The 112,022-nt window shown below is 63.4% G+C and carries 100 protein-coding genes, 1 tRNA gene, 1 other RNA gene and 1 pseudogene (2 of these 103 only partly in view); 52 read left to right on the top strand and 51 right to left on the bottom strand.

All coding sequences use genetic code 11. The features are described from left to right. A protein-coding gene (locus tag CAG11_RS17065; RefSeq protein WP_022643210.1) for an amidotransferase crosses the window boundary here: on the top strand, positions 1–131 show its end. Its footprint begins 592 nt before the window's first position; only the last 131 of its 723 coding nucleotides appear in the window; its start codon lies beyond the left edge, outside the window; it ends in the stop codon at positions 129–131. 39 nt (positions 132–170) lie between these two features. On the opposite strand, the gene CAG11_RS17060 is transcribed toward CAG11_RS17065, so the two are convergent. The 3 genes from CAG11_RS17060 to CAG11_RS17050 all read right to left on the bottom strand — a co-directional run bounded on the left by CAG11_RS17060 (position 171) and on the right by CAG11_RS17050 (position 2,894). Next, positions 171–1,142 carry a magnesium and cobalt transport protein CorA gene (locus CAG11_RS17060; protein WP_022643211.1) on the bottom strand — a complete coding sequence of 324 codons (972 nt, stop codon included), beginning with the start codon at positions 1,140–1,142 and terminating at the stop codon, positions 171–173. A gap of 141 nt (positions 1,143–1,283) precedes the next feature. Next, positions 1,284–2,006, bottom strand: coding sequence for a 1-acyl-sn-glycerol-3-phosphate acyltransferase (locus tag CAG11_RS17055; RefSeq protein ID WP_031321274.1), 723 nt, complete (start codon positions 2,004–2,006; stop codon positions 1,284–1,286). A 198-nt stretch (positions 2,007–2,204) separates the two neighbouring features. Beyond that, entirely contained in the window at positions 2,205–2,894 is a 690-nt protein-coding gene (locus CAG11_RS17050; protein WP_022643213.1) for a crotonase/enoyl-CoA hydratase family protein, read from the bottom strand. A gap of 320 nt (positions 2,895–3,214) precedes the next feature. Between CAG11_RS17050 and CAG11_RS17045 the strand changes: the two genes are divergently transcribed. Next, positions 3,215–3,304: transfer RNA gene (locus CAG11_RS17045), tRNA-Ser, on the top strand. Positions 3,305–3,412: 108 nt separating this feature from the next. On the opposite strand, the gene CAG11_RS17040 is transcribed toward CAG11_RS17045, so the two are convergent. Further along, complete coding sequence (locus tag CAG11_RS17040) at positions 3,413–3,826, bottom strand: hypothetical protein (protein ID WP_085597166.1); 414 nt, start codon at positions 3,824–3,826, stop codon at positions 3,413–3,415. Next, positions 3,823–4,131, bottom strand: a complete 309-nt coding sequence (locus CAG11_RS17035; RefSeq protein ID WP_085597165.1) for a hypothetical protein — start codon at positions 4,129–4,131, stop codon at positions 3,823–3,825. Before CAG11_RS17035 ends, CAG11_RS17040 begins: the two co-directional genes overlap by 4 nt. A 143-nt stretch (positions 4,132–4,274) precedes the next feature. Here CAG11_RS17035 and CAG11_RS17030 point away from each other — a divergent pair, with 143 nt between their 5' ends. Both CAG11_RS17030 and CAG11_RS17025 read left to right on the top strand, forming a co-directional pair. After that, a complete protein-coding gene (locus tag CAG11_RS17030) occupies positions 4,275–5,090 on the top strand; it encodes a hypothetical protein (protein WP_085597164.1) in 816 nt (271 codons plus the stop codon). An 88-nt stretch (positions 5,091–5,178) separates the two neighbouring features. Further along, positions 5,179–5,616 carry a hypothetical protein gene (locus tag CAG11_RS17025; protein ID WP_085597163.1) on the top strand — a complete coding sequence of 146 codons (438 nt, stop codon included), beginning with the start codon at positions 5,179–5,181 and terminating at the stop codon, positions 5,614–5,616. 4 nt (positions 5,617–5,620) lie between these two features. On the opposite strand, the gene CAG11_RS17020 is transcribed toward CAG11_RS17025, so the two are convergent. After that, positions 5,621–6,631: an alpha/beta hydrolase gene (locus tag CAG11_RS17020; protein WP_085597162.1), complete on the bottom strand. Its 1,011-nt coding sequence runs from the start codon at positions 6,629–6,631 to the stop codon at positions 5,621–5,623. A 91-nt stretch (positions 6,632–6,722) separates the two neighbouring features. Here CAG11_RS17020 and CAG11_RS17015 point away from each other — a divergent pair, with 91 nt between their 5' ends. After that, positions 6,723–7,361: a TetR/AcrR family transcriptional regulator gene (locus CAG11_RS17015; protein ID WP_158091420.1), complete on the top strand. Its 639-nt coding sequence runs from the start codon at positions 6,723–6,725 to the stop codon at positions 7,359–7,361. A 66-nt stretch (positions 7,362–7,427) separates the two neighbouring features. Then, positions 7,428–7,760 carry a DUF2388 domain-containing protein gene (locus CAG11_RS17010; protein ID WP_143494616.1) on the top strand — a complete coding sequence of 111 codons (333 nt, stop codon included), beginning with the start codon at positions 7,428–7,430 and terminating at the stop codon, positions 7,758–7,760. Between the two features lie 198 nt (positions 7,761–7,958). On the opposite strand, the gene CAG11_RS33615 is transcribed toward CAG11_RS17010, so the two are convergent. Continuing rightward, positions 7,959–8,219: a hypothetical protein gene (locus CAG11_RS33615; protein ID WP_158091419.1), complete on the bottom strand. Its 261-nt coding sequence runs from the start codon at positions 8,217–8,219 to the stop codon at positions 7,959–7,961. A 300-nt stretch (positions 8,220–8,519) separates the two neighbouring features. On the opposite strand from CAG11_RS33615, the gene CAG11_RS17000 reads away from it, so the two are divergent. The 3 genes from CAG11_RS17000 to CAG11_RS16990 all read left to right on the top strand — a co-directional run bounded on the left by CAG11_RS17000 (position 8,520) and on the right by CAG11_RS16990 (position 10,001). Next, positions 8,520–8,885: a glycine zipper domain-containing protein gene (locus CAG11_RS17000; RefSeq protein WP_031321282.1), complete on the top strand. Its 366-nt coding sequence runs from the start codon at positions 8,520–8,522 to the stop codon at positions 8,883–8,885. Between the two features lie 108 nt (positions 8,886–8,993). Next, positions 8,994–9,155 (top strand): hypothetical protein, encoded by a 162-nt coding sequence (locus CAG11_RS33805; protein ID WP_167334595.1) that lies wholly within the window; start codon positions 8,994–8,996, stop codon positions 9,153–9,155. A 150-nt stretch (positions 9,156–9,305) separates the two neighbouring features. After that, complete coding sequence (locus tag CAG11_RS16990; RefSeq protein WP_085597159.1) at positions 9,306–10,001, top strand: HAD-IA family hydrolase; 696 nt, start codon at positions 9,306–9,308, stop codon at positions 9,999–10,001. 79 nt (positions 10,002–10,080) lie between these two features. Here the strand turns inward: CAG11_RS16990 and CAG11_RS16985 are convergent, their stop codons facing one another. Beyond that, a complete protein-coding gene (locus CAG11_RS16985) occupies positions 10,081–10,827 on the bottom strand; it encodes a 3-oxoacyl-ACP reductase family protein (protein WP_085597158.1) in 747 nt (248 codons plus the stop codon). Positions 10,828–10,949: 122 nt separating this feature from the next. Between CAG11_RS16985 and CAG11_RS16980 the strand changes: the two genes are divergently transcribed. Next, complete coding sequence (locus CAG11_RS16980) at positions 10,950–11,873, top strand: LysR family transcriptional regulator (protein ID WP_085597157.1); 924 nt, start codon at positions 10,950–10,952, stop codon at positions 11,871–11,873. A gap of 12 nt (positions 11,874–11,885) precedes the next feature. Here CAG11_RS16980 and CAG11_RS16975 read toward each other — a convergent pair whose 3' ends face one another. From CAG11_RS16975 to CAG11_RS16965, 3 genes are all read right to left on the bottom strand, one after another. Next, on the bottom strand, positions 11,886–12,614 hold the full coding sequence (locus tag CAG11_RS16975; RefSeq protein WP_085597156.1) for an aspartate/glutamate racemase family protein: 729 nt from the start codon (positions 12,612–12,614) through the stop codon (positions 11,886–11,888). A 59-nt stretch (positions 12,615–12,673) separates the two neighbouring features. Continuing rightward, entirely contained in the window at positions 12,674–14,221 is a 1,548-nt protein-coding gene (locus CAG11_RS16970; RefSeq protein ID WP_085597155.1) for an NCS1 family nucleobase:cation symporter-1, read from the bottom strand. 448 nt (positions 14,222–14,669) lie between these two features. Continuing rightward, positions 14,670–15,404 carry a phosphoadenylyl-sulfate reductase gene (locus tag CAG11_RS16965; protein WP_022643229.1) on the bottom strand — a complete coding sequence of 245 codons (735 nt, stop codon included), beginning with the start codon at positions 15,402–15,404 and terminating at the stop codon, positions 14,670–14,672. Between the two features lie 441 nt (positions 15,405–15,845). Here CAG11_RS16965 and thrH point away from each other — a divergent pair, with 441 nt between their 5' ends. Further along, on the top strand, positions 15,846–16,463 hold the full coding sequence (gene thrH, locus CAG11_RS16960; RefSeq protein ID WP_022643230.1) for a bifunctional phosphoserine phosphatase/homoserine phosphotransferase ThrH: 618 nt from the start codon (positions 15,846–15,848) through the stop codon (positions 16,461–16,463). 194 nt (positions 16,464–16,657) lie between these two features. Here the strand turns inward: thrH and pabB are convergent, their stop codons facing one another. The 4 genes from pabB to CAG11_RS16940 all read right to left on the bottom strand — a co-directional run bounded on the left by pabB (position 16,658) and on the right by CAG11_RS16940 (position 21,217). Further along, positions 16,658–18,001 (bottom strand): aminodeoxychorismate synthase component I, encoded by a 1,344-nt coding sequence (pabB, locus tag CAG11_RS16955; protein WP_085597154.1) that lies wholly within the window; start codon positions 17,999–18,001, stop codon positions 16,658–16,660. Between the two features lie 155 nt (positions 18,002–18,156). After that, positions 18,157–19,143, bottom strand: a complete 987-nt coding sequence (locus tag CAG11_RS16950) for an alpha-L-glutamate ligase-like protein (protein ID WP_022643231.1) — start codon at positions 19,141–19,143, stop codon at positions 18,157–18,159. Beyond that, positions 19,143–20,675 (bottom strand): inactive transglutaminase family protein, encoded by a 1,533-nt coding sequence (locus CAG11_RS16945; RefSeq protein ID WP_031321286.1) that lies wholly within the window; start codon positions 20,673–20,675, stop codon positions 19,143–19,145. The genes CAG11_RS16950 and CAG11_RS16945 overlap by 1 nt, the downstream gene beginning before the upstream one ends. A gap of 5 nt (positions 20,676–20,680) precedes the next feature. After that, positions 20,681–21,217: an ATP-dependent zinc protease gene (locus tag CAG11_RS16940; protein WP_022643233.1), complete on the bottom strand. Its 537-nt coding sequence runs from the start codon at positions 21,215–21,217 to the stop codon at positions 20,681–20,683. 268 nt (positions 21,218–21,485) lie between these two features. Between CAG11_RS16940 and CAG11_RS16935 the strand changes: the two genes are divergently transcribed. The 6 genes from CAG11_RS16935 to prpD all read left to right on the top strand — a co-directional run bounded on the left by CAG11_RS16935 (position 21,486) and on the right by prpD (position 29,992). After that, on the top strand, positions 21,486–22,208 hold the full coding sequence (locus CAG11_RS16935) for a GntR family transcriptional regulator (protein ID WP_022643234.1): 723 nt from the start codon (positions 21,486–21,488) through the stop codon (positions 22,206–22,208). After that, positions 22,205–23,089, top strand: coding sequence for a methylisocitrate lyase (prpB, locus tag CAG11_RS16930; RefSeq protein ID WP_085597153.1), 885 nt, complete (start codon positions 22,205–22,207; stop codon positions 23,087–23,089). The genes CAG11_RS16935 and prpB overlap by 4 nt, the downstream gene beginning before the upstream one ends. Positions 23,090–23,171: 82 nt before the next feature. Further along, on the top strand, positions 23,172–24,329 hold the full coding sequence (prpC, locus tag CAG11_RS16925; RefSeq protein ID WP_085597152.1) for a 2-methylcitrate synthase: 1,158 nt from the start codon (positions 23,172–23,174) through the stop codon (positions 24,327–24,329). 2 nt (positions 24,330–24,331) lie between these two features. Beyond that, on the top strand, positions 24,332–26,944 hold the full coding sequence (acnD, locus tag CAG11_RS16920) for a Fe/S-dependent 2-methylisocitrate dehydratase AcnD (RefSeq protein WP_085597151.1): 2,613 nt from the start codon (positions 24,332–24,334) through the stop codon (positions 26,942–26,944). Between the two features lie 61 nt (positions 26,945–27,005). After that, positions 27,006–28,196, top strand: a complete 1,191-nt coding sequence (gene prpF / locus CAG11_RS16915; RefSeq protein ID WP_085597150.1) for a 2-methylaconitate cis-trans isomerase PrpF — start codon at positions 27,006–27,008, stop codon at positions 28,194–28,196. Positions 28,197–28,507: 311 nt separating this feature from the next. Then, positions 28,508–29,992, top strand: coding sequence for a 2-methylcitrate dehydratase (gene prpD / locus CAG11_RS16910; RefSeq protein ID WP_085597149.1), 1,485 nt, complete (start codon positions 28,508–28,510; stop codon positions 29,990–29,992). A gap of 81 nt (positions 29,993–30,073) precedes the next feature. On the opposite strand, the gene CAG11_RS16905 is transcribed toward prpD, so the two are convergent. Beyond that, entirely contained in the window at positions 30,074–30,892 is an 819-nt protein-coding gene (locus CAG11_RS16905) for a pyruvate, water dikinase regulatory protein (RefSeq protein ID WP_022643241.1), read from the bottom strand. Positions 30,893–31,067: 175 nt separating this feature from the next. On the opposite strand from CAG11_RS16905, the gene ppsA reads away from it, so the two are divergent. From ppsA to CAG11_RS16865, 8 genes are all read left to right on the top strand, one after another. Then, positions 31,068–33,443 carry a phosphoenolpyruvate synthase gene (ppsA, locus tag CAG11_RS16900; RefSeq protein WP_085597148.1) on the top strand — a complete coding sequence of 792 codons (2,376 nt, stop codon included), beginning with the start codon at positions 31,068–31,070 and terminating at the stop codon, positions 33,441–33,443. Positions 33,444–33,540: 97 nt separating this feature from the next. Then, positions 33,541–34,530 carry an alpha/beta fold hydrolase gene (locus CAG11_RS16895; protein WP_085597147.1) on the top strand — a complete coding sequence of 330 codons (990 nt, stop codon included), beginning with the start codon at positions 33,541–33,543 and terminating at the stop codon, positions 34,528–34,530. A gap of 255 nt (positions 34,531–34,785) precedes the next feature. Further along, positions 34,786–35,277 carry a ribonuclease E activity regulator RraA gene (rraA, locus tag CAG11_RS16890; RefSeq protein ID WP_009042919.1) on the top strand — a complete coding sequence of 164 codons (492 nt, stop codon included), beginning with the start codon at positions 34,786–34,788 and terminating at the stop codon, positions 35,275–35,277. A 25-nt stretch (positions 35,278–35,302) separates the two neighbouring features. Beyond that, positions 35,303–36,298, top strand: a complete 996-nt coding sequence (locus CAG11_RS16885) for a zinc transporter ZntB (RefSeq protein ID WP_085597146.1) — start codon at positions 35,303–35,305, stop codon at positions 36,296–36,298. 63 nt (positions 36,299–36,361) lie between these two features. Further along, complete coding sequence (locus CAG11_RS16880) at positions 36,362–36,607, top strand: hypothetical protein (protein WP_022643245.1); 246 nt, start codon at positions 36,362–36,364, stop codon at positions 36,605–36,607. Positions 36,608–36,609: 2 nt separating this feature from the next. Next, positions 36,610–37,434 carry a mechanosensitive ion channel domain-containing protein gene (locus CAG11_RS16875; RefSeq protein WP_022643246.1) on the top strand — a complete coding sequence of 275 codons (825 nt, stop codon included), beginning with the start codon at positions 36,610–36,612 and terminating at the stop codon, positions 37,432–37,434. 86 nt (positions 37,435–37,520) lie between these two features. Next, the gene (sigX, locus tag CAG11_RS16870) at positions 37,521–38,111 is read left to right on the top strand and encodes an RNA polymerase sigma factor SigX (protein WP_031321291.1); all 591 of its coding nucleotides are present in this window, start codon (positions 37,521–37,523) and stop codon (positions 38,109–38,111) included. 107 nt (positions 38,112–38,218) lie between these two features. Next, entirely contained in the window at positions 38,219–39,199 is a 981-nt protein-coding gene (locus CAG11_RS16865) for an OmpA family protein (protein WP_085597145.1), read from the top strand. Positions 39,200–39,267: 68 nt separating this feature from the next. On the opposite strand, the gene CAG11_RS34070 is transcribed toward CAG11_RS16865, so the two are convergent. After that, complete coding sequence (locus tag CAG11_RS34070) at positions 39,268–39,954, bottom strand: SAM-dependent methyltransferase (protein WP_256578520.1); 687 nt, start codon at positions 39,952–39,954, stop codon at positions 39,268–39,270. A 168-nt stretch (positions 39,955–40,122) separates the two neighbouring features. Between CAG11_RS34070 and CAG11_RS16855 the strand changes: the two genes are divergently transcribed. Then, entirely contained in the window at positions 40,123–41,142 is a 1,020-nt protein-coding gene (locus CAG11_RS16855) for a quinone-dependent dihydroorotate dehydrogenase (RefSeq protein ID WP_085597144.1), read from the top strand. Positions 41,143–41,277: 135 nt separating this feature from the next. On the opposite strand, the gene rmf is transcribed toward CAG11_RS16855, so the two are convergent. Next, positions 41,278–41,493, bottom strand: coding sequence for a ribosome modulation factor (gene rmf / locus CAG11_RS16850; RefSeq protein WP_016965693.1), 216 nt, complete (start codon positions 41,491–41,493; stop codon positions 41,278–41,280). Between the two features lie 543 nt (positions 41,494–42,036). Here rmf and rlmKL point away from each other — a divergent pair. Both rlmKL and CAG11_RS16840 read left to right on the top strand, forming a co-directional pair. After that, positions 42,037–44,298: a bifunctional 23S rRNA (guanine(2069)-N(7))-methyltransferase RlmK/23S rRNA (guanine(2445)-N(2))-methyltransferase RlmL gene (gene rlmKL / locus CAG11_RS16845; RefSeq protein WP_085597143.1), complete on the top strand. Its 2,262-nt coding sequence runs from the start codon at positions 42,037–42,039 to the stop codon at positions 44,296–44,298. Positions 44,299–44,433: 135 nt separating this feature from the next. Continuing rightward, complete coding sequence (locus CAG11_RS16840) at positions 44,434–46,833, top strand: diguanylate cyclase (RefSeq protein WP_085597142.1); 2,400 nt, start codon at positions 44,434–44,436, stop codon at positions 46,831–46,833. A 36-nt stretch (positions 46,834–46,869) separates the two neighbouring features. Here the strand turns inward: CAG11_RS16840 and dacB are convergent, their stop codons facing one another. After that, the gene (gene dacB, locus CAG11_RS16835) at positions 46,870–48,330 is read right to left on the bottom strand and encodes a D-alanyl-D-alanine carboxypeptidase/D-alanyl-D-alanine-endopeptidase (RefSeq protein WP_085597141.1); all 1,461 of its coding nucleotides are present in this window, start codon (positions 48,328–48,330) and stop codon (positions 46,870–46,872) included. Positions 48,331–48,564: 234 nt separating this feature from the next. Here dacB and CAG11_RS16830 point away from each other — a divergent pair, with 234 nt between their 5' ends. Then, positions 48,565–48,909 carry a YggL family protein gene (locus CAG11_RS16830; RefSeq protein ID WP_022643287.1) on the top strand — a complete coding sequence of 115 codons (345 nt, stop codon included), beginning with the start codon at positions 48,565–48,567 and terminating at the stop codon, positions 48,907–48,909. Between the two features lie 148 nt (positions 48,910–49,057). On the opposite strand, the gene CAG11_RS16825 is transcribed toward CAG11_RS16830, so the two are convergent. After that, positions 49,058–50,248 carry a benzoate/H(+) symporter BenE family transporter gene (locus CAG11_RS16825; RefSeq protein WP_085597140.1) on the bottom strand — a complete coding sequence of 397 codons (1,191 nt, stop codon included), beginning with the start codon at positions 50,246–50,248 and terminating at the stop codon, positions 49,058–49,060. 315 nt (positions 50,249–50,563) lie between these two features. On the opposite strand from CAG11_RS16825, the gene CAG11_RS16820 reads away from it, so the two are divergent. From CAG11_RS16820 to CAG11_RS16810, 3 genes are all read left to right on the top strand, one after another. After that, the gene (locus tag CAG11_RS16820; protein WP_022643289.1) at positions 50,564–51,328 is read left to right on the top strand and encodes a GntR family transcriptional regulator; all 765 of its coding nucleotides are present in this window, start codon (positions 50,564–50,566) and stop codon (positions 51,326–51,328) included. 186 nt (positions 51,329–51,514) lie between these two features. Continuing rightward, a complete protein-coding gene (locus CAG11_RS16815; RefSeq protein ID WP_085597139.1) occupies positions 51,515–52,489 on the top strand; it encodes a LysR family transcriptional regulator in 975 nt (324 codons plus the stop codon). Between the two features lie 266 nt (positions 52,490–52,755). Next, complete coding sequence (locus CAG11_RS16810) at positions 52,756–53,589, top strand: nucleoside-binding protein (protein WP_085597138.1); 834 nt, start codon at positions 52,756–52,758, stop codon at positions 53,587–53,589. A gap of 74 nt (positions 53,590–53,663) precedes the next feature. Here the strand turns inward: CAG11_RS16810 and CAG11_RS16805 are convergent, their stop codons facing one another. The 5 genes from CAG11_RS16805 to xdhA form a co-directional block, all read right to left on the bottom strand. Continuing rightward, positions 53,664–54,131: an SMI1/KNR4 family protein gene (locus CAG11_RS16805; RefSeq protein ID WP_085597137.1), complete on the bottom strand. Its 468-nt coding sequence runs from the start codon at positions 54,129–54,131 to the stop codon at positions 53,664–53,666. A gap of 231 nt (positions 54,132–54,362) precedes the next feature. Further along, a complete protein-coding gene (gene guaD, locus CAG11_RS16800) occupies positions 54,363–55,667 on the bottom strand; it encodes a guanine deaminase (protein WP_085597136.1) in 1,305 nt (434 codons plus the stop codon). 25 nt (positions 55,668–55,692) lie between these two features. Then, the gene (gene xdhC / locus CAG11_RS16795) at positions 55,693–56,535 is read right to left on the bottom strand and encodes a xanthine dehydrogenase accessory protein XdhC (RefSeq protein ID WP_085597135.1); all 843 of its coding nucleotides are present in this window, start codon (positions 56,533–56,535) and stop codon (positions 55,693–55,695) included. 114 nt (positions 56,536–56,649) lie between these two features. Then, positions 56,650–59,049, bottom strand: a complete 2,400-nt coding sequence (gene xdhB / locus CAG11_RS16790; protein ID WP_085597134.1) for a xanthine dehydrogenase molybdopterin binding subunit — start codon at positions 59,047–59,049, stop codon at positions 56,650–56,652. Next, positions 59,042–60,496, bottom strand: coding sequence for a xanthine dehydrogenase small subunit (xdhA, locus tag CAG11_RS16785; protein ID WP_085597133.1), 1,455 nt, complete (start codon positions 60,494–60,496; stop codon positions 59,042–59,044). The genes xdhB and xdhA overlap by 8 nt, the downstream gene beginning before the upstream one ends. 312 nt (positions 60,497–60,808) lie before the next feature. Here xdhA and CAG11_RS16780 point away from each other — a divergent pair, with 312 nt between their 5' ends. From CAG11_RS16780 to ffs, 5 genes are all read left to right on the top strand, one after another. Beyond that, complete coding sequence (locus CAG11_RS16780) at positions 60,809–61,468, top strand: GntR family transcriptional regulator (protein ID WP_085597132.1); 660 nt, start codon at positions 60,809–60,811, stop codon at positions 61,466–61,468. A gap of 2 nt (positions 61,469–61,470) precedes the next feature. Then, the gene (gene smc, locus CAG11_RS16775) at positions 61,471–64,959 is read left to right on the top strand and encodes a chromosome segregation protein SMC (RefSeq protein ID WP_085597131.1); all 3,489 of its coding nucleotides are present in this window, start codon (positions 61,471–61,473) and stop codon (positions 64,957–64,959) included. A gap of 257 nt (positions 64,960–65,216) precedes the next feature. Beyond that, positions 65,217–66,071 (top strand): cell division protein ZipA, encoded by an 855-nt coding sequence (gene zipA, locus CAG11_RS16770; protein WP_085597130.1) that lies wholly within the window; start codon positions 65,217–65,219, stop codon positions 66,069–66,071. A gap of 130 nt (positions 66,072–66,201) precedes the next feature. Then, the gene (gene ligA / locus CAG11_RS16765; RefSeq protein WP_085597129.1) at positions 66,202–68,574 is read left to right on the top strand and encodes an NAD-dependent DNA ligase LigA; all 2,373 of its coding nucleotides are present in this window, start codon (positions 66,202–66,204) and stop codon (positions 68,572–68,574) included. 166 nt (positions 68,575–68,740) lie between these two features. Continuing rightward, positions 68,741–68,837, top strand: an RNA gene (gene ffs / locus CAG11_RS16760) — signal recognition particle sRNA small type. A 232-nt stretch (positions 68,838–69,069) separates the two neighbouring features. Here the strand turns inward: ffs and CAG11_RS16755 are convergent. Further along, positions 69,070–70,125: a hypothetical protein gene (locus CAG11_RS16755; protein ID WP_085597128.1), complete on the bottom strand. Its 1,056-nt coding sequence runs from the start codon at positions 70,123–70,125 to the stop codon at positions 69,070–69,072. Positions 70,126–70,298: 173 nt separating this feature from the next. On the opposite strand from CAG11_RS16755, the gene CAG11_RS16750 reads away from it, so the two are divergent. Then, positions 70,299–70,802: a GrpB family protein gene (locus CAG11_RS16750; RefSeq protein ID WP_085597127.1), complete on the top strand. Its 504-nt coding sequence runs from the start codon at positions 70,299–70,301 to the stop codon at positions 70,800–70,802. 15 nt (positions 70,803–70,817) lie between these two features. Here the strand turns inward: CAG11_RS16750 and CAG11_RS16745 are convergent, their stop codons facing one another. Beyond that, positions 70,818–71,684 carry a LysR family transcriptional regulator gene (locus CAG11_RS16745; RefSeq protein ID WP_085597126.1) on the bottom strand — a complete coding sequence of 289 codons (867 nt, stop codon included), beginning with the start codon at positions 71,682–71,684 and terminating at the stop codon, positions 70,818–70,820. Positions 71,685–71,784: 100 nt separating this feature from the next. Here CAG11_RS16745 and CAG11_RS16740 point away from each other — a divergent pair, with 100 nt between their 5' ends. Next, positions 71,785–72,708 carry a DMT family transporter gene (locus tag CAG11_RS16740; RefSeq protein ID WP_256578521.1) on the top strand — a complete coding sequence of 308 codons (924 nt, stop codon included), beginning with the start codon at positions 71,785–71,787 and terminating at the stop codon, positions 72,706–72,708. Positions 72,709–72,727: 19 nt separating this feature from the next. Here CAG11_RS16740 and CAG11_RS16735 read toward each other — a convergent pair whose 3' ends face one another. The 3 genes from CAG11_RS16735 to CAG11_RS16725 all read right to left on the bottom strand — a co-directional run bounded on the left by CAG11_RS16735 (position 72,728) and on the right by CAG11_RS16725 (position 74,595). Continuing rightward, the gene (locus CAG11_RS16735) at positions 72,728–73,621 is read right to left on the bottom strand and encodes a DUF2167 domain-containing protein (RefSeq protein WP_022643305.1); all 894 of its coding nucleotides are present in this window, start codon (positions 73,619–73,621) and stop codon (positions 72,728–72,730) included. 148 nt (positions 73,622–73,769) lie between these two features. After that, complete coding sequence (locus tag CAG11_RS16730; protein ID WP_085597124.1) at positions 73,770–74,141, bottom strand: VOC family protein; 372 nt, start codon at positions 74,139–74,141, stop codon at positions 73,770–73,772. Between the two features lie 139 nt (positions 74,142–74,280). Beyond that, the gene (locus CAG11_RS16725) at positions 74,281–74,595 is read right to left on the bottom strand and encodes a helix-turn-helix domain-containing protein (RefSeq protein ID WP_011060220.1); all 315 of its coding nucleotides are present in this window, start codon (positions 74,593–74,595) and stop codon (positions 74,281–74,283) included. A 441-nt stretch (positions 74,596–75,036) separates the two neighbouring features. Here CAG11_RS16725 and CAG11_RS34500 point away from each other — a divergent pair. From CAG11_RS34500 to CAG11_RS16715, 3 genes and pseudogenes are all read left to right on the top strand, one after another. Further along, positions 75,037–75,318: pseudogene (locus tag CAG11_RS34500) on the top strand (PAS domain-containing protein); the annotation flags it as partial. 186 nt (positions 75,319–75,504) lie between these two features. Continuing rightward, positions 75,505–76,602, top strand: coding sequence for a methyl-accepting chemotaxis protein (locus CAG11_RS16720; protein ID WP_371857878.1), 1,098 nt, complete (start codon positions 75,505–75,507; stop codon positions 76,600–76,602). An 18-nt stretch (positions 76,603–76,620) separates the two neighbouring features. Next, positions 76,621–78,354: a bifunctional diguanylate cyclase/phosphodiesterase gene (locus tag CAG11_RS16715; RefSeq protein WP_085597122.1), complete on the top strand. Its 1,734-nt coding sequence runs from the start codon at positions 76,621–76,623 to the stop codon at positions 78,352–78,354. Here the strand turns inward: CAG11_RS16715 and CAG11_RS16710 are convergent. Next, complete coding sequence (locus tag CAG11_RS16710; RefSeq protein ID WP_085597121.1) at positions 78,309–79,073, bottom strand: ABC transporter substrate-binding protein; 765 nt, start codon at positions 79,071–79,073, stop codon at positions 78,309–78,311. The two genes, CAG11_RS16715 and CAG11_RS16710, sit on opposite strands and share 46 nt — an antisense overlap. Positions 79,074–79,210: 137 nt before the next feature. On the opposite strand from CAG11_RS16710, the gene dnaX reads away from it, so the two are divergent. The 5 genes from dnaX to CAG11_RS16685 all read left to right on the top strand — a co-directional run bounded on the left by dnaX (position 79,211) and on the right by CAG11_RS16685 (position 84,892). Beyond that, positions 79,211–81,331 carry a DNA polymerase III subunit gamma/tau gene (dnaX, locus tag CAG11_RS16705; protein WP_085597120.1) on the top strand — a complete coding sequence of 707 codons (2,121 nt, stop codon included), beginning with the start codon at positions 79,211–79,213 and terminating at the stop codon, positions 81,329–81,331. Between the two features lie 70 nt (positions 81,332–81,401). Continuing rightward, positions 81,402–81,740, top strand: coding sequence for a YbaB/EbfC family nucleoid-associated protein (locus CAG11_RS16700; RefSeq protein ID WP_031321305.1), 339 nt, complete (start codon positions 81,402–81,404; stop codon positions 81,738–81,740). A 197-nt stretch (positions 81,741–81,937) separates the two neighbouring features. Then, the gene (locus CAG11_RS16695) at positions 81,938–82,981 is read left to right on the top strand and encodes an NADP-dependent oxidoreductase (RefSeq protein WP_085597119.1); all 1,044 of its coding nucleotides are present in this window, start codon (positions 81,938–81,940) and stop codon (positions 82,979–82,981) included. A 57-nt stretch (positions 82,982–83,038) separates the two neighbouring features. Next, a complete protein-coding gene (recR, locus tag CAG11_RS16690) occupies positions 83,039–83,641 on the top strand; it encodes a recombination mediator RecR (protein ID WP_022643314.1) in 603 nt (200 codons plus the stop codon). Positions 83,642–83,743: 102 nt separating this feature from the next. Then, positions 83,744–84,892 (top strand): acyl-CoA dehydrogenase family protein, encoded by a 1,149-nt coding sequence (locus CAG11_RS16685; protein ID WP_085597118.1) that lies wholly within the window; start codon positions 83,744–83,746, stop codon positions 84,890–84,892. Between the two features lie 210 nt (positions 84,893–85,102). On the opposite strand, the gene CAG11_RS16680 is transcribed toward CAG11_RS16685, so the two are convergent. Both CAG11_RS16680 and fnr read right to left on the bottom strand, forming a co-directional pair. Continuing rightward, a complete protein-coding gene (locus CAG11_RS16680; RefSeq protein ID WP_022643316.1) occupies positions 85,103–85,651 on the bottom strand; it encodes an adenine phosphoribosyltransferase in 549 nt (182 codons plus the stop codon). 82 nt (positions 85,652–85,733) lie between these two features. After that, entirely contained in the window at positions 85,734–86,468 is a 735-nt protein-coding gene (fnr, locus tag CAG11_RS16675; RefSeq protein ID WP_022643317.1) for a fumarate/nitrate reduction transcriptional regulator Fnr, read from the bottom strand. Positions 86,469–86,621: 153 nt separating this feature from the next. On the opposite strand from fnr, the gene CAG11_RS16670 reads away from it, so the two are divergent. After that, positions 86,622–87,101, top strand: coding sequence for a hypothetical protein (locus tag CAG11_RS16670; RefSeq protein ID WP_085597117.1), 480 nt, complete (start codon positions 86,622–86,624; stop codon positions 87,099–87,101). Between the two features lie 71 nt (positions 87,102–87,172). On the opposite strand, the gene hemN is transcribed toward CAG11_RS16670, so the two are convergent. From hemN to ccoN (CAG11_RS16600), 14 genes are all read right to left on the bottom strand, one after another. Next, on the bottom strand, positions 87,173–88,555 hold the full coding sequence (hemN, locus tag CAG11_RS16665; RefSeq protein ID WP_085597116.1) for an oxygen-independent coproporphyrinogen III oxidase: 1,383 nt from the start codon (positions 88,553–88,555) through the stop codon (positions 87,173–87,175). A 118-nt stretch (positions 88,556–88,673) separates the two neighbouring features. Beyond that, positions 88,674–89,357 carry a sulfite exporter TauE/SafE family protein gene (locus CAG11_RS16660; RefSeq protein ID WP_085597115.1) on the bottom strand — a complete coding sequence of 228 codons (684 nt, stop codon included), beginning with the start codon at positions 89,355–89,357 and terminating at the stop codon, positions 88,674–88,676. Beyond that, positions 89,350–89,580, bottom strand: coding sequence for a cbb3-type cytochrome oxidase assembly protein CcoS (ccoS, locus tag CAG11_RS16655; RefSeq protein ID WP_031321309.1), 231 nt, complete (start codon positions 89,578–89,580; stop codon positions 89,350–89,352). Before ccoS ends, CAG11_RS16660 begins: the two co-directional genes overlap by 8 nt. Positions 89,581–89,601: 21 nt before the next feature. Next, positions 89,602–92,052, bottom strand: a complete 2,451-nt coding sequence (locus tag CAG11_RS16650) for a heavy metal translocating P-type ATPase (RefSeq protein WP_085597114.1) — start codon at positions 92,050–92,052, stop codon at positions 89,602–89,604. Between the two features lie 98 nt (positions 92,053–92,150). After that, complete coding sequence (locus tag CAG11_RS16645) at positions 92,151–92,687, bottom strand: FixH family protein (RefSeq protein ID WP_031321311.1); 537 nt, start codon at positions 92,685–92,687, stop codon at positions 92,151–92,153. A gap of 11 nt (positions 92,688–92,698) precedes the next feature. Then, positions 92,699–94,114: a cytochrome c oxidase accessory protein CcoG gene (gene ccoG, locus CAG11_RS16640; protein WP_022643324.1), complete on the bottom strand. Its 1,416-nt coding sequence runs from the start codon at positions 94,112–94,114 to the stop codon at positions 92,699–92,701. 370 nt (positions 94,115–94,484) lie between these two features. Further along, complete coding sequence (ccoP, locus tag CAG11_RS16635; protein WP_022643325.1) at positions 94,485–95,462, bottom strand: cytochrome-c oxidase, cbb3-type subunit III; 978 nt, start codon at positions 95,460–95,462, stop codon at positions 94,485–94,487. Continuing rightward, complete coding sequence (locus CAG11_RS16630; protein WP_031321312.1) at positions 95,459–95,644, bottom strand: cbb3-type cytochrome c oxidase subunit 3; 186 nt, start codon at positions 95,642–95,644, stop codon at positions 95,459–95,461. Before CAG11_RS16630 ends, ccoP (CAG11_RS16635) begins: the two co-directional genes overlap by 4 nt. A 5-nt stretch (positions 95,645–95,649) precedes the next feature. Then, positions 95,650–96,258, bottom strand: a complete 609-nt coding sequence (gene ccoO / locus CAG11_RS16625) for a cytochrome-c oxidase, cbb3-type subunit II (protein ID WP_022643327.1) — start codon at positions 96,256–96,258, stop codon at positions 95,650–95,652. Continuing rightward, the gene (gene ccoN / locus CAG11_RS16620) at positions 96,258–97,700 is read right to left on the bottom strand and encodes a cytochrome-c oxidase, cbb3-type subunit I (protein ID WP_022643328.1); all 1,443 of its coding nucleotides are present in this window, start codon (positions 97,698–97,700) and stop codon (positions 96,258–96,260) included. Before ccoN (CAG11_RS16620) ends, ccoO (CAG11_RS16625) begins: the two co-directional genes overlap by 1 nt. Positions 97,701–98,197: 497 nt before the next feature. After that, on the bottom strand, positions 98,198–99,145 hold the full coding sequence (ccoP, locus tag CAG11_RS16615) for a cytochrome-c oxidase, cbb3-type subunit III (RefSeq protein ID WP_053135997.1): 948 nt from the start codon (positions 99,143–99,145) through the stop codon (positions 98,198–98,200). Beyond that, a complete protein-coding gene (locus CAG11_RS16610) occupies positions 99,142–99,357 on the bottom strand; it encodes a cbb3-type cytochrome c oxidase subunit 3 (protein WP_022643330.1) in 216 nt (71 codons plus the stop codon). Before CAG11_RS16610 ends, ccoP (CAG11_RS16615) begins: the two co-directional genes overlap by 4 nt. A 3-nt stretch (positions 99,358–99,360) precedes the next feature. Then, on the bottom strand, positions 99,361–99,969 hold the full coding sequence (gene ccoO, locus CAG11_RS16605) for a cytochrome-c oxidase, cbb3-type subunit II (RefSeq protein WP_022643331.1): 609 nt from the start codon (positions 99,967–99,969) through the stop codon (positions 99,361–99,363). 10 nt (positions 99,970–99,979) lie between these two features. After that, on the bottom strand, positions 99,980–101,404 hold the full coding sequence (gene ccoN, locus CAG11_RS16600; RefSeq protein ID WP_022643332.1) for a cytochrome-c oxidase, cbb3-type subunit I: 1,425 nt from the start codon (positions 101,402–101,404) through the stop codon (positions 99,980–99,982). 99 nt (positions 101,405–101,503) lie between these two features. Between ccoN (CAG11_RS16600) and CAG11_RS16595 the strand changes: the two genes are divergently transcribed. Beyond that, positions 101,504–102,199 carry an alpha/beta family hydrolase gene (locus CAG11_RS16595; RefSeq protein ID WP_085597113.1) on the top strand — a complete coding sequence of 232 codons (696 nt, stop codon included), beginning with the start codon at positions 101,504–101,506 and terminating at the stop codon, positions 102,197–102,199. Positions 102,200–102,269: 70 nt separating this feature from the next. Here the strand turns inward: CAG11_RS16595 and CAG11_RS16590 are convergent, their stop codons facing one another. The 3 genes from CAG11_RS16590 to acnA form a co-directional block, all read right to left on the bottom strand. Then, on the bottom strand, positions 102,270–103,835 hold the full coding sequence (locus CAG11_RS16590; protein WP_022643334.1) for a PAS domain-containing methyl-accepting chemotaxis protein: 1,566 nt from the start codon (positions 103,833–103,835) through the stop codon (positions 102,270–102,272). A 233-nt stretch (positions 103,836–104,068) separates the two neighbouring features. Further along, on the bottom strand, positions 104,069–104,860 hold the full coding sequence (locus CAG11_RS16585; protein WP_085597112.1) for a CPBP family intramembrane glutamic endopeptidase: 792 nt from the start codon (positions 104,858–104,860) through the stop codon (positions 104,069–104,071). 177 nt (positions 104,861–105,037) lie between these two features. Beyond that, complete coding sequence (acnA, locus tag CAG11_RS16580) at positions 105,038–107,779, bottom strand: aconitate hydratase AcnA (protein ID WP_085597111.1); 2,742 nt, start codon at positions 107,777–107,779, stop codon at positions 105,038–105,040. A gap of 236 nt (positions 107,780–108,015) precedes the next feature. Between acnA and rlmM the strand changes: the two genes are divergently transcribed. Next, the gene (rlmM, locus tag CAG11_RS16575; RefSeq protein ID WP_085597110.1) at positions 108,016–109,089 is read left to right on the top strand and encodes a 23S rRNA (cytidine(2498)-2'-O)-methyltransferase RlmM; all 1,074 of its coding nucleotides are present in this window, start codon (positions 108,016–108,018) and stop codon (positions 109,087–109,089) included. A gap of 58 nt (positions 109,090–109,147) precedes the next feature. Further along, the gene (tusA, locus tag CAG11_RS16570) at positions 109,148–109,399 is read left to right on the top strand and encodes a sulfurtransferase TusA (protein WP_085597109.1); all 252 of its coding nucleotides are present in this window, start codon (positions 109,148–109,150) and stop codon (positions 109,397–109,399) included. On the opposite strand, the gene CAG11_RS16565 is transcribed toward tusA, so the two are convergent. After that, positions 109,396–110,805: an MATE family efflux transporter gene (locus tag CAG11_RS16565; RefSeq protein ID WP_085597108.1), complete on the bottom strand. Its 1,410-nt coding sequence runs from the start codon at positions 110,803–110,805 to the stop codon at positions 109,396–109,398. The two genes, tusA and CAG11_RS16565, sit on opposite strands and share 4 nt — an antisense overlap. A 182-nt stretch (positions 110,806–110,987) precedes the next feature. On the opposite strand from CAG11_RS16565, the gene pdxB reads away from it, so the two are divergent. Next, positions 110,988–112,022: the 5' portion of a 4-phosphoerythronate dehydrogenase PdxB gene (gene pdxB / locus CAG11_RS16560; protein ID WP_085597107.1), read on the top strand. It continues 108 nt past the right edge of the window; the window shows 1,035 of its 1,143 coding nt (coding positions 1–1,035); the start codon lies at positions 110,988–110,990; its stop codon lies off the right edge, out of view.

The raw sequence follows: 112,022 nt of genomic DNA, 5'->3' as shown, positions 1-112,022 counted from the left end.
ACCTGCGCCATGAGTTCCTCGGCGAGCAGGTCTACCAGAAGGGCGTGGCCAGTCTCGAGCACGATCATCACGGCACTACCGTGGCCGAATGGATGATGCGCTTCGTCGCCCACAAGCCCGCAGCGGCCTGAGGCAAGCCGTGGCCCCGCCTGGCGCGGGGCCACGTCGTTTCACAGCCAGCCTGAACGCTTGAAGCTGGCCCAGAGGGCCACGCAGCCCACGCTGATGAAGCCCAGGACGCCAAAGTAGCCGTAGTGCCAGCCCAGCTCCGGCATGTTCTGGAAGTTCATCCCGTAGATTCCCGCCACCGCCGTGGGAAACGCCAGGATCGCCGCCCAGGCGGCGAACTTGCGCTGTACGATGCTTTGCCGCGAGGCCTCCAGCAGCACGCCGATCTCGATGGTCTGGCTGGCGATGTCGCGCAGGGTCGAAAGGTCTTCCATCTGCCGTGTGACGTGGATCTGCACATCGCGAAAATACGGCCGCATGTTCTTGTCGATGAAGGGGAAGCTGAGCTTCTGCAGGTCCTCGCTGATCTCCACCATCGGCGCCACGTGGCGGCGCAGGCGCAGTACATCGCGACGCAGGCTGTGCAGGCTGAGGATGTCGCGCTCGTTCATCGACTGGCACAGCACGTTGCTCTCCAGCTCCTCGATCTCGGCGTGGATGGCTTCGCTGACTGGCTGGTAGTTCTCGGTGACGAAGTCCAGCAGGGCATAGAGCACGAAGTCCTCGCCATGTTCGAGCAGCAACGGGCGGGCCTCGCAGCGCTGGCGCACATGGCCGTAGGAGGCCGAGTGGCCATTGCGGGCGGTGATGATGTAGCCGTTGCCGGCGAAGATATGGGTTTCTATGAACTCCAGCTTGCCGTCGGTGCGCACTGGCGAGTAGGTGACGATGAACAGGGCATCCCCGAAGGTTTCCAGTTTGGGCCGGCTGTGTTTCTCCAGGGCATCCTCGATGGCCAGTTCATGCAGGTTGAACTGGCGTTGCAGGTTGGCCAGTTCGTGGGCGTTGGGTTCTTCCAGGCCGATCCAGACGAAATGCCCGGGCTTGGCCGCCCAGGCGGCCCCCTCGTCGAGGCTGATGTTCGTGACTTTCTTTCCGCCGCTGTAGACGGCGGCGGCAACAACTCTACCCATGGCTCAGGTTCACTTCTTCTTATCAAGGGAGCGGTGGCAAATCAGCAGCTTAGCCTGCATTGCAGCATCAGAGTCCCCTGGGAGATGCGAGTTCGCAGATAAATGAAAGCCCGCGCGAGGCGGGCTTTGGCTCAACAGGGCTCAGTTCGATTGCAACTGGCGATCCATGCTGGCGATGCACTCGAGCATTTGCTCGCGACATTGCGCCATCAGCCGTGGCAAGTCGTCCATGCTCAAGCCGGCAGTGGGGATCGCCGGTAGCGAACGAATCAGGATTTCACCGCTGTTCCAGCGGTTCAGGCGCATGTGCTTGATGTAGTTGCTGGTACAGACCGGAACGATGGGGACCCCGGCGGCGATCGCCATCTGGAAGGCGCCGCGCTTGAATGGCAGCAGCTCTTCGCCGCCGTTGCGCGTGCCTTCCGGGAATACCCAGATCGAGGTGTCCTTGTGTTGCAGGGTGTGGGTGGTGGTGACGATCGAGCGCCGGGCCTTGTGTGGGTTGCCGCGGTCGATCAAGACGTTGCCCGACAGCCAGAACAACTGGCCGAACAGCGGAACCCATTTCAGGCTCTTCTTGCCAATGCATACGGTGCGTGGCGGCACCACGTTGCCGAACACGAACAGGTCATAGTTGGACTGATGGTTGGCGATGATCACGCAGCTTTGTGGCTTGTCCATCAATGGCCCGGCCTCGGCCCTGACCTTCAGGCCCAGGATGCGCATGGCCGGCCAGGCATACAGGCGGGCACACAGGCGGCTGTTGTCAGGATTGAAGGGACGACACAGTCCAAGCAGCAAGCCCAGGCTGCCAGCAGCTATAAAGTGCAAGCCCATCAAAGACATACGAAACAGATACAACATCTAAACGGCCACCGCGCAGGGGACAAAAGGTGGCGCAGTGTACGAATGTGCACTGTTTTCGGCAATTGCTCCGCCAGGCAGGATGAGCAGTGATGATTGAGCGGATGTGTCCGATGGCGGGGCGTGCAGGGGGGAAGGCTTCGCGAGGCAATAAAAAGCCCGGCACAAGGGCCGGGCGATGCTCGTTCATGCCGGGGTTTAGCCCAGATGTCCCTGGTCTTCGATGATGGCGTTGTCCAGTCGTTCCAGCAGGGCCTTGCGTACCTTCAGCTTGGTGTTCTTGTGGGCCAGCATGTTGATCTTCTTCAACTGGCGCGCTGCGGCCAGGGCGGCGCCCTGGAGTTCTTCGGCGCTGACCACCTTGTCGAGGAAGCCGGCATCCACCGCGCTGTGCGGGTCGAACATCTCGCCGTTGATCACCGAGCGGTGCAAGGCCGAACGCCGCAGGCGGTCACGGGCCAACTCGATGCCGGCGTGGTGCATGGTCATGCCGATCTGCACTTCGTTGAGGCCGATGCTGAAGGGGCCCTCGACACCGATACGGTAATCGGCCGACAGCAGCAGGAAGGCGCCCTTGGCCACTGCATGCCCCGGGCATGCGACGATCACCGGGAACGGGTGGGACAGCAGGCGCCGAGCCAGGGTCGAGCCCAGGGTCACCAGGGCCACGGCCTCCTTGGGACCTGCGGTCATGACCTTGAGGTCGTAGCCGCCAGAGAGGATCCCTGGCTGGCCAGTGATGATCACCACCGCGCGATCGGCGGTGGCCTGGTCCAGCGCGGCATTAAAGGCGGCAATCACGTCCGGTGAGATGGCATTGACCTTGCCATTGCTCAAGGTCAGGGTCGCGATACCGTCTTCGAGATGGTAGGAAATCAACTCACTCATGACGCAATTCCTTGTATTAGAAGTGCAGCAGAAGTTACCCAGCATGACCGGCCTGGTAAAGCGCCATGACTGACTGATGAGTCAGGCTTTGTCCCGGGTGGCAGGTCGCACGACCCGCTGGGCTGCATCCCTGTAGCTGCACGGCAGCCTGGAGCGAGCCGAAGATTGGCCGGTTTGCCGTATGCCGCGGGGGGCGTGCAGGCCCTGAAAACCAGAAAAGTGCTTAAGCGCATGAAAATTCTGAAAAAAACCTTTGCCATCTGAAAAGCTTTCGACTACATTAGCGCGCCTCGACAGACTGAATCGGTTTGAAGAGAAACGGTGAGGTGTCCGAGTGGCTTAAGGAGCACGCCTGGAAAGTGTGTATACAGGAAACTGTATCGAGGGTTCGAATCCCTCCTTCACCGCCATATTCGATACAAGAAACCCCTGAAGGCCCATGGCTTCCAGGGGTTTTTTGTTGCCTGCGAAAATAGCCTCCCGCCCAGGGCTCGGTCGTTCTCGGCGCGTGGGTGCGCTCACCGGGGGGTGCTGTTGTTCCGGCCCTCGGGCAACTGCACGTTTGCCCTTTCCAGCATCGCCTCCACCTGCGCCAGGAAGTACCGGGGCAGGGTCGAGCCCTGGCCGTACATATCCGCCAGGCCGACTTCCACGACATTGCAGGCCAGCGCCTGCAATTGTTCGACCTGTTGCGTATCGAGCATTGCACAGAGCGAGGCCGGCATGTCGTCGCCCCGGCCGTTCAGGGCCAGGTCGGCGCCGGCCTGTTCCCACAAGGCCAGGTTCGAGTAGCTGGCCATGGATCGCAGATGCTCCAACAGTTCGTCGATGCACGGGTGGGCGATGCCTTGCGCCTGACAGTAGGCATCCAGGCAATGGGCGGCGTACTGCTGTAAGGCCGATAGGGATGCACGCGAGGGACTGGCGTTCATCGGTGGTGCCCGTGAGGAGTATCGGCGCTGTCGCCGGTCGTGGTCTGCGGCTCGTGTGCGGCGGCCTGCTGGCTATTCACTAGCACCAGGTCCACGTGCAGCCCGGGATCGAAGCCGGCCCAGGCATCCTGCAGGTGCAGATGTTCCATGCCGTCTTCCTGCATGCGTTGTGCGGCCTGCAGCAGGAAATCCCCCAGCGCCCTGAGGGTCGCGGGCGAGGCGAGCAGGGTTATTTCGTCCAGCGGCATTTGCGTAGGCGAACCGGTGCGGGTGCCGTATGCCTTGAAGGCGTCGATCGTTATCATTGCGCGATTTTTCCGGAGTAGGGCGCTTGGCGTGCTACTGGCCCTGTGCAGGCCGCCATTGAAACAAACAACGACCACAGCGGCTACGCCTGGGGTAGCGCCTTCAGATGGCACCGGACTAAGCATCGAATGGAGATGAGCTTGTGAAACATCAGCAGTTGCTGGAGAAACTGGCCGCCAGGCACCTGGTCCAGGCTTTGGACGAGGACCTTGCGCGGCTGACCTGGAAGGCGATGGTTGCACAGCAGCATGGTCACCAGGGCCCGCGGATCGATGTGGTGTTGCCAGGCCTGCTGGCTCGCTGGAATTGCGTGCTGCTGGCGGATGAGTCCCAGGTCGCGCCGCTCTATCGGCACAAGGCCTGGCTCGCGCTGGCCACGCTGTTACATAAATATGGCCTGGCCGAGCCGGGCATTACCGCCCGGGCCGTGGAGGCGATCGAGGAACTGAATCGAGCGGTGGCCCTGGGGGACAAGTTTCACCAGCGCTCGCAGGAGTTCAGCGCTGGCCTGCAAGCGCCTCCCGTGGCCCTGGCGCGCAAGCCGGCGCTCCCGGACTCCGTGACGTTCTACCGTGCTGGCGACGTATTGGCCATTCAGCTGGAAGGCCGGTTCTACGCCGCTTATGTGCACCGCCTGGGCAGCATCAACGAGAGCCCGATCATCGAGTTCTACGCCCAGGTATTCGACCAGGTGCCGACGCTGGAACAGTTGCAGCAAGCACCGGCCCAGGGCGAGCTATACAACGATGGCATCCGGCGCAAGAGCCTGTATTGCGTGAGCGGCATCAAGTTCCAGCCCGATCCTGCCAACCAGCTGACACTGATTGCCGCCTGTGTCGCCAATCCCCCGGATAGCCGCCACCTGGCCCCTTCAGTGGGGCTGTATGCGCTCTCGGACATCCTGCGCATCCAGGGCACCATTCGCGGTCTGTTCGAGGTGTCCGCCCCGGTGGCCTGAATACCACCAGGCCAGCTGGCGCCCGGATGTTCGCCGCCGGGCCCCGGCCGTTCATCCCCGGCGGATAACCACTGGCAGTTGGAACACCATGACGATTTCAAGGAAAGGCCCCTACCGGTACGGCAGCGAAGATGCGGATATCCAGCCACAGATCCGCCGCTACAGCCAACCGAGCTACGAGGCAGTGAGGTTCAACGCTGCCCGGTGCGTCTGCGGGAACGACAGGTTCACCCTGGAAACCGACGAGGAAGTCGGCGCCGGCAGATGCACTTGCACCCGGTGCGCAACCGTCAAGCTGCTGGGTGACAGTGCCGACTATGCGGCACAGGCGGCTTTCGAGAACCATGTCTGCGTCTGTGACCACGAACACTTTGCGATCACCTCGGCAGTCGCGCTCTATGCCGATAGCAACGATGTGCGCTGGTACTACATCGGCTGCCGGTGCGATGCCTGCAACCTGGTCGGGGTGTTCGCCGACTGGAAATGCGAAGGAGGCGACGCCGACAGCTTCCTGGCCCGGACTTGAGGGCTCAGCTGCGCCGGTCCAGGGGCTCGGGCCGCTGCTGCCGGGCGGTGGTCGCGGTCGTCGGATCGCCGGTGCTGGCCAGGATCGTCTCGATGAACTGCAAGATGGCCTGGTTCATCTGGGTCAACCCCGGTTCTTCCAGTGGATAGTGCCCGGCATTCTCCAGCATGCGGATCTGTACCTCGACCCGGGCCAAGCGCTCGAGGAACGGCTGGCTCAGTTCCAGTGGCGTCCAGCGGTCCGCAGCCGGCTGGGTCAACAGTACCGGGCAGGCCTGGAAGTCTTGCGGGGCCACCACCGGCACGTAGTGCAAATAGGAGCTCAGGAAACGCAGGCTGGCCCAGTTGCCCGCCGAGGTGCGGTCCCTGAGGCAGGTTTTCAGCGCGGCGCGGTCGTTGACCAGGGTGTGCATCTTGCTTGCCAGCCACATCGGCATCTTCATTCCTGCCAATGGAGTACCGGCCAGGGCGTGCATCAGCGGCCCGCCCAGGCGGCCCAGCAAGGGGGTAAGGGCGGTCTGCTCCCTGACCAGGGCCAGTCGCTGGTCGAGGAAGGTCATGCCGATGATGCCCGCCACTTTCTGGTTCATGGCCGCCGCATGGTAGGTGAGCATGCCGCCGGCGCTGAGACCGTAGAGAAAGATCGGCCGAGGGTCGCGGCGCCGTTCATGCTCGATGAACTCATGGGCCAGTTCCACCCAGGTGTCATAGCGCACCTGGGCGCCTGGGGCGACCCGGGTCTCGCCGTATCCAGGCATGTCGATCGCTACCGTTTCCAGCCCTTGCCGCGACAGGGGCAGGCCGACGATGGTCGACATCTGCCGACCGTTGGTCCCGACCCCATGGAACAGGATGACCTTGGCCGGTGCTGTCGGATTGACGAACCGGTCCAGGTGCACCCGATGCCCACGCCATGGCCAATACTCCTCTTGCGGGGCATTTTCAGCGTCGATGCGATAGGCCGCGGGGAGGAAGGCCTGGATGTCTTGCCATTGGGTCTGGTCTTGGTAGCTCATTGCAGGTCTCGCTCTGGACGGGGAAGATGGAGCGCTTGGTGAACATGACATTTGTCATGTTTAAACATAACTTATGTTGGATTTATGCGATATGCAAGACAGCTCGTCGGTTCCCAAAGGCAAGAAGGTCGCAAGGCTGCCCCAGCAGGAGCGCTCGCAATCGCGCATGGAAAAGGTGCTGGCGGCTGCAGAGCAACTGCTCCAGGAAGTCGGCCCGGACGCCACATCGATCCCCGAGATCGCCAAGTTGTCGGGGGTCCCGAGGGCGAGCATCTATCAGTTCTTTCCGGACAAATACGCGTTGCTCGCCCATCTGGCGAGCCAGCAGATGGAGCGTATCGCCGCGCTGATCGATAGCTCCCGACCCGGCCCCGAGGGCGACTGGAAACAGGCCATCGGTCGGGTCATTCGCGGCGTTGCCGGTTACTACAACGCTCACCCGGCCGCCAGCCTGCTGCTCCTGCGCGGCAATTTCACCCCGCTGGACAGCCAGGCCCACGAGCGCAAGGACGCCATGATCGGCAGCTTGCTGCGCGACTACCTGCTGGCCCGGGGCGGCTTCGACAGCCTGCCTCGGCAGCCGGACGTGACCACCCTGGCGGTGGAAATCGCATTCGCCTGCATGAAGTACGGCTACCTGGCCGAAGGCCACATCAGTGAAACCATTTGCGTCGAGGCGGAGCAGGCGGCGATCGCCTACCTGTCCCGTTGGCAATCACCAGCGGCTTGAGGCTGCGTTCGGACACGCCGGATGCTAAGTTGCGCGCCTGCCTTGGCCCAGGATGGCGATCCACTGATGAAGAGTTGTAACCAGGCGTTATTGATCTGTGCGTTGTGTGTCGCCCCGCTCTTGGTGGTGGCGGGAGAGGAGAGGAACCCCGTAGACCGGGCCTCGATGATGGTCACCGGCGTGACCGGCCTGACCACGTTCGGCACCTTGGGCACCACATCCAATCCTGGCGAGATCTTTCATTCGGCCAAGGGCGATGCCCTGGCCTTCGTCGGTTCCGGGGGCCAGATTCGCGGCGCCCAGCTGGAGCAGGCGCTGCGTTGCTACCGCACACTGCATCCTGCCAGTGACGCCGACGACATGCGCCTGGCCCGGGCCCTGGCGGCGTACGACAGCTGAACGGCGAGGGAAAATTTGCCCTGGATCAGTTTTTCTTCCACTGGCTGGCCGCTCGTCGGCGTCTGCGGTGCTTTGGCCGGCAGGTCGGCGAATGACTGTCTAGTCTCAAGCGCCGTGACGATCAGTACTTTCCAGGCAATCAGGAGCTTGCCGGTGCTGGTCGGTTGTTGGAGGGAGCTGGGAGATGAGGAGTCTTGCTTATATCGAAGACAACGGGGATGAGTTCCCAATCAACAACTTGGTGCGTTGCGGGCAGGCGGCATTCGAGGCGAAGGCTGAGCCTTCTGCGAATGTCGTCAGGAAAAAATCCGCGGTGACATCGGTCGCCAGCAATACGATGTTTTTCCCTCGGGCCCTGCCCAAGAACAAGCGATCTTGAGTAACGACTGCCCCGCACTTGCGGGGCTTTTTGTAGGTGGGCGAAGAGGCGCGGGTGACGGGCGGCAGAAAATTTTTCATTCACGCCGCCACGCCCGCAGGCCGGGGGCGACAGAGGCCGCGTTGGAGGGACGTCGGGCCTGGCGGTGAAATTTTTCACGCTTTCTTCACATCTGCCTGCGTAGGCTCAAACCATCCGTTAAACGCAACACCCTAGCCCGTTCCCCAGCGGGCTTTTTTTTGCGTGGTGATAAAGCTCTTCTGGAATTGGTTGTCCAATCCGGCGCCAAATCCCGGGTGGTTTCGCGGTGACCTGCGTCGAGTCATGCGGCGCCGGGTTCTTACATGTCAGTTCGACAGTCTTTTTTCGAGGTTCAAGTCATGCGTTTAACTCTCCCTGCCCTGGTTGTGGGACTTTTGCTGGCCCAAGGCGCGATGGCCGGTGACGGTACGGCAGCCATTGGCGGTGGCCTCGGCGGCGCGCTGGGCAATGTGGTGGGGCAGAAGCTTGGCGGCAGCACCGGAGCGGCCATCGGCGCGGGTGTCGCCGGGGCAGCCGGCAGTGCGGCTGGTGCGCGCAAGGGCAGCCGGGCCAAGGCGGCGATCGGTGGCGGCCTGGGTTCGGCTGGTGGCTCGTTGATCGGCAATCGCCTGGGCGGCAGCACCGGCGCCACTGTCGGTGCTGGCATCGGTGGTGCGGCGGGCGGTGCCCTGGGCAGCAGCATGGGGCACAAGAAGCGTCACTGATCCAGGCGCAAGCAACCCGAGAACCCGGCCATGCGCCGGGTTTTTTGTGCGCCTGGCCCAGGCTTCGCCATACTTGCCAGGATGGTCCTGGCGATCGAGGAGGCGATCATGGCCCGTGAAGCTCCAGGCAATGCCCAACCCATCTCCGGGGAGCCCGAGGTGATCAACGACCCGGGCAACGAGGACCCAGGTTCCTTGCTGGACGATGCCCGCGTCCCCCTGCAAGAAGCCCCCGATCCGGACGCCAGCGGGCCCGACCCGCGCGATTGAAGCCTGCGTGTCCCGCCGCACCTGTGCCGGGTTGCCCCTGGCACAGGCCCGCCGCTATGCTGCTGAACCCTTTCATCGAAAGGCTGGCTAACGAACGGGCCGTACCTGAGCCGCTCCCTGGAATGTACTTTTGCTAACGGATCAGATGCGATGAATGCACAGTTGAATGATTTTGGGCCGATCAAGGCGGTCATTTTCGACATGGACGGTCTGCTGCTGGATACCGAGGGCATCTACACCGAGATCACCCAGTTGATCGCCGAGCGTTATGGCCGTACCTACGACTGGACCATCAAGCAGAACATCATCGGCCGTGGCGCCGCCGACCTCGCGCGTTATGTGGTGCAGGCCCTGGACCTGCCGATCACTGCCGAGGAGTTCCTGGTGATGCGCGAGCCGCTGATGCGCGAGCGCTTTCCCCGGGCCGAGGCGATGCCCGGGGCGCAGCAGCTGGTGCGCCATCTCAAGGAGAACCGGATTCCGATCGCCGTGGGTACCAGCTCTTCGCAGATGTCCTTCGTCGAGAAAACCACCCGCCATGGCGACTGGTTCGCCCTGTTCGACACCATCGTCACCGCCGATGACCCGGAAGTGACCGCCGCCAAGCCGGCGCCGGACATCTTCCTGACCGCGGCCCGACGCCTGGGAGTCGATCCGGCCGAATGCCTGGTGTTCGAGGACTCGCCGTTCGGCGTGACTGCCGCCAAGGCCGCCGGCATGACCGCGATCGCGGTGCCCGACCCGGCCATGGCCGATCATAAGTTCGCCCATGCCGATGGGATCCTGCGGTCGCTGCAAGGCTTCCAGCCCGCGGCCTGTGGTTTGCCGCACCTGGCGTGGAGCTGACGCCGTACAGCCAGGCCATCGTATCAACCAAGACGCCGGGCCCCCGCCAGGGTAGCCCGGCGTTTTTTTGCCCGGGGCTTCAGGCGCCGAAACCACCGTCGATGCTCAAGCTGGCACCGGTGATATAGGCCGCTTCGGGGCTGGCCAGGTAGGCCACGAAGCCAGCCACTTCTTCGGCGCGCCCATAGCGGCCCACCGCCATGAGATCCATCAGGCTGGCGGCAAAATCGCTGTCGGCCGGGTTCATGTCGGTGTCCACAGGGCCGGGTTGCACGTTGTTGATGGTGATCCCGCGCGGGCCCAGGTCCCGGGCCAGGCCCTTGGTCAGGCCCACCAGCGCGGCCTTGCTCATGGCATAGGGGCCGCCACCGGCGAAAGGCATGCGGTCGGCGTTGGTACTGCCGATGTTGATGATGCGGCCGCCTTCGCCCATGTGCCGGGCGGCTTCCTGGGTGGCGATGAAGACGCTGCGGACGTTGATCGCCAGGGTCCGGTCGAAGTCTTCCAGCTGGAACTCATCCAGCGGTGCCACCGCCAGCACCCCGGCATTGTTGACCAGGATATCCAGGCGACCGAACGCCTCCACCGTGCTGCCCACGGCCTGGCGAATGGCTGCGGCGTCGGCGCTGTCGGCCTGGATGGCCAAGGCCTGGCCGCCCTGGGCGATGATGTGTTCTTGCAGGGCCCGGGCTTTATCCGCCGAGCTGACATAGGTGAAGGCCACGGCAGCGCCTTCGGCCGCCAGGCGCTCGACGATGGCGGCGCCAATGCCGCGGGAACCGCCCTGGATCAAGGCCACTTTGCCGCTGAGGTCGAATTTGCTCATGTAGGTCTCCTGGATTGAAAGGCGAACGCCTTGGGTGGAGCCCAGTATCGAGCGCTGATTGAGTCCTGGGTAGCGGGTAATCCCTATACTCTGTGTAAACCAAAAGTTTGGAATCCTGGTGTATGGAAGGCTTCAGCAGCATTGAGTGTTTCGTGCGCAGCGCCGAAGTCGGCAGTTTTGCCGAAGCGGCACGGCGCCTGGGGTTGACCCCGGCGGCGGTGGGCAAGAGCGTGGCCAAGCTGGAGGCGCGGGTGGGGGTCAGGCTGTTCCAGCGCAGTACCCGGCGCCTGACCCTGACCGAGGCCGGCCGCCTGTTCCTGGCGGAAGTCAGCGACAGCCTGCACACCATCCAGCATGCCGTGAGCAGCCTGGCCAACGCCCAGGGGCGGCCTGCCGGTACCCTCAAGGTCAGCGTGGGCACAGTGTTCGGTTGCCTGTACATCGTGCCCCTGCTGGGGGCGTTCCTGGCCCGTTATCCGGATATCCAGCCGGACTGGCATTTCGATAACCGCCAGGTAGACCTGATCGGCCAGGGCTTCGATGCCGCCATCGGCGGTGGCTTCGAGCTGCCGCCCGGCGTGGTGGCCCGGCGCCTGACCCCGGCCCATCGGGTGTTGGTGGCCAGCGCAGCCTACCTGCATGGGCGAGGGCCGATCAGCGAGCCTGCGGACCTGCGCGATTGCCGCGGCATCCTGATCCGCTCCCCGCAGACCGGGCGTATCCGCACCTGGCAACTGACTGGGCGAGCAGGGGGGCAGCAACCCCTGGAGCTCAAGGCGGCCATGACCATGAGCGATTCCGAGGCGGCCTGTATCGCCGCCGCCCAGGGGCTGGGCGTGGCCCTGGTGAGCATGCCGTTCGCGGTCAATCACTTGCGCTCCGGCGCCCTGCAGCGAGTGCTGCCGGACTGGTACGTGGATGATGGCTTCACCTCGATCTACTATGCCGAGCACAAGATGTTGCCGGGCAAGACCCGGGTCTTCGTCGACTTCGTGATCCAGCAGTTCGCCGAACAGGGCCTGGCCCAGGCCTTCAGCGCGGTCTAGCGACCGGTCGGCTCAGCGGCCCTGGCGCATCGGCCAGCCGACGACCCGCTTTGGGCGTGGCGTGGCATAGGTGCGCACCTTGGAAGTCGACAGGCCCTGGCGCACCAGGGCCTCGGCGATGGTCACCGCTGCCGTCACCCCGTCCACCACCGGCACGCCGGTACGCTGGCGGATCTGCTCATCCAACCCGGCCATGCCGCCGCAGCCCAGGCAAATGACCTCGGCCTTGTCCTGGGTCACCGCAAGTTCCGCCTGGCGCACAATGGCCTTTACCGCCCGTGCCGGATCTTCCTCCAGCTCCAGCACCGCCAGGCCACTGGCACGCACCGAGGCGCAGCGTTGGTCCAGGCCCGACAGCCTGAGGCGGTCCTCGATCAACGGCACGGTACGGTCCAGGGTGGTCACCACCGAATAGGCGTGGCCGAGGAACATCGCGGTGCTGGCGGCGGCGTCGGTGATGTCCACCACCGGCACATTCAACAGTTCCTGCAGGCCCTCGCGGCCGTGCTCGCCGTAGCCGGCCTGGATCACCGCGTCATAGGGCTGGTCGTAGGCCAGTACCCGATCCATCACGGCGATGGCCGCCAGGTAGCTTTCGAAGTTGCCTTCCACCGATTCGGCGCCGAAGTAGGGCGTCAGGCCGATGATCTCGGTGCCTGGGGCGGCAACGCTCCGGGCCTGTTGGGCGATGGCCTGGGTGATGCTGTCGGTGGTGTTGACGTTGACCACGAGAATTCGCATGGGGGTTCCTTGCAGGTTGGATAGGTTCAGGCCCGGCGGAGCGGGCCGTGCATGGGGGCTCAATGACCGGCATCGTCCACGGCGATCGACTCGCCGCTGACGTCCGCATAGTGCGACTGGCGCTTGGCGATGATCAGGTACAGCAGGCTGGCGATAGCGGCGCCCACCAGCCAGGAGAACGGCGAGATGCTGGCGAACCCCGGGACCAGGGCCAGGACGATGGCGATCAGCGCCGCGGGAACGAATGCCGCCACTGCTCGCAGGTTGACGCCGTGGCTGTAGAAGTACGGGCCTTGAGGGTCTTCGCTGTACAGCTGCGGCACGTCGACCCGGCCTTTGCGCAGCATCCAGTAGTCCACCATGATCACCCCGTAGAGCGGGCCCAGCAGCGCGCCGAGGCCGGCCAGGAAGTACTGGATCACCAGCGGGCTGTTGTAGAGATTCCACGGCAGGATCAGCACCGCGATGGTGGCGCTGATCAGCCCGGCCCGGCGGAAGGTCAGGTGCCGGGGCGCCAGGTTGCTGAGGACGAAGGCCGGGGCGACGAAGTTGGCCATGATGTTCACCGCCACGGTGACGATCAGGAATGCCAGGCAGCCCAGGGCCAGGAGCGGGGTGCTGGGGATCGAGGCGATGATGTCGGTGGGGCTTTCGATGATCTTGCCGTTGATCTGCAGTTGTGCGCCGCACAGCAGCACCGTGATGCTGGCGAACACCAGGATGTTCACCGGCAGGCCCCAGAAGTTGCCCACGGTGATGGTCTTGCGGCATGGCGCGGAGCGGGCGAAGTCGCAGAAGTTGAGCACCATCGTGCCGTAGATCGCCAGCCACAGCGTGCCGCCGGCGAAGATCTGCCGCCACATTTCACCACCGCTCAGGGGCTCGCGGATCGACCAGGCAATGTGCCCGTCGGCCTGGGTGTACATCCATCCGGCGAGGCAGGCCACAGTCAGCAGGATGATCGGGCCGGCGAAGGCTTCATAGCGCCGGATGGTCTCCATGCCGTAGGCCAGGATCGCCAGCTGCACCAGCCAGATCGTCACGAAACAGGCCCAGCCCAGGCTCGACAGGCCGAGGATCGCATCATGGTCGTAGGCCGCGAAGCCTGGATGGATGGCGGTGAGCAACACGCGAAACACCACCGAGGCCAGGTAGGTCTGGATGCCGAACCAGGCGATGGCGATCACGGCGCGGATCAATGCCGGGATCTGCGCGCCATGGATGCCGAAGGCGATGCGGCTGATCACCGGGAACGGCACGCCGGTCTTCTGTCCCATGTAGCCGGAGAGGTTCATGAAGCCATAGACCAGCAGTGCGCCGATACCCAGGCTCAACAAGATCTGCCAGCCACCCAGGCCCAGGGCATACAGGCCGATGGCGAAGGAGTAGTTGGCGATGTTGTGCACATCGTTGGTCCACAGGGCGAAGATGCTGTAGCCGCCCCAGCGCCGGCCCGCGATCCTGGTGGGTGCCAGGTCATGGTTGTGCAGGCGTGGGCTGAGGGCGACGGACCCTTGATCGCTGTCGGTCATGGGCTGTGACGAGGTGTACGGGTGCAGCGGGGAGGCGGTGTCCAGTGCGATGTCGTGGGAAGGGCGGGTCTGCATTCCGGCGTACTCCGATTCCGCCCCTGGATGACTGTGCCTGAGCCTGGGCTCGACAATCTTCCGCGTAGGGTGGAATCACCTGGCTTCGGGGCATCTGCAGCCTGGGGCGTGCGGATGATGAGTGTATGTATGTTTTGATTGTTTTTGTATACAAAACATATTTCAACTCAAGCCACTTTTATGCCAGGTTTGCTTCTATGGGTTTTCCTGCTGATTTCGTCTGGTTATTGGTTTGCGCTAACCTACTGAAATAGCGCAGTTAAAAATTGACCGTTCGAACAGGTATTTATTTTCAGGTAACGGGAGGCAGCAACTGGCGGGGAGGGGAGATGTAACTTTCTGGGGCGAGCGAAGAATCTAGTGCACACAAAAATGGCACCTTGAGTGACATTTTTGTGTACAGGTTTTGTGCCCGTGGAGTGGGCACCCCAACGGATGCCCGGGAGGATCAGGCCTTGCCGATGAGGTTGCCGGCGTGCAGGCCGCATTCCTTCTGGGTGGCTTCTTCCCACCACCAGCGTCCTTCGCGTTCGTGCTGGTTGGGCAGGACCGGACGGGTGCAGGGCTCGCAGCCGATGCTGATGAAGCCGCGCTCATGCAGGCTGTTGTATGGCAGTTCGAGCATGCGGATGTAGCCCCAGATTTCCTCGCTGCTCATCTGCGCCAGCGGGTTGAACTTGTACAGCGTGCGCTCCGGGGTGGAGAAAGCGCTGTCGATCTCCATTACCGCCACTTGGCTGCGGGTGCCCGGGCTCTGGTCGCGGCGCTGGCCGGTGGCCCAGGCGCTGACGGTGGACAGCTTGCGTCGCAGGGGCTCGATCTTGCGGATGCCGCAGCATTCGCCATGGCCATCCTTGTAGAAACTGAACAGGCCCTTTTCCTTGACGAAGGGTTCGAGCTTGCTGTGGTCCGGTGAGATCAGCTCGATATCGATCTTGTAGTGCTCGCGCACCTGGTCGATGAAGCGGTAGGTCTCCGGGTGCAGGCGCCCGGTGTCGAGGCTGAAGACCTTGACGTTCTTGTTCAGCTTCCAGGCCATGTCCACCAGCACCACATCCTCGGCGCCGCTGAAGGAGATCCACAGGTCATCGCCGAACTGGGAAAAGGCCAGCTTGAGGATGTCCTGGGCGGATTTGTTGGCATAGGTCGCGGCGAGTTCAGCGACATCGAACGATGGGGTCATCAGGGCGGTTTCCTACAGGTCGGTGGCGCTATGCGCTCTATAGGGGGGCGATCTTAGCAAAATCCCCCAGGGCCTGGCGCGCTCCTCGGCGTTGCGCCCTCGGGGACGAGTCGCTAGGGTCTGTTGCCATTTCGCCGCGACCGCGCCGGAGCCAGTTTTAGCGCGGAGCTAGGCACGAGACGCGAGGTTTGGCATTCCAAATGAGCCGTCGAGTAACGACGCGCCGCGCTAAAACCGGCCCGTCCCTTCGGGTTGCGCGGCAAATGGCGCCATGCGTGGTTGCAGGACTTGGCAAGGGCGCGACCATTGCCTGCGTCCTACGCCTAGCCTGACGCCATTTGACGCGGCAACGCGGTTTGCGCCGAAACGGCAACAGACCCTATAGTTCGGCCGTCCTTTTGCTCGCTCAACTTCAATAATCAGAACCAATGGGAGTGTCTCGTGGAAATCGCCTGTCTCGATCTGGAAGGTGTGCTGGTCCCGGAAATCTGGATCGCCTTCGCCGAAAAAACCGGGATTGAATCCCTCAAGGCCACCACCCGGGATATTCCCGACTACGACGTGCTGATGAAGCAGCGCCTGCGCATTCTCGACGAGCATGGCCTGAAGCTTTCGGACATCCAGGAAGTGATCGCTACCCTGAAGCCGCTGGACGGCGCGGTGGAGTTCGTCAACTGGCTGCGCGAGCGCTTCCAGGTGGTGATCCTCTCCGACACCTTCTATGAGTTCTCCCAGCCGCTGATGCGCCAGCTGGGTTTCCCGACCCTGTTGTGCCACCGCCTGGTCACCGATGACAGCGGCCGCGTCACCGGCTACCAGCTACGCCAGAAAGACCCCAAGCGCCAGTCGGTGCTGGCCTTCAAGAGCCTGTACTACCGGGTGATCGCCGCCGGCGACTCCTACAACGACACCACCATGCTCGGCGAGGCGGATGCCGGTATCCTGTTCCACGCGCCGGACAACGTGATCCGCGAGTTCCCGCAGTTCCCGGCGGTGCACAGCTTCGCCGAGCTCAAGCAGGAGTTCCTCAAGGCTTCCAACCGTAGCCTGAGCCTGTAACGAAGGCGGCAATCGCGCTGGCTGGAGCGGCTACGGGATCAGGCTTCGTGTAGCCGCTGTCGCAGGCTGCGCACGGGCGCGCAGCGGCCGCAAGATCGGGCAGCCTCCGCCATCGTTGGAAGGCCCCGCGGGCCTTGGCGCAGCTTCGCCGGCCCAGCAGCGGCTACAGATGCAACGTGTAGCCGCGACTTTCGTCAGAGCTGCTGCAGGGTGTCCAGCAGCACTCGTACCTTGGTGATCGACTCCTGGTATTCGGCCTGCCAGTCCGAGTCGGCCACGATTCCGCCGCCGCCCCAGCAACTGATCTGCCCGTCCTTGGCCAGCAGGCTGCGGATGGCGATGGAGCTGTCCATCTCCCCGCGCACGTCCAGGTACAGCAGCGAGCCGCAATACAGCGCCCGGCGCGTGGGTTCGAGTTCGTCGATGATCTGCATCGAGCGGATCTTCGGTGCGCCGGTGATCGAGCCGCCAGGGAAGCTGCCGGCGATCAGGTCCAGGGCGTCCTTGTCTGCCGCCAGCTCGCCGGTGACGCTGCTCACCAGGTGGTGGACGTTGGGGTAGCTCTCCAGGCTGAACAGCTCCGGTACCCGCACCGAGCCGATGCGGCAACTGCGCCCCAGGTCATTGCGCAGCAGGTCGACGATCATCAGGTTTTCCGCCCGGTCCTTGGCGCTGGCCAGCAGGTCGGCGGCGCTGGCTGCGTCCTCGGCCGCATCCCGGCCGCGGGGGCGGGTGCCCTTGATCGGCCGGGTTTCCACCCGGCCCTGGCTGATGTGGATGAAGCGCTCGGGCGACAGGCTGAGCACCGCGCCACCGTCGGCCAGGCGCTGGAAACCGGAGAATGGCGTAGGGCAGGCCGCACGCAACGCACGGTAGGCCGCCCATGGATCGCCCTGGTACTGGCCGCGAAAGCGCTGGGCGAAATTCACCTGGTAGCAATCGCCGGACCGGATGTATTGCTGGATGCGCTGGAATGCCTGGCGATAGTCGTCGGCGCCGAGGTCGGCCTGCATCGGTCCATCCAGCTTGAACCAGCCGCTTGGCGCCGGTAGTGGCTGTTCGAACAGCTGCACCAGGCGTTGGCGCTCGCTCGGTGCCAGGCTGGGATGGAACACCAGCTGGCTGGTGCCGGCCTGGTGATCGTTGATCAGCGCCCAGGCATACAGGCCCAGGCGTGCATCGGGCAGGTGCAGGTCGTCCCGGGCCTGGTTGGGCATGCGCTCCAGGTGCCGGCCGAAGTCATAGCTCAGGTAGCCGATCAGGCCGCCGGCGAACGGCAGTTCGTAGGGTGCCGGAATCTGTGCCGGGCCCAGTTGTGCAAGGTTGTCCCGCAGGCGTTGGAGGAATGCGCCGCCGCTTTCCTCGGCGGCCACGGTCAGTTGCGCCAGGGGCCAGGCGCTGAGCAGGTCGTAACGGCCGCGCTCGGCGCTGGGGCGGCCGCTATCGAGCAGCACGGCGCCGGGGGCGTGTTCGATTGCCGCGAAGTAGTCGGCGGGATTGTCGCGATAGGGGAGCGGGTGTACGGAACAGGTCAACATGCGGGGCAGATCAGCCATTGGGGCGCGGCTGGCGATTGTAGTCCCCCCGGGGATTTGCTCCTAGGGGGGAGGTCGGCAATGGCGTGGTTTGCGACGTACCGCTTGCATTGGCCATGGCCACTGGTTGCGCCAGGACCTTCAGGCAGCCGTGGCGATCAGCCTTCCACGGCGGGGATATGACCGAACAACTGCTGGGCGAAGCGCACCCGCTCCTCGACGCTTTCCTCGATGCCCTGGGCCTTGAGCTGTTCCAGGTGGGCCTCGATGGCGTGGGTACGCTGGGTCAGGCCGCAGTCGTTGGCGATCTGGATGTTCAGGCCCGGGCGGGCGTTGAGCTCGAGGATCAACGGCCCCTTGTCCTGGTCCAGCACCATGTCCACGCCGATGTAGCCCAGGCCGCACAGCTCGTAGCAACCGGCCGCCAGCTTCATGAAACCGTCCCAGTAGGGCAGTTGCACGCCGTCTACCGCGTTGGTGGTGTCCGGGTGCTTGGTGATGATGTTGTTCAGCCAGGTGCCGCGCAGGGTCAGGCCGGTGGCCAGGTCGACCCCGACGCCGATGGCGCCCTGGTGGAGGTTGGCCTTGCCGCCGGACTGGCGGGTCGGCAGGCGCAGCATGGCCATCACCGGGTAGCCCATGAGCACGATGATGCGGATGTCCGGCACGCCTTCGTAGCTGATGCTCTTGAAGATCTGGTCCGGGGTTACCCGGTACTCGATCAGCGCGCGGTCGCGGTGGCCGCCCAGGGAATACAGGCCGGTGAGGATGCTGGAGATCTGATGCTCGATTTCCTCATGGCTGATGATCTTTCCGGACACCGTGCGATAGCGGCCCTCGAAGCGGTCGGCGATCACCAGGATGCCATCGCCGCCGGCGCCCTGGGCCGGCTTGATGACGAAGTCGTTGCGCCCACCGATGATCTCGTCGAGCTTGTCGATTTCCTTCTCGGTGGAGATCACCCCGTACAGCTCCGGCACGTGGATACCGGCCTTGAGCGCCCGCTCCTTGGTGATGATCTTGTCATCGACGATGGGGTACAGGCTGCGCTTGTTGTACTTGAGCACGTAGTCGGCGTTACGCCGGTTGATGCCCATGATCCCGCGCGCTTCCAGGGCCTTCCAGGTCTTCCAGAGGCCGAACATCAGGAGTCAGCCTTGACGAAGGCTTTGAACCGCACCAGCTCCGTCAGCCGGTAGCCGCGGTAGCGACCCATGGCCAGCATGAAGCCCACCAGGATCAGCAGCATCGCCGGGAAGGTGAAGACGAAGTACGTCAGCTCCGGCACGCTCATGATCAGGTGCGCCAGGGAGGCGGCGAACAGGGTGCCGATCGCGACTTTCATCGCATGGCCGCCGCCACGTTCTTCCCAGGTGATGGACAGGCGCTCGATGGTCATGGTCAGGATCACCATCGGGAACAGCGCCACCGACAAGCCGCGCTCCAGGCCCAGCTTGTGGCTGAACAGGCTGATGGCGGCGATCAGCACCACGACGAAGGTCAGCACCACCGACAGGCGCGGCAGCATCTGCAGCTTCAGGTGCTCGAGGTAGGAGCGCAGCGACAGGCCCAGGGCGGTGATCACGGTGAACAGCGCGATGCCGAAGCCCAGCTGGGTCTCGCGAAAGGCCAGGGCGATCAGCACCGGGGTGAAGGTGCCCAGGGTCTGCAGGCCGATCAGGTTGCGCAGCACCAGGATCACCAGCACGCCGATCGGGATCATCACCATGATCATGAAGGTCTGCTGGGTCTGCAGCGGCAGGCCGTAGAGCGAGTATTCGAGGAAGTTGGCGTCGGTGTTCTCGTCGGTCAGCTTGGCCAGGCGGATGGCGTTCATCTCGCTGTTGTTCATGCTGAAGGTGACGTTGGCTTTCTTGCCGCCATCGACGGTGATCAGGTTGTCGTCGCCGGTCCACCACAGCAGGCGATCGCTGGGCAGGCCCTGCTCGCCGGTCTCGGGGTTGAAGTACAGCCAGTCGGTGCCGTTGAAGCTGCGCAGCCACAGCTCCGGGGTCTGCGGCTGGTCGGCCACCAGGCGGATGGTGTGGACCTTCTCGGCCGGCACATGGGCGATGGACAGCAGCAGTTCGACGATCTTGGCCTTGTTGGCGCTGGATGGGTCGCCGGCCAGCAGCAGCTTGGCGTTGTCGTCGTTGGCGTTGTTGACCCGCTTGATGGCTTCGCTGATGAAGGTCTCGACGTCTGCCGAGTGCTGGCGGATCGGTGCCAGCAAGGCGTCGGCGGCGATCTTCTCCGGCCCTTCGATGGCCATGCTGTCGCGGAAGGTCGGACCCTTGACCTTGGCTTTCTCGGCGCTGTAGCGCTTGGTCAGGACCAGGCGGTAGTACAGGGTCTGGTTGCCCTTGGCCCGGCGTGCCGACCAGGTGACCTTGCGGTTGCCGTCGACGCGGTTCACCGCCACCCCATAGTTGTTGGAGATGAAGCTCTCGTTGAGGCTCACATAGTCACGGCTCAGGGGCGGCACGAACATCTGGATCTTGATCGGGTCCTTGCCGTTGGCGACGAACTCGACCTTGGCGTCGATGTTCCACAAGTCGTCGGTAGCGTCTTCGGTCACCGGAATGCCGAGCACGAAGATCTGGTAGGCCGTGATCGAAATGCCCAGCACCACCAGTACGGCGATCAGGACTTTCAGATGAAGGGTAAGAGAGCGCATTGGAATTACTCTGCGGTAAGAGCGGCGGTGGCGCAGGCAGGTTTGCCAGCAGCGTATTTAAGACTGGGGTCGACCAGCGCATCGAAACGCTTGAGGGCTTCGGAGCCGATCAAGAGCGGGTATTGGAATGCACTACGGTCGGTCAAGTTCACTTCGATGCTGCGCAAGGCGCTGCCCATGCAGACTTCCAGGGCGATCACCGGGCGCGCGGTGTAGTTCTTGTCCTCATCGGGGTCGTAGTCGCCAGCGCGGCGCTTGATCTTGCTGACCCGGGCCAGGGGGCGTTCGATGGGGTGGGAGTGGGCGGTGTCGATGGCCAGATAGAAGCGTACCCAGGACTCGCCATTGCGCTTGAAGCGCTTGATGTCGCGGGCGCTCAGCGAAGCGGTCTTGGCCCCGGTGTCGAGTTTGGCGGCGACCTCCAGGTCGATGCCCGCCAGTTGGGCGTATTCATTCAAGCCGTAGACGGTCTTGCCGGCGGCGATGCCGGTACCAGGAAGGATGAATAGGCAGAGCAGTGGGAGAAGGGCCTTGAGAGTCATAGATCCTGATGGTCATGGGTTCTTCAGTTCAAGGCGACCGGCATTGCTGCGCAAGCTCCCTCGTGTGCGTGGCATAAAAAGATGACAGGCCAATGCGGGCGGCATTCTAGCATGCTGGTTTGTTGGCGCCAGCGTCCGGGGCGGGCCATTTGTCTCGTTTAGAATTCATGGGGGTCTTAGACGATTGTCGACAATCTATATTTTTCCTTTGACTGTAATGGGGGTATTGGCTAATTTTCGCCTCATTGATTTTCAAGGTGTCGACAATATGCTGGATCAACTGGAACACTCGACGCCGGCCCAGGACGACTCCGAGACCCTCTCCGAAAACGTCTTCCGGCGTATCCAGGCGGCCATCGTCAAGGGCGAGATCGCCCCGGGCAGCAAGATCTCCGAGCCCGAGCTGGCCCGCACCTACGGCATCAGCCGTGGCCCGCTGCGCGAGGCCATCCATCGCCTGGAGGGCCAGCGCCTGCTGGTGCGCGTGCCCCATGTCGGCGCCCGGGTGGTTTCCCTGAGCCATGCCGAGCTGATCGAACTCTACGAAATCCGCGAATCCCTGGAAGGCATGGCCTGCCGCCTGGCGGCCGAGCGCATGAGCGTGGCCGAGATCGACGAACTGCGCCGAGTACTGGAGACCCACGAGCGCGATGCGGCGTTCCAGGCCGGGGTTGGCTACTACCAGCAGGAAGGGGATTTCGACTTCCACTACCGGATCATCCAGGGCGCGGGCAACCAGACCCTGACCAAGATGCTTTGCGGCGAGCTCTACCAACTGGTGCGCATGTACCGCCTGCAGTTCTCCAGCGTGCCGAACCGGCCGCGCCAGGCTTTCGCCGAACACCACCGAATTCTCGATGCCATCGCCGACCGAGACGGCGAACTGGCCGAGTTGCTGATGCGCCGTCATATCGGTGCCTCCAAGCGCAATATCGAGCGCCATTACCAGGAAGCGCTCGTCAACCCGTCCAAGACACGAGGTGAGTCATGAGTCAGAAAACCGCCGGCCAGCGCTTGCGCGACGCCATTGCCGAGGAACATCCACTGCAGGTCATCGGCGCCATCAACGCCAACCATGCACTGCTGGCCAAGCGCGCTGGCTTCAAGGCCATCTACCTCTCCGGTGGCGGTGTCGCCGCCGGCTCCCTGGGCCTGCCGGACCTGGGCATCAACACCCTGGACGACGTGCTCACCGACGTGCGCCGCATCACCGATGTCTGCGACCTGCCGCTGCTGGTGGACATCGACACCGGTTTCGGCCCCAGCGCCTTCAACATCGAGCGCACCGTCAAGAACCTGATCAAGGCCGGCGCCGCCGCCGCCCATATCGAGGACCAGGTAGGCGCCAAGCGGTGCGGCCACCGGCCGGGCAAGGAAATTGTCTCCACCGAGGAAATGGCCGACCGCGTGCGCGCCGCCGCCGATGCCAAGACCGACCCGAGCTTCTTCCTGATCGCCCGGACCGACGCCATCCAGGCCGAGGGCGTGGACGCCGCCATCGAGCGCTGCCAGCGTTATGTGGAGGCGGGCGCCGACGGCATCTTCGCCGAGGCCGCCTACGACTTGCCGACCTACAAGCGCTTCGTCGATGCCCTCGATGTGCCCGTGCTGGCCAACATCACCGAGTTCGGCGCCACCCCGCTGTTCTCCCGCGATGAGCTGGCGTCGGTGGGCGTCGCCATCCAGCTCTACCCGCTGTCGGCCTTCCGTGCCGCCAACAAGGCGGCCGAGGCGGTCTACACCGCTATTCGCCGCGATGGCCATCAAAAAGAGGTCATCGACCTGATGCAGACCCGTGCCGAACTGTACGACCGCATCGGCTACCACGCCTTCGAGCAGAAGCTCGACGCCCTGTTCGCTGCCAAGAAATGACCGGACCCGGGCCGCTCCCCGAGAGCGGCCTGCGGATATAACAAGACGCAAGCAACCGGATAAAAATGAGGAGATTCACGCGATGAGCCCCAGCGAAACCACTACCGCCTTCAAACCGAAGAAATCCGTGGCCCTGAGCGGCACCGCCGCCGGCAACACGGCCCTGTGCACCGTCGGCCGTACCGGCAACGACCTGCACTACCGCGGTTATGACATCCTCGACTTCGCCACCTCCTGCGAATTCGAGGAAATCGCCCACCTGCTGGTCCATGGCAAGCTGCCGAATGTCGCCGAGCTGACGGGCTACAAGGCCAAGCTCAAGGCCCTGCGCGGCCTGCCGGCTGGGGTCAAGCTGGCGCTGGAGCAACTGCCGCCGTCCGCCCACCCGATGGACGTGATGCGCACCGCCGTTTCCGTGCTGGGTTGCCTGTCGCCGGAGAAGGACGACCACAACCATCCGGGCGCCCGGGACATCGCCGACAAGCTGATGGCGAGCCTCGGTTCCGCGTTGCTCTACTGGTACCACTTCAGCCATAACGGCAAGCGCATCGACGTGGAGACCGACGACGATTCCATCGGCGGCCACTTCTTGCACCTGCTGCACGGCGAGAAGCCGCGTGAGTCGTGGGTGCGCGCCATGCACACCTCGCTGATCCTCTATGCCGAGCACGAATTCAACGCCTCCACCTTCACCTCGCGGGTGATCGCCGGTACCGGTTCCGACATGTTCTCCTGCATCGCCGGGGCCATCGGCGCCCTGCGCGGTCCCAAGCATGGTGGTGCCAACGAGGTGGCCTTCGAGATCCAGAAGCGCTACGACAACCCGGACGAAGCAGAAGCCGACATCCGCGCCCGCGTCGAGAAGAAGGAAGTGGTGATCGGTTTCGGCCATCCGGTCTACACCGTGTCCGACCCGCGCAACAAGGTAATCAAGGAAGTGGCCCGCGAGCTGTCCGTCGAGCAGAGCAACAGCAAGATGTTCGATATCGCCGAGCGCCTGGAATCGACCATGTGGGAAATCAAGAAGATGTTCCCCAACCTCGATTGGTTCAGCGCCGTCAGCTACCACATGATGGGCGTGCCCACCGCCATGTTCACCCCGCTGTTCGTAATCGCCCGTACTTCCGGCTGGTCTTCCCACGTCATCGAGCAACGCATCGACGGCAAGATCATCCGCCCGAGCGCCAACTATGTCGGCCCGGAAGACCTGAAGTTCGTGCCCCTGAAGGACCGCAAGTAATCATGAACAGCCAATACCGCAAGAACCTGCCGGGTACGGCGCTGGACTACTTCGACACCCGCGAGGCGGTGGATGCCATCGCCCCGGGTGCCTACGCCGGCCTGCCGTACACTTCCCGGGTGCTGGCCGAGCAACTGGTGCGCCGTTGCGATCCGGCGCAGCTCACCGACTCGCTGAAGCAACTGATCGAGCGCAAGCGCGACCTCGACTTCCCCTGGTACCCGGCCCGCGTGGTCTGCCACGACATTCTCGGCCAGACCGCGCTGGTGGATCTGGCCGGCCTGCGCGATGCGATCGCCGACCAGGGTGGCGACCCGGCCCTGGTCAACCCGGTGGTGCCGACCCAGCTGATCGTCGATCACTCCCTGGCCGTGGAGTTCGGCGGCTTCGACCCGGATGCCTTCGAGAAGAACCGCGCCGTCGAGGAGCGCCGCAACGAGGACCGCTTCCACTTCATCGAGTGGACCAAGACCGCGTTCAAGAACGTCGATGTGATCCCCGCCGGCAACGGCATCATGCACCAGATCAACCTGGAGAAAATGAGCCCGGTGATCCAGGCGCGCGGCGGCGTGGCCTTCCCCGACACCTGCGTCGGCACCGACAGCCATACCCCCCACGTCGATGCGCTGGGGGTGATCGCCATCGGCGTCGGTGGCCTGGAGGCGGAGACCGTGATGCTCGGTCGCGCGTCGATGATGCGCCTGCCCGACATCGTCGGCGTCAAGCTCACCGGCAAGCGCCAGCCCGGGATCACCGCCACCGACATCGTCCTGGCCCTGACCGAGTTCCTGCGCAAGGAAAAGGTGGTGGGTGCCTACGTCGAGTTCTTCGGCGAAGGGGCCGACAGCCTGTCCGTTGGCGACCGCGCGACCATCTCCAACATGTGCCCGGAGTACGGTGCCACCGCGTCGATGTTCTACATCGACCAGCAGACCATCGACTACCTCAAGCTCACCGGCCGCGAGCCGGAGCAGGTGGCCCTGGTGGAGAACTACGCCAAGACCACCGGCCTGTGGGCCGATGCCCTGGTCACCGCGGAGTACGAGCGGGTTCTGACATTCGACCTGTCCACCGTGGTGCGCAACATGGCCGGTCCGTCCAACCCGCACCGGCGCTTGCCGACCTCGGCCCTGGCCGAGCGGGGTATCGCCGACGAAACCAAGCTGGCCGCCGGCAAGGTCGAACAAGCCGAGGGCCTGATGCCCGATGGCGCGGTGATCATCGCGGCGATCACCAGCTGCACCAACACCTCCAACCCGCGCAACGTGGTGGCTGCCGGCCTGGTGGCGAAGAAGGCCAACGCCCTGGGCCTGGTGCGCCAGCCTTGGGTCAAGACGTCCTTCGCGCCGGGCTCGAAGGTCGCCAAGCTGTACCTGGAAGAGGCCGGCCTGCTGCCGGAGCTGGAAAAGCTCGGCTTCGGCATCGTCGCCTACGCCTGCACCACCTGTAACGGCATGTCCGGCGCCCTGGACCCGGTCATCCAGCAGGAAATCATCGACCGCGACCTGTATGCCACCGCGGTGCTGTCGGGCAACCGCAACTTCGACGGCCGTATCCACCCCTACGCCAAGCAGGCGTTCCTCGCCTCGCCGCCGCTGGTGGTGGCCTATGCGATCGCCGGTACCGTGCGCTTCGACATCGAGCAGGACGTGCTGGGCCATGACCAGGCCGGCAACCCGGTGACACTGAAGGACCTGTGGCCGAGCGACGAGGAAATCGACGCCATCGTCGCCGCCTCGGTGAAGCCCGAGCAGTTCCGCCAGATCTATATCCCGATGTTCGACCTCGGCACCGTCAAGGAAGCCGAGAGCCCGCTGTACGACTGGCGTCCGATGAGTACCTACATCCGTCGTCCGCCGTACTGGGAAGGCGCGCTGGCCGGGGAGCGCACGCTCAAGGGCATGCGTCCGCTGGCGGTGCTGCCGGACAACATCACCACCGACCACCTGTCGCCGTCCAACGCCATCCTGGCGGACTCCGCGGCCGGTGAGTACCTGGCGAAGATGGGCCTGCCGGAGGAGGACTTCAACTCCTACGCCACCCACCGTGGCGACCACCTGACCGCCCAGCGCGCGACCTTCGCCAACCCGCAGTTGGTGAACGAGATGGCGGTGGTCGATGGCGAGGTGAAGAAGGGTTCCCTGGCCCGTGTCGAGCCCGAAGGCAAGGTCACGCGGATGTGGGAAGCCATCGAGACCTACATGGAGCGCAAGCAGCCGCTGATCATCATCGCCGGTGCCGACTACGGCCAGGGTTCGTCCCGCGACTGGGCGGCCAAGGGTGTGCGCCTGGCGGGTGTCGAGGCGATCGTCGCCGAGGGCTTCGAGCGCATCCACCGCACCAACCTGGTGGGCATGGGCGTGCTGCCGCTGCAGTTCCTGCTGGGCACCGACCGCAAGACCCTGGGCATCGACGGTACCGAGACCTACGACGTGCTTGGCCAGCGCACTCCCCGGGCGCAGTTGACCCTGGTGATCCACCGCCGCAATGGCGAGCGGCTCGAGGTGCCGGTGACCTGCCGCCTCGATACCGCCGAGGAGGTGTCGATCTACGAGGCCGGCGGTGTGCTGCAGCGCTTTGCCCAGGACTTCCTGGAATCGGCCACAGCCAGTTAAGCGACGTACCGGGGGCGGGCCGCAAGGCGCCGCCCCCGGTCTTTATCAGGACCTGAAATCCATGGCATTTGTAGCGCAAATCAAGATTCCGGCCACCTACATGCGTGGCGGCACCAGCAAGGGTGTGTTCTTCAACCTGCAAGACCTGCCCGAGGCTGCGCAGCTGCCCGGCGCGGCCCGCGATGCCTTGCTGCTGCGGGTGATCGGCAGCCCCGATCCCTACGACAAGCAGATCGACGGCATGGGCGGCGCCACCTCCAGCACCAGCAAGACGGTGATCCTGTCCAGGAGCATCAAGCCCGACCATGACGTCGACTACCTGTTCGGCCAGGTCGCCATCGACAAGCCCTTCGTCGACTGGAGCGGCAACTGCGGCAACCTGTCGGCGGCGGTGGGTTCCTTCGCCATCAGCAGCGGCCTGGTGGACCCGGCGCGCATTCCCCACAACGGTGTGGCGGTGGTGCGCATCTGGCAGGCCAACATCGGCAAGACCATCATCGCCCATGTGCCGATCACCGATGGCGCGGTCCAGGAGACCGGCGACTTCGAGCTGGACGGCGTGACCTTCCCGGCGGCGGAGGTGCAGTTGGAGTTCCTCGACCCGGCGGCCGAGGAGGAGGGCGGTGGCGGTTCGATGTTCCCCACCGGCAACCTGGTGGACGACCTGGAAGTACCCGGTGTCGGCACCCTCAAGGCGACCCTGATCAATGCCGGGATCCCCACCATCTTCGTCAATGCGGCGGACATCGGTTATCGCGGTACCGAGTTGCAGGGCGTGATCAATGGCGACCCCAAGGCCCTGGCGATGTTCGAGACCATCCGTGCCCATGGCGCCTTGCGCATGGGCCTGATCAAGCACCTGGACGAGGCCGCGCAGCGCCAGCACACGCCGAAGGTGGCTTTCGTGGCTCCGCCGGCGGACTACCAGGCCTCCAGCGGCAAGGCGGTCAAGGCGGCGGATGTCGACCTGCTGGTGCGCGCCATGTCCATGGGCAAGCTGCACCACGCGATGATGGGCACCGCGGCGGTGGCCATCGGCACGGCGGCGGCGATCCCCGGGACCCTGGTCAACCTCGCAGCCGGTGGCGGCGAGCGTAGCGCCGTGCGTTTCGGCCATCCTTCGGGCACTTTGCGCGTAGGCGCCGAGGCCAGCCTCGAGGCCGGCGAGTGGAGCGTGGTCAAGGCGATCATGAGCCGCAGTGCGCGGGTGCTGATGGAAGGTTGGGTGAGAGTACCTGGCGATACCTTCTAACAGGCCGTTGAAAAACTAGCTGCGTTGCCATCGCTGCGTTAAAAACAGGCTGGTGCGCCAGCCCGGTCAAAATGCTCATTTACCACTCGTAAACTGCGCTTTTTCGCCTGTTTTTGCCTTGCGCTGGCTGCCTCGCCTACATTTTTCAACGGTCTGTTAAGGACCGGCGGTGGCGAGGGAGCCGGCTCCCTCGCCACCGATGCCGTTATCGAATCATTGAGCAGACGCAGACCTGCGATGCCGTTATTGACCTGAACCTGCAGCCTGAGGAATCGACCTACCCATAACCCCGTCATTGGAGTGCACGATCCATGAGCGCCAACGTTGATCTGAACAACCGTCCCGATTACGACCCGGTTTTGCAGGACATTGCCGATTATGTCCTGGAGTATCGCGTCGACTCCCCCCTAGCTCTCGATACCGCCCGCCATTGCCTGATGGATACCTTGGGCTGCGGCCTGCTGGCATTGCGTTTTCCCGAATGCACCAAGCACCTGGGGCCGCTCGTCGAAGGCACCGTGGTGCCCCATGGCGCCCGTGTGCCGGGTACCAGCTATCGCCTGGACCCGGTGAAGGCCGCCTGGGATATCGGCTGCATCGTGCGCTGGCTCGATTACAACGACACCTGGCTGGCGGCGGAGTGGGGACACCCGTCGGACAACCTCGGCGGCATCCTGGCCGTGGCCGATCACCTTTCGCAGAAACGCGTCGCCAACGGCGAGGCGCCGCTGAGCATGGGCGATGTGCTGCAGGCGATGGTCATGGCCCACGAGATCCAGGGTGTGCTGGCCCTGGACAACTCCTTCAACCGCGTCGGGCTCGATCATGTGCTGCTGGTGAAGGTGGCCTCCACCGCCGTTTGCGCCCGCTTGATGGGGGCCAATCGCGAGCAGCTGTTGTCCGCGCTGTCCCATGCCTTCGTCGACGGCCAGGCGCTGCGTACCTATCGCCATGCACCCAATGCCGGGTCGCGCAAGTCCTGGGCGGCGGGGGATGCCTCGAGCCGCGGGGTGCGCCTGGCGGACATGGCGCTGCGTGGCGAAATGGGCATTCCTGGCGTGCTCAGCGCGCCGCAGTGGGGCTTCTACGACGTGCTGTTCAGCCATGCCAACAAGGACCTTTCGCTCAAGCCCGAGGGCCAGCGGCGTTTCAGCCTGCCCCAGGGGTACGCCAGCTACGTGATGGAAAACATCCTGTTCAAGATCAGCTTTCCGGCCGAGTTCCATGCGCAAACCGCCTGCGAGGCGGCAGTGGCCCTGCACCCGCTGGTGCGCGATCGGTTGCAGGAGATCGAGCGGATCGTCATCACCACCCATGAGTCGGCGATCCGCATCATTTCCAAGGTCGGGCCGCTGGCCAATGCCGCCGATCGCGACCACTGCCTGCAGTACATGACCGCCGTGCCCCTGGCGTTCGGCACCCTGGTGGCCGAGCACTACGAGGATGATTTCCACGCGGCGCATCCGATCATCGACCAGTTGCGCGACAAGATGCAGATCGTCGAGGACCCGCGCTACACCCGCGAGTATCTGGAGGCCGACAAGCGTTCGATCGCCAACGCGGTGCAGGTGTTCTTCGCCGATGGCAGTTGCACCGAGCAGGTGGCGGTGGAGTACCCCATTGGTCACCGCCGGCGGCGGGCCGAGGGCATCCCGCTGCTGGAGGACAAGTTCAAGGCCAACCTGGCCACGCGCTTCAGCGCCCAGCGCTCGGCGCAGATCTTCGATCTGTGCAAGGACCCGGGACGGCTGTCGGCCACGCCGGTGCAGCGCTTCGTCGATCTGCTGGTGATTTGAAACCGCGATGCAGGCAGCGCCTGGTGCGCTGCCTGCCGATGGTCGCCGGGGCCGCGCAGGCCCTGGGAATAGGGGACAGCTTTACTTGAAACGGCGTTCGACGCCTTTTTCCACGAGGATCTTGGCCGAGATTTCCTCGACGGAGAAGTGCGTGGAGTTGATATGCGGGATGTTTTCCCGGCGCAGCAGGTTCTCGACTTCCCGTACCTCGAATTCGCACTGGGCGAAGCTGGAATAACGGCTGTTGGGCTTGCGCTCGTTGCGGATCGCGGTGAGGCGGTCGGGGTCGATGGTCAGGCCGAACAGCTTGTGCTTGTGCGGGCGCAGCGCGTTGGGCAGTTGCAGGCGCTCCATGTCTTCTTCGGTGAGCGGGTAGTTGGCCGCGCGGATGCCGAATTGCATGGCCATGTACAGGCAGGTCGGGGTCTTGCCGCAGCGTGACACGCCCACCAGGATCAGGTCGGCCTTGTCGTAGTAGTGGGTGCGGGCGCCGTCGTCGTTGTCCAGGGCGAAGTTCACCGCCTCGATCCGCTCCATGTAGTTGGAGTTGTGGCCGATGGAGTGGGATTTGCCCACGGAGTAGGAGGAATGCTCGCTCAGCTCCTGTTCCAGGGGGGCGAGGAAGGTGGAGAAGATATCGATCATGAAACCATTGGAGGTCGCGAGAATCTCACGGATGTCCTGGTTGACAATAGTGTCGAAAATGATCGGTCGATAACCGTCTTTTTCGGCGGCTATATTGATTTGCTGTACCATGGCCCGCGCTTTTTCCATGCTGTCGATATACGGCCGCGTGAATTTGCTGAACGTAATGTTCTCGAACTGCGCCAGAAGGCTCTGGCCGAGGGTTTCCGCTGTGATACCGGTACCGTCGGAGATGAAGAAGGCAGATCGTTTCATTTGCGGCTTGGGCCTTAAGCTAGTGACGATTCTTGGATATGATAGGCGCGATTTGTCGGCCGGGAATGGCCCGCATTCTCACTTATTTTCCAGGTCCAGGCCATATGACGGGCAGATGCACCCCTGAAGCAGCCCGTTTCTGAGCTTTTCCAACACAGTTAGTGGAGAGATCACCTTGGTAGAGTACGTAGTTTCCCTCGATAAGCTCGGCAAACACGATGTTGAGCATGTGGGGGGCAAGAACGCATCCCTGGGCGAGATGATCAGTAACCTCGCGGGTGCCGGCGTCTCGGTCCCGGGTGGCTTCGCCACGACCGCCCAGGCATATCGGGACTTTCTCGAGCTGAGCGGTCTGAACGACCAGATCCATGCAGCGCTCGACGCGCTGGATGTCGATGACGTGAATGCCCTGGCCAAGACCGGCGCACAGATCCGCCAATGGATCATGGACGCCGAGTTCCCCGAGCGCCTCGACGCGGAAATCCGCAAGGCCTTCGCCGCGCTGTCGGCGGGCAACCCCGAGATGGCCGTGGCCGTGCGCTCCTCGGCTACCGCCGAAGACCTTCCGGATGCATCCTTCGCCGGCCAGCAAGAGACCTTCCTCAACATCCGTGGCGTGGACAACGTGATCCGCGCCGCCAAGGAAGTGTTCGCCTCGTTGTTCAACGATCGCGCCATTTCCTACCGCGTGCACCAGGGCTTCGACCACAAGCTGGTGGCCCTGTCCGCCGGCGTGCAGCGCATGGTCCGTTCGGAAACCGGTACCGCCGGGGTGATGTTCACCCTGGATACCGAGTCGGGCTTTCGTGACGTGGTGTTCATCACCGGCGCCTACGGCCTGGGTGAAACCGTGGTGCAGGGCGCCGTCAACCCTGACGAGTTCTACGTTCACAAGAACACCCTGAGCGCCGGCCGTCCTGCGATCCTGCGTCGCAACCTGGGCAGCAAGGCGATCAAGATGATCTACGGCGACGAAGCCAAGGCCGGTCGCTCGGTGAAGACCGTGGACGTGGACAAGGCCGATCGCGCACGTTTCTGCCTGACCGACGCCGAGGTCAGCGAGCTGGCCAAGCAGGCGATGATCATCGAGAAGCACTACCAGTGCCCGATGGACATCGAATGGGCCAAGGACGGTGACGACGGCAAGCTGTACATCGTGCAGGCCCGCCCGGAAACCGTGAAGAGCCGTACCCAGGCCAACGTGATGGAGCGCTACCTGCTCAAGGAAAAAGGCACCGTCCTGGTGGAAGGCCGTGCCATCGGCCAGCGCATCGGCGCCGGCAAGGTGCGGATCATCAAGGACGTGTCGGAGATGGACAAGGTCCAGGCCGGCGACGTGCTGGTTTCCGACATGACCGACCCGGATTGGGAACCGGTGATGAAGCGCGCCAGCGCCATCGTCACCAATCGCGGCGGCCGTACCTGCCACGCGGCGATCATCGCCCGTGAGCTGGGCATTCCGGCGGTAGTGGGTTGCGGCAACGCCACCGAGCTGCTCAAGGATGGCCAGGGCGTGACCGTTTCCTGCGCCGAGGGCGATACCGGCTTCATCTTCGAGGGCGAACTGGGCTTCGACGTCAAGCAGAACTCCGTGGACGCCATGCCGGAGCTGCCGTTCAAGATCATGATGAACGTCGGCAACCCGGACCGCGCCTTCGACTTCGCCCAACTGCCGAACGCCGGTGTGGGCCTGGCCCGCCTGGAATTCATCATCAACCGCATGATCGGCGTGCACCCCAAGGCGCTGCTGAACTATGCGGGCCTGCCACAGGACATCAAGGACAGCGTCGACAAGCGTGTCGCCGGCTACCATGATCCGGTGGACTTCTACGTCGACAAGCTGGTCGAGGGCATCAGCACCCTGGCCGCGGCATTCACGCCGAAGAAGGTCATCGTGCGCCTGTCGGACTTCAAGTCCAACGAATACGCCAACCTGATCGGCGGCAAGCTCTACGAGCCGGAAGAAGAAAACCCTATGCTGGGCTTCCGTGGCGCCTCGCGCTACATCAGCGAATCCTTCCGCGATTGCTTCGAGCTCGAGTGCCGTGCCCTCAAGCGCGTGCGCAACGAGATGGGCTTGACCAACGTCGAGATCATGGTGCCCTTCGTGCGTACCCTCGGCGAAGCCAGCCAAGTGGTTGATCTGCTCGCGGAAAACGGTCTCAAGCGGGGCGAGAATGGCCTGCGCGTGATCATGATGTGCGAACTGCCATCCAACGCGATCCTGGCCGAGGAGTTCCTGGAGTACTTCGATGGTTTCTCCATCGGCTCCAACGACCTGACCCAGCTGACCCTGGGCCTGGACCGCGACTCCGGCATCATCGCCCACCTGTTCGACGAGCGTAATCCTGCGGTCAAGAAGCTGCTGGCCAACGCCATTGCGGCTTGCAACAAGGCTGGCAAGTACATCGGCATTTGCGGCCAGGGCCCTTCGGATCACCCTGACCTGGCCAAGTGGCTGATGGAGCAGGGCATCGAAAGCGTTTCGCTGAACCCGGACTCGGTGCTCGAGACCTGGTTCTTCCTGGCCGAGGGCCAGGGCGCCGCATAATCGGTGAGTGCAGGCCTGGCCAGCGACTGGCCGGGCCTTGCGATTCAAGCAGGGCGCGCTTCTTCCGGATGCCGCCCTTTTTTGTGCAAGAAAGAATATGCAAAGCAGCAGCAACCTATTTCCTGTCGCCTTGATCAGTGCCGAGCGTCGAGGCGACCTCAGCGAAGATGTCTATCGCTTGAAACCCGGCAACAGCCCCGATCCTTCGGTGGAGCTGGCCGTGACGCGCCTGGGCATGGCCGATGCGCCTGGGGCCCAAGGCGTGCCCGTGGTCCTGTTGCACGGCAGCTTTTCCAACCGGCGCTTCTGGTACTCGCCCAAGGGCATCGGCCTCGGGGCCTACCTGGCGCGGGCCGGTTTCGATGTGTGGATCCCGGAAATGCGTGGCCATGGCTTGTCGCGCCGCAATGCCCAGTACCGCAACAACCGAGTGGCGGATTACGCACGCTACGACCTGCCGGCCATCGCGGCCTTCGTGCGTGAGCTGAGTGGGCAGGTTCCCCACTGGATCGGCCATTCCCTGGGCGGTACCACCCTGGCCGCGGCGCTGGGCGGCCAATACCTGGGCGACGCGGGGGTGGCCTCGGCGGCGTTCTTCGGCACCCAGGTCAGCCGTATCTACTGGCCCTTGAAGATTCCCTTGGTGGAGTGGAGCGGACGCCTGTTCATCAAGCGGTTTGCCCAGTTGTCCGGTTCCCGGCTCAAGCGCGGCCCGGAGGACGAGCCCATTGGCCTGGCCCTGGAGAGCATGCGCTGGCATGGGCTGTTCGGGCGTTTCGGTGATGCCGACAAGGATTGGTGGGCCGGCCTGACGGAGGTCGGCGTACCGGCCCTGGCGGTCAGCGCCGCTGGCGACCACCAGGATCCGACCTGGGCCTGCCGCAAGCTGTTCGATCAACTGGGCAGCGAGCACAAACAGTTCGTCTGCCTGGGGCGTGAACAGGGCTTTGGCGGTAATTTCGGCCATGTCGAGATGCTCGTGAGCAAACCGGCGCAGGCCGAGGTCTGGCCGTTGGTGGCACGTTGGCTCAGGGACCAGCAGGCGCCGTTGCTGGTTTGCGCCACCGAGCAGATGGCGACGGTTTGACGCAGAGGCTCTGACAAGGGCATTTCGCTGGATAGCGCTTGCGGCTAAGATATGACGCGCTGAACCGTTTTGGTCACATTCAGTTATTGAGTCGACTTTCCGTTCTGTCGGCAGTCTTGCGAAAATGCCCGCCAGGCTGGTGGGCGGCCCGAGTGCGGTAGGCTAAACATCTGCCGATTGGGCTCGTATTTTCATTGCTGGCCCCGGAATGACCGACACCGTCGATCGTGTTCTTTCTGTTACAGGAGCTTCTCGATGAACCATTACCTTACTCCCGACCTGTGCGATGCCTACCCGGACCTGGTGCAGGTGGTCGAGCCCATGTTCAGCAACTTTGGCGGACGCGATTCCTTTGGTGGCGAAATCGTCACCATCAAGTGCTTCGAGGACAACTCGCTGGTCAAGGAGCAAGTCGAGCTCAAGGGGCATGGCAAGGTGCTGGTGGTCGACGGTGGCGGTTCCCTGCGACGCGCCCTGCTGGGGGACATGCTGGCCGAGAAGGCAGCCAAGAATGGCTGGGAAGGCTTGGTGATCTACGGTTGCATCCGCGACGTGGATGTCATCGCCCAGACCGACCTCGGCGTCCAGGCCCTGGCCAGCCACCCGATGAAGACCGACAAGCGCGGTATCGGCGACCTCAACGTGGCCGTGACCTTTGCCGGGGTGACCTTCCGTCCGGGTGAATATGTTTACGCCGACAACAATGGCGTGATCGTTTCGCCCAGCCCGCTGAAAATGCCTGAATGACCAAGCGGCCAGACAAGGGGTGAGGATGTTCGAGGAAGAAAACGCGCAGTGGGGGCTGGTGCATGCCCTCGTGCTGGATGGTAAAGGCGGCGCGCGCTCGATTGCCCGGACTGAGCTCGACGATCTGCAACTGCAGGCCCATGAGAGCCTGTGGTTGCATTGGGATCGCAGCCATCCGCAGACCCAGACCTGGCTGCGTCGCTCCAGTGGCTTGAGCGAGTTCAGTTGCGACTTGCTGCTGGAGGAAAATACCCGGCCACGCTTGCTTGCACTGCCTGATTCGGAACTGCTGCTGTTCTTGCGTGGTATCAACCTCAATCCGGGTGCCGAGCCTGAGGACATGGTCTCGGTGCGGATCTTCGCCAGTGCGCAGCGGGTGATCTCGCTGCGTTTGCGCCCCTTGCGAGCCACCGATGAGCTACTGGCGCAGTTGAGCGAGGGCAATGGCCCGAAAAGCGCCGCCGAGTTGCTCCTCTACATGGCCGAATACCTGACCCACAAGGTGCAGACCCTGGTCAGCGATCTTGCTGAAGTGGTCGATGACGAGGAAGAAAAACTGGATGCCGACGAACGGTATACCCCGGAGCATGGCAGCATTTTGCAGATTCGTCGTCGGGCTGCCGGGCTGAAGCGGTTCCTGGCCCCGCAACGGGATATCTTCTCGCAGTTGAGCCGGATAAAACTGCCCTGGTTCGCTGCCGACGATGGCGACTACTGGAATGAATTGCACAACAGCCTGACCCGCTACCTGGAAGAGCTGGAGCTGGCCCGGGAGCGCGTGGGGCTTGTGCTCGAGGCCGAGGATCGGCGTTTGAGCGTGCGCATGAATCGCACCATGTACCGCTTCGGCATCATTACCGGGATCTTCCTGCCGATGAGCTTTCTCACCGGGCTTTTGGGGATCAACGTCGGTGGCATTCCGTTCTCTGCCAGTCCCTATGGCTTCATCATCGCCTGCCTGTTGCTGGTGGCGGTGGCGCTGGGCCAATGGTGGCTATTCCGGCGTTTGCGTTGGGTATGAAGAGGCTTCATGTGACCCGAATAAATCTGATCGCGTCTTTTTCAAACATCACCAGAGGTGCTTATGCACGATCCGTTTGAAGAGTCGCTGCGTGACATGCTCAAGGCCTCGCCATCCAGCCGCGATGACGACGCTTGCCTGGGCCGCGTATTGAAAACCGCCAACCGCCAAGTGGGGGCAGGGGACCTGTTCAGCCTGCTGGGTCGCTGGTTGCCGGCCTTGATGATCGCCCTGAATAACGGATCGGCCCATATCGCGCCGGTTTCTCGTCTTAAATCTACTGCTCGCACTGCTGATAAGGCTGATTGAATATGGAACTTGATCTCTGGACGCAGAGCCTCGTCACAGCGATGACCGCCTTGTGGACCAAGGTGGCGAACTTCATTCCGAACCTGTTCGGCGCATTGGTGGTGCTGTTGCTGGGCTTCGTGGTTGCGAAGCTGCTCGACACCCTGCTGTCCAAATTGCTGGCCAAGCTGGGCCTGGATCGCCTCATGGGTGGTACCGGCCTGACCAAATTGTTGTCCCGGGCGGGCTTGCAAGTTCCCATTTCGACCCTGATCGGCAAGATCGTCTACTGGTTCGTGCTGCTTATTTTTCTGGTTTCTGCTGCTGAATCCCTTGGCCTTGAGCGAGTTTCGGCTACGCTCGACATGCTTGCGTTGTATTTGCCGAAGGTTTTCGGCGCTGCGCTGGTGCTGTTGGTGGGGGTTCTGCTGGCGCAGCTGGCCAATGGGCTGGTGCGGGGCGCGGCGGAAGGCGTGGGGTTGGAGTACGCCAGCGGCGTGGGGCGGATTGCTCAGGGATTGGTGATCATCATCAGTATTTCCGTGGCGATCAGCCAGTTGGAGGTCAAGACCGACCTGCTCAACCATGTGATCGTGATCGTTTTGATTACCGTTGGTCTGGCAGTTGCGTTGGCGATGGGATTGGGAAGCCGGGAAATTGCCGGTCAGATTCTTGCGGGAATCTATGTGCGTGAGTTGTACCAGGTGGGTCAACAAGTGCGTGTTGGCGAGGTTGAAGGCCAGATCGAGGAGATTGGCACGGTCAAAACTACATTGCTGACCGATGAGGGTGAGCTAGTCTCTCTCTCCAATCGGATCCTGCTGGAGCAGCATGTAAGTAGCCGCTAACCCGGCACCCTGCTAATGTATGCCGCCGTAAAATGCCCCTCGCCGGGCTGCGGTGGACACTGACCTGACTGTCGGCACGACTCGTTTTGAATAACACCCAAACGCTATCCACGCGCTATGACCCCCGTGAGCTCTCTGATGAGGAGTTGGTTGCGCGTTCACATACGGAGCTGTTTCACGTAACACGCGCCTATGAAGAGTTGATGCGACGCTATCAGCGAACCCTATTTAATGTTTGTGCGCGTTATCTGGGGAACGATCGGGATGCCGATGATGTCTGTCAGGAAGTGATGTTGAAGGTGCTGTATGGCCTTAAGAACTTTGAGGGTAAATCGAAGTTCAAGACCTGGCTATACAGCATCACGTACAACGAATGCATCACGCAGTATCGCAAGGAGCGACGCAAGCGGCGGTTGATGGATGCTTTGAGTCTTGATCCCCTTGAGGAGGCGTCTGAAGAAAAGGCGCCGAAACCTGAGGAGAAGGGCGGACTTGACCGCTGGTTGGTGCATGTGAACCCGATCGATCGGGAAATTCTGGTGCTGCGTTTTGTCGCAGAACTGGAGTTCCAGGAGATCGCAGACATCATGCATATGGGTTTGAGTGCTACAAAAATGCGTTACAAACGTGCTCTTGATAAATTGCGTGAGAAATTTGCAGGCATTGCTGAAACTTAGTTCGGCGCAAATATCTCTTACGTCTAGGTGAGTTCTGATAGACTTACCGCCGAGTTGTCCCCCGGTATGTGGGACTGCTTTACAATCACCAGATGGGGATTTAACGGATGAAACTGAAAAACACCTTGGGCATTGCCATTGGTTCTATTGTTGCCGTGACTTCGTTCGGCGTTCTGGCGCAAGGCCAAGGCGCGGTCGAGGGTGAACTGTTTTACAAAAAACAGTACAACGACAGCGTTAAGCACATCGAAGATGGCTTCAACCCAGGCGCCCGTATTGGTTACTTCTTGACCGACGACCTGTCGTTGGACCTGAGCTACGACAAGACTAACCACACCCGTTCCAACGACGGTACCGGCAACCAGAAGATCAAGGGTGACACCGCCAGCCTGCTGGCCACCTACCACTTCGGCCAAGCTGGCGTGGACTCCCTGCGTCCATACGTTTCCGGTGGTTTCGGTCACCAGAGCCGTAGCAACGTAGAAGCCGACGGTCACAGCGGTCGTGACAAGACTACCCAGGCCATCATCGGTACTGGTGTTAAGTACTACTTCACCGACAACCTGTTCGCCCGTGCTGGCGTTGAAGCCGACTACGGCATGGACAACGGCAAGTGGGACTACGCTGCCCTGGTTGGTCTGGGTGTGAACTTCGGCGGCAACGCCGGTAAAGTCGCTCCAGCTCCAGTAGCTCCAGCTCCGGCTCCAGAGCCAGCTCCAGAAGCTCCAGTTGCTGAAGTCGTACGTGTTGAGCTGGACGTGAAGTTCGACTTCGACAAGTCGGTCGTCAAGCCTAACAGCTACGCTGACATCAAGAACCTGGCTGACTTCATGAAGCAGTACCCACAGACCACCACCGTTGTTGAAGGTCACACTGACTCCGTCGGTCCTGACGCTTACAACCAGAAGCTGTCTGAGCGTCGTGCAAACGCCGTTAAGCAAGTACTGGTTAACCAGTACGGCGTTGGCGCTGAGCGCGTTCAGTCCGTTGGTTACGGTGAGTCCCGCCCAGTTGCCGACAACGCAACTGAAGCTGGTCGTGCTGTTAACCGTCGCGTAGAAGCCTCGGTAGAAGCTCAAGCTAAGTAATTAGCCTGTCAGCTTGGAAAAACCCGGCCTAGGCCGGGTTTTTCTTTGCCCGGATTTTGTCCTGGGCCTCAGGCCTGGAGCAGGCGGGTGGCGCTGGTACCGGCAGTTGCCGCTACTGCGCCGATCACCAGGATCGCCGGGCTCTTGAGCCCGAAATCCAGGGCATCCTGCTGCATATTCCCCAGCATGCTGCGACATTCCCGCTGCTCTGGCAGCGAGGCGTTCTCGATCATCGCCACCGGTGTCCAATCCGGCATGCCAGCGGCGCGCAACTGTTCGCCGATATCTGTCAGTTTCGCCACTCCCATGTAGATCACCAGGGTCGTTCCTCCCTGTGCCAATGCCTGCCAGTCCAACGGGCTGTCGTCCTGGGTATGGGCGGTGAGTAACGTCACGCCGCGGGCCACGCCACGCAAGGTCAGGGAGATATCGCAACTGGTGGCACCGGCCAGGCCGGCGGTGATGCCGTTCACCATCTCCACCTCGATGCCGTGCTCCTGGGGCCGGCCTAGGTCGCTGAGAGTGATGTCCTCGAACTGCTGTTCGCCGGTCAGCATCAGCGACCGCGAGATACGGTTGTAGTCGGCATCGAAGGCGATGATGTCGAGCTTCTCGCTCCGCTTGAGCATTTCCTCCAGAGAGCGGACCTCGGCCATGCCATTGTCGATCATCACCAGCCTGAGTTTTTTTGTAGGCTTTTCCGGGGCATCGCTACCGTTGACCCAGGCCAGCGCCGGGCGAAGGTGTTCAATCATGGGGCTACCTTGCGTGAAGGATCTGGCCTTGGCCCGGGAGGATGGCGAAGCGGCAGGTGCAAGGCATATGCCAGCGTTGGTCGGATTTGCCGACGCGCCTCGCCTGTGGGGCCCGGGCCCGGCTATAATCGTCGCCCCATTTCGCTGTCCACCGAGTCCATCGCGCCCATGTATAACCTGGCCCGCCAGCTGCTGTTCAAACTCTCCCCGGAAACCTCCCACGATCTGTCCCTGGACCTGATCGGCGCGGGCGGGCGTCTGGGCCTCAACGGCTTGCTGTGCAAGGTCCCGGCGGCAAAGCCGGTGACGGTCATGGGCCTGGAGTTCGCCAACCCGGTGGGGCTGGCCGCCGGCCTGGACAAGAACGGCGCGGCCATCGATGGCTTCTCCCAGCTGGGTTTCGGTTTCGTCGAGATCGGCACCGTCACCCCGCGCCCGCAGCCAGGCAACCCCAAGCCACGGATCTTCCGCCTGCCGGAGGCCGAGGGCATCATCAACCGCATGGGTTTCAACAACCTGGGGGTCGATAACCTGCTGGCGCGGGTCGCCGCCGCCAAGTACCGGGGCGTGCTGGGGATCAATATCGGCAAGAACTTCGATACCCCGGTGGAGCGGGCGGTGGACGACTACCTGATCTGCCTGGACAAGGTCTATTCCCGGGCCAGCTACATCACGGTCAACGTCAGCTCACCCAACACCCCGGGCCTGCGCAGCCTGCAGTTCGGCGAGTCCCTCAAGCAGCTGTTGGCCGCCCTGGGCCGGCGCCAGGAGGAATTGACCGCGATCCATGGCAAGCGTGTGCCGCTGGCGATCAAGGTCGCTCCGGACATGAGCGATGAAGAAACCGTGGAAGTGGCCCGCGCCCTGCTGGAGGCGGGCATGGATGCGGTGATTGCCACCAACACCACCCTCAGCCGTGAAGGCGTCGAAGGCCTGGAGCATTGCGACGAGGCCGGTGGCCTGTCCGGTGCGCCGGTGCGGGAGAAGAGCACCCATACGGTCAAGGTCCTGGCTTCCGAGCTGGCCGGTCGCCTGCCGATCATCGCGGTGGGCGGCATCACCGAAGGCAAGCATGCAGCCGAGAAGATCGCCGCCGGCGCGAGCCTGGTGCAGCTGTATTCGGGGTTCATCTATAAAGGGCCGGCGCTGATTCGCGAATCGGTGGATGCCATCGCGGCGATGGGCTGAGGCATCGGCGGACTTTTGCGGCGCAATAAAAAGGGCTCCTTGAAGGAGCCCCTGGGCCGAAGCCCGCCGCCCGGATGGGGCGCGCGTGGTTAAATCGTCATCTATTCAAGTTTTAGGTGTCGGAATGTGCCCTGATCAGCCGACAGCGCGAAGTTCGTTGAGTCTGTGTATACCCGCAGTGCCTGTCATACCGTCCCAGTTGTCGCCGCGTCCTTCGCGCCAGCCGTTGATCCAGGCTTGGCGTACCGACGGTAGAGTAAATGGGCAAAGCTCACGGGACTTGCCATTAACGCCATACTGATATCCGCGTAAAAACGCTCTTTCCAACGGATCACGCTTTAGTCTTCTCATAGGGTGTTTCCCTCACTTGTTGACTGTATATGTCCCGTCGACCTTCGTTGAGGTCGGGCAGATCGGTTCTGCCGTTGGTGCTCGCTGCCGGCGTCGCGAGCCTTGATGTCGACGCCGTTGCGGCGCCAACCTGTGTTGAGTTCTAACCAATAGGCCACAGCAAGTGAATGATCGTTTTGTCATAAGAACGTAACCATAATGCTGTCCAGGCCATAAGCCAGAGCGGTTTTTGCACGGTCTCCTTGGAGCAAAGCCTGCTGTGATCAGGCCTCTACTAGATGATGAGGTTAATGCTTTAGTGAGAATGTCGAACGGTTGCACTCAACTACTATTCGACGAAGGGTAGACTTATGTCATTTTGTTGCCCTGACTTTTCATCTGCCCCGGCCTCTAAGCTCTTTTGTCCTGCAAGAAAGCCTGCCCGCCGGGGTGGGACGGCACGTTGCGTGCCACACGAGCGCTCTTGAAGAAAAGCGCTTGATTAAAAACCGAGCGGGCGATGCGTTGCCCGTTCACTTATTTGCCTAAGGCCCTGGTATTTCCATGTCGGATCGTTACGAACTCTTCCTCACCTGTCCCAAAGGCCTAGAAGGCCTGCTGATCGAGGAAGCCACCGGGCTTGGCCTTGAACAAGCGCGCGAACACACCTCCGCCGTGCGCGGCATGGGCGACATGGAGACGGCTTACCGCCTGTGCCTGTGGTCGCGCCTGGCCAACCGGGTCTTGCTGGTCCTCAAGCGCTTCCCGATGAAGAACGCCGACGACCTGTACCAGGGCGTGCTGGATGTCGACTGGCAGGACCACATGCTGGCCGACGGTACCCTGGCGGTGGAGTTCAGCGGGCATGGCTCGGGCATCGACAACACCCATTTCGGCGCCTTGAAGGTCAAGGATGCCATCGTCGACAAGCTGCGGACCCCAGCCGGCGAGCGTCCCTCGGTGGACAAGCTCAATCCGGACCTGCGCATCCATCTGCGCCTGGATCGTGGCGAAGCCATCCTCTCCCTGGACCTCTCCGGCCACAGCCTGCACCAGCGCGGCTATCGCTTGCAGCAGGGCGCCGCGCCACTCAAGGAAAACCTCGCCGCGGCGGTGCTGATCCGCGCCGGCTGGCCGCGTATCGCGGCTGAAGGCGGGGCCCTGGCCGACCCGATGTGCGGTGTCGGGACCTTCCTGGTGGAGGCCGCGATGATCGCCGCCGACATCGCCCCCAACCTCAAGCGCGAGCGCTGGGGCTTCACCGCCTGGCAGGGACATGTGCCGGCGCTGTGGCGCAAGCTGCACGACGAGGCCCAGGCCCGTGCCCAGGCCGGGTTGGCCCGGCCGCCGCTGTGGATCCGTGGCTACGAAGCCGATCCGCGCCTGATCCAGCCGGGCCGCAACAACGTCGAGCGTGCCGGCTTGAGCGATTGGATCAAGATCTACCAGGGCGAGGTGGCGACCTTCGAGCCGCGCCCGGACCAGAACCAGAAGGGCCTGGTGATCAGCAACCCGCCCTACGGCGAGCGCCTGGGGGACGAAGCAAGCCTGCTGTACCTCTACCAGAATCTTGGCGAGCGCCTGCGCCAGGCCTGCCTGAACTGGGAGGCGGCGGTCTTCACCGGCGCCCCGGAGCTGGGCAAGCGCATGGGCATCCGCAGCCACAAGCAATACTCGTTCTGGAACGGTGCCCTGCCTTGCAAGTTGCTGTTGATCAAGGTTCAGCCGGACCAGTTCGTCACTGGCGAGCGCCGGACTCCCGAGCAACGCCAGCTGGAACGCGAGCAGGCCCAGGCCGCGCCTGAGCCGGTCGAGCGCCAGTACAACAAGAACGGCAACCCCATCAAGCCCGCTCCAGCCCCGGCCCCGGTGGTGGAGCAGGCGCGCTTGAGCGAAGGCGGGCAGATGTTCGCCAACCGCCTGCAGAAGAACCTCAAGCAACTGGGCAAGTGGGCCAAGCGCGAGGGTGTGGAGTGCTACCGGGTCTACGATGCCGACATGCCCGAATACTCCCTGGCCATCGACCTGTACCAGGATTGGGTGCATGTGCAGGAATACGCGGCGCCCAAGTCGGTGGATCCGGAGAAGGCCCAGGCGCGGCTGTTCGATGCCCTGGCGGCGATCCCCCAGGCACTCGACGTCGACAAGAGCCGTGTGCTGATCAAGCGCCGTGAGCGCCAGAGCGGCACCCGCCAGTACGAGCGCCAGGGGGCCCAGGGGCAGTTCACCGAGGTCCGCGAAGGCGGGGTCAAGCTGCTGGTGAACCTCACCGACTACCTGGATACCGGGCTGTTCCTGGACCACCGGCCGATGCGCATGCGCATCCAGAAGGAAGCGGCGGGCAAGCGTTTCCTCAACCTGTTCTGCTACACCGCTACCGCCAGCGTGCATGCGGCCAAGGGCGGGGCGCGCAGCACCACCAGCGTCGACCTGTCGAAAACCTACCTGGACTGGGCGCGGCGCAACTTCTTGCTCAATGGCTTCTCCGACAAGAACCGCCTGGAGCAGGGCGATGTGATGGCCTGGCTGGAAACCTGCCGCGACGAGTTCGACCTGATCTTCATCGACCCGCCGACCTTCTCCAACTCCAAGCGCATGGAAGGGGTGTTCGACGTACAGCGCGACCACGTGCAGTTGCTCGACCTGGCCCTGGCGCGCCTGGCTCCTGGCGGCGTGTTGTATTTCTCCAACAACTTCCGCAAGTTCCAGCTGGATGAGAATCTCGTTGCGCGCTACCAGGTCGAGGAGATCACCGCGAGCACCATCGACCCGGACTTCGCCCGTAACGGCAAGATCCACCGCGCCTGGAAAATCAGCGTCCGCTGAAGACCGGACAAGCCGCCGAGGCCTGAATTTCCAGGCTTCGGAATGGCTTGATACTGGTCAAATTAATGGCTAATGGCTATAACTCACAGCAAGTCCGAATGACACCCAAACTCGCTGGCGTGATGAGTTCTACTTATGCCGTTGCATGTGGTACGCCCGAAAATCCTGGGTTTCATCAGTGAAGAAGTTTCCGCCTGGCTGGTGGCCCTGTTGGTGCTGCTGGCCGGCGGCATCCTGACCGGCCTGCTGGCCTGGTCCACCTACAACCTCAACAAGCAGCAGTTGCGCCAGCGCTTCCAGTTGCTGGCCAGCGAGCGCTACAGCCGCATCGAGGAACGCTTCCAGGACCAGGAGCAACGCCTGGATGGCCTGCGGCGTTTCTTCGTCAATTCCGACCTGGTGAGTCGCCAGGATTTCGATGGTTATGCCAAGCCCTTGTTGCGTCGTACCCAGGCCTATGCCTGGGCGCCGCTGATCAGTCGTGCCCGGCGCCCGGCCTTCGAGCAGGAGGTGCGCGACCAGGGCGTGGCAGGGTTCTCTATCCTGCAGCTCAATGGCGCCGGGCAGATGGAGCCGGCCGGCGAGCGCGAGGACTATGCCCCGGTGTTGTACAGCCAGACCCAGAGCCCCATGGGTTCGCCCCTGGGCTACGACCTGCTGGCCCAGCCCCTGCGCCGGGCCACCCTGGAGCGGGCGCGGGAGCTGGATGGCATGGCGGTGTCGGCGCCAGTGCACCTGGTGGCGGTCGACCCGGCCTATGCCCGTGGCGTGGTGCTGGCGGCCCCGGTCCGGCGTGCTGTGCATGGCGGCCAACAGCAGTCGCGGCCTGACGGCTACGTATTGGCGGTGATCAGCCTGCGGCAGTTGGTGGCCGAAGGGTTGTCGGTGCCGGCCAGCGACAATCTCTCGGTGCGCATCCTCGACCTGTCCAGCGAAGGCCGGCACGAGGTGCTCTATGAATCGAACAACCCGCCGATCAACGGGTACCTGAATGCCAGCCGCCTGCTACGCCTGGCGGACCGCGATTACCAGGTGGAGATCCGGCCGGGAGCGGCCTTCCTGCATGCCAACCATTTTTCCCTGGCCAGCCTGGTGATCCTCGGCGGGCTCTTGAGCCTGTTGCTCAGCGCCTTGCTCTACGTGCTGGTCAGCCAGCGCCAGCGGGCCCTGACCCTGGTGGAGCAGCGCACCGCCGAACTGCGTAGTCGCGAGCACGAACTGCGCGGGACCCACAGCCAGCTGCGCAGCGTGCTCAACGCCGCGACCCAGGTGGCGATCATCGCCACCGACCTGCGCGGGATCATCACCACCTTCAACGCCGGGGCCGAGCAGATGCTTGGCTACAGCAGCAGCGAAGTGGTGGGGCTGTTGACCCTGGAGAGCCTGCATTTGCCCAAGGAGCTGGAGAGCTGGGCCCAGAGCCTCAGCCAGCGCTATGGCAAGCCGATCCCGATGTCCCAGGCGATGCTTGTGGAAGAGGGCATGGCGGGCGGCCACGAAGCCCGGGAGTGGACCCTGGTGCGCCGGGATGGCAGCCACCTGCCGGTGAACATGCTGGCGACCCCGGTACTCGACGACCAGGGTTTGTGGATCGGCCACCTGGCGATCTGCATCGACATCACCGAGCGCAAGCGCGTGCACGAGGCCCTGGCCGCCCGTGACCGCTTGCTCAAGCGGCTCAGCGCCCATGTTCCTGGCGGCATCTACCAGTTCAAGATCGACGCCGACGGGCACATGAGCTTCACCTATGCCAGTGATGGCATGCGGGAGATCTACGAGATCGATCCGCTGCTACTGCAAGAGGATGCCGCGCCGGTGTTCGAACGCATTCATCCCGAGGACCTGGAACGGATAAGCCAGTCGATCCAGGTGTCGGCGCAGCACCTGAGCCCTTGGCGCGAGGAATACCGGGTCTGCCTGCCGGAGCGAGGCCTGCGCTGGATGCGCGGCGCGGCCAGCCCGGAAAGCCTGCCTGGCGGCGGGGTGCTATGGCACGGCTATATCTCGGATATTTCCGATCTCAAGCGGGTCGAGGAAGAATTGCGCGCGCTGTCGGTCACCGACGCCCTGACCGGCATCCACAACCGACGCTATTTCCAGGAGCAGCTGCAACATGAGATGCAGCGCCTGGAGCGCAGCGGCGGGGAGATGGCGGTGATCATGCTGGACATCGACCACTTCAAGCGGATCAACGACCGCTACGGCCATGCCGTGGGCGACCAGGTGCTGCGCGGCGTGTGCCAGCGCATCAGCCGGCGCTTGCGCCGCACCGATGTGTTCTGCCGCCTGGGGGGCGAGGAATTCATGCTCCTGTGCCCGGACACCAATGGCCAGCAGGCGCAGGTTTTGGCCCAGGAGCTGTGGCAGGGCTTGCGCAGTGCGCCGATCGAGCCGGTGGGCAGGGTCACCGCCAGCTTCGGCATTGCCAGCTGGCGGGTAGGCGAGGGAGCGGATGGCTTGTTGCTGCGGGCCGACTCCGGCGTCTATGCCGCCAAGCAGGCCGGGCGCGACCGGGTACAGCCGGAGCAGGCGTGAACGGCAGCGGCGGATGCGCCGCCGCTGCAACAGGGCCTAGCGCGTCGCTGCGCTACCGGCCAGTTTGGGCTGGCGATAGAGGTCCAGCAGGACCTGGTCCAGCACCGAGGAAGCGCCGAAGGGCTGCGGATCGTTGAGGATCGCCACCACGGCCCAGGTGTTGCCATTGTCATCGCGGCTGTAGCCGGCAATGGCCCGAACGGTGTTCAAGGTGCCGGTCTTGATGTGCGCCTCGCCGCTCATGGCCGTGCGTTTCAGGCGCTTGCGCATGGTCCCGTCCATCCCGGCGATAGGCATCGAGCTGATGAACTCGGCAGCGTAGGGGCTTTTCCAGGCCGCTTGCAGCAGGCCGGCCATCTCCCGGGCGCTGACCCGCTCGGCCCGGGACAGGCCGGAACCGTTCTCCATCACCAGGTGCGGCGAGGTGATGCCTTTTCTCGCCAGCCACTGGCGCACCACTCGCTGCGCGGCCTTGGCGTCGTCGCCGTCGGCTTCGTTGCGGTACTTGGCCCCCAGGCTCAGGAACAGCTGCTGGGCCATGGTGTTGTTACTGTACTTGTTGATGTCGCGGATGATCTCCGCCAGGTCCGGGGAGAAGGCCCGGGCCAGGACCTTGGCGTCCTTGGGCACCACGGCCAGGCGATCCTTGCCCTGGATGCTGCCGCCCAGTTCGCTCCAGATCGCCCGTACCGCACCGGCGGTGTAGGTGGCATGGTCCAGCAGCGACAGGTAGGTCTGCGAGCTGCAGCCATCGCCCAACTGGCCGCCGACGGTAACGATCACGCTGCCATCGGCCTGGGTCACCGGGTTGTAGCGCACATCGCCCGTGCATTGCTTGCCGCTGAGGGCCTTGACCTGGTTGTCGATGCGGATCTTGGCGATCGGCGGTTCCACCGATACCAGCACCCGGCCGGAGTCGTTGCGGGCGACGAAGCGCAGGGCCTTGAGGTTGACCATCAGGGCATCGGGCTTGACCAGGAATGGCTTGTTCTCGTCCTTGCCGTCGTCATCGAATTCCGGCAGTTGCGGCTGGACGAAATAGTTGCGATCCAGCACCAGGTCGCCGGTGATCTGCTGCACGCCGTTGGCCCGCAGGTCGCGCATCAGCAGCCAGAGCTTCTCCATGTTCAGCTTGGGGTCGCCGCCGCCCTTGAGGTACAGGTTGCCGTTGAGGATGCCGCCGCTGAGGGTACCGTCGGTGTAGAACTCGGTCTTCCACTGGTGGGTCGGGCCGAGCATTTCCAGGGCCGCGTAGGTGGTCACCAGCTTCATGGTGGAGGCCGGGTTGACCGATACGTCGGCGTTGAAGATGGTCGGGGTGCCAGGGCCATCGAGAGGCAGCATCACCAGGGACAGGGCGTTGTCCGGGACCTTGGCGGCCTTGAGGGCTTGCTGGACCTTGGGAGTCAGGGTGGTGTTGATCGGGGCGGCGTAAGCCTGGAAAGCCAGGGGCAAGACGACACTGGCGAGCAGTAGTGGACGCAACGATTTGATCATATGGAATGGAACCCTGCAGTCGAGGGGAAAAAAGGCGAGGGGTACAAATGAAAATCCCTCAGTGGTCATGAAAGTGTCGGCATTATGCCCCAAGGTATAGCGGCTTGTGCCGTGCCACGGCCCGCGGTGGCGGTATTTTTTTTGCCAATGACCGACCGGCGTTCTCATAGAGTCAGGCAATCGCCTGGCTAAACTGGTAAAGTGCCGCCCGTTATTACTTATGAGGATTGTTCCATGGCCACTAACCGTTCCCGCCGTCTGCGCAAAAAGCTCTGCGTAGATGAATTCCAGGAGCTGGGTTTTGAGCTGAACCTGGATTTCAAAGAAGATCTGTCCGACGAAGCCATCGACGCTTTCCTCGACGCATTCCTCAAAGAAGCGATGGAAGCCAACGGCCTGGGCTATGTGGGCGGTGACGACTTCGGCCTGGTTTGCCTGAGCAAGCGCGGTTCCGTCAGCGAAGAGCAACGTGCCACCGTTGAAGCCTGGCTCAAGGCACGCACCGAGCTGACCAACGTTGAAGTCAGCCCGCTGCTGGACGTGTGGTACCCGGACAACGCGATCAACCCGACCGCGTGATGTCATGCACGGACGACCCGGCCGGGTCGTCCGTGCGTTGTTGCCCGAGGGCAACCTTTCCTTTTTCCCTATCGATCGTTGCTCCGGCTTCGGGCTTGTCCCGGGTTTTGTCGTGGGCGTCATTTGGCGCCCACGCCGGTTCCGGGTCTCAGGCGTTGCGCCAGTTGAGGATCAGCAGGGTCAGCACCCCGGCGACGATGCCCCAGAATGCCGAGCCCACCGAGAACAGCGTCAGCCCGGATGCGGTCACCATGAAGGTGATCAGCGCCGCTTCGCGCTCCTTGCTTTCGCTCATGGCGATGGTCAGGCCGTTGATGATGGAGCCGAACAGCGCCAGGGCGGCGATGGACAACACCAGCTCCTTGGGCAGAGCGGCGAACAGCGCGGCCAGGGTGGCGCCGAAGGTCCCGGCGATGCCGTAGAAGATCCCGCACCAGACCGCTGCGGTGTAGCGCTTGGCGTGGTCTTCATGGGCATGGGGGCCGGTGCAGATCGCCGCGCTGATGGCCGCAAGGTTGATGCCGTGGGAGCCGAAGGGCGCCATCAGCAACGAACCCAGGCCGGTGGCGGTGATCAGCGGCGAGGCTGGCACGTTGTAGCCATCGGCTCGCAGCACGGCGACCCCGGGCATGTTCTGCGAGGTCATGGCCACCACGAACAGCGGGATGCCGATGCTGATGGTGGCCGCCAGGGAGAAGTGCGGGGTGGTCCAGACCGGGGTTGCCACTTCCAGCTTGAAGCCGCTGAAATCCAGCAGCCCCATCATTCCAGAGAGCGCCGTGCCGATCAGCAGGGCCGCCAGCACCGCATAGCGCGGCGACAGGCGCTTGACCACCAGGTAGGTGAAGAACATGCCCAGCACCAGGGCGGTGCGATGCTGGGCGGCAACGAAGATCTCGCTGCCGATCTTGAACAGGATCCCGGCCAGCAGGGCCGCCGCCAGGGACGCCGGGATCTTTTTCACCAGGCGTTCGAAGCTGCCGGTGAGGCCGCAGATGATGACCAGCACCGCGCAGGTGATGTAGGCGCCGATGGCTTCGCCGTAGGTCACGCCCCCCAGGCTGGTGATCAGCAGGGCGGCGCCCGGGGTCGACCAGGCGATGGTGATGGGGGTGCGGTAGCGCAGGGACAGGCCGATGCTGCATATCGCCATGCCGATGGACAGGGCCCAGATCCACGAGGAGATCTGGCCGTTGCTCAGGCCGGCGGCTTGTCCGGCCTGGAACATCAGCACCAGGGAGCTGGTGTAGCCGGTCATCATGGCGATGAAGCCGGCGACTATGGCTGAAGGCGAAGTGTCGGCCAGGGGGCGCAGTTGCGCGGGATTGGCATCGGACATCATGGGGTTCCTTGTTCTTGAAAGACGCGATGGACCGCTCTTGTTCCTGATGCGAGCCGCGAGGGAGGGCACTGCGATGCCTAAGGTCCAAGGGCCCAAGCCTAAACGTAAACCGTGCTTGCCGTTGCTATACAGCCGCGCCTGCAAACAGCCGTACAGTCCGGGTGCGCCAACGGGGGCAAGCACACTTTTTACTGTTGCGTCCCAAGGGTTGTGTACAATGTGCACCTGTTTTAACGCGATACTTGCCAGCGCCCCATCGTGGCGTATTAAAGTCACGCTGACACCGCTGCAGTCCTCTCGACCCGAGTGCCCATGAACGAACAGTTGCAACCTCTGAAGAAACAACCGCGAGCAGGCAAGGCCGGACGCAGCGGAACCCAGGACGATATCGTCTACGCGCATATCTTCGAGGCCATTCTCGAACAGCGCCTGGCGCCCGGTACCAAATTGAGCGAAGAGGCGCTGGGAGAGATTTTCGGGGTCAGCCGTACCATCATCCGTCGCGCGCTCTCGCGCCTGGCCCACGAAGGCGTGGTGCTGCTGCGTCCCAACCGTGGGGCAGTGGTGGCCAGCCCGAGCGTCGAGGAAGCGCGCCAGGTGTTCCTCGCCCGGCGCCTGGTGGAGCGGGCCATCACCGAGCTGGCAGTGCAGCACGCCACCACCGAGCAGTTGCTGGAGCTGCGGCAGATGGTCAACGAGGAGCGCGACAGCTTCTCCCGTGGCGATCGTGGTGCCGGCATCCGTCTTTCCGGGGAATTCCACCTGAAGCTGGCGGAGGCGGCGAAAAATGCCCCGCTGATCAGCTTCCAGCGCAGCCTGGTATCCCAGACCTCGCTGATCATCGCCCAGTATGAAAGTGGCAACCGCTCCCATTGTTCCTACGACGAGCACACCCAGCTGATCGATGCCATCGAGGCGCGTGATGCCGAGCTGGCGGTGAACCTGATGATGCACCACATGGACCACATCGACAGCAAGCTCAATCTCGACGAGGAAAGTGCCTCGGACGACCTGCACGCGGTGTTCTCGCACCTGCTGCAGACGAAAAAACCGGGCCGCTCCAGCGCCAAGCTGTAGGACCTCGTCCCGCACGACCGATCCCCCGTTCCATGTTCCATGGGGCGGGGGATTGTTGTTTGGCGCCCCGGGCGCTGGGCAACTGCTGGATTGTTGTGGTTTTCTTGTTTGATTGTATACAGTTCTGTCTTCCACGCTCTCGGCCAGCCCGCGGCGGCCTTTCATCGTGCCCAAGGAGTCCAAGGCATGAGCGGCAGAACCCTGCGTATTCATTCTTGCGCGATCCATTATTTCGACATGGTCCGCCGTTGCCGCTCGATCCGCGAGGCTGCCCGGCGCTTGAATGTCGCCTCCTCGGCGGTGAACCGGCAGATCCTCAAGATCGAGGATGAAATCGGTACCTCGCTATTCGAGCGCCTGCCCGGCGGCCTGCGCCTGACCCTGGCCGGCGAGGCGTTGAGTCGGCATGTCAGCCTGGTACTGCAGGACCTGGAGCGAGTGCGCCTGGAGTTCGATGCGCTGCGCGGGCTCCAGAGCGGGCACGTGGAGATCGCCACGGTGGAGGGCGCCACCGTCGACCTGTTGCCGGCGGTACTCAAGCGCATGCGCGACCTCTATCCCCAGGTGACCATCGGTGTGACGGTCCAGGGCTCGCAGGCGATTCCCCAGGCGCTGACCAGCAATCGAGCGGACCTGGGGCTGGCGTTCGCCTTGCCCAGGGCGGCCGAGATCCGCCAATTGAGCGTCGGGCATTTTCGCCTGGGAGCGCTGGTCAGCCCCGGGCATCCCCTGGCCGATCGGGGAAGCGTGAATTTCGCCACCTGTGCCGAGCATGGCCTGATCCTGGCCAAGAGCGAGTTGTCGATCCATCACCTGCTGATGCCCCTGCACAAGCGCCTCGGCCTGCTGGACAAACCACCCCTGCAGAGCAACTCCATGGAGCTGGCGCGGCAGATGGTCCGCCACGGCCTGGGTGTGGCCTTCCAGACCCGGATCGGAGTCGAGGCGGACCTGGCCCACGGCGCGCTGGTGCACATCCCCCTGAGCGACCAGGGCGGCATCTACAGCGACCTGGGGCTCTATGCCCGAAGCGGTCGCGACCTGCCTGGCGCCGTGGAGGCACTGGCGCACCTGCTGGATGAAGAGATCGGTATTCGCCAGCGCGCCGAATGCACTGGCCGCCAGCCAGTGCTTAATGTCGATCAGCTGAGGAAATCGTAGGAGCGAGGCTTCCCCGCGATGGACTGCAGAGCGCCGCGTTTATCCAGTCAGCAAGCGCTAACGCTGACAGCCATCGCGAGCAATCGAGCGTCGACCGGCTGCTCCTGCAGGGGATCACCTCGCTTAACTGACCGGCATCAGGCCAGCGCTGCCGTTTTGGCAGCACGCCGGGCGATATTCTGTGCTTTGGCCCCTGCGGCGCTTGTGTCGATACTGCGCCGGTCGGCAGCCAGCGAAGCTGCCATCAGCCACAGGACATAATAAAAATGAAAAAGGCACTACAAGGCGCGACCCTGCTGATGACCTTGATCGGAGCGGGGCAAGCGACCGCCCTGGAATGGATGAGCAACAGCGTGGGCTTTCGCTATGGCAAGGAATTCACCAATCCCAACAACCCGCACTACATCAGCAAGCGTGTCTATAGCTTCACCCACGCCAGCGGCTATCAGTACGGCAGCAACTACCTGCACCTGGATGTGCTGCTCTCCGACAACGATGACCCGCGCAAGGGCACCAACAAGGGCAGCAGCGAAGTGTACGGCGTCTATCGTCACCAGCTCTTCGCCTCGCGGGTGCTGGATACGCCCCTGGGCACAGGCCTGGTCAAGGACTACGCGCTGACCCTGGGTTTCGACGCCAGCCGCAACAACAACCTGGGTTCGGCGAAGAAACGCGCCCTGGTGTTCGGCCCGACCCTGAAGTTCAACACCGTCGGCGTGCTCGACCTGAGCCTGCTGTACTACAAGGAAAACAACCATTCCGGCATCCCCGGGGCCAAGGACCCGGACCATACCTTCGACGATACCTACCTGCTCAACCTGGCCTGGATGCGGCCATTCGAGATGGGCAGCCATGCGGCCAAGTTCCAGGGCTTCGTCAACTACATCGGGGAGAAGGGCCATGACTACAACGACCGTGACACGGCCCCGGAAACCCTGATGCGCACCTCGTTGATGTTCGCCGTGCTGCCGGGCAAGAACGTCAAGCCCAACCTCTACCTCGGGGTCGGCTACGAGTACTGGCACAACAAGTTCGGCGTGGATGGCGGCCGTGGTACCCGCACCTCGGCGCCAACCCTGAACCTGGAAGTGACCTTCTAGTCCGAGCACCCGTACCGGAGCCGGGCCCTCCCCAGGGCCCGGCCGCCATTGCCGATCAAAATCTCAACGCCGTTTCACTCGTCCTCATCCGGATCGGGCTTGAGGCCGGCCAGCAACGCCTCGAAGCTGGGGGCGAGAATCTCCGGCTCGCTACCGTCGTCGTGTCGCCACAGGCGCACCTCGGGGCCTTGGCTCGGGTCGATGATGAGCTGGTCGCCGCTGCCGTCCCCGGCGATGGCGATCACCTTCCTGCCCAGTTCCTCGCAAGGCCATTCGGAGGCCACGGCGATGCTGTAGCTGTCGTCCGGATCGCTTTCCAGGGCCAGGTAGTGGAAGGCCTCGATGGCGAAGGCGGTCTCGTCGTTCTCGAAGAAGTTCAGCGTGGGCGCGCCGCCATTGATCGTGCGCAGGAACTGCAGGTAGTCCGCGGGCAGGGCGACGCCCTGCCTGGCCTGGAATTCGGCGATCTCATCCAGGCTCGGGATGGGCCGTTCGATGACGCAGTTCTGGTAGTAGATGCCGAGTTCAGCTAGCTCTCTCATGTGCTTTCTTCCGGTTCGGGGGCTGCCTGCGGCGACGCCCCTTGTTGCTCCATGGGGCCCGGGGCAGAGCAGCAGGGCCCGGGCGAAGCGGCAGATGATACGCAGTGCGAGCCCATCCGCGTGAGCTCTTTGCCGATGGTTTGGCGCGAGCTTGCGCAGCAGGTTGCGACTCCATGAAAAATCCCCTGGTCGAGCGGTGTCGAGCGGGGGATCCTTGGCGCCGGGGACCGATCAGCGCTGGTGCACTTGCTGGCCGGCGGCGTAGGTCTGCAGCACGGTGCGGTCGTCGCCCAGGGTCATCAGCACGAACAGGGTCTCGGCGATGCTCTTGGCCTGTTGCAGGCGGTACTCCAGCAGCGGCGTGGCCTTGTAGTCCAGGACCAGGAAGTCGGCGTCGGTGCCGGGGTGCAGGGTGCCGATCCGTTCTTCCAGGCGCAGGGCCCGGGCGCCGCCGAGGGTGGCCAGGTACAGGGATTTGAACGGGCTCAGGCGCGCGCCCTGCAACTGCATCACCTTGTAGGCCTCATTGAGGGTGTTGAGTAGCGAGAAGCTGGTGCCGGCGCCGATATCGGTGCCCAGACCGACATTGAGCTTGTGCTTCTCGGCCATCGGCAGGTTGAACAGGCCGCTGCCGAGGAAGAAGTTCGAGGTCGGGCAGAAGGCCACCGCCGAACCGGTCTGCGCCAGGCGCGCGCATTCGTCGTCGCACAGGTGCACGCCATGGGCGAACACCGAGCGTTCGCCCAGCAACTGGTAATGGTCGTAGACGTCCAGGTAGCCCTTGCGCTCGGGGAACAGCTCCTTGACCCACTCGATTTCCTGCAGGTTCTCGCTGATGTGGGTCTGCATGTAGAGATCGGGATATTCCTTGAGCAACTGGCCGGCCAGGGTCAACTGCTGCGGGGTGCTGGTGGGGGCGAAGCGCGGGGTCACTGCGTAGTGCAGGCGACCTTTGCCATGCCAGCGCTCGATCAATGCCTTGCTGTCCTGGTAGCCGGACTCTGCGGTGTCGACCAGGTAGTCCGGGGCGTTGCGGTCCATCATCACCTTGCCGGCGATCATGCGCAGGTCGAGCTTCTGCGCGGCGCTGAAGAAAGCATCCACCGACTGCGGGTGCACGCTGCCGAACACCAGGGCGGTGGTGGTGCCGTTGCGCAGCAGCTCCTTGATGAACACGTCGGCCACTTCGTCGGCGTGGGCCCGGTCGGCGAACTGGCTTTCGCAGGGGAAGGTGTAGGTATTGAGCCAGTCCAGCAGTTGTTCGCCATAGGCGCCGACCATGCCGGTCTGCGGCAGGTGGATATGGGTGTCGATGAAGCCCGGGGTAATCAGCGCGTCCGGGTAATGGTTCACCGGTACCTCGGCGGGCAGGCTCGCGAGCAGTTCGCTGGCATGGCCAAGGGCGCTGATCCGGCCGTTTTCCACCACCAGCAGGCCGTCCTCGAAGTACTCGTAGGAGGCTTCGATTCCGACCTGCGCCGGGTCGGCGATGCTGTGCAGGATGGCGGCACGGTAGGCTTTGCGAGTCTGGGACATGGTCATTCTCAAGTGTGTGGCTGTTTCAGTTCGAGGCCTGACTGCGGCGCGAGACCGGCAGCAGCTGGGCAATGGGTTCGGCGGTGACGCTGGGCTGGCCGAAATGGGCGTTGTAGGTGGCGATGATTTCACCGGCGATGGAGATGGCGATTTCCACGGGCAGCTTGCCCTTGACCTCGCCCAGCCCCATGGGGCACCGCATGCGTTGCACGGTAGCGGCGTCGAAGCCGCGATCGCGCAGGCGATGTTCGAACTTCACCCGCTTGGTCCTGGAGCCGATCAGGCCGAAATAGGTGAAATCGTTGCGCTTGAGCAGGGCGGCGGTCAACTCCAGGTCCAGCTGGTGATTATGGGTCATGACGATGCAATAGCTGCCTGGGGGCAGGTCATCGATCTCGTCCACCGGCTCCTCGCTGACGATCTTGCGCACCCCTTGGGGAATCTGTTCGGGGAATTCCTGCTCCCGCGAGTCGATCCAGCGCACCCGGCAGGGCAGCGCGGCGAGCAAGGGTACCAGGGCGCGGCCGACATGGCCGGCACCGAACACGGCAATTTGCGCCTGCACCTGGCCCATGGGCTCGAACAGCAGCACCGTGGCCCCACCGCAGCATTGGCCGAGGCTGGCGCCGAGGCTGAAGCGCTCCAAATGCGTGCCCTGCTGGCCGCTGGCGAGCATCTGCCGGGCGATCTGCATGGCCTTGTATTCCAGGTGGCCGCCGCCGATGGTGTCGAAGGCCCGGCTGGCGCTGACCACCATCTTCGAACCGGCGTTGCGCGGGGTCGAGCCCAGCTCTTCGATGATGGTTACCAGCACGCAGGGTTCTCCCTGGTTCTGCAGGTCGGCGAGGGCGCTGATCCAGTCGTACATGTTCACCTCGACATCGCTGTTGTCTGTTCGGGCCTCATCGCGGGCAAGCCTGGCTCTTCCAGGGAAATGCCATCCCGGCAGGAGCCAGGCTGCCCGCGACAGGTGTGCCTGGGTCTAGAGCGGAGCCAGCTCGGATTCGCTCTCTACGGCTTTCGCCACCTGCAGCTGGCGCATCTGTTCACAGCCCCAGAGCACCCGTTCCGGGGTCGCCGGGGCGTCGATCCGTGGCTGGTGCCGGTAGTCGCCGAGGCTGGCTACGGCGTCCTTGATGGCGCACCAGGCGGCGATGCCGAGCATGAACGGCGGTTCGCCCACCGCCTTGGAGTGGAACACCGTGTCTTCCGGGTTCTTGCGGTTTTCCACCAGCTTGACTCGCAGGTCCGCCGGCATGTCGGCCACTGCCGGAATCTTGTAGCTGGCCGGGCCGCAGGTCTCAAGCTTGCCCTTGGCGTTCCAGACCAATTCCTCGGTGGTCAGCCAGCCCATGCCCTGGATGAAGCCGCCTTCCACCTGGCAGATGTCGATGGCCGGGTTCAGCGAGGCGCCGACGTCATGCAGGATATCGGTGCGCAGCATCTTGTATTCGCCGGTCAGGGTATCGACGAGCACCTCGGCGCAGGCCGCGCCGAAGGCGAAGTAGTAGAACGGCCGGCCGCGGGCCTGGGCGCGGTCGTAGTAGATCTTCGGCGTCTTGTAGAAGCCGGTGCTGGACAGCGATACCTGGGCGAAATACGCCTGCTGGATCAGTTCCTCGAAGGTCAGGATCAGCTCGCGAACCCGCACGTGGCCGTTGTGGAACTCCACATCTTCCTCGCTGACCTGGTACTTGCGCGCGGCGAACTCCACCAGCCGGTCCTTGATGGTCTGCGCCGCGTTCTGCGCCGCCTTGCCGTTGAGATCGGCGCCGCTGGAGGCCGCGGTCGGCGAGGTATTGGGCACCTTGTCGGTATTGGTGGCAGTGATCTGCACCCGGCCGATATCGACCTGGAACACCTCGGCCACCACCTGGGCCACCTTGGTGTTCAGGCCCTGGCCCATCTCGGTGCCGCCATGGTTGAGGTGGATGCTGCCGTCGGTGTAGACGTGGACCAGCGCGCCGGCCTGGTTGAGGAAGCTGGCGGTGAACGAGATGCCGAATTTCACCGGGGTCAGGGCCAGGCCTTTCTTCAGCACCGGGCTGTTGGCGTTGTACAGCCGGATGGCTTCGCGGCGCTCGGCATACTGGCTGCTGGCTTCCAGTTCGGCGGTCATTTCCTCGAGCATGTTGTGCTCGACGGTCTGGTAGTAGTGGGTGACGTTGCGCTCGGTCTTGCCGTAGTAGTTGGCCTTGCGCACGGCCAGCGGGTCCAGGTGCAGGTGACGGGCGATGGCATCCATCACTTCCTCGATGGCGACCATGCCCTGGGGGCCGCCGAAACCGCGATAGGCGGTGTTGGAGGCAGTGTTGGTCTTGCAGCGGTGGCCGTTGACCGTGGCGTCGCCCAGGTAGTACGAGTTGTCGGCGTGGAACATCGCCCGGTCGACGATGGACGCCGACAGGTCCGGCGAGCAGCCGCAGTTGCCCGCCAGCTCCAGCTGGATGCCGTGCAGCCGGCCGCTGTCGTCGAAGCCCACGTCGTATTCGATGTAGAACGGGTGGCGCTTGCCGGTCATCAGCATGTCCTCGACCCGGGGCAGGCGCATCTTGGTCGGCTGGCCGGTGAGGCGCGCGATCACCGCGCACAGGCAGGCGGGGCTGGCAGCCTGGGTTTCCTTGCCGCCGAAGCCGCCACCCATGCGGCGCATGTCCACCACGATCTTGTTCATCGAGACATCCAGCACCTCGGCCACCAGCTTCTGCACTTCAGTGGGGTTCTGGGTCGAGCAGTAGACGATCATGCCGCCGTCTTCGGTGGGCATCACCGAGGAGATCTGGGTCTCCAGGTAGAAGTGCTCCTGGCCGCCGATGTGCAGGGCGCCCTGGATGCGGTGCCTGGCGCTGGCCAGGGCGCTGGCCGAGTCGCCGCGCTGGTGGGTGTGGCTGTCGAGCACGAAGTGGCGCTTGCGCAGGGCCTCGACCACGTCCAGCACGGGTTCCAGGTCCTCGTACTCGATGATCGCGGCCATGGCGGCCTGGCGAGCGGTATCCAGGTCGCGGGCGGCCACCGCCAGCACCGGCTGGCCGACGTATTGCACGGTGTCGATGGCCAGTAACGGGTCGCCGGGCAGCAGCGGGCCGATGTCCTTGAGGCCGGGAATGTCCTGGTGGGTGATGACGATGCGCACCCCTTCGAAGGCATGGCAGGGGGTGGTGTCGATGCTGATGACCCGGGCGTGGGCACGGTCCGAGAGCCGGGCATAGACGTGCAGCTGGTTGGGGAATTCCAGGCGGTCGTCGATGTACACCGCTTCGCCGGACACGTGTTTTTCGGCGCTGTCATGCTTGACGCTGCGACCGACGCCGGTGGTCAGGTCCTGGCGAAACAGGGCCGAGAGTTCGTCCTGGGTCTTTTCGACCTTGTGCTGGTTAGACATGAGCGGTCACCCGAGTCTCGATGTGCGGTGTGTGCAGTTCGATGAAGTACTTGCGCAGCAGGTTCTGCGCGCTCAGCAGGCGGTATTCCTTGCTCGCGCGAAAATCCGAGAGCGGCGTGAAGTCCTGGACCAGGGCCGCGCAGGCCTGCTCGATGCTCGCCTGGGTCCAGTCGGCGCCGGTCAGGATCGCCTCGCAGTGCCTGGCGCGCTTGGGGGTTGCGGCCATGCCGCCGAAGGCGATGCGCGCTTCCTCGATCACGCCGTCGACTATCCGCAGGTTGAAGGCCGCGCAGACCGCGGAGATATCGTCGTCCAGGCGCTTGGACACCTTGTAGGCGCGGAACTGCCGCTCGGCGCTGGCGCGGGGCACGATGATCTTCTCGATGAACTCGCTGTCCTGGCGGGCGGTGACGCGGTAGTCGATGAAGTAATCCTCCAGGGCCAGGGTCCGGCGCACCTGGCCCTTGCACAGCACGATCTGCGCGCCCAGGGCGATCAGCAGCGGCGGCGAGTCGCCGATGGGCGAGGCGTTGCCGATGTTGCCGCCCAGGGTGCCCTGGTTGCGGATCTGCAGCGAGGCGAAGCGTTGCAGCAGTTCGCCGAAGTCCGGGTACTCGCCGCGCAGGGCGTCGTAGCAATCGGTGAGGGCGGTGGCTGCGCCGATCTCCAGGCGGTCCTCGAAGTGTTCGATGCGCTTGAGCTCGGCGATATTGCCGACGTAGATCATCACCGGCAGGGTGCGGTGGAACTGCGTCACCTCCAGTGCCAGGTCGGTGCCGCCGGCCAGCAGGCGGGCCTGGGGATAGGCGTCGTAGAGATCGGCCAGGTCGGCGACGGTCAGGGGCACCAGGCAGCGCTTGTCGCCGCTGTTGAGCTCGGCGGTGTCTTGCGGGGCGATGGCCTTGAGGCGGGCGATGGTCTCGGCCTGGCGGGCATCGAACTGGTCGCCGCGCTCATCAGCGCAGGCCTGTTCGGCGGCGGCGAGGATCGGCCGGTAGCCGGTGCAGCGGCACAGATTGCCGGCCAGTGCTTCGTGGGCCTTGTGGCTGTCGGGCTGGCTGCTGTTCTTCTGCAGGGCGAACAGCGACATGACGAAGCCCGGCGTGCAGAAGCCGCACTGTGAACCATGGCAGTCGACCATGGCCTGCTGCACGCTGTGCAACTGGCCCTGGTGCTTGAGGCCCTCGATGCTGATCAGCTGCTTGCCGTGCAGGGAGGACACGAAGGTCAGGCACGAGTTGAGGCTGCGGTAGCGGATCGATTCGCCGCCCCGGGCATCGACTTGCAGCTCGCCGACCACCACGGTGCAGGCCCCGCAGTCACCGCTGGCACAGCCTTCCTTGGTGCCAGGCTTGCCCAGGTGTTCGCGCAGGTAGTCGAGCACGGTCAGGTTCGGGTCCAGGGTGTGCTCGCTGCGGAGCTCCTGGTTGAGTAGAAACTGGATCACGGAAGGCCTCGCAAACTCATTATTGTTGTTAAGCGACGTGGGCCGAATTTAGTCATGTCTGACTTTTCGGTCAATGATTTTCTGACTTCAGGGTCAGGAAATTTATTCGCCCAACAATTCAAGTATGACCAAGATCCTCGTGGCCGCTGGCGCGGGGCCGGGCGTCAGTCGACAACCATCGGTGCAGACCCGACCAATAGCCGTCTATCTGCGGGTTTCATGGCAAATTCCGCTGCCGTGGCACTCCGCGCCGAGGTATCAATTGCGCTACACTTCGCCGCTTGTGCCGATTAAAGATTCTGAAGGAAAACCATGACGTTCAAGGCGCCGGACAGTCTCGCCGAGCAAATCGCTCACCACCTCGCCGAACGTATCATTCGCGGGGATCTCAAGCCTGGGGAGCGCATCCAGGAGCAGAAGGTCACCCTGGCTCTCAATGTCAGCCGCGGCTCGGTCCGCGAGGCCTTGCTGATCCTGGAGCGTCGCCACCTGATCGCCATCCTGCCGCGCCGTGGCGCCCACGTGACCGAGCTCACCGAGCACAAGGTCCGCAGCCTCTGCACCCTGATGAGCGAGATGTACATCCTGCTCGGCAATTCCGTAGCCAGCGGCTGGCAGCAGCAAAGCGACATGGCGCCGTTCCTGCAGATCCAGCAACGCCTGGAAAGTGCCTACCAGAGCCAGGACATCCGCGCCTTCGTCGAAGACAGCTTCAGCGTGATGCGCGCCGCCTATCCCTTCGCCAACAACCCGTACCTGCAGGAGACCGTCGAGAACCTGCACCCGGCCATGAGCCGCGCCTATTACCTGGCGCTGGACCAGCGCAAGGCGTCCATGAGCGAGTACCTTCAGTTGTTCGAGCAATTGCTGGCTGCCGTGCTGGCCCGTGACCTGGCGCAGATCCGCCGGGTACTGACCGCCTACGGCCAGCGCAGCAGCGACCTGGTGGTGTCTGCCCTGGCGGATGCATAAACGTGCGACTCAAGTGCATCAAGCTGGCGGGGTTCAAGTCCTTCGTCGATCCGACCACGGTCAACTTCCCCAGTAACATGGCGGCGGTGGTCGGGCCCAATGGCTGCGGCAAGTCGAACATCATCGACGCCGTACGCTGGGTGATGGGCGAAAGCTCGGCGAAGAACCTGCGCGGCGAATCGATGACCGACGTCATCTTCAACGGTTCCACCAGCCGCAAGCCGGTGAGCCAGGCGAGCATCGAACTGGTATTCGACAACTCCGATGGCACCCTGGTGGGCGAGTATGCCGCCTATGCCGAGATCTCGATCCGGCGCAAGGTGACCCGCGATAGCCAGAACAGCTATTTCCTCAACGGTGCCAAATGCCGTCGCCGGGATATCACCGACATCTTCCTGGGCACCGGCCTCGGGCCGCGCAGCTACTCGATCATCGAGCAGGGCATGATCTCCAAGCTGATCGAGGCCAAGCCCGAGGACCTGCGCAATTTCATCGAGGAAGCCGCTGGCATTTCCAAGTACAAGGAGCGCCGGCGCGAGACGGAAAACCGCATCCGTCGCACCCATGAGAACCTGGCGCGCCTGACCGACTTGCGCGAGGAGCTGGAGCGCCAGCTCGAGCGCCTGCATCGCCAGGCCCAGGCCGCTGAGAAATACCAGGAATACAAGGCCGAGGAGCGTCAGCTCAAGGCGCAACTGTCGGCCTTGCGCTGGCAGGCGCTGAACGAGCAGGTGGGGCAGCGCGAGTCGGTGATCGGCAGCCAGGAGGTCAGCTTCGAAGCCCTGGTGGCCGAGCAGCGCAACGCCGATGCCGCCATTGAGCGCCTGCGCGACGGCCATCATGAGCTGTCCGAGCGCTTCAACCAGGTGCAGGGGCGTTTCTACTCGGTAGGTGGCGACATCGCCCGGGTCGAGCAGAGCATCCAGCACGGCCAGCAGCGCCTGCGCCAGCTACAGGACGATCTGAAGGAAGCCGAGCGCGCGCGCTTGGAGACCGAATCGCACCTGGGCCACGACCGCACCTTGCTGGCGACCCTGGGCGAAGAGTTGGCGATGCTCGAGCCCGAACAGGAGCTCACCAGCGCCGCTGCCGAGGAAGCCGCGGCGGCCCTGGAGGAGTCCGAGGCCACCATGCATGGCTGGCAGGAGCAGTGGGACGCCTTCAACCTCAGTTCCGCCGAGCCAAGGCGCCAGGCGGAAGTGCAGCAGTCACGCATCCAGCAGTTGGAGGCCAGCCTGGAGCGCCTGGCCGAGCGCCAGCGACGCTTGGGCGAAGAGCGTGAGCAACTGACCGCCGATCCGGAAGACGCGGCCATGCTCGAGCTCAATGAACAACTGGCCGCCAGCGAGGCCACCCTGGAGGACTTGCAAGCCAGCGAGGAGTCCCAGGTCGAGCGCCTGGAACAACTGCGCCAGCAGTTGCAGCAGGCGACCCAGGCCCAGCAGCAAGCCCAGGGCGAGTTGCAGCGGCTCAACGGTCGCCTGGCGTCCCTGGAGGCCCTGCAGCAAGCGGCCCTGGACCCGGACACCGGCACCGCCCAATGGCTGCGTGAGCAGCAACTGGCCGAGCGCCCACGCCTGGCCGATGACCTGCAGGTGGAGGCCGGCTGGGAGCTGGCGGTGGAAACCGTGTTGGGTGCCGACCTGCAGGCAGTGCTGGTGGAGGATTTCACCGGTATCGACCTGGGTGGGTTCGAGCAGGGCGACCTGCGCTTGTTGAGCCTGCCGGGAGAGGCTTCGTCCTTGCCCGGCAGTTTGCTGGACAAGGTGCAGTCCCAGGTCGACCTGGCGCCCTGGTTGGGCCAGGTCAAGCCGGTGGACAGCCTCGAGCAGGCCTTGGCCTTGCGTGGCCAGTTGGCGGCGGGGCAGAGCCTGATCAGCCGCGACGGTTATTGGGTCGGCCGGCATTTCCTGCGGGTGCGCCGCGCCGGCGACGCGCAGAGTGGGGTGTTGGCCCGGGGCCAGGAAATCCAGCAACTGATACTCGAGCGCGATGAGCGTGAAGCCAGTGTCGAGGACCTGGAAAGCCAGTTGCTCAACCTGCGGGCCCAGCAGCGCCAGCAGGAAAACGGGCGTGAGCATCTGCGCCGGCTATTGCAGGACGAGGCTCGCCAGCAGGGTGAGTTGAAAGCCCTGTTGTCCGCTGGCAAAGCCAAGGCCGAGCAGTTGCATCTGCGCCGCAGCCGCCTCGACGAGGAACTGGTGGAGCTGGCTGAGCAGCGAGAACTGGAGCATGAGCAGATCGGCGAGGCGCGCCTGCAGCTGCAGGATGCGCTGGATGGCATGGCCTTGGACACCGAGCAGCGCGAGTCGCTGCTGGCCCAGCGCGACAGCTTGCGCGAGCGTCTCGACCGGGTGCGCCAGGAGGCCCGCCAGCACAAGGACCACGCCCATCAGTTGGCGGTGCGCATGGGCTCGCTCAAGGCCCAGCACGACTCCACGCGCCAGGCCCTGGAGCGCCTGGAGATGCAGTCCGAGCGCCTGACCGAGAAGCGCGAACAGTTGAGCCTCAACCTGGAGGAGGGCGAGGCGCCCCTGGAAGAATTGCGCCTCAAGCTCGAAGAGTTGCTGGAGCGGCGCATGAGCGTGGATGTCGAGCTCAAGGCCGCGCAGATCGCCATGGAAGACGCCGACCGTGAATTGCGTGAAGCCGAGAAGCGTCGCAGCCAGGCCGAGCAGCAGTCGCAGTTGATTCGCGGGCAGCTCGAGCAACAACGGATGGAGTGGCAGGCGCTGAGCGTGCGGCGCAAGGCGCTGCAGGAGCAGTTGCTGGCCGATGGTTATGACCTGGAGGGGGTACTGGCGACCCTGGCGGCGGATGCCAGCGAGCCGGCCGCGGAAGAGGAACTGGAGCGGATTGCGGCGCGGATCCAGCGCCTGGGGGCGATCAACCTCGCGGCGATCGACGAATACCGCCAGCAGTCCGAGCGCAAGCGCTACCTGGATGCCCAGGATGCCGACCTGGTACAGGCCCTGGAAACCCTGGAAAACGTGATCCGCAAGATCGACAAGGAAACCCGGAATCGTTTCAAGGATACTTTCGAACAGATCAATGGTGGCCTACAGGCATTGTTTCCAAAAGTTTTCGGTGGCGGCAGCGCTTATTTGGAACTGACGGGCGAAGATCTACTCGATACAGGGGTGACGATCATGGCGCGCCCTCCGGGGAAGAAGAACAGCACCATTCATTTGCTCTCCGGTGGAGAAAAGGCACTGACCGCGCTGGCCCTGGTATTCGCCATCTTCAAGTTGAATCCGGCACCTTTCTGCATGCTCGACGAAGTTGACGCACCGCTGGATGACGCTAACGTTGGACGCTATGCAAAGCTGGTCAAGGAGATGTCGCAAACGGTGCAGTTCATCTATATCACCCACAATAAGATCGCCATGGAAATGGCCGATCAATTGATGGGCGTGACGATGCACGAGCCCGGTTGTTCGCGCCTGGTGGCCGTGGACGTCGAAGAGGCCATGGCGATGGTGGACGCTTGAACCAGCGGGGTTGAGGGGGCTGTCGGGGGCAGCGCAGGAGGTTTTTCGCCATTGTCGGGCCAGCCAGGCGACATATTGGCCATAAGCGTTGCGACAGACGGTGTAAAGTTGCCTTTGGTCGTGCTAGTTTAATGTCAATTTTTTCTACGCGTGAGCAAAAGGCCATTCAGAACATAGAGTTGGCGCCACGTTTTAAAGCGGTTTGCAGATTGTAAGCCCCTTATTTTTCAGCATTTTTCATAGAGGCACGGGATTACATGGAAATCGGTCTGCGCGAGTGGCTGATCGTCATCGGCATTATTGTCATCGCCGGTATTCTTTTTGATGGCTGGCGGCGTATGCGCGGCGGCAAGGGCAAGTTGAAGTTCCGTCTTGATCGAAGTCTTTCCAACTTGCCGGATGAGGAAGGCAATGCCGAACTGCTGGGTCCGTCCCGGGTGCTGGACAACCACAAGGAGCCGCAACTGGATGAGCATGACTTGCCTTCGGTGAGCATGCCGGCCCGCGAGCCTCGGGAAAGTTCTTCGTCCAAGCGCGGCAAGCGTGGTAGCGAGCCGCAGCAGGGCGACCTCAACTTGGACCTGGATCTGGACAACGGTCCGAGCTTCAGCAGTCGTGACGATGATTTCCCGGCCGATGAAGGCAAGGCTGCCAGCTTCGGCGACAAGGAGCAGCCCCAGGCCGAGGAAGTGCTGGTGATCAGCGTGATCTGCCGTGATGCGGCGGGCTTCAAGGGGCCGGCGCTGTTGCAGAACATCCTCGAGAGCGGCCTGCGTTTTGGCGAGATGGACATCTTCCACCGCCACGAAAGCATGGCTGGCAACGGCGAGGTGCTGTTCTCCATGGCCAACGCGGTCAAGCCCGGGGTGTTCGACCTGGACGATATCGACCACTTCAGCACCCCGGCCGTGAGCTTCTTCCTGGGCCTGCCGGGCCCACGTCATCCGAAACAGGCTTTCGACGTGATGGTGGCCGCGGCGCGCAAGTTGTCCCAGGAACTCAATGGCGAGCTCAAGGATGACCAGCGCAGCGTCCTGACCGCCCAGACCATCGAACACTACCGCCAGCGCATCGTCGAGTTCGAGCGCCGTGCCCTGACCCAGAAGCGGTGACCCTCTGATCGCTGGCCAGCGATTTCGCCGAAGCGGGATCTATCCTGTAGGAGTCGACTGGCCAGCCAAGCCTGAACACCATCTTCGATCGAGCAGCCTAGGCTGCTCTTTTGCTTTATGAGAGAACCCCATGACCGCCGCCGAAACCCGCATTCTTGAGCTGCGTGCCGAGCTGGACCTGCACAACTATCGCTACCACGTGCTCGACGAGCCCAGTATCCCTGACGCCGAGTACGACCGCCTGTTCCGCGAGCTCAAGGCCCTGGAGGCCGAGCATCCGGAGCTGGTGACCAGCGACTCGCCGACCCAGCGGGTCGGCAGCGCCGCGCTCTCGGCCTTCACCCAGGTCCGCCATGAGATCCCCATGCTCAGCCTGGGCAACGCCTTCGAAGAAGTCGACATGCGCGAGTTCGATCGCCGGGTCAATGAGGGCCTGGACCTGCCGAGCGGCGACCTGTTCGGTGGTGGCGCGGCGGTGGAGTACAGCTGCGAGCCCAAGCTCGACGGCCTGGCGGTCAGCCTGCTGTACCAGGACGGCCTGCTGGTGCGTGGCGCCACTCGTGGCGACGGCACCACCGGCGAGGACATCAGCGTCAACGTGCGTACCGTGCGCAACATTCCGCTGAAGCTGCAGGGCAGTGGTTGGCCGGCGACCCTGGAAGTGCGCGGTGAAGTGTTCATGTCCAAGGCCGGCTTCGAGCGCTTGAACGCCGCGCAACTGGAGGCGGGCGGCAAGACCTTCGCCAACCCGCGCAACGCCGCGGCGGGCAGCCTGCGCCAGCTGGATTCGAAGATCACCGCCAGTCGGCCCCTGGAGTTCTGCTGCTACGGCCTGGGCCAGGTCACGGCGGACATCGCCGATACCCATATCGGCAACCTCGAGCAGCTCAAGCAGTGGGGCATGCCCATCAGTCGCGAGCTGCGCCTGGCCAAGGGGATCGACGAGTGCCTGGACTACTACCGCGAGATCGGCGACCGGCGTAACGCGCTGCCCTACGAAATCGACGGCGTGGTGTTCAAGGTCAACAGCATCGCTTCCCAGCGCGAGCTGGGCTTCCGGGCCCGGGAGCCGCGCTGGGCCATCGCCCACAAGTTTCCGGCCATGGAAGAGCTCACCGAGCTGCTGGATGTGGAGTTCCAGGTCGGTCGTACCGGCGCGGTAACGCCGGTGGCGCGCTTGAAACCGGTCAAGGTGGCGGGGGTGACCGTATCCAACGCCACCTTGCACAACATGGACGAAGTGGCGCGCCTGGGGCTGATGATCGGCGACACGGTGATCATCCGCCGTGCTGGCGACGTGATCCCGCAGGTGGTGCAAGTGGTCACCGAGCGGCGCCCGGAGGATGCCCGGGCGGTGCAGATTCCCGAAAGCTGCCCGGTCTGCGGTTCCCATGTCGAGCGCACGCAACTGGTCAAGCGCAGCAAGGGCCGCGAAACCGTCAGCGAAGGTGCGGTCTATCGCTGCGTGGGCCGCCTGGCCTGCGGTGCGCAGCTCAAGCAGGCGATCATCCACTTCGTCTCCCGGCGTGCCATGGATATCGAAGGCCTGGGGGACAAGACCATCGAGCAACTGGTGGACGAGCAGCTCATCGCCTCGCCGGCCGATCTCTACAAGCTCAAGTACGAGCAGATCATCGACCTGGAAGGCTTTGCCGAGGTCTCCAGCAACAAGCTGCTCAAGGCCATCGAAGACAGCAAGCGCCCGTCACTGGCGCGTTTCGTCTATGCCCTGGGCATCCCCGATGTCGGCGAAGAGACCGCCAAGGTCCTGGCGCGTTCCCTGGGCACCCTGGAGCGGGTACGCCTGGCGTTGCCGCAGGTGTTGACCTACTTGCCGGATGTCGGCCTGGAAGTCGCCCATGAAATCCACAGTTTCTTCGAGGACAGCCATAACCAGCAGGTGATCGGCGCCTTGCTGGCGGCGGACCAGTGCGCCCTGGTGCTGCAGGACCAGGGGGAGCTGGGGGCGGAATTCGCCGCCAGCACCACCCTGGGCGGCATGCTCGACAAGTTGAACATTCCTTCAGTGGGGCCGGGCGCGGCACAGAAGCTGGCGGACAAGTTCGGTTCCTTGCAAGGGGTGATCGACGCCGATTGGCTGGACATGCGCCAGGCCTTGCCGGAGAAGCAGGCCAAGGCGGTCCGTGAGTTCTTCGACAATCCGGCCAATGCCCAGTTGGCCCAGGCCATCGAGCAACAGTTGCGTGACTTCGGCATGCACTGGCAGAGCGAGAAGAAGGCGGTCGAAGGCTTGCCCCTGGCCGGCCAGACCTGGGTGCTGACCGGTTCCCTGGAGTTGATGAGCCGCGATGTGGCCAAGGACAAGCTGGAAAGCCTGGGAGCCAAGGTGGCTGGTTCGGTTTCGGCCAAGACCCATTGCGTGGTGGCAGGTCCCGGGGCCGGTTCCAAATTGGCCAAGGCCAACGAACTGGGCCTGAAGGTGCTGGACGAGGAGGCATTCGTCGCCTTCCTCGGTGAGCACGGCATTTCCGCTTCGGCCTGAAGCGTGGGCCGGCCGGCGCGAGCCAGCGCCCGCCGGCCCTGCTTGGTGACACTCCAAGTGCTTGAAGCTCTTCGAGTTTTTTATTCTGCAATGAGCGGTTGTATCTTCAACTCAGATAGGTACAATGGCGCGGCTCGCCGTCAGGTGAGCGTCGTTATGGTGGCCCCATCGGTCCCCCCGCAACGATTACCCGTTAACCTGGTCAGGCCCGGAAGGGAGCAGCCACAGCGGGAACATTGTGTGCCGGGGTGTGGCTGGTGGGGCTGCCTCCAATCATCTAGATGATTGAGTCTCAACGAATTCAAAGGCTTTAGCGCGTGTTTGGGCCTTGTTTCGTATCTTTTCCAATCCTGCATACCCCTATCTTCGACTGCTCATCGTTGAGTCAAGTCGCAGGACTGCTTCGTTTCCATTTTAAAAGACCTCTCTGCGCTAGTTCGGAGAACGAACTGCGGAAGAATCAGCAACGGTCGCAGTTGTTCTTGGCGTGGCGACTCAGAGGCCGGGATCAAACAGCGATTTGCTGGAATCCAATGGTTTTCTGAGGTGGAGAGGAATGCCATCCAGTTTGCTGAAATCAGGTTTGAGCTTTTTACCTCCCTTGGGCGCAGGCGCTGCTGGCTTGGCCTCCGGAGCGGCGGCAGGCGATCCTGTTGTACCTTCAAGACCGATCATGTGTTTGAGCTGGAGCAGGTTGGCCTGGGCGAGATTGTCATAGATCTTCGCGCAAGCGCTGTCCAATGATGGGGGCCGGCGTGCGCTGGGCAGGTTCGCATAGGCGTTGAGGCAGATGTAGAACAGGTCGTTGGTCCAGGTGGTCATTTCGGTAATGCGCTGGACCGCTTCGGCAATTGCCTGCACGTCTGCGGCAGGAAGAGTGGTGGCAGGCGCGGCACTCAGGGTTGCTGCGCTGGAGGTTTGCACCATTGCTTGCTGCGCTTGCTTGAGCTGGGCCTGCATGACGTCGATATTGCCTTGCATGGTTTTGGCATCTTCACTGCCAGCGGTCATTTTGGCCAATTTGTCCTGAGCGTCCTTGATTATCTTGCTCTGGTCGAGCAGGTATTGGCTGTTGGCGGTCGAACTGGCGCTGGTCAGGGCCACGGCGGGGCCCTTGGCTACACCGGTGAGTTGCTCGATTGCAAGAATGGCGACGGTGTTGCGTTGGTTGCGGGTCATGTACATCTGATACATGTCGGCAGTTATCGCCCCATTGGCATAAGCCTGGCACACGGCAAACAGCTGGTCGCGCAGGAGCTGGATGGATTGGGTACGCAGGCCAATACTGGCTCCGGACTGCTGGTACGCGGCAGACAGCGCCGCGATATCTTCCTTGGACGCCGTGCCTGATGCTGCGAATGTCTTCAAGGCGTCGGGGCTGGGCTCGGGGCAGATGATCCGGACGTCCTGAAGGACGTTGTTGACCAACTCCTTGCGCTCGATACCTGTTATGACTCGATCCTCTGCCTGGAGAGTCCGGGTCGATAGGCGGGCGGTGGTGCAGCCCGACAACAAAGCTAGGCAAAGAGCTGTTGACAAGGCTCGTTTCATCGAATTCCCTTCCGTTGGATCATGGTTTTTCATGTTCTGCCGGAGTCTAGATGCAGTCAGAAGATCGATATGGCGCTTCGCCATATTGCTGACGAGTGGCAAGTGCCGAAGCACTCGCGAGGGTGTAGTAGTGCCCTGGATAATCGAAACGAACGCACATCCAAGGAGTGAACATGGCGTTGACCAGCAAGATTTCCCCCTACGACCCGCGATGGCCCCTGTCATTCGCCGCGGAGCGCAAGCGCATTGCGCCGGGTTTTGTCGGCGAGCTGCTGGACATTCATCACGTGGGCAGTACTGCGGTGGCCGGGCTTGCGGCCAAGCCGGAAATCGATGTGCTGCTGGTGGTCGCGCAGCATCGGGACGAGGCGCTGCGCCAGGCTTTCATGGCGACCCTGGGTTATGTCCGGGGCAGCGACTTGTCTGCCGGGCATCATTTCTATCGGCGGGACGTCGATGGGGTGCGGACCCACAAGGTGCATGTGTGCCTGGCGGGGCATGGGCAAATCCGGCGGATGCTGGGGTTTCGCGACCTGTTGCGCAGTGACCCCGGCCTGCGCCAGCGCTATCAGGAACTGAAGCTGCAACTGGAAGCCAGTAACCGCGACGGTATCGGTGAGTATCTTGCACGCAAGGCGCCTTTCATTGATGCAGTGATGGAGGGCTGTCGATCGTGACCGCTCAGGGTTCGCTCATGCGCCGAGTTTCTCGCGCAGCAGCTGGGCGAAGGCATCCCGGGCGCGGTGCTGCTGCACGTCTTGATGCCAGACAAAACGGTTGTCCACCGGCGCCAGGTCATCGAAGCGTTGCACGGTCAGGGTCGAGGACTGCGCATAGCGCTCCAGCACGCCTTCGGGGATCAGCGACACTCCCACACCCGCGCTGACGCAGCCGATGATGGTGCCCCAGCTGGCATAACCGGTGATCGGCAGGTTCAGGCCGTGCTTGCCGAGCCAGTTCTCCAGGGCGCGGCGATAGGGGCAACCGACTGGCCACATGAACAGGTGCTGGCCTTGCAGGTCGCTGGCGCTGTGGATCGGAGCGCTGCCGGCACTGGAAATCAGCACCAGGGGTTCGTGGTAGAGCACGGTTTGCTGCAGTTTCGCCGGCAGGGTATCGATGGCCACCAGGGCGCCGTCGATGCGCTGGTGGCGCAATTCTTCGAAGAGTTGCGACCAGGTGCCGGTGACCAGTTCTACGCTGACTTGTGGGTAGCGCCGGTGATATTCGGCCAGCAGCGGGGGCAGGCGGCCGCCTGCGCAGGACTCGATCGAACCCAGGCGCAGCAGGCCGCTGGGCCCGGCCTGGCTGTCGACCGCGCGCCGGGCCTCATCCACCAGGGCGAGGATGCGCTCGCTGTAGCCGAGGAAGATTTCCCCGGCCGGGCTGATCTTCAGGCCGCGCCCGATGCGAGTGAACAAGGGAGTGCCCAGCTCGTTTTCCAGCTGCTTGAGGCGGTTGGTGATATTGGACGGCACGCAGTGCAGCTGCTCGGCCGCGCGAGCGATGCTGCCGAAGCGGGCCACGGCCTGCACCATCTTCAATTGAGTCAGTTCCATCGTTCATTTCCAGTGAGCAATGGGCTCAGTATTGATCAATTGTGATGAGCTTTCGAGGGCGCGACACTGTAGTTCCCTACCTTGCCTGGAAGTTTGTCTCGTGAAGATCTCGCCCTCGCTGAAACTGGTTCTGGCCACGGCCATGGTCATCTTGTGCTGGGCCTATTCGCCGGTGGGCATCCATATCGGCCTTAAGGGCTACAGTCCCGGGCACCTGGCGTTGCTGCGCTTTCTCATCGCTTCGGTATTCATGGTCGGCATTGCACTGGTTGCAGGTATTTCCCTGCCGCGCTGGCGCGATATGCCCTGGTTGCTGGTGCTGGGGTTCTTCGCCATCGCCCTGCATCACGTCAGCCTCAACTACGGACAGCAGGGTTTGAGTGCTGGCGCGTCCAGCGTGTTGGCGCAATCGGCACCGATCTTCAGCACCCTGATCGCGTTTTCCTGGCTCAAGGAGCCGGTCAGTGCCTGGCGCTGGAGTTGTGTGGCGCTGGGCCTGGTGGGCGCATTGCTGGTGGTGGCTGGTGATCGCGGCCTGGGTTCGATCCAGCCGCAGGGCTTGCTGGTGCTGCTGGCGGCTTTTTCCTGGGGGTTGTATTTCGTGCTGCTGCGGCGCTTTTCCGGGCGCCACGGGCTCTTGACCACCACTTGCTACATGGTCTGGGGCGGTACCTTGCTGTTGGCGGTGTACACCCCGGGCCTGGCCCAGGCCGTTGTCCAGGCGCCCTTGCGGGTGAACCTGGCGGTGCTGTTGCTGGGGGTGTTTCCCAGCGCGCTGGCCTACCTGGCCTGGGCCTATGTGCTGGCGCGGGTCGAGGTCAGCCGGGCATCGATCGCCATGTACCTGATCCCGCCGGTGGCGATGTTGTTGGCCGCGGTCGTCTTGGGCGAGACGTTGCGCTCCGGGGTGGTGCTGGGGGCGGCGGTGGTGCTGGGCAGTGTGATGGCGATGCAGTTGGAGGGGCGCTGGCGCTGGCGCAGGAGCGCCAGTGCGCGGGCCGTGAGCGACAAGGCCCCGGTTTGACGGGGCCTTGTGCAGTGGATCAGCTTTTCTTCTTGAACAGTCGGCCGATGAAGGCGACGACGGCAAGCACGCCGATGACGATGAACTTCTTGCCCGCCAGGAGCAGGACCCCGAGCTTGGCGAACAGTCCGGCCTTACTGGCGATACCGCCGGCCACCAGGGCTGCCAGGCCATAGGTGGCCAGCTTGTCGGTGCTCGGGTTGTAGTCGGCGTAGCGGTTGCCGTCGGTGAAGTTGGTGAAGGCCAGCACCTTGGGAATCTCGCGCTTGATGGTGGGCAGGTCCTGCATGGAAGCGACCGCATTGAGTTCCAGCACGCCTTCACGGCCCAGCACGCGGATGCTGTAGTTCAGGGTGTTGCTTTCAGCGCCTTCGGCCTTGAGTTCGCGGGCCCAGTACATCTTGTGCGATTGCGCGTCATAGCTTGGCTGCTCGGCCCAGCCCAGCAGGTGGATGGCACCGTAGCCCTGTTCCTTGCGTTCTTTGTTGTCTTCCTCGTCCGCGGCCTGCATTTCTTTGAGCAGGTCCTGGTAGTCGATCTTCGCTGCATCGTCGTCGGAGATGTGGCCGTCATTCTTGTAGCTGATGATCACTCCCCAGCCTTCGGCGGCCAGCGGGCTGACGGCGCTGGGCACGATCATGCCCAGGGTGGTGAAGCCGGGCGGGTTGCCCCAGCCTTCGGTCAGCAGCTTCTCGGTGTCCTTGGGAGTGAGGTAGTAGAACTCTTTGCTCAGGTCGAGGCTGGCGATATCGCCAGGTAGCTTGATGTTGCCGTGGCGTGGCGAGAGCGAGGCGAGAAACTGTTCGGCAGTCTGGGTTTCGGCGTCCTTGGTGTCGGGCGTGTCGGCAGCGTTGGCCAAGAATGGAGTGGCGCAGAGCACGACCATGGCCATGAGGTGACGCAGGTACTTCATCGTATTCCCTTACATTTTGTGACAAGTGATAGGCGCGCAAGGATAGCGATGAGCCGCGTGCTGCTCAATGCAATGTTTCCATTTATTTCCGATGACTGGCAGAAGGGCAGCCCAAGGGCGGCGATTGCGCCCTTGGGGAACAAACGGATCAGTTCGCGGTGAGGAACAGCACTCGCAGGCGGTGTCCATCCGGGTCGAGGGCGAGCAGGGTGTAGCCGAAACCCGTCACGGTCGGCTCCTGGACGATGGGGATGCCCAGCGCCTGCCAGTGACGATGCAGTTCATCCACGGCTTCGCGGCTGTCCACGGCCCAGCCCAGTTCGCCGCCGCCGGCCAGTACCTGGGATTCGGGTCTGACGACCTGGCGGGACCAGAGCCCGAGCTTGATTCCCGAGTCGAGGATGAACAGGGTGAAATCCGCCGAAGCCTGCACCGGCTGTTTGTCCAGCAGCCGGCTGTAGAAGTCGGCGCTGGCGATGGGGCTATCCACGTAGAGCAAAAAATAGGTGTTGGTGATCATCATGACTCCTGGGGGGCTGGATTGGAGCGGCAGCTTATGCGCCGAGTCCGTCAGTTCCTGTCAGGAGTCGCAAGGTGAAAAAGAGACCTGCTCGCAAGGGGGGGCGAGCAGGCCTCTCTTGGTCGATTGACTGCGGGGCTCAAGGCTTGGACAAGGCCTGGTCTACCGCTGCTATCAGCTTTCCCAGATCCTTCGGGGTGGCTTTGTGAATGACACCGAACAAATAAGCCCGCTGTTCCTCTTCATCACCCAGATCGGCGAAGAAGGCTTTCAGCTTCACTCCCAGTACTTCGGCCAATAGAAATAGAGCTTCAACGCTGGGGGTGTAGGTGCCGGTTTCGAAGCGGCTGATGGTTTTGGGGTCAAAACCGGTTTTTTCACCTAGTTCAGCCTGAGTAAGCCCCGCTACCTTTCGATAGCGCTTGATGGCTGCACCCAAACTTGAAATTTGCATCGCTCAATTCCCATTTAGAATCAAGAACTTAACGATAAATATTGGCATTAGACAACACCATGTTTCATCACCTTGCTTTGCAAAATGTGATGCATTTCGTAGAATCGGCGCTTCGGACAGGTATTTGGTGATCTAGTTTCAGAAGGCAGGTTTATGAAACAAGAAATCATTGCATTTCCCTTGTTCACCTAAACCCAGGACTTGGCAGAGGCTCGAACGTCTCGTAATCCCGCCAACACTCCGTCCGCCGCCTCCATCTGACGCCTTACCTGATCCTAGTTGATCTATGTCGCACCGACGGTCAACCGCGGCGCAAACCCGCTGTACGGCTGCAATCAGGGCGTATCTTCCGATTGAGTCGTACCGCCAGGAAAGTAATCGCCAATCAATTAATGCCGGCTCCGGCAACTATTGATTGCAGGCTGTCTATGGAGTTCTAAAGTGCGTCTCAATTTGCCGGTCAACTCTATCGAGCAGACCTTTCCCGACCAGCAGCGGCTTATCTCCGCCACCGACACCAGCAGTCACATCACGTACTGCAATGCCGAGTTCGCCGCCATGAGCGGCTTCAGCCAGGCCGAACTGATCGGCAGCACCCACAACCTGGTGCGGCATCCGGATATGCCGGCTGCGGTGTTCGAATCCATGTGGCGCTATCTCAAGGCCGGGCGCAGTTGGATGGGAGTGGTGAAGAACCGCTGCAAGAACGGCAACTTCTATTGGGTCAGCGCCTATGTCACGCCGATCCTCGAGGACGGGCGATTGGTGGGGTATGAGTCGGTGCGGGTCAAGCCGACCCGCGAGCAGGTAAGCCGTGCCGAGGTCCTGTATGCAAGGTTGCGTGCCGACAAATCACCGGTCCCGGCCTGGCGGCGCCTGGAGGCTGGCGCCCGGCCTTTGTTGCTGCCCATGGCCGTAGCCACGGCCTGCCTCGCGGCATTCAATTGGTTGCCGACCCTGGCGGCCCAGGGCCTGACGCTGGCCGGCTTCCTCGGCGTCGGTCTGTTGGCCCAGCGTCGCTTGGGACGACAACTCAAGGAGATCGTCAGCAGCACGCCGAACACCTTCGCCGATCCGATCTGCGCCCTGGCCTATAGCGAATCCCTTGGTCCGGCGGCGCAGCTGCAGATGATCCTGGTGAGCGAGGAGGCACGGTTGAAAACCGCCTTGACCCGCCTCAGCGACCTGGCCCGGCAGATGGCGGAAGCGGCGGCCGATTCCAGCCAGTTGTCCAGCCGCACCGAGACCGCTCTTCTGGAGCAGCGAGCGGAAACCGACATGACCGCCGCTGCTATGACCCAGATGGCCGCTTCGATCACCGAAGTCGCCGAGCATGTGCAACACACCGCCAGCCAAGCCCATACCGCCAACCTGCTGGCACAGCAGGGCAGCGAGGTGGCAGGCACTTCCCGTGACGCTATCCAGGTGCTGGCGCGCACGGTCACCCAGATCAACCAAGCGGTTGGGGACCTGGCCGGGCAGACCCAGGACATCATGGTGGCGGCGAGCATGATCCAGGCGATCGCCGACCAGACCAACCTGCTGGCCCTGAATGCGGCGATCGAGGCCGCGAGGGCCGGCGAACAAGGACGCGGGTTCGCCGTGGTGGCCGACGAGGTGCGGGCCCTGGCCGGCAAGACCCGGGAATCCACCGAGCAGATCCAGGGCATCATCCACAGCCTGCGGGCCGGGGCCGACGAAGCGGTGCAGATCGCCAGCCTGGGGATCGAGGAGGCCGAGCAGGGGGTGCAGCAGGTATTGCAGGCGCAGCAGGCCTTGCAAGGCATCGGCGCCGCGGTCGAGCGCATCACCGACATGAGCCAGCAGATGGCCGCCGCTTCGCAGGAGCAGTCCCATGTAGCCGAATCGGTGTCGGAACAGATCAACAGTGTCGCCGCCACGGTGCAGCGCACTGCCGAGAACGCCAGCGCCGGGGTGCTGCGTGGCGCCGAGCTGGAAAACATCTCTTCCGGGCTGCATGCCCTGGTCGAGCGGTTCAACCGCTAGCGACAGTGAGTTCGACTCATGGATGAGAAATACCGCAGGGCCGTCGATGCCGCCGCCATTTTTTCCGAAACCGACCTGGCCGGACGCATCACCTATGTCAACGACCTGTTCTGCCAGGTCTCGGGCTACAGCCGCGAAGAGCTGATCGGCGCCGACCACAGCATGCTCAGCTCCGGACTCCATGCTCCGGAGTTCTTCGCCGGGCTGTGGAGCACCATCACCCGGGGCCAGGTATGGAAGGGCGAGATCTGCAACCGCGCCAAGGACGGTAGCCTGTACTGGGTCGATAGCACCATGGTGCCGCTGGTGGACCCGCGTTCGGGGCGCGTGGTGCGCTATGTCTCGATTCGTTTCGATGTCAGCGAAAAACGCCAGCTCCTGCATTCACTGCAATGGCGGGTCGGGCATGACGTGCTCACTGGGCTGCCCAATCGCGCGTTCCTCTCCGACCGACTGCACCAGGCCCTGGAGTTCTCCCGCCAGGAAGAAATTCCCCTGGCGGTATGCATGCTCGACCTTGATGGCTTCAAGGCGGTCAACGACGGTTATGGCCATGCCTGTGGCGACCTGCTGCTGGTGGAAGTGGCCGCGCGGCTGCGCTCGATCATTCGTGGCGAAGACGTGGTGGCGCGCCTGGGGGGCGACGAGTTCGTGCTGATCCTGCGTTACGTGCGCGACATGCTGGAGTTGCGCGCCGCGCTGCAACGGGTGCTGGCCACCATTTCCCAGCCTTATTCGATCCAGGGCAAGGACATCAATGTCTTCGCCAGTATCGGCGTGACCCTGTTTCCTGCCGACAACCAGGATGCCGACACCCTGCTGCGCCATGCCGATCAGGCCATGTACGTGGCCAAGCAGAGCGGCCGCAACCGCTTCCACCTGTTCGATGTATTGCGCGATCGCGAGGTGATGGTCACCTACCAGACTGTCGAACAGGTGCGCCAGGCCCTGGATGGCGGGCAGTTGCGGTTGTTCTTCCAGCCCAAGGTGAACATGCGCAGCGGGACCGTGGTGGGCCTGGAGGCCATGTTGCGCTGGCAGCATCCGCAGCGCGGATTGCTGGCGGCCCACGAGTTCCTGCCCCAGGTGGAAGAGACCGACTTGATCGTCGATATCGGCGAATGGGTCATGGATGGCGTGATGGACCAGTTGCAATCCTGGCAGGCCGCCGGGCAGCAGTGGCCGGTCAGCCTGAATGTCGCCGCCCGGCATTTCCAGCGGGCGGATTTCGTCGAGCGGCTCAAGGGCATGCTCGATCGTTATCCGGACGTTTCTCCAGCCTTGCTGGACCTGGAAATCGTCGAGTCGGTGGCCATCGATAACATCCGCAAGGTCAGCGATTGCCTGGATGCCTGCCAGGGTTTTGGCGTGCAGTTCTCCCTGGGCGACTTCGGCACCGGGCATTCGTCCCTGAGCTATCTCAAGCACCTGCGGACCCAGACCATCAAGATCGACCGCTTGTTCGTGCGCGACATGCTCCACGACCAGGACGACCAGGCGCTGGTCCAGGCCCTGGTGGGGTTGGCCCAGGCGTTTGGCCGCCAGGTGGTGGCCGAGGGCCTGGAAAGCCTGGCCCATGGCGAGCGCCTGATGGCCCTGGGCTGCGAGGTGGCCATGGGCGACTTCATCGCCGCGCCGATGCCGGCGGGCGCCGTGCTGGAGTGGGCCCGTCGCTATCTGCCGCCGCCAGCCTGGCGCGTCGGTTCTCAGGGCGTGGCCGAGGCTTGCGCGGGCGGGTTGGAGTCGACGTAGCGCTGGACGATGGCATCGATTTCGCCGGATTCCTTCATTTGCCGCAGGGTACCCAGGATCTCTTCGCCCGGTACGACCGGATCATTGCGCACATAACAACCCACGGCCTGGTCCTGCACCAGGGCGACCCCATGCAGCGGGTTGTCGCTGGCCTGGGTCTTGTTGAACCAGTCCAGGGTCCACTGGCTGGCGATGGCGTAGCGGTAGCGGCCCACCACCAGCTTCTGCAGTACCTGCTGCTCGTTGCGCGCGTCATCGCGAATCAGCAGGTTGGCGTCGAACAGTGGCTGCAAGGGGGCATAGGTATAGCTAAGGACGGTGCCGATGTGCTGGCGCGGCAGGTCGCCGAGCTTGACGACGGCGGGTATCGGGCTGGTGCTCACCAGCAAGTTGCGCTGGCGGAACAGCGGGGCGCTCCACAGGTAGTCGGCGGACGGGTCCGGCAGCCAGGCAGGGGCGGCGTAGCAGCGCACGTCGACTTCGCCCTGGGCCATGGCCTTCTGTATCCGGGCCCGGGCCAGGACATGGAATTCGGCACGCAGGCCCAGATGCCTGGCCAGGCTGTCCATGGTGTCGTAGAGAATGCCGCCGCTGGGGCGACCGTCCTCCAGCGCGACGGTCGGCATGGCCCAGCTGTCGGCGACGGCGAAGCGCAGGGGTGGCTCCGTGGCATGCAGGCTGCCGCAGAGCAGAAGCAGGGCGCCTGGGGTCCAGCGCATAGAGTCTCCGGGTATCGGCGAGCGGGCAATCCTTGGCAAAAGGCAGCTTAGACAGATTAGACGAGCGCGCCGGATGCAATTTCGCCCTTGCTCCGCTAGCATTACCGGCTTCCGCTTTCCAGTTGCGACGGTTTTCGATGAGTTATCAGGTTCTTGCACGTAAATGGCGTCCGCGCTCGTTCCGCGAAATGGTCGGCCAGACCCATGTGCTCAAGGCTCTGATCAATGCCTTGGACAGCCAGCGGCTGCACCATGCCTATCTGTTTACCGGCACCCGCGGGGTGGGCAAGACCACCATCGCGCGGATCATTGCCAAATGCCTGAATTGTGAAACGGGTATCACTTCCACCCCGTGCGGCACCTGTTCGGTGTGCACCGAGATCGACGAAGGGCGCTTCGTCGACCTGATCGAGATCGACGCCGCGAGCCGGACCAAGGTCGAGGACACCCGCGAACTGCTGGACAACGTGCAGTACGCCCCGAGCCGCGGGCGCTTCAAGGTCTACCTGATCGACGAAGTGCACATGCTCTCCAGCCACTCGTTCAACGCTCTGCTCAAGACCCTCGAGGAGCCGCCGCCCTACGTCAAGTTCATCCTGGCGACCACCGATCCGCAGAAACTGCCGGCGACCATCCTGTCCCGCTGCCTGCAGTTCTCCCTGAAAAACATGACCCCCGAGCGGGTGGTCGAGCACTTGAGCCATGTGCTGGGTGTGGAGAACGTGCCGTTCGAGGACGACGCCCTGTGGCTGCTGGGCCGCGCCGCCGATGGTTCGATGCGCGACGCCATGAGCCTCACCGACCAGGCCATCGCCTTTGGCGAGGGCAAGGTCATGGCCGCCGATGTGCGAGCGATGCTCGGCACCCTCGATCACGGCCAGGTCTACGATGTGCTCCATGGGCTGATCGAGGGCGATGCCAAGGCTCTGCTGGAGGCGGTACGCCACTTGGCGGAGCAGGGGCCGGACTGGAACGGCGTGCTCTCGGAGATCCTCAACGTGCTGCACCGGGTGGCCATCGCCCAGGCGCTGCCCGAGGGCGTCGACAACGGCCACGGCGATCGCGAGCGCGTGCTGGCCCTGGCCCAGGCCCTGCCGGCCGAAGACGTACAGTTCTATTACCAGATGGGCCTGATTGGCCGGCGCGACCTGCCCCTGGCGCCGGACCCGCGTGGCGGTTTCGAAATGGTCCTGCTGCGGATGCTGGCCTTCCGGCCGGCGGATACCGCGGATGCACCGAGACAACCGCTAAAGCCAGTGGGGATCAGCCAGGCCACAGTTGATTCCGCCCAAGCCGTGGCGGCGCCAGCAGCGGTCGAGTCCGTTGCCGCGCCTGTGGCCAGTGTGCCGCTCGCTTCGGCCCCTGCCGCCTCTCCTGCTGCGCAGCCGGTAGCCGATCCGGCCGCTGCGCCAACGCCAATACCTGCGCCAGCACCTGAGCCGACCCCGGCCCCGGTCGAAGCCGAGCCTGAACCTGAGCCGGTACAGGCCGAAGAGGTGGTCGACCTGCCGTGGAACGACCCGGTGGAGCCGCCGCTGGAGCAACAGCCGGCCGTGGAGCCGATGCTGGATGTCATCGCCGAACCACCGGAGCTGCCAGCCGTCCTGACCCCGGTGCCGGACAGCGTGGTGCCGGACGTCCCGGAGTGGGCCAGTGCGCCGATGCCCGAGCCGAGCGTGGCCGAGGTGGATGCCGCGACCCCGGGGATCGACCTGGACGACGAGCCACCGCTGGACGAGGACTACATCGAGCCGGACATGGATTCGGCCTACAGCTACCTCGATGAACTGGCCAGCGAGCACACCGCCGAGCCAGCACCGGAACCCGAGCCGGAGCCGGCCGCCATGCCGGCCACCGGCCTGGCCCTGGAGTGGCTGGAACTGTTTCCGAAGCTGCCTATTTCCGGGATGACTGGCAGTATTGCCGCCAACTGCACCCTGATCGCGGTGGACGGTGACCAGTGGCTGCTGCACCTGGACCCGGCCCATAGCGCGCTGTTCAACGCCACCCAGCAGCGCCGCCTCAACGAGGCACTGAACCAGTACCACGGGCGTACGCTGACGCTGAACATCGAACTGATCAAGCCCGAGCAGGAAACCCCGGCCCAGGCCGCCTCCCGGCGTCGCGCCGACCGTCAGCGCGAGGCGGAGGAATCGATTCATGGCGATCCGTTCATCCAGCGGATGGTCCAGGAGTTCGGTGCGGTGGTGCGCCACGATACCATTGAACCTGTCGAGGCCCCGGCCGCGCAGGGTTGAGCATTTAACTTAAAGGGCGCCGGCCAAGGGCCGGGCGCCGTTCTCATCACCATACTTTGAGGTAATTACCATGATGAAAGGTGGCATGGCCGGCCTGATGAAGCAGGCGCAGCAGATGCAGGAAAAGATGGCCAAGATGCAGGAAGAACTGGCCAACGCCGAAGTCACTGGCAAGGCCGGTGGCGACATGGTCAGCGTGGTCATGACCGGCCGTCATGACATCAAGCGCGTGAGCATCGACCCGAGCCTGCTGGAAGGCGTCAGCGACGACGACCGCGAAGTGCTGGAAGACTTGTTCGCTGCAGCGGTGAACGACGCCGTGCGCAAGATCGAAGCCAACAGCCAGGAAAAGATGTCCGGCATGACCGCCGGCATGCAGCTGCCTCCGGGCATGAAGCTGCCTTTCTGATTCGCTGCGGCGTATCGGATTGCAACGAACAATGCCAGGCCCGGAGCCTGGCATTTTTTTGCCCGTCGATTGGCCCGGCGGGGCCCTAGCGCCCCGTGCGCCACTGCGGCCAGGGGCAGAAACATCGAACACCGGTGCCAGGCCATGGTCTGCACCCTATACAGTCTTGTCCATTCATCGATAACGGAGTGTCTGTGATGCCGCAAACAATGACCCTCAATCAGCGTGTGGTACTGGTGTCGCGCCCCCAGGGCGCGCCGGTTCCGGAGAACTTTCGCCTGGAGCGGGTGGCGCTGCCGGAGCTGGCGGACGGCCAGGTGCTGCTCAAGACCCTGTACCTGTCCCTGGACCCCTATATGCGTGGCCGCATGAGCGATGCGCCATCTTACGCGGCACCGGTGGAGATCGACGAAGTCATGACCGGTGGTGCCGTGAGCCGGGTCGAGCGTTCGCTGAATCCCAAGTTCCAGGAAGGCGACCTGGTGGTGGGCGCCACCGGCTGGCAGAGTCACTGCATCAGCGATGGGCGCAACCTGGTGCCAGTACCGGCGGGCTTGCCCAGCCCGTCCATGGCCCTGGGAGTGCTGGGCATGCCCGGCATGACCGCCTACATGGGGTTGATGGACATCGGCCAGCCCAAGGCCGGGGAGACCCTGGTGGTGGCTGCGGCATCCGGGGCGGTGGGCTCGGTGGTGGGGCAGGTGGCCAAGCTCAAGGGGTTGCGGGTGGTGGGAGTCGCCGGTGGGGCCGACAAATGCCGCTACGTGGTGGAGGAACTGGGATTCGATGCCTGCATCGATCACCAGAGCCCGGAATTCGCCGACGAGCTGGCCCAGGCGTGCTTCAAGGGCGTGGATATCTATTTCGAGAACGTCGGCGGCAAGGTGTTCGATGCGGTGCTGCCGTTGCTCAATGACAAGGCACGCATCCCCTTGTGTGGCCTGATTGCCCAGTACAACGCCCGGGAGTTGCCGGCGGGGCCGGATCGCCTGCCGCTGCTGCAACGCAGCCTGCTGACCAAGCGGGTACGCATCCAGGGGTTCATCGTGTTCGACGACTACGGTGATCGCCAACCGGAGTTCATCAAGGCCATGGCGCCTTGGGTGCGCGAGGGCAAGGTCAAGTTCAAGGAGGATGTGGTCGAAGGCCTGGAGCAGGCGCCGCAAGCGTTCATCGGCCTGCTGGAAGGGCGCAACTTCGGCAAGCTGGTGGTCAAGGTCGCCACCGACGGCAGCATTTGACGCTATCCCGGGGCGCGGGTATAAACCGCGTCTCGTCGTTTTGTCGGACCTTTGCCCATGAGCTTCAGCCCCCTGATTCGCCAACTGATCGATGCCTTGCGCACCTTGCCCGGGGTGGGGCAGAAAACTGCCCAGCGCATGGCCCTGCAACTGCTCGAGCGTGATCGCAGCGGCGGCTTGCGCCTGGCCCAGGCCCTGAGCCAGGCCATGGATGGGGTGGGGCATTGCCGCCAGTGCCGGACCCTGACCGAAGACGAGCTCTGCCCGCAGTGCGCCGATCCGCGACGCGACGACAGCCTGCTGTGTGTGGTCGAGGGGCCGATGGATGTCTACGCGGTGGAGCAGACCGGCTATCGCGGTCGCTATTTCGTGCTCAAGGGGCATCTCTCGCCCCTGGATGGCCTGGGTCCGGAAGCCATCGGCATTCCGCAATTGCTGGCGCGGATCGAAGAGCAGGGCACCTTTAGCGAGGTCATCCTGGCCACCAACCCCACGGTGGAAGGCGAAGCCACCGCCCATTACATCGCCCAGCTGTTGACCGACAAGGGCCTGATCGCTTCGCGGATCGCCCACGGCGTGCCCCTGGGGGGCGAGCTGGAACTGGTGGACGGCGGCACCCTGGCCCACTCCTTCGCCGGACGCAAGCCCATCACCCTGTAACCCGATCCGTCTGCCGGCCCGCCGGCGGACGGTTGCTTGCGCTCTCTTGAAAACCAAGCAAGCGCTTGGTAAGTTCATCCGACCCTTCAGAGGAGCTTGCCGATGTCTGCCTGCCAGGAATACTTCGATCCCAGCCACCAACTGATCCGTGACAGCGTGCGACGTTTCGTCGAGCGCGAGATCCTCCCCGACATCGAACAGTGGGAGGAGGCCGAGAGCTTTCCCCGTGAGTTGTATCTCAAGGCCGGCGCGGCCGGCATTCTCGGTATCGGTTATCCGCAGGTCCTGGGGGGCAGCCATGAAGGCGATCTGTTCGCCAAGGTCGCCGCCAGCGAAGAGTTGATGCGCAGCGGTTCCGGTGGGCTGGTGGCGGGATTGGGGTCGCTGGATATCGGCTTGCCGCCCATCGTCAAGTGGGCGCGTCCCGAGGTTCGCGAGCGTGTGGCGCCCCTGGTGCTGTCCGGGGAGAAGATTTGCGCCCTGGCGGTAACCGAACCCGGTGGCGGTTCCGACGTGGCCAACCTGCAGACCCGCGCAGTGCGCGACGGCGATCATTATCGCGTCAGCGGCAGCAAGACTTTCATTACCAGTGGCGTGCGCGCCGACTTCTACACCGTGGCCGTGCGTACCGGTGAGCCGGGTTATGGCGGTATCAGCCTGCTGTTGATCGAGAAGGGCACGCCTGGCTTCACCGTGGGCCGGCAGTTGAAGAAGATGGGATGGTGGGCGTCTGATACCGCCGAGCTGTTCTTCGAGGACTGCCGGGTCCCGGTGTGCAACCTGATCGGTGTCGAGAACATGGGGTTCGCCTGCATCATGGGCAATTTCCAGAGCGAACGCCTGGCCCTGGCGTTGATGGCCAACATGACTGCGCAGATGGCTGTGGAAGAGAGCCTGAAGTGGGCACGCGAGCGCGAGGCGTTCGGCAAGCCAGTGGCCAAGTTCCAGGTGATCAAGCATCGCCTGGCGGAAATGGCCACGGCCGTGGAGGTATCCCGGGAGTTCACCTACCGCCAGGCGGCCAAGATGGCCGCCGGCAAGAGCGTGATCAAGGAAATCTCCATGGCCAAGAACTTCGCCACCGACACTGCCGATCGCGTCACCTACGATGCCGTGCAGATCCTCGGTGGCATGGGTTACATGCGCGAGAGCCTGGTGGAGCGCCTGTATCGCGACAATCGCATCCTGTCCATCGGCGGTGGCACCCGCGAGGTGATGAACGAAATCATCAGCAAGCAGATGGGGCTCTAGCCAGGTTCGGGAATCACCAGCGGGCCACGGTCTTCGTCACTGATGAACAGCGTCAGCGACTGCGCCGGTTCAATGGCCCTGGCGGGCGTCGAACCGGTAGATGGCTGCGGCAACCGCTATCGGACTATGCCCAGACGGCCCGCCGGTGGGCCCGGTGCTTGGTGTGGCTGCTGGTATGAGGCGCCGCCCCCGGGGGGCGGCATGCCGGGATCAGCGTTCGGTCAGGGAGAACTGGGTCAGGCAGAAGGTCGGGATGCCCATGTCCTGGAGCTTTTGCGATCCGCCAAGTTCTGGCAGGTCGATGATGGCTGCAGCTTCATGGATCTTCGCGCCCATGCGTCGTACCAGGTTGGCAGCGGCGATCAGCGTGCCGCCGGTGGCGATCAGGTCATCGAACATCAGCACCGAGTCACCCTCGCACAGGCTATCGGCATGGACTTCGAGGAAGGCTTCGCCGTATTCGGTCTGGTAGCCCTCGGCCAATACATCCGCAGGCAGTTTGCCTTGTTTGCGAAACAGGATCAGCGGCTTGTTCAGCTGGTAGGCGATGATCGAACCGATCAGGAAGCCCCGGGCATCCATGGCGCCGATATGGCTGAAGTCTTCTTCGACATAGCGCTGGGCGAAACTGTCGGCCACCAGGCGCAGGGCCCGTGGAGACTGGAACAGGGGGGTGATGTCGCGGAAGATCACGCCCGGCTTCGGGAAGTCGATGACGGGGCGGATCAGGGATTTGATGTCGAAGGAGTCGAAGGCCATCTGCAGGTGTCCTGGCGGGCGAAATAAGCCGCGCCAGTATACCCGCGACCGAGCCGCTTGGCTCAGTCGCAGCGCCTGTGGATCAGGCGTCCACCGAGCCGCCGGCCAGGGCGCAGAGCTGGATCGGATCGAGGATGTGGACTTCCTTGCCTTCGGCGGCAATCAGTTCGTTCTGCTGGAAGCGGGTGAACACTCGGGACACGGTTTCCACGGCCAGGCCCAGGTAGTTGCCGATTTCGTTGCGCGACATGCTCAGGCGGAACTGGTTGGCGGAAAAACCCCTGGCACGGAAGCGCGCCGACAGGTTCACCAGGAAGGTGGCGATGCGTTCGTCAGCGGTCTTTTTCGACAACAGCAGCATCATCTGTTGGTCATCGCGGATCTCGCGGCTCATGACCCGCATCAACTGGCGACGCAGCTGGGGCAGCTGCAATGCCAGCTCATCCAGGCGCTCGAAGGGGATCTCGCAGACCGAGGTGGTTTCCAGGGCCTGTGCCGAAACCGGATGGCTCTCGGTATCCATGCCGGACAACCCCACCAGCTCGCTGGGGAGGTGGAAGCCGGTGATCTGTTCTTCGCCGCTGTCGCTGAGGCTGAAGGTTTTCAGGGCGCCCGAGCGGACGGCATAGACCGAGTCGAAGCCATCACCCTGACGGAACAGGAATTCGCCTTTTTTCAATGGGCGGCCACGTTTGACGATTTCGTCCAGCGCGTCCATGTCTTCCAGATTCAGAGAAAGTGGCAGGCAGAGAGGGGCCAGGCTGCAGTCCTTGCAATGGGCCTGGTTATGAGCGCGCAGTTTAACTGGCTCGGACATTCTAGAATCCTTGTGGGAAAGCACACATAAGCCGTAAGGGTAACTCACGGGAGGAGGTTCCGGCCAGTCCGTGCCGTGTTGACGATCAGTCGTAAAGCAATCCTTTAATGGGTCGATAGCCTGTAAACGAAAGCAACTTGGAGAGGCGCGGTTATGTCGTCCGTTGGCGGTATTACTAATGGCAGCAATAACTTGCAGCTGTTTTCTGAGTCCTCGAAAAGCGTTGATGGTGAAGAACTAAGGGTTTCTCCGTTAGTTGCCGAGCCGTTACCGGGGGAGGGCGTCAAAGTGTCGCTGTCCGGAGCTGGGCTGAAGAAATCCTCCAAGGCTGCCGGGGACGACAGCGACATCGAGGAAAGTGGCTTGCCCCAGACCATTCAGCAAATCCTCAAGATGATCAGGAAATTGCAACAACAGATTTCAGAGAAGATGGCCGAGCTACAGGCGGTCATGGCCGACAAGCGCTTGAGCCCCGAAGAAGCCAGGATCAAGGTCGGTGGCCTGCAAGCGGACCTGGCGACTCTGAACAGTGGCTTGCTGTCTGCCAATGCCTCCCTGGTCAAGGCGATGAGGCAGGAAAGCCTGACCCCGGAGCAAGTGATGAAGGCCGCTGCGTTGCTGATGAAATCCTAGTGACGCTACGAAAGCGAGCCGGGCTTCGATCATGTTTTGGTGTCGATGTCCGGCAAGTTTTCGTCCCCGTCTTAAATTACCCGGGAAAACCGCTGGCGGTTTTGTTGGCCCAGGTAAGCGTCGAACACCATGCATACCGAACGTACCAGCAGGCGACCTGCCGGCAATACCGTAATGCCTTGGTCGTTTAGTTCGATCAGGCCATCGTCTGCCATCTCCTGCAAGTTTGCCCATAGTTCATGGAAATAACCGCGGAAGTCGATATTGAATGCCTGTTCGATGTTTTCGAACTTGAGACTAAAGTTGCATATCAGTTGTTGAATTATTTCACGGCGCAGACGGTCATCGGCATTGCAAACCAAGCCGCGACTTGTCGCTAGTTGTGCCCCCGCCAAAGTATTTTGATAGTGGGCCAGGTCACTGCTGTTCTGGCAGTACAGGTCGCCGATCTGGCTGATGGCCGAAACCCCCAGGCCGATCAGGTCGCAATGGCCGTGGGTGGTATAGCCCTGGAAGTTGCGTTGCAGGGTCGACTCTTCCTGGGCAATGGCCAGCTCGTCGTCGGGCAGGGCGAAATGATCCATGCCGATGTAGCGGTACCCGGCGGCGGTCAGTTGTTCGATGCTGCGTTGCAGCATCTGCAGTTTTTCCGCGGGGGCCGGCAGTTCGCTGCTGTTGATCCGGCGCTGTGGCATGAAGCGCTCGGGCAGGTGAGCGTAGTTGAATACCGAGAGCCGATCCGGTTGCAGGCTGATGACCTCGTCCACGGTCCGGGCGAAGTTCTCCGGCGTCTGCTTGGGCAGGCCATAGATCAAGTCGATGTTGATGGAGCGGAACTGCAGGGTCCGGGCCGCCTCGATCACCGCGCGGGTTTCCTCCAGGCTCTGCAAGCGGTTGACCGCACGTTGCACGGCCGGGTCCAGGTCCTGCAAGCCGATACTGACTCGGTTGAACCCCAGCTCCCGCAACAGGCCCATGGTCGACCAATCGGCCTCCCTGGGGTCGATCTCGATACCGTAGTCGCCGGAATCATCGTCGAGCAGGTTGAAGTGCTTGCGCAGCAAGGCCATCAGATGGCGCAACTCGTCATGGTTGAGAAAGGTCGGGGTGCCGCCACCGAAGTGCAGTTGCTCGACCCGCTGGTTCGGGGCCAGGTGGCAGGCGATCAATTGCATCTCCTGCTCCAGCCGCTGCAGGTAGGGCAGCGCGCGGCTACGGTCCTTGGTGATGACCTTGTTGCAGGCGCAGTAGTAGCAGATGTTGGCGCAGAACGGGATGTGCACGTACAGCGACAGCGGGCGCTGGGCCTTGCGGCTGTCGCGCAGTGCGTGCAGCAGGTCGAAGGCGCCGACCTGGCTGTTGAATTGCACAGCGGTCGGGTACGAGGTGTAGCGTGGGCCCGCCAGGTCGTAGCGGCGGATCAGATCTGTGTCCCAACGAATGGCGTCGAGCATGCGGGAATTCCCCCGGATAGGCTGGCAATGCTCGCGAGTCTAGGGGGTAGGGGCTGAAGCCATCTTGATTTGTATCAAGGGTGTTCCCAGGCGGCTGGGGTAGTGCTCCGCGAAGGTTTCAGTGGCCCATCAACCAGTGCTGGTGTGGACCTGGCAGGGTCCAGATGCCGAACAGCATGACCAGCAGGCCGCCAGCCAGGCGCACGCTGCGACGGCGCAGCAGGGCCGTGACCCGTTCCGCCGCCAGGCCGGTGGCCAGCAGTACCGGCCAGGTGCCCAGGCCGAAGGCCAGCATCAGCAGAGCGCTGTCCAGGGCATTGCCCTGGCTCGCCGACCACAGCAGGGTGCTATATACCAGGCCGCAGGGCAGCCAGCCCCAGAGTGCGCCGAGTACCAGGGCCCGCGGCAGGCTAGACACCGGCAGCAGGCGACTGGCCAGGGGCTGGATATGCCGCCACAAACCCTTGCCCAGTGCCTCGATACGGGTCAGGCCGCTCCACCAGCCGGCCAGGTACAGGCCCATGGCGATCAGCAGCAGGCCGGCCAGGGTGCGCATGAACAGGGCCACGGGGCTGTTGGCCACCGCCCAGCCCGCCAGGCCCAGCAGCAGGCCGGCCAGGGAGTAGCTGAGGATGCGCCCCAGGTTGTAGGCCAATAGCAGGCGCAGGCGCCGCCCACGTTGTTCCTGGGGGATGGCCAGGGTCAGTGCGCCCATCAGGCCTCCGCACATGCCCAGGCAGTGGCCGCCGCCGAGGAGGCCGAGGATCACTGCGGAAACCAGCAGCGGGGCCAGCTCAAGCATGGGGCGGTTCCGATTTCTTGGCTGGATCCTGCTCGGCGGCCGGTTGGCCCTTGGCGGCATCCACCGCGGCGGTGTGGCTTGGATCCTGGTCGTCGAACAGGATGCTGTGGGCCGGGCCGTCGAGGTCGTCGTACTGGCCGCTGTCGACGGCCCAGAAGAAGATGTAGATGGCGATGGCCACGATCAGCAGGGCGGCCGGGATCATCACGTAAAGAGCTGGCATCTGGACTCCAGGCCCGGCGGCTCAGGCCGGCAGCGGGCGGGTTGCGGGGGCTTCGGCGCCGTCGGCCAGCCGCGGCATGCGGGTCAGGCGCAGGGCGTTGAGCACCACGGTCAGGGAACTGATGGACATGCCGACCGCGGCCCACACCGGAGTGATCCAGCCAAGGGCGGCGAACGGCAGCATCAGGCCATTGTACAGCCCCGCCCACAGCAGGTTCTCGATGATCACCCGGCGAGTCCGGCGAGCCAGGCTGAAGGCCTGTACCAGGGCTTCCAGGCGATTGGACAGCAGCACCGCATCGGCGCTGGTCTTGGCCAGGTCGGTGGCCGAGCCCATGGCCACGCTGATGTCGGCGGCGGCCAGCACCGGCACGTCATTGACCCCGTCGCCGAGCATCAGCACCTTGCGGCCCTGCTGGTGCAACTGTTGCAACACTTGCAGCTTGTCGTCAGGGCGCAGGCCGCCGCGGGCTTCGTCGATCTGCAATTGCGCGGCGACGCTGGCGACCATCGGCGAGCTGTCCCCGGACAGCAGCAAGGTGTGCCAGTCACGGGCCTTGCAGGCTGCCAGCAGGGCCGGGGCATCGCTGCGCAGGCGGTCGTCGAGCACCAGCCAGGCGAGGGCACCCTGGGTATCGCCGAGCAGCAACCACTGGCCGGCTTCATCGGGCATTTGCGGTACCGCGCAACCGCTGAGCTGGCAGACGAACGCTGGCTGGCCGATACGCAGGCGCTGGCTCTGGACCGATCCTTCCAGGCCCAGCCCCGGGCTGCTGGTGACATCCTCGGCGGCCACCGGTGCCCGGCCGAACGCCCTGGCAATCGGATGTTCGGAACGGTTTTCCAGGGCCGCGGCCAGGCTCAGGCAAGCATCGCCGGACAGGCTGCCAAGCGGGCGGATGGCGCGCAGGGCCAGGCGGCCTTCGGTCAGGGTGCCGGTCTTGTCGAAGATCACCGTATCGATCTGGTTCAGGCCTTCGAGGACATGGCCACGGGTCAGCAGCAGGCCAAGCTTGTGCAGGGTGCCAGTGGCGGCGGTGAGGGCCGTGGGTGTGGCCAGGGACAGCGCGCAGGGGCAAGTGGCGACCAGCATCGCCAGGACGATCCAGAAGGCCCGTGGCGCGTCCAGTTGCCACCAAAGCAAACCGATGGCGGCTGCGGCTATCAGCGACAGCAGCAGAAACCACTGGGCGGCGCGATCGGCCACTTCGGCCAGGCGGGGCTTTTCGGCCTGGGCCCGGTCCAGCAGGCGAACGATGGCCGACAGGCGAGTGTCCTGGCCCAGGGCCTGGACCTCCACGGTCAATGCCCCCTCGACGTTCAAGGTTCCGGCGGTGACGGTATCGCCCAGGCCCCGGGGTTGTGGCAGGTATTCGCCGGTGAGCAGCGATTCGTCGACGCTCGACTGGCCGTCGAGGATCTTGCCGTCTGCCGGCAACACCGCGCCGGGATGCACCAGCACTTGGTCGCCCAGGCGCAATTCGCTGAGCAGGATGCGTTCGCTCTGGCCGTTTGCGTCCAGGCGCAGGCAGGAGGCCGGTAGCAGGTTGACCAGTTGCGCAGTGGCCGCCGCGGTCCGTTCCCGGGCCCGGCGCTCCAGGTAGCGGCCGGCGAGGAGGAACAGGGCGAACATGCCCACTGCGTCGAAATACAGCTCGCCGACTCCGCTGATGGAGGTCCAGATGCCCGCCAGGTAGGCCCCGCCGATGGCCAGGGAAACCGAGACGTCCATGGTCAGGTGGCGAGTGCGCAGGTCACGCATCGCACCCTTGAAGAACGGCGCACAGCTGTAGAAGACGATAGGAGTGGTGAGGAACAGCGCGACCCAGCGCAGGATGGTGTGCAGCTCCGGGCTCAGGTCGATGTTGAATTCCGGCCAGGTGGCCATGGTCGCCATCATTGCCTGGAACCACAGCAGGCCGGCCACGCCCAGTTGGCGTAGAGCCAGGCGGTTCTCGCCAGCCAGCTGCTCGCTGGCTTTGTCCGGCTGGTAGGGATGGGCGGCGTAGCCGATCTGGCGCAGCTGCGCGAGCAACTGGCTCAAGGGCAGCTCGCTGTCGGCCCAGCTCACGTGCAGGCGATGATTGGACAGGTTGAGCCGGGCTTCGGCCACTGCCGGCAGGCTGCGCAGGTGCTTTTCGATCAACCAGCCGCAGGCGGCGCAACTGATGCCTTCCATGAGCAGGGTGGTCTGCGCCAGTTCGCCCTCATGGCGGACGAAGGGCTGTTGCACATCGGCGCGATCGTACAGCGCCAGTTCGTCCACCAGTTGTACCGGCAAGGCCTCGGGGTTGGCGGATGCTTCACTGCGGTGGCTGTAGTAGTGCTCCAGGCCACCGGCAACTATCGCCTCCGCGACCGCCTGGCAACCCGGGCAGCAGAACTCCCTGGATTCGCCGAGCACGACGGCGGTGAACCGGCTGCCGGGAGGAACCGGCAGGGCACAGTGGTAGCAAGGCAGTGGCGTGGTCATCGGTAGTCTTTTGGCTCTGGGAAAAACTCATCGCCGGCCAGTCGACTCCTGCCTGGGGGCAGGGAGGCGGCAGGCCGGCGATGTGTGGCGGGTGTCGATCAGTTCAGGTCTTCGGCGCCTTGCAGCGGTTCGTCGCCCAACAGCAGGTCCTTGTCGTGGCTGACCTGTTCTTCCTCGAACATGCGCCAGGTCTTGTCGCCCTCGACCCCAAGCAGCTCGACGAAGCGCCGGCCCTCGACCTTGTCGTTCACCTGGCCGATGTAGCGACCGTGTTCGGTTTCGCTGCGGGTCAGGACGATCTTGCGATCTTTCTCTGGCTGGGTCGGCGAGATCAGGTTCAGCTCAAGGCTCTTGGGCTGGCTGTCGCCGCTCAAGCGCAGTTCGACTTCGCCGGTCAGGTCGTCGAGATGCACGCTGGCGCGCATTTTCAGCGTTTGTGCCAGCAGCTCGCGGTCCAGGGAGCGGTTGATGCCTTTGCCGGCCTCGTAGTAGTTGTCGTTGACCAGGTTGTCCGGGTTGTTCACCGCAATGGTCACCATGGACAGGGTCAGGGCTACCGAGCAGGCAAGGATGCCGATGATGATCCAGGGCCAGAGGTGCTTGTACCAAGGGTTTGTGGCGACGGCTGTAGGCATGCTCATTTCTCTTAACGAATTTGTGGGCCGATGAATCGGCTCTTGGCTTCGACCTGGACGCTTTCGTCATCGATGTCCTTGAGGATGAACTTCACCTCGTTGGTGGTCGATGGCAGTTGCTCCGGAGCGATCGACAGCTCCGCGGGCATGCTGACGATGTCGCCAGCCACCACATGGATTTCGCGCTTGCTCTGCAGCTTGAGGTCCGGCAGGCCAGTGGCGTCCAGGACGTAGGTGTGGTCGCGCTGGTCCTTGTTCATGATCTTCAGGCTGTAGACGTTCTCGATCCGGCCTTCGGCGTTCTCGCGGTACAGCACCCGGTCCTTGCTGACGTCGAAGCCCACCAGCGAGCGCATCAGGAACGCGGTGACCAGCAGGCTGATCATGGCCAGGAGCACCAGGGCGTAGCCGATCAGGCGCGGACGCAGTTTATGGGTTTTCTGGCCTGAAAGGTTGTGTTCGGTGGTGTAGCTGATGAGGCCGCGAGGATAGTCCATCTTGTCCATGATGCTGTCGCAGGCATCGATGCAGGCGGCACAACCGATGCACTCGATCTGCAGGCCGTCGCGGATGTCGATACCGGTCGGGCAGACCTGGACGCACATGGTGCAGTCGATGCAGTCACCCAGGCCCTGGGCCTTGTAGTCGGCGCCTTTCTTGCGCGGGCCACGACCTTCGCCCCGGCGCGGGTCGTAGGACACGATCAGGGTGTCCTTGTCGAACATCACGCTCTGGAAGCGGGCGTAGGGGCACATGTAGATGCACACCTGCTCACGCAGCCAGCCGGCGTTGCCGTAGGTGGCCAGGGTGAAGAATCCGACCCAGAAATAAGACCAGCCATCGGCCTGGCCGGTGAAGAAGTCGATGACCAGTTCACGGATCGGCGAGAAGTAGCCGACGAAGGTCATGCCGGTGACGAAACCGATCAGCAGCCACAGGCTGTGCTTGGCGAACTTGCGCAGGAATTTGTTGGCACCCATGGGCGCCTTGTCCAGCTTGATCCGCTGGTTGCGGTCGCCTTCGGTGACCTTTTCGCACCACATGAAGATCCAGGTCCAGACGCTCTGCGGGCAGGTGTAGCCGCACCAGACGCGGCCGGCGTAGACGGTGATGAAGAACAGGCCGAAGGCGGCGATGATCAGCATGCCCGACAGCAGGATGAAGTCCTGGGGCCAGAAGGTGGCGCCGAAGATGAAGAACTTGCGTTCCGGCAGGTTCCACCAGACGGCCTGGTGGCCGCCCCAGTTGAGCCAGACGGTACCGAAGTACAGCAGGAACAGCCCAGCACCGCCCACCATGCGCAGGTTGCGGAACAGGCCGGTGAAGGCACGGGTGTAGATTTTTTCTCTGGAGGCGTAGAGGTCGACGCTTTTGCTGGCGTTTTTGGCAGGCGGGGTTACATCGTGTACAGGAATCTGATTGCTCATCATTGCATCCCACGGCAGTGGAAAAATGCCTCGGCCAGTACGTGCCGACCGGGGTCAAAAAGGGGTGTTGCAGTGGCGCAATGATACGCCTGTAGCTCTAGGACAAGGGTGCGACCTTTGGTCGCGTTGGGGGAAGCCAATCGATAGTGTAATGACCTGAATCAATTGACTTGTGGATTATGGACCGTTTTGCACTCCATACCGTTCGAATCTTTTATGGCGTCGGAAAAATCCCTTGGCAGTTGTCGGTCTTGCCTTGGATTTCTATGCGTCACGCAGGACGTTTTTGGCAGAGAACGGCGCCCAATGAAAACGGCCCCGCCAACATGCGTTGGCGGGGCCGTTCGGGTATTGCCTTCAGGCCATGGGCTTATTCAGCATCGGCCTGCTTGTCACCGTGGGACAGGCTGTAGACATAAGCCGCCAGCAGGTGGACCTTGTCGTTGCCCTGCAGTTGCTCCTGGGCAGGCATCACGCCTTGGCGACCATGGCGAATGGTCTGCTGCAGCTGGGCGAAGCTCGAACCGTAGATGAACGCTGCCGGGTGGGTCAGGTTGGGTGCGCCCATGGCTGGGGTGCCCTTGCCTTCAGGACCGTGGCAGACCGCGCAGTTGGCGGCGAACAGCTTCTGGCCATTGGCCGGGTCGGCCTTGATGCCTTCCGGCAGCTTGCGACCATCGAGGTTGGTCAGGACATAGGCGGCAACGTCGCTGACGCCTTGTTCCTTGATTACATCCACCCAGGCTGGCATCACTGCGTGACGACCGCCCATGATGGTGGCCTTGATGGTTTCCGGCTCGCCGCCCCAGCGCCAGTCGGCGTCGGTCAGGTTAGGGAAGCCATAGGCACCCTTGGCATCGGAACCGTGGCAGACCGAGCAGTTGGAAGCGAACAGGCGGCCACCCATTTTCAGGGCTTGTGGATCCTTGGCTACTTCCTCGATCGGCATGGCTGCGTACTTGGCGAAGATCGGACCGAACTTGGCGTCGGAGCGGGCCATTTCCTTTTCCCACTCATGCACGCCGGTCCAGCCGGACTGGCCGTTGGCGAATGCGGTCTGCTTCTCGTTATCAAGGTAGTTGTAGCCAGGCAGTACGCCTTTCCAGTTGCCCAGGCCGGGGTACAGCACCAGGTAACCCAAGGCGAAGACGATGGTGCCGACGAACAGCATGAACCACCATTTGGGCAGTGGGTTGTCGTACTCCTCGATCCCGTCGAAAGAGTGGCCGACCGTCTCGTCGGTCTGCTCGGCGCGCTGGCCCTTGCGGGTCGACAGCAACAGCCAGGTCAGGGCGAAGATGGTACCCAGACTGAGGACTGTGACGTACAGACTCCAGAACGTAGTCATTCTTTGTTACTCCTAGAAGCTTGCTCGACGTGCTTGATGGCGTCGGGGTCATCCGCGAACGGCAGCAAGGTCGCGTCGTCAAACTCGGACTTGCGCTTGGGGCTGAACACCCAGAGTGCCAGGCCGACGAAGGCCACCATCACGACAAGGGTGCCCAGGCCACGAATCATCCCGATATCCATCTAGATCACCGTTTGCTTTTGATGATGGTGCCCAGGCCTTGCAGATAGGCCACCAGCGCGTCCATTTCGGTCTTGCCCTTCACGGCATCCTTGGCACCGGCGATGTCTTCGTCGGTGTAGGGAACGCCGAGCGTGCGCAGGACTTCCATTTTCTTCGCGGTGTCCTTGCCGTCGAGCTTGTTTTCTACGAGGAACGGATAAGCCGGCATCTTCGACTCGGGGACAACGTTGCGCGGGTTGTACAGGTGCGCACGCTGCCAGTCATCGGAGTAGCGGCCGCCAACGCGGGCCAGGTCCGGACCGGTACGCTTGGAACCCCACAGGAATGGATGGTCCCAGACGCTTTCACCGGCTACCGAGTAGTGGCCATAGCGTTCGGTTTCGGCACGGAACGGACGGATCATCTGCGAGTGGCAGCCGACACAGCCGTTGGCGATGTAGATGTCACGACCTTCCAGCTCCAGCGCGGTGCGTGGCTTCATGCCTTCCACCGGCTTGTTGGTGACGTCCTGGAAGAACAGCGGGACGATCTGGGTCAGGCCGCCGATGCTGACGGCGATGACCATGAAGAAGGCCAGCAGGCCAATGTTCTTCTCGACTACTTCGTGCTTCATCAGTGAGCTCCAACTACAGCGATCTGAGCAGCGGCTTCAGCTTCCGCCGGATTCGAGGCGCGCACGGTACGGAATACGTTGTACGCCATGATCAGCATGCCGGCGGCGAAGAAAGCACCGCCCAGGGCGCGGACGATGAAGCCTGGGTGGCTGGCTTGCAGCGCTTCGACGAAGGAGTAGGTGAGGGTGCCGTCGTCGTTGATCGCACGCCACATCAGGCCCTGGGTGATGCCGTTGACCCACATCGAGGCGATATAGAGAACGGTACCGATGGTAGCCAGCCAGAAGTGCGTGTTGATCAGGCCGATGCTGTGCATCTGCTGACGACCGAAGACTTTCGGGATCAGGTGGTACAGGGCGCCGATGGAGATCATCGCTACCCAGCCCAGGGCACCGGCGTGTACGTGGCCGATTGTCCAGTCGGTGTAGTGGGACAGCGAGTTGACGGTCTTGATCGCCATCATCGGACCTTCGAAGGTCGACATGCCGTAGAACGCCAGGGACACCACCAGGAAGCGCAGGATCGGGTCGGTGCGCAGCTTATGCCAGGCGCCCGAGAGGGTCATCATGCCGTTGATCATGCCGCCCCAGCTTGGAGCCAGCAGGATGATCGACATGGCCATGCCCAGGGACTGGGCCCAGTCCGGCAGCGCGGTGTAGTGCAGGTGGTGCGGGCCGGCCCAGATGTACAGGGTGATCAGCGCCCAGAAGTGCACGATGGACAGGCGATAGGAGTAGATCGGACGCTCGGCCTGCTTGGGTACGAAGTAGTACATCATCCCCAGGAAGCCGGTGGTCAGGAAGAAGCCCACGGCGTTGTGGCCGTACCACCACTGGATCATCGCGTCGGTGGCGCCGGCATAGGCCGAGTAGGACTTGAAGAAGCTGACCGGCAGGGAGGCGTGGTTGACGATGTGCAGCATCGCCGTGACCACGATGAAGGCGCCGTAGAACCAGTTACCCACGTAGATGTGCTTGGTCTTGCGCTTGGTGATAGTGCCGAAGAACACCAGGCCGTAGGTGACCCACACGATCGCCAGGAGGATAGCCAGGGGCCATTCCAGTTCGGCGTATTCCTTGGTGGTGGTGTAACCCAATGGCAGGGTCACGATGGCACCGACGATCACCGCCTGCCAACCCCAGAAGGTGAAGGCCGCGAGGCTGTCGGAAATCAGTCGCGTCTGGCAGGTTCGCTGCACGACATAGTAAGAGGTGGCAAACAATGCACATCCACCGAAGGCGAAGATCACCAGGTTGGTGTGCAGCGGGCGCAGGCGTCCAAACGTCGTCCATGGCAGGCCGAAGTTCAACTCCGGCCAGACCAGTTGCGAGGCGATGAAGACACCGAGCCCCATGCCAAGGATCCCCCAGACCACCGTCATGATGGCGAACTGGCGGACTACCTTATAGTTATAAGCAGTCGGACTGATTGCTGTGCTCATTTCTAAGGTTCCACGGTTTGGGTGTTTTATTAGGGATAAAAATCGGTCGCAAGTATGGAGAAAGCAGGGGGTCATTGCAACGCGCCATGACCTGCGTCAATGCGTTCCATGCCTGATTCTGCGGCCTTTCCCTATGCCGAGTAGGGACAAAAAACGCCCTCTGACAAACTGTCGCAGTGGACAAAAAAATCGGGGGTGTCAGGTCAGTTGTAACCGGGTGTGTGGAAGCCCCTTGAACAGCTGACAGGCGGTCAGCGAGTCGACAGCCGGTATAAACCAGCCTTTGCGGCCTGTCATCGAACGAAAGCTTCGAGCGTCGCCCATACCTTTGGCCTGCGACCGGCCTTCGCCAGCCCACTTCGGGGTAAGCCTAGACCTGATTCGGATGGGTGCAAACGTGGCGGGGGAGAGGGGTGCGACACTTGGTCGCAAAGAGGCAGAGGGGAAGTTTGAAGCGGCAAGCTGCAAGCGAGGACTCGCAGCTTGCCGTTGATCTTTTACTTGTCGCTTGCAGCTTGAGGCTTGTTGCTGCTGTTGTGGGACAGGCTGTAAACGTAGGCAGCCAGTAGCTGCACCTTGTCGTTGCCCAGCAGTTCGCTCTGCGCCGGCATGTGGCCCTGGCGACCATGGCGGATGGTCTGTTGCAGTTGGGCCAGGCTGGTGCCGTAGATGAAGCCGGCTGGCTGGGTCAGGTCCGGCGCGCCCATGATGGCGGTGCCCTTGCCATTCGCACCGTGGCAAGCCACGCAGGTGGTGCTGAAGGCTTGCTGGCCGGCTACCAGGTCGGCGTCGTTATCGGCTGGCAGCGGCAGGCCGGCCAGTTCATGACGCACATAGGCGGCGACGTTCTTCACGCCGTCTTCCTTGAGCACTTCACCCCAGGCCGGCATCGCGGCCATGCGTCCGCCCATGATGGTGGCCTTGATGGTCTCGGCATCGCCACCCCAGCGCCAGTTGTCGTCGGCCAGGTTCGGGAAGCCGAAGGCACCCTTGGCGTCGGAGCCGTGGCAGACCGAGCAGTTGGAGGCGAACAGGCGACCACCCATTTTCAACGCTTGTGGGTCCTTGGCGACTTCTTCCACGGGCATGGCGGCGAATTTGGCGAAGATCGGACCGAACTTCACGTCCGCCTTGGCCATTTCCTTTTCCCATTCCTTGGTCTGGGTCCAGCCGTCCTCATAGCCCGGCAGGACGCCTTTCCAGTTGCCCAGGCCCGGATAGAGGATCAGGTAGCCAACGGAAAACACCAGGGTGCCGGCGAACAGCAGGAACCACCATTGCGGCAGGGGGTTGTCGTATTCCTCGATGCCATCGAACGCGTGGCCCATGGTCTGGTCCACGCTGCCCTTGGTTTCACCCCGACGGGTGCCGACCAGCAGCCAGGTCAGGCCGATCAGGCTGCCGATGGTCAGTACGCAGATCCACGTACTCCAGAAGGTGGTCATGGCCGAATGCTCCTTGTTGCAGGCTCTTGAGGTTGAGCGTCATCAGATGAAGTGCTCGCCGCCGGGTCATCGGCGAAGGGCAGCAGGCGTGCCTGGGCAAACTCGGGATTGCGCTTGGTGTTGAACACCCAGATCGACAAGCCGACGAAGGCGATCATCACTACCAGGGTCCCGAGCCCGCGGATCATGCCGCTATCGAGTGCAAAGCCCATGGCTCACCTCTTGCTCTTGATCGAAGTGCCAAGCACTTGCAGGTAGGCCACCAGGGCGTCGATCTCGGTCTTGCCCTTGAGCGAGGCGGTCGCACCGGCGATGTCTTCGTCGGTGTAAGGCACGCCGAGGGTACGCATGACCTTGAGCTTGGTTTCGGTATGGCTACTGTCCACCGGTGCGGTCACCAGCCATGGGTAGGCTGGCATCTTCGACTCGGGCACGACGTTGCGCGGGTTATACAGGTGCGCGCGGTGCCAGTCGTCGGAGTAGCGGCCGCCAACGCGGGCCAGGTCCGGACCGGTACGCTTGGAACCCCACAGGAATGGATGGTCCCAGACGCTTTCACCGGCTACCGAGTAGTGGCCATAGCGTTCGGTTTCGGCGCGGAACGGGCGGACCATCTGCGAATGGCACTGTACGCAGCCTTCGCGGATGTAGATGTCGCGGCCTTCCAGTTGCAGCGCGGTGTAGGGCTTCATGCCCTCCACCGGCTTGTTGGTGACGTCCTGGAAGAACAGCGGGACGATCTGGGTCAGACCGCCGATGCTCACCGCGAAGACCATCAGCAGCATGAGCAGGCCGACGTTTTTCTCAATCGTTTCGTGTTTCATGGCGGACTCCTCAGGCCATCTGCGCAGCAGCGTTGACTTCGGCTGGCACCGCGGCACGCACGGTGCGCCAGGTGTTGTAAGCCATCAGGAACATGCCGCTGAGGAAGATCGCCCCACCGACCAGTCGCACGATGAAGCCTGGGTGGCTGGCCACCAGGGTTTCGACGAAGGAGTAGGTGAGGGTGCCGTCTTCGTTGACTGCACGCCACATCAGGCCCTGGGCGATGCCGTTGACCCACATCGAGGCGATGTAGAGCACGGTGCCGATGGTGGCCAGCCAGAAGTGGGTGTTGATCAGGCCGAGGCTGTACATCTGCTCGCGACCGAAGACTTTCGGGATCAGGTGGTACAGCGAACCGATGGAGATCATCGCAACCCAGCCCAGGGCGCCGGCATGTACGTGGCCGATTGTCCAGTCGGTGTAGTGGGAGAGGGCGTTGACGGTCTTGATCGCCATCATCGGACCTTCGAAGGTCGACATGCCGTAGAACGCCAGGGATACCACCAGGAAGCGCAGGATCGGGTCGCTGCGCAGCTTATGCCAGGCGCCCGACAGGGTCATCATGCCGTTGATCATGCCGCCCCAGCTTGGAGCCAGGAGGATCAGCGACATGATCATGCCCAGGGACTGCGCCCAGTCCGGCAGCGCGGTGTAGTGCAGGTGGTGCGGGCCGGCCCAGATGTACAGGGTGATCAGTGCCCAGAAGTGCACGATGGACAGGCGATAGGAGTAGACCGGACGTTCGGCCTGCTTGGGCACGAAGTAGTACATCATCCCCAGGAAGCCCGCGGTCAGGAAGAAGCCCACGGCGTTGTGGCCGTACCACCATTGCACCATGGCGTCGGTGGCGCCGGCGTACAGCGAGTAGGACTTGGTCAGGCTGACCGGCAGTTCCAGGTTGTTGACGATATGCAGGATGGCCACGGTGATGATGAAGCCACCGAAGAACCAGTTACCCACATAGATGTGCTTGGTGTTGCGCTTGACCAGGGTGCCGAAGAACACGATGGCGTAGGCCACCCAGACAATGGTGATCAGGATATCGATCGGCCATTCCAGTTCGGCGTATTCCTTGGAGCTGGTGTAGCCCAATGGCAGGCTGATGGCCGCCAGCAGGATCACCAACTGCCAGCCCCAGAAGCAGAACGCGGCGATTTTCGGCGCGAACAACGTGGTCTGGCAGGTGCGTTGCACCGAATAGAACGACGTGGCAAACAGTGCACAGCCACCGAAGGCGAAGATCACCGCGTTGGTGTGCAATGGCCGCAGGCGACCGAAGCTGGTCCACGGCAGATCGAAGTTGAGTTCGGGCCACACCAACTGGGCTGCGAGAAAAACCCCGAGCCCCATGCCGACGATGCCCCACACCACCGTCATAATGGCGAATTGGCGGACCACCTTGTAGTTGTAGGCGGTACTGATAGAAGTGTTCATGGTTCCCCATCCACGGTTCAGCTGAAGTGAAAGCGACTGCGCGCGGCACGGCGCGCCCACTTCGTCTGGAGTTATAGGCAGACTAAAAGCGAGGCAAGCATGAGCAATGAGCACAAGGCCAGTATTGACGGGGATCAATGGGCGCAGTGCGTGCAGGAGCGGGGCTGGTCGTGGGATGTCGCGGCGAGTGCGACCCCGGGCAAGTCGCCGACCTTGATCCTGGCCCACGGTGCCGGCGCACCGATGGACAGCGGGTTCATGGAACAGATCGCTGAACGCCTTGCCCGGCATGGGGTGAACGTCTTGCGCTTCGAGTTCCCCTACATGGCCCAGCGCCGCCTGGACGGCGGCAAGCGCCCTCCTAACCCGGCGCCCAGGCTCCTGGAGTGCTGGCGCGAGGTGTATGCCCAAGTGCGACCTTATGCCACTGGGGTGTTGGCGGTGGGCGGCAAGTCCATGGGCGGGCGCATGGCCAGCTTGCTGGCCGACGAGTTGCAAGCCGATGCCCTGGTTTGCCTGGGCTATCCCTTCTATGCGGCCGGCAAACCGGAAAAGCCCCGGGTAGCGCACCTGGCCGAACTGGCCACGCCGACGCTGATCGTCCAGGGCGAGCGCGATGCCCTGGGTAATCGCCCGGCGGTGGAGGCCTATACCCTGGCGCCGGCCATCGAGCTGGAATGGCTGGTAGCGGCCGACCACGATCTCAAGCCTCTCAAGGCCTCGGGTTACAGTCACGAGCAGCATCTGGAGTCCGCCGCGGCCAGGGTCGCCGGGTTCCTGCGGGCGGCAGGCTGAACGCCAGGTTTGGCCGGGCATAAAAAAACCGGAAGCACCTGCTTCCGGTTTTTTTATGCCCCTTGCTGGGTCAGCGGTTGAACCGCTCCACCAGCGAGTACTGGGTGTGCGCGGTATGGGTCAGGGCCTCGCTGAGTTCGGCCGAATGCTGGGCCTGCTCGGAGGTCTGGTCCGCCAGTTGGGCGATGGTGCTGATGTTGCGGCTGATCTCCTCGGCCACCGAGCTTTGCTCTTCGGTGGCGGCAGCGATCTGGGTGGTCATGTCGGTGATGTTGGCTACCGCCTCGCTGATGCCCACCAGCGCCTGGTCGGCTTCCAGCACTCGGGCCACGCCTTCTTCGGCCTGGCGATGGCCGGCATCCATGGTCTGCACCGCACTGGCGGCGGTTTGCTGCAGCTTGGCGATCAGGGCGTGGATCTGCCCGGTGGATTCGCTGGTGCGTTGCGCCAGCTGGCGCACCTCGTCTGCCACCACGGCAAAGCCGCGACCCATCTCCCCGGCCCGGGCCGCTTCGATGGCGGCGTTCAGCGCCAGCAGGTTGGTCTGGTCGGCGATGCCCTTGATCACGTCCACCACGCCGCCGATTTCATCGCTGTCCTTGGCCAACTGGGTCACGGTCTGGCCGGTCTCGCCCACCACCACCGACAGGCGCTGGATAGCTTCACGGGTTTCCCCGGCGATGTTGCGGCCGCGTCCGGTAAGACGATTGGCTTCCTGGGTGGCGTCGGCGGTGCGTTGCACGTGGCTGGCCACTTCCTGGGTGGTGGCCGCCATCTGGTTGACCGCGGTGGCGACCTGCTCGGTCTCCTGGCGCTGGCGCTCCAGGCCGCTGGAACTGTTGTGGGCCAGGGTGTCGGACTGCCGGGCCTGCTCGTTGAGGTGCTCGGCGGTGTCCTGCAGGCGGGTCAGGCAGGTCTTGAGTCGTGCCTCCTGGCTGAGGATCGACATCTCCAGGCGCGCCTGGGCGCCCCGGCTGTCGGTGTACATCTGCGCGATCAGCGGGTCCGAGGTGGTCTGCTCGGCCAGGCGTAGCAGCCGCTTGAGGCCACGCTGCTGCCAGGTCAGGCCCAGCAGGCCCAGCGGTACCGAGAGAGCGGCGGCCAGGACGAAGCCCCAGTGGGAGTTGAGCCAGGCCCCGATCATGAAGCTCAGCTGGCTGACCAGGATGAACGGCAGCCAGTCTTGCAGTATCGGCAGCCACTTGTCGCGCTTGGGAATGGCCGACTTGCCCTGGTTGATTCGCTTGTAGAGGGACTCGGCGCGACGCACCTGTTCGGCGGTGGGCTTGACCCGTACCGATTCGTAGCCCACCACCTTGCTGCCTTCGAACACCGGGGTCACATAGGCGTTGACCCAGTAGTGATCGCCGGTCTTGCAGCGGTTCTTGACGATACCCATCCATGGCAGGCCTTGCTTCAAGGTGGTCCACATGTGGGCGAATACCGCCGGTGGCACATCCGGGTGGCGTACCAGGTTGTGCGGCGCGCGAACCAGTTCTTCGCGGGAGAACCCACTGATCTCGACGAAGGCGTCGTTGCAGTAGGTGATGACGCCCTTGGCATCGGTCGTGGAAATCAACCGTTGTTGAGCCGGGAAGGTACGTTCGCGCTGAGTGACAGGCTGGTTATTACGCATGTTTTTTCAATCCGCAAGGCTTTGATAAGTGATCGGCCGCTTCAGCTTATTATTGAAACTATTTTTCAATAATTGGCATTCGGTCTCATTGGCAGAGTGTGTTGTGTCGTCGTATGCGGCGCCGGCATCCACCGGCGTTGGCGAGGGGCTAATCATTGACCTTCTTCCTTGGCAGTCAATACTTCTGAAGTACTGGTTTGGGCAATTCGCTTGCGGTTTTGCAGTGTCCGGACTTATCCGGCGAGCATCGGGTAGGTGAAAAGCCCGAAATGCAAGAGGTTCAGTCCGAAGTGGGTGGCCAGCGCGGTTCCCAGGCCCCCGAACCGATAGGCCAGACCGTACCCGATCCCGGCGACGGTCGCCAGCAGCGTCCATTGCCAGCCGGCTCCCAGGTGCGCCAGGCCGAACAACAGGGCCGAAGCCAGCAGGGCCAGGTTCTCGCCGTAGGGCAGGTGTTTCAGGCGCCGGCTCAGGCCTCCCTGGATATAGCCCCGGAACAGCGCCTCTTCCACCAATGTCACCAGCAGCAGGTTGTTCAGTACCCATAGCCAGGCCTGTTCCGGCCATTTGGGGGCCCAACTGATGATGCCCAGCAGCAAGGCGCCGCCCAGCGCGGTGATGGCGCACAAGAGCAGGGCCAGGGCACCGGCGTACAGCGACAGGCACAGCGGGCGACGACCGACGATCCAGGGGCAGACCAGCAACAGCCAGAAACCGATCAGCGGCTTGTCCTGGTTCAGGTACAGGGAAAACGGCACGGCGTCATCGGTGAGGCGTTGCGGGTCGATGGCGCGTCCGTTGTAGAAGCCGGGCAGCCAGTGCATGGCCAGGGCCAGGGCGACGACCACGAACAGGCCGTGGCCCAGGAATTGGCCGATGGGGCTGCGCTGCTGGCGTACGGCCAAGCCTGCGCACAACAACAGCAAGAGCGAGAGGGCGGCCAGCAGCCCCAGTTGTCCGTAGCTCAGGGCCAGTGCATAGCCAATGGAGAGGAGTGCCAGGTACATCCATGGCAGAGCGGTCATGGGGAATCCTTGTTGCGAAAGAATGGATATTGCACAGACGTTGTTCGCCGCCTGATCTGTAGTCTTTGTTGTGACTGATTGGTCAGGTTTGGCGGGCGGGCATTATAACCAGTCGATTTGTGTGCGTTAACCCAATGAAAAACACCGCCCGAAGGCGGTGTCTGTGGCGGTCACGGATCAGGCTGCGATCAATTGGCGCAAGACGTAGTGCAAGATCCCGCCGGACTTGAAGTATTCCACTTCGTTCAGGGTATCGATGCGGCACAGCACCTCGATCTGCTCACGGCTGCCATCCTCGCGGGTGATCACCAGTTGCAGGTTCATCCGCGGGGCCAGTTGCGTGCCGCTGAGGCCGAGGATATCCAGGGTCTCGCGACCGCTGAGCTTGAGGCTCTTGCGATCCTGGCCGGCCTTGAACTGCAGCGGCAACACGCCCATGCCCACCAGGTTGGAGCGGTGGATACGCTCGAAGCTCTCGGCGATTACCGCCTTGACCCCCAGCAGGTTGGTGCCCTTGGCTGCCCAGTCGCGGCTCGAGCCGGTGCCGTATTCCTGCCCGGCGATCACCACCAGCGGTGTGCCCGTGGCCTGGTACTTCATGGCCGCGTCGTAGATCGCCATTTTCTCGCCGGTGGGGATGTACAGCGTATTGCCGCCTTCCTCGCCGCCGAGCATTTCGTTGCGGATGCGGATATTGGCAAAGGTGCCGCGCATCATCACTTCATGGTTGCCGCGCCGCGAGCCATAGGAGTTGAAGTCCCGGGGCTCCACGCCCTTGTCCCGCAGGTAACGCCCGGCGGGGCTGTCGGCCTTGATGTTGCCGGCAGGGGAAATATGGTCGGTGGTCACCGAGTCCCCCAGCAGCGCCAGGACCCTTGCGCCATCGATGTCCTTGACCTCTGGCAGGGCGCCGGCGATGTCGTCGAAGAACGGTGGGTGCTGGATATAGGTCGAGTCGTCCTGCCAGACATAGGTCGCGGCCTGGGGTACCTCGATGGCTTGCCACTGGGCGTCGCCGGCAAACACCTCGGCGTACTCCTTGTGGAACATCCGGGTGTTGACCTGGGCGACGGCCTCGGCGATTTCCTGGCTGCTGGGCCAGATGTCCTTCAGGTACACCGGCTGGCCATCCTTGCCCTGGCCCAGGGGCTCGCGGCTGAGGTCGATGCGCACCGTGCCGGCCAGGGCGTAGGCCACTACCAGGGGTGGAGAGGCCAGCCAGTTGGTCTTCACCAGTGGATGCACCCGGCCTTCGAAGTTGCGGTTGCCGGACAGCACCGAGGCGACCGTCAGGTCGGAGCCCTGGATGGCCTTCTCGATCGGCTCCAGCAGCGGTCCGGAGTTGCCGATGCAGGTGGTGCAGCCGTAACCCACCAGGTCGAAGCCCAGTTGGTCGAGGTAGGGGGTCAGGCCCGCTGCATGGTAGTAGTCGGTCACCACCTTGGAGCCGGGCGCCAGGGAACTCTTGACCCAGGGCTTGCGCTGCAGGCCTTTTTCCAGCGCCTTCTTGGCCACCAGCCCGGCGGCCATCATCACGCTGGGGTTGGAAGTATTGGTGCAGGAAGTGATGGCGGCGATCACTACCGCGCCATTCTTCAGGCGGTAGGTCTGGCCTTCATGCTGGTAGTCGGTCTCGCCGACCAGGTCGGCATTGCCCACGGCGACGCCACCGCCGCCTTCGCTTTCCAGGCGGCCTTCTTCCTTGCTGGTGGGCTTGAACTGCAGGTCGAGGAAGTCGTTGAAGGCCTGGGCCACATCCGGCAGGGCCACCCGGTCCTGGGGGCGCTTGGGTCCGGCGAGGCTGGCTTCGACGGTGCCCATGTCCAGGGCCAGGCTGTCGCTGAACACCGGTTCCTTGCCCGGCAGGCGCCACAGGCCCTGGGCCTTGCTGTAGGCCTCGACCAGTTTCACCAGTTCGGCCGGGCGGCCCGACAGGCGCAGGTAGTCGAGCGTCACCTGGTCCACCGGAAAGAACCCGCACGTGGCGCCATATTCAGGGGCCATGTTGGCGATGGTGGCACGGTCGGCCAGGGGCAGGTCGGCCAGGCCATCACCGTAGAATTCGACGAATTTGCCCACCACGCCTTTCTTGCGCAGCATCTGGGTCACGGTCAGCACCAGGTCGGTGGCGGTGATGCCTTCCCTGAGCTTGCCGGTGAGCTTGAAACCGATGACCTCCGGAATCAGCATCGACACCGGCTGGCCGAGCATCGCGGCTTCGGCCTCGATCCCGCCCACGCCCCAGCCCAGCACGCCCAGGCCGTTGATCATGGTGGTGTGGGAGTCGGTGCCCACCAGGGTGTCGGGGAAGGCATAGGTGCGGCCGTCCTCGTCCTTGCTCCAGACGGTGCGCCCCAGGTATTCCAGGTTGACCTGGTGGCAGATGCCGGTGCCCGGCGGTACCACGCTGAAGTTGTCGAAGGCGCTCTGACCCCAGCGCAGAAAGGCGTAGCGTTCGCCGTTGCGCTGCATCTCGATGTCGACGTTCTGTTCGAAGGCGCTGCTGCTGGCGAACTTGTCCACCATCACCGAGTGGTCGATCACCAGGTCCACCGGCGACAGCGGGTTGATCCGTTGCGGGTCGCCACCGGCCTTGGCCATGGCCGCGCGCATGGCGGCCAGGTCGACCACCGCGGGTACCCCGGTGAAGTCTTGCATCAGCACCCGCGCCGGGCGGTACTGGATCTCGCGGTCGGAGCGGCGCTCCTTGAGCCAGGCGGCGAGGGCCTTGAGGTCATCGCTGGTGACGGTCTTGTTGTCCTCCCAGCGCAGCAGGTTCTCCAGCAGGACCTTGAGCGACATGGGCAGGGCATCGATATCGCCCAGGCTCCGCGCTGCGTCCGGCAGGCTGAAATAGTGATAAGTCTTGTCGTCGACTTTCAGGGTCTTGAGGGTTTTCAGGCTATCGAGGGATGGCATTGAACGACTCCTTCTGGCCCGCACGGCTACGGGCCTGTGATACGGACAGAGAGTTAACCTAGCTCTGTTTGGGTCTTATCGCTAATCACTGGACTGCTGGGTTCAGCCCAAGGTTCCTAACTCGGTTATCATGCGCCGTTTTTCGTGACAGGCTTTGCGCGTGCTCCGTTTCGTTGATCCGGGGCACTTTCGGGCAGGTTTGCGCAACGATTGATCGCCAAAGCCCAGGAGATTCCATGAACACCCTGTTTATCCATTGCCGTCCCGGTTTCGAAGGCGAGGTCTGCTCGGAGATCGCTGATCATGCGGCCCATTTGAATGTCGCCGGATATGCCAGGGCCAAGCCGGGCACCGCCTGCGCCGAGTTCATCTGCACCGAGGACGACGGCGCGCAGCGGCTGATGCAGGGCCTGCGTTTTTCCCAGTTGATCTTTCCCCGGCAGTGGGCGCGGGGTGCTTTCGTCGAGCTACCGGAAACCGACCGCATCAGCGTGATCCTGGCCCACTTGGACGCTTTCCCGCAGTGCGGCAGCCTGTGGCTGGAAGTGGTGGATACCAACGACGGCAAGGAACTGTCGAACTTCTGCAAGAAATTCGAAGGTCCGCTGCGCAAGGCGCTCAAGGGCGCCGGCAAGCTGGTGGAAGATGCTGGCTTGCCGCGCCTGCTGCTGACCTTCAAGAGCGGACGGGAAGTCTTCGTCGGGCTGGCCGATGCCGGCAACTCGGCGATGTGGCCCATGGGCATCCCGCGGCTGAAGTTCCCCCGGGAGGCTCCTAGCCGCTCGACCCTGAAGCTCGAAGAGGCCTGGCATCATTTCATTCCGCGCGAGCAGTGGGACGAGCGCCTGCACAGCGACATGACCGGGGTCGACCTGGGAGCCGCCCCGGGCGGCTGGACCTGGCAGCTGGTCAATCGCGGCATGCTGGTGACCGCCGTGGACAACGGGCCGATGGCCGAGAGCCTGATGGACACCGGCCTGGTCCAGCACCTGATGGCCGATGGCTTCACCTACCAGCCCCGGCAACCGGTGGACTGGATGGTCTGCGACATCGTCGAGAAGCCGGCGCGCAATGCCGCCTTGCTGGAAACCTGGATCGGTGAAGGTCATTGCCGCGAGGCGGTGGTCAACCTGAAGTTGCCGATGAAGCAGCGCTATGCCGAGGTCAAGCGCCTGCTGGAACGGATCGAGGATGGATTCAAGGCCCGGGGCATCCGCGTGGCCATCGGCTGCAAGCAGCTGTACCACGACCGCGAGGAGGTGACCTGCCACCTGCGGCGCCTGGACACCAAGCCTGCCCGTTCCCGCTGAGCCCCTCGCCACATGACCGGCATTGCGCGACAATGCCGGCCAGTTTCAGGAGTGAACCATGAATCAGATCATCGATACGCCGGTAGACGGTACCCTCGACGCCACCGGCCTCAATTGCCCCGAGCCGGTGATGATGTTGCACCAGCATATTCGTGACCTGCCGCCGGGCGGGTTGTTGAAGGTGATCGCCACTGACCCGTCCACCCGCCGCGACATCCCCAAGTTCTGCGTCTTCCTCGACCATGAGCTGGTGGCGCAGGAGGAAGACGCGGGCACCTATCTCTACTGGATCCGCAAGAAGCTCGATTAACTCGCCGAGCGGCTGATGCGGATCTGCTTGCGTGCGCTGCGCACCAGGCGGATCGACAGCATCAGCGCGGCGCAGCTCAAGCCGACGATCAGGCCTTCCCACAGGCCGCTCGGCCCTCGGGGCGCACCGAACCATTCGGTCAGGCCCAGGGCATAACCCACCGGCAACCCGATGCCCCAATACGCGAACAGGGTCAGGATCATCGTCACCCGGGTGTCCTGGTAGCCACGCAGCGCGCCGGCGGCGGTCACCTGGATGCCGTCGGAGAACTGGAACAGCGCCGCATACACGATCAGCATCGACGCCACCTGGATCACCAGCGGATCGGTGGTGTAGATCGAGGCGATGGGCTCGCGCAGGAAGAACATCAGGCTTGCCGACAGACAGGCATAGGCCAGCGCCGTCGCCATGCCGACCCCGGCGCTGAAGCGGGCATTGCGCGGTTCCTGGCGCCCTAGGGACTGACCGACGCGCACGGTCACGGCCATGGCCAGGGAGTAGGGAATCATGAACATCAGGGCGCTGACGTTGAGGGCGATCTGGTGCCCGGCCACCACGGTGGCACCCAGGCTGCCGATCAGCAGCGCGATCACCGCGAAGATGCTCGACTCGGCGAACACCGCGATGCCGATGGGCAGGCCTACGCCCAGCAGGCGCTTGATCACTGCCGATTGCGGCCACTCGAAACGGCCGAACAGCTGGATCTTGCGATAGGCCGGTGCCCAGCGGATCCAGCCGGCCATGCCCAGCATCATCACCCACATCACGATCGCCGTGGCCCAGCCGCAGCCGACGCCACCCATGGCCGGCACGCCGAAGTGGCCATAGATGAAGATGTAGTTGATGGGAATGTTCAGGGCCAGGCCGCAGAGCCCGATGATCATGCTCGGTATCGTGCGGCCCAGGCCATCGCTCAGGCAGCGCAGCACGTAATACAGGGCCACCGCCGGCAGGCCGCTGGCGATGCCATGCAAGTACCCCATGCAGGGTTCGATCAGCTGCGGATCGACCTTCATCAAGTGCAGCACCGGCTCGGCGCTGATGAGGATCAGCATGGCCGAGATCCCGGCCGACACCGCCAGCCACAACGCCTGGCGCACCAGTGGGCCGATCTCCTCGAGCTTGTTGGCACCGAAACGCTGGGCGACCTTGGGGGTAGTGGCCAGCAGGGTGCCGGTCATCAACAGGAATACCGGGATCCAGATCGAGTTGCCCAGGGCCACGGCCGCCAGGTCGCGGGGGCTCACTCGACCGGCCATCACGGCATCGACGAAGCCCATGGCGGTGGTGGCCACTTGGGCGATCATGATGGGCAGGGCCAGTACCAGCAGGTCTTTCAGCTCGCGGCCAACCCGGGCGGGGCGGCTGGTGGAGAGGGTGGTGGCGGAGTCGGTCACGGAATTCACGGGGCGAAGCGTCCATAGGTGTGTTGCGCGGGACGCGACAGTCTACGCGTTGCCATCATGCCTGGGATAAGTCCCGTGTTGTGGATTTGTAATACGGGCCTCGATTGCTCTCGCGCCTGCAGGCCGCGCTGGTTCGCCGGGTGATCTGGGCCTAAACTGCGCCTCCCCAAGAGGAGCCTGCCATGCTGATCGTTGCCGACGAAAACATTCCCCTGATCGATGAATTCTTTGCCGGGTTCGGCGAGATCCGGCGCTTTCCCGGGCGCGCCATCGATCGCGCCTGCGTGGCCCAGGCGGATGTGCTGCTGGTGCGCTCGGTAACCCAGGTCGACCGTGCCTTGCTCGAAGGCACCCCGGTGCGCTTCGTTGGAACCTGCACCATCGGCACTGACCACCTGGACCTGGACTACTTCCAGCAGGCCGGCATTGCCTGGTCCAGCGCCCCGGGCTGCAACGCCCGCGGGGTGGTGGACTACGTGCTGGGCAGCCTGCTGACCCTGGCCGAGATCGAGGGCGTGGACCTGTCGCGCCGCTGCTACGGCGTGGTCGGCGCAGGTGAGGTCGGTGGTCGCTTGATCGAAGTGTTGCGTGGCCTGGGCTGGCCGGTGCTGGTCTGCGATCCGCAGCGCCAGGCGCTGGAGGGCGGCGACTACGTCAGCCTGGGGCAATTGCTCGAGCGTTGCGACGTCATCAGCCTGCATACGCCGCTGACCCGTGATGGCGAACACCGCACCTGGCACCTGCTGGATCGCCAGCGCCTGGAGCGGCTGCGCCAGGGTGCCTGGCTGATCAACGCTGCACGAGGCCCGGTGGTGGACAACAGTGCCCTGCGTGAAGTGCTCCTGCAGCGTGAGGACCTGCAAGCGGTGCTGGATGTCTGGGAGCAAGAGCCGACGGTGGACAGTGCCCTGGCGGATTTGTGCGTGCTGGCCACGCCGCATATCGCCGGCTACAGCCTGGATGGCAAGCAGCGTGGTACGGCGCAGATCTACCAGGCGTTCTGCCGGCACTTCGGCCATGTCGAACAGGTCCTGCTGGAGAGCCTGCTGCCAGCGCCCTGGGTGGCGCAGGTTTGCCTGGATGCCAAGGCCGACCCGGCCTGGGCCCTGGCGACGATTTGCCGGGCGGTGTACGACCCGCGTCGCGACGATGCGGATTTCCGCCGGAGTTTGTCCGACGATGTCGCGCAGCAGCGCAGCGCCTTCGACGGGTTGCGC

Source organism: Pseudomonas sp. B6(2017) (assembly GCF_002112765.1).
Lineage (GTDB): Bacteria > Pseudomonadota > Gammaproteobacteria > Pseudomonadales > Pseudomonadaceae > Aquipseudomonas > Aquipseudomonas piscis.
The sequence above is the reverse complement of the archived record's forward strand: the minus strand, read 5'-3'. Positions and strand labels throughout refer to the sequence as shown.

Excerpts from the sequence above, each read along its gene's own strand:
- CAG11_RS17060 (WP_022643211.1), bottom strand. The coding sequence starts at position 1,142 with ATGGGTAGAGTTGTTGCCGCCGCCGTCTACAGCGGCGGAAAGAAAGTC.
- CAG11_RS17055 (WP_031321274.1), bottom strand. The coding sequence starts at position 2,006 with ATGTTGTATCTGTTTCGTATGTCTTTGATGGGCTTGCACTTTATAGCT.
- CAG11_RS17050 (WP_022643213.1), bottom strand. The coding sequence starts at position 2,894 with ATGAGTGAGTTGATTTCCTACCATCTCGAAGACGGTATCGCGACCCTG.
- CAG11_RS17040 (WP_085597166.1), bottom strand. The coding sequence starts at position 3,826 with ATGAACGCCAGTCCCTCGCGTGCATCCCTATCGGCCTTACAGCAGTAC.
- CAG11_RS17035 (WP_085597165.1), bottom strand. The coding sequence starts at position 4,131 with ATGATAACGATCGACGCCTTCAAGGCATACGGCACCCGCACCGGTTCG.
- CAG11_RS17025 (WP_085597163.1), top strand. The coding sequence starts at position 5,179 with ATGACGATTTCAAGGAAAGGCCCCTACCGGTACGGCAGCGAAGATGCG.
- CAG11_RS17020 (WP_085597162.1), bottom strand. The coding sequence starts at position 6,631 with ATGAGCTACCAAGACCAGACCCAATGGCAAGACATCCAGGCCTTCCTC.
- CAG11_RS17015 (WP_158091420.1), top strand. The coding sequence starts at position 6,723 with ATGCAAGACAGCTCGTCGGTTCCCAAAGGCAAGAAGGTCGCAAGGCTG.
- CAG11_RS17010 (WP_143494616.1), top strand. The coding sequence starts at position 7,428 with ATGAAGAGTTGTAACCAGGCGTTATTGATCTGTGCGTTGTGTGTCGCC.
- CAG11_RS33615 (WP_158091419.1), bottom strand. The coding sequence starts at position 8,219 with ATGAAAAATTTTCTGCCGCCCGTCACCCGCGCCTCTTCGCCCACCTAC.
- CAG11_RS17000 (WP_031321282.1), top strand. The coding sequence starts at position 8,520 with ATGCGTTTAACTCTCCCTGCCCTGGTTGTGGGACTTTTGCTGGCCCAA.
- CAG11_RS33805 (WP_167334595.1), top strand. The coding sequence starts at position 8,994 with ATGGCCCGTGAAGCTCCAGGCAATGCCCAACCCATCTCCGGGGAGCCC.
- CAG11_RS16990 (WP_085597159.1), top strand. The coding sequence starts at position 9,306 with ATGAATGCACAGTTGAATGATTTTGGGCCGATCAAGGCGGTCATTTTC.
- CAG11_RS16985 (WP_085597158.1), bottom strand. The coding sequence starts at position 10,827 with ATGAGCAAATTCGACCTCAGCGGCAAAGTGGCCTTGATCCAGGGCGGT.
- CAG11_RS16980 (WP_085597157.1), top strand. The coding sequence starts at position 10,950 with ATGGAAGGCTTCAGCAGCATTGAGTGTTTCGTGCGCAGCGCCGAAGTC.
- CAG11_RS16975 (WP_085597156.1), bottom strand. The coding sequence starts at position 12,614 with ATGCGAATTCTCGTGGTCAACGTCAACACCACCGACAGCATCACCCAG.
- CAG11_RS16970 (WP_085597155.1), bottom strand. The coding sequence starts at position 14,221 with ATGCAGACCCGCCCTTCCCACGACATCGCACTGGACACCGCCTCCCCG.
- CAG11_RS16965 (WP_022643229.1), bottom strand. The coding sequence starts at position 15,404 with ATGACCCCATCGTTCGATGTCGCTGAACTCGCCGCGACCTATGCCAAC.
- pabB (WP_085597154.1), bottom strand. The coding sequence starts at position 18,001 with ATGTTGACCTGTTCCGTACACCCGCTCCCCTATCGCGACAATCCCGCC.
- CAG11_RS16950 (WP_022643231.1), bottom strand. The coding sequence starts at position 19,143 with ATGTTCGGCCTCTGGAAGACCTGGAAGGCCCTGGAAGCGCGCGGGATC.
- CAG11_RS16945 (WP_031321286.1), bottom strand. The coding sequence starts at position 20,675 with ATGCGCTCTCTTACCCTTCATCTGAAAGTCCTGATCGCCGTACTGGTG.
- CAG11_RS16940 (WP_022643233.1), bottom strand. The coding sequence starts at position 21,217 with ATGACTCTCAAGGCCCTTCTCCCACTGCTCTGCCTATTCATCCTTCCT.
- CAG11_RS16935 (WP_022643234.1), top strand. The coding sequence starts at position 21,486 with ATGCTGGATCAACTGGAACACTCGACGCCGGCCCAGGACGACTCCGAG.
- prpB (WP_085597153.1), top strand. The coding sequence starts at position 22,205 with ATGAGTCAGAAAACCGCCGGCCAGCGCTTGCGCGACGCCATTGCCGAG.
- prpC (WP_085597152.1), top strand. The coding sequence starts at position 23,172 with ATGAGCCCCAGCGAAACCACTACCGCCTTCAAACCGAAGAAATCCGTG.
- acnD (WP_085597151.1), top strand. The coding sequence starts at position 24,332 with ATGAACAGCCAATACCGCAAGAACCTGCCGGGTACGGCGCTGGACTAC.
- prpF (WP_085597150.1), top strand. The coding sequence starts at position 27,006 with ATGGCATTTGTAGCGCAAATCAAGATTCCGGCCACCTACATGCGTGGC.
- prpD (WP_085597149.1), top strand. The coding sequence starts at position 28,508 with ATGAGCGCCAACGTTGATCTGAACAACCGTCCCGATTACGACCCGGTT.
- CAG11_RS16905 (WP_022643241.1), bottom strand. The coding sequence starts at position 30,892 with ATGAAACGATCTGCCTTCTTCATCTCCGACGGTACCGGTATCACAGCG.
- CAG11_RS16895 (WP_085597147.1), top strand. The coding sequence starts at position 33,541 with ATGCAAAGCAGCAGCAACCTATTTCCTGTCGCCTTGATCAGTGCCGAG.
- rraA (WP_009042919.1), top strand. The coding sequence starts at position 34,786 with ATGAACCATTACCTTACTCCCGACCTGTGCGATGCCTACCCGGACCTG.
- CAG11_RS16885 (WP_085597146.1), top strand. The coding sequence starts at position 35,303 with ATGTTCGAGGAAGAAAACGCGCAGTGGGGGCTGGTGCATGCCCTCGTG.
- CAG11_RS16880 (WP_022643245.1), top strand. The coding sequence starts at position 36,362 with ATGCACGATCCGTTTGAAGAGTCGCTGCGTGACATGCTCAAGGCCTCG.
- CAG11_RS16875 (WP_022643246.1), top strand. The coding sequence starts at position 36,610 with ATGGAACTTGATCTCTGGACGCAGAGCCTCGTCACAGCGATGACCGCC.
- CAG11_RS16865 (WP_085597145.1), top strand. The coding sequence starts at position 38,219 with ATGAAACTGAAAAACACCTTGGGCATTGCCATTGGTTCTATTGTTGCC.
- CAG11_RS34070 (WP_256578520.1), bottom strand. The coding sequence starts at position 39,954 with ATGATTGAACACCTTCGCCCGGCGCTGGCCTGGGTCAACGGTAGCGAT.
- CAG11_RS16855 (WP_085597144.1), top strand. The coding sequence starts at position 40,123 with ATGTATAACCTGGCCCGCCAGCTGCTGTTCAAACTCTCCCCGGAAACC.
- rmf (WP_016965693.1), bottom strand. The coding sequence starts at position 41,493 with ATGAGAAGACTAAAGCGTGATCCGTTGGAAAGAGCGTTTTTACGCGGA.
- rlmKL (WP_085597143.1), top strand. The coding sequence starts at position 42,037 with ATGTCGGATCGTTACGAACTCTTCCTCACCTGTCCCAAAGGCCTAGAA.
- CAG11_RS16840 (WP_085597142.1), top strand. The coding sequence starts at position 44,434 with ATGCCGTTGCATGTGGTACGCCCGAAAATCCTGGGTTTCATCAGTGAA.
- dacB (WP_085597141.1), bottom strand. The coding sequence starts at position 48,330 with ATGATCAAATCGTTGCGTCCACTACTGCTCGCCAGTGTCGTCTTGCCC.
- CAG11_RS16830 (WP_022643287.1), top strand. The coding sequence starts at position 48,565 with ATGGCCACTAACCGTTCCCGCCGTCTGCGCAAAAAGCTCTGCGTAGAT.
- CAG11_RS16825 (WP_085597140.1), bottom strand. The coding sequence starts at position 50,248 with ATGTCCGATGCCAATCCCGCGCAACTGCGCCCCCTGGCCGACACTTCG.
- CAG11_RS16820 (WP_022643289.1), top strand. The coding sequence starts at position 50,564 with ATGAACGAACAGTTGCAACCTCTGAAGAAACAACCGCGAGCAGGCAAG.
- CAG11_RS16815 (WP_085597139.1), top strand. The coding sequence starts at position 51,515 with ATGAGCGGCAGAACCCTGCGTATTCATTCTTGCGCGATCCATTATTTC.
- CAG11_RS16810 (WP_085597138.1), top strand. The coding sequence starts at position 52,756 with ATGAAAAAGGCACTACAAGGCGCGACCCTGCTGATGACCTTGATCGGA.
- CAG11_RS16805 (WP_085597137.1), bottom strand. The coding sequence starts at position 54,131 with ATGAGAGAGCTAGCTGAACTCGGCATCTACTACCAGAACTGCGTCATC.
- guaD (WP_085597136.1), bottom strand. The coding sequence starts at position 55,667 with ATGTCCCAGACTCGCAAAGCCTACCGTGCCGCCATCCTGCACAGCATC.
- xdhC (WP_085597135.1), bottom strand. The coding sequence starts at position 56,535 with ATGTACGACTGGATCAGCGCCCTCGCCGACCTGCAGAACCAGGGAGAA.
- xdhB (WP_085597134.1), bottom strand. The coding sequence starts at position 59,049 with ATGTCTAACCAGCACAAGGTCGAAAAGACCCAGGACGAACTCTCGGCC.
- CAG11_RS16780 (WP_085597132.1), top strand. The coding sequence starts at position 60,809 with ATGACGTTCAAGGCGCCGGACAGTCTCGCCGAGCAAATCGCTCACCAC.
- zipA (WP_085597130.1), top strand. The coding sequence starts at position 65,217 with ATGGAAATCGGTCTGCGCGAGTGGCTGATCGTCATCGGCATTATTGTC.
- ligA (WP_085597129.1), top strand. The coding sequence starts at position 66,202 with ATGACCGCCGCCGAAACCCGCATTCTTGAGCTGCGTGCCGAGCTGGAC.
- CAG11_RS16755 (WP_085597128.1), bottom strand. The coding sequence starts at position 70,125 with ATGAAACGAGCCTTGTCAACAGCTCTTTGCCTAGCTTTGTTGTCGGGC.
- CAG11_RS16750 (WP_085597127.1), top strand. The coding sequence starts at position 70,299 with ATGGCGTTGACCAGCAAGATTTCCCCCTACGACCCGCGATGGCCCCTG.
- CAG11_RS16745 (WP_085597126.1), bottom strand. The coding sequence starts at position 71,684 with ATGGAACTGACTCAATTGAAGATGGTGCAGGCCGTGGCCCGCTTCGGC.
- CAG11_RS16735 (WP_022643305.1), bottom strand. The coding sequence starts at position 73,621 with ATGAAGTACCTGCGTCACCTCATGGCCATGGTCGTGCTCTGCGCCACT.
- CAG11_RS16730 (WP_085597124.1), bottom strand. The coding sequence starts at position 74,141 with ATGATCACCAACACCTATTTTTTGCTCTACGTGGATAGCCCCATCGCC.
- CAG11_RS16725 (WP_011060220.1), bottom strand. The coding sequence starts at position 74,595 with ATGCAAATTTCAAGTTTGGGTGCAGCCATCAAGCGCTATCGAAAGGTA.
- CAG11_RS16720 (WP_371857878.1), top strand. The coding sequence starts at position 75,505 with ATGGCCGTAGCCACGGCCTGCCTCGCGGCATTCAATTGGTTGCCGACC.
- CAG11_RS16715 (WP_085597122.1), top strand. The coding sequence starts at position 76,621 with ATGGATGAGAAATACCGCAGGGCCGTCGATGCCGCCGCCATTTTTTCC.
- CAG11_RS16710 (WP_085597121.1), bottom strand. The coding sequence starts at position 79,073 with ATGCGCTGGACCCCAGGCGCCCTGCTTCTGCTCTGCGGCAGCCTGCAT.
- dnaX (WP_085597120.1), top strand. The coding sequence starts at position 79,211 with ATGAGTTATCAGGTTCTTGCACGTAAATGGCGTCCGCGCTCGTTCCGC.
- CAG11_RS16700 (WP_031321305.1), top strand. The coding sequence starts at position 81,402 with ATGATGAAAGGTGGCATGGCCGGCCTGATGAAGCAGGCGCAGCAGATG.
- CAG11_RS16695 (WP_085597119.1), top strand. The coding sequence starts at position 81,938 with ATGCCGCAAACAATGACCCTCAATCAGCGTGTGGTACTGGTGTCGCGC.
- recR (WP_022643314.1), top strand. The coding sequence starts at position 83,039 with ATGAGCTTCAGCCCCCTGATTCGCCAACTGATCGATGCCTTGCGCACC.
- CAG11_RS16685 (WP_085597118.1), top strand. The coding sequence starts at position 83,744 with ATGTCTGCCTGCCAGGAATACTTCGATCCCAGCCACCAACTGATCCGT.
- CAG11_RS16680 (WP_022643316.1), bottom strand. The coding sequence starts at position 85,651 with ATGGCCTTCGACTCCTTCGACATCAAATCCCTGATCCGCCCCGTCATC.
- fnr (WP_022643317.1), bottom strand. The coding sequence starts at position 86,468 with ATGTCCGAGCCAGTTAAACTGCGCGCTCATAACCAGGCCCATTGCAAG.
- CAG11_RS16670 (WP_085597117.1), top strand. The coding sequence starts at position 86,622 with ATGTCGTCCGTTGGCGGTATTACTAATGGCAGCAATAACTTGCAGCTG.
- hemN (WP_085597116.1), bottom strand. The coding sequence starts at position 88,555 with ATGCTCGACGCCATTCGTTGGGACACAGATCTGATCCGCCGCTACGAC.
- CAG11_RS16660 (WP_085597115.1), bottom strand. The coding sequence starts at position 89,357 with ATGCTTGAGCTGGCCCCGCTGCTGGTTTCCGCAGTGATCCTCGGCCTC.
- ccoS (WP_031321309.1), bottom strand. The coding sequence starts at position 89,580 with ATGCCAGCTCTTTACGTGATGATCCCGGCCGCCCTGCTGATCGTGGCC.
- CAG11_RS16650 (WP_085597114.1), bottom strand. The coding sequence starts at position 92,052 with ATGACCACGCCACTGCCTTGCTACCACTGTGCCCTGCCGGTTCCTCCC.
- CAG11_RS16645 (WP_031321311.1), bottom strand. The coding sequence starts at position 92,687 with ATGCCTACAGCCGTCGCCACAAACCCTTGGTACAAGCACCTCTGGCCC.
- ccoG (WP_022643324.1), bottom strand. The coding sequence starts at position 94,114 with ATGAGCAATCAGATTCCTGTACACGATGTAACCCCGCCTGCCAAAAAC.
- ccoP (WP_022643325.1), bottom strand. The coding sequence starts at position 95,462 with ATGACTACGTTCTGGAGTCTGTACGTCACAGTCCTCAGTCTGGGTACC.
- CAG11_RS16630 (WP_031321312.1), bottom strand. The coding sequence starts at position 95,644 with ATGGATATCGGGATGATTCGTGGCCTGGGCACCCTTGTCGTGATGGTG.
- ccoO (WP_022643327.1), bottom strand. The coding sequence starts at position 96,258 with ATGAAGCACGAAGTAGTCGAGAAGAACATTGGCCTGCTGGCCTTCTTC.
- ccoN (WP_022643328.1), bottom strand. The coding sequence starts at position 97,700 with ATGAGCACAGCAATCAGTCCGACTGCTTATAACTATAAGGTAGTCCGC.
- ccoP (WP_053135997.1), bottom strand. The coding sequence starts at position 99,145 with ATGACCACCTTCTGGAGTACGTGGATCTGCGTACTGACCATCGGCAGC.
- CAG11_RS16610 (WP_022643330.1), bottom strand. The coding sequence starts at position 99,357 with ATGGGCTTTGCACTCGATAGCGGCATGATCCGCGGGCTCGGGACCCTG.
- ccoO (WP_022643331.1), bottom strand. The coding sequence starts at position 99,969 with ATGAAACACGAAACGATTGAGAAAAACGTCGGCCTGCTCATGCTGCTG.
- ccoN (WP_022643332.1), bottom strand. The coding sequence starts at position 101,404 with ATGAACACTTCTATCAGTACCGCCTACAACTACAAGGTGGTCCGCCAA.
- CAG11_RS16595 (WP_085597113.1), top strand. The coding sequence starts at position 101,504 with ATGAGCAATGAGCACAAGGCCAGTATTGACGGGGATCAATGGGCGCAG.
- CAG11_RS16590 (WP_022643334.1), bottom strand. The coding sequence starts at position 103,835 with ATGCGTAATAACCAGCCTGTCACTCAGCGCGAACGTACCTTCCCGGCT.
- CAG11_RS16585 (WP_085597112.1), bottom strand. The coding sequence starts at position 104,860 with ATGACCGCTCTGCCATGGATGTACCTGGCACTCCTCTCCATTGGCTAT.
- acnA (WP_085597111.1), bottom strand. The coding sequence starts at position 107,779 with ATGCCATCCCTCGATAGCCTGAAAACCCTCAAGACCCTGAAAGTCGAC.
- rlmM (WP_085597110.1), top strand. The coding sequence starts at position 108,016 with ATGAACACCCTGTTTATCCATTGCCGTCCCGGTTTCGAAGGCGAGGTC.
- tusA (WP_085597109.1), top strand. The coding sequence starts at position 109,148 with ATGAATCAGATCATCGATACGCCGGTAGACGGTACCCTCGACGCCACC.